A 115,343-nucleotide genomic window follows, 5' to 3' on the forward strand; every position below is an offset into this window, starting at 1 on the left:
ATGTTGGCCAGGTTACGCCCGTAAACCCCGAAGTAAACCTGTTTTACAGCCTTGCTGTTCAGTGCCAGGTTGTACCCGAAGGTGATCTCGCGAAGCTTCACAAACGTCGCGTCGAAGATCGTTTGCGGGGTAGGGCCGCTGTATTCCCCGCGGGCCCATGCCTGCGCGGTAATGCGGGTGTCGTTCTGCGTGGTGTTGGTCACCTGGTAAGTACCGTCGGCATTGTAGGTAACTGTCCCTTTCACACCGTCGAGTACCACGCCGGTTTCGCGCACGTTGTTGGCAGCGGTTTTATCCAATACCCCTGCATACATTGCCACTTTGTAGGTTTGCGAGAAGAACTTGCCGCCTACGCGTCCGTCGATGAGGAAACCGAGGTTGAAGTTTTTGTACGTAAAGCTGTTCTGGAAACCGAAAAGGTATTTCGGCAACACACTTCCCAGCGGGGTAAGCTGCTGCGCGCGCTCGTAGGTGCCGTCGGCTTTGATCACCTTCTGGCCGTCGGCCGCGTACACGAAGTCGTTGCCGAGGATTTGCCCGTACGGCTGGCCCTCGCGTGCCACGAGCGTCACGAGGCTATTCGCGAGTTGGAACGTGTTGATGCCCGGCGCCAGCGCGATCACCTTGTTGCGGTTTCTCGACCAGTTGAGGCTCGAATTCCATTCGAAACCATTCGAACGGACCGGCGTACCGGTCAATGTGATTTCAATACCCTTGTTATTGATCTTACCTGCATTGATCACCTTCGAATCATAGCCAAATGCCGACGATACGGGAATGTTGATGATCTGGTTGCGGCTCACATTGTCATAATAGGTAATGTCGAGGCCGACGCGGTTTTTCAATGCCTGGATGTTCAAACCGGCCTCCCAGGAGCTGGTAATCTCCGGTTTCAGCGATTGGTTGTTCAGCTGTGCCGGCAATTTGTAGGAAGGCAGGCCGTCGAACGACTGGCTCGCTTCATAGGCACGTTGCAGCTGGTAAGGATCTGTGTCGTTACCCACTTGTGCCCAGCCGAGGCGTACTTTGGCAAAATCCAGCCAGCTGATATCCTTCACGCCATTCAGTTCGCTGAGGATCAAACTTGTGGTGAGCGACGGGTATGCGAATGAGTTGCGGTTCAGCGGCAGGGTAGAAGACCAGTCGTTGCGCAGCGTTCCGTCGAGGAAGAGCAGGCTCTTCCAGCCCAATGAGAAGCTACCGAAAATGGAGCTGATCTGCTTCCGGTAAGCATTCGAATTCACCAGTACCGAGCTCGCATTCTTCAAGTTATAATATTCAGGAATGATCAATCCGCCTTGTGTAACGGCGTCGCTGATGCGGCGGCGCTGGCTCATGATGTTACCACCTGCATTGACATTCAATGAAATATCTCCCCAGCTCTTGGTCGCCGACGCGAGCAATTCGTAGTTGAACTCGCTGAAATTGTTGTTGTACTCCTGGTACTGCGACTGTGTCCGCGAATACACGGCAATGCGGTCCTGATATTGGTACTGGTACACATCCGCATTCACTTTTCCACTCAGTTTGAGCCAGCTGTTCACGTCGTATACCACGCCCACGTTCCCGTAGAAACGGTCGCGGTTTTCTTCCAGGTAGCTTTGGTATGCCGACCAGTACGGGTTATCGATGAACTTCGCGGCTTCGCCTGCCGGGGTATCCTGGTAGCCCGAGCGGTTCCAGAGAATCTGGCTGCCGTCGGCGCGTTTGTAGTTTTTCAGCTTCTGGTAATCCACCTGTACCTGTCCCCACTGGAATGCTTCGAGGATGATATTCCGGTTGGTAGCGCCCGTCCACGGCCGTCCGGTCGACTGGTTTTTGATATAATTGAAGTTATTGTAAAACTTGAACTTGCCTGCCGTCGTCGAACCCGAGAAGTTGATCGAATTACGTTTCAGGGATGAATTCGGCACAGTACCCTTTACATTCTTATTAGTAAATGAAATGCGGTAGGTCGAGTTGGCATTACCGCCGCTTACTGCGAGGCTGTTGGTGTTCGATACACCTGTTTCGAAGAAGGTATGTACGTCGTTTTTGGGGTAAGCCCAGGGCTGCGGTTTCAGGTATTCGGCAGTGTTTTCCGGGTCGAGATTATACCAATGCAATACCGGCGTGCCGTCCAGTTTCGGGCCCCAGCTTTCGTCTACGGCATATTCGGCGATGTTATACTCCGTACCGTTGATGGTCGCTTTCTGGAAAGTGCTCGAAAAACCACCGCCGTACAGTTTCTGGCGTTTCGGCAGGCGCACGATGTTTTCAAACTCCACGCCGGTATTGAGCGTGATGTTCACCTTGCTGTTTTCCTTGCCTTTCTTGGTGGTAATCAAAATCACCCCGTTTGCGGCGCGGGTACCGTACAGTGCCGCTGCGGATGGTCCTTTCAGCACGGAGATGTTCTCAATGTCGTCGGGGTTCAGGTCCTGGATCATGTTACCCACGTCTTTGCCGCCGCTTCCTGCGCTGGTAGCCGCGCTGTTGAGATCCGCATTGTCGATCGGCGTGCCGTCGATCACGTACAATGGCTGGTTGTTACCTGAAATGGAGTTGATCCCGCGCAGCAACACGCGTGACGAGCCGCCCATGTTACCACCCGAGGTAACCACCTGTAAGCCGGCCACTTTTCCGGATAATGCGCTCAGGGCGTTGGTAGGGCGCGTTTGCAATGCCTCACCTTTCACTTCCTGCACGGCGTACCCGAGCGCACGCTTCTCGCGTGAAATGCCTAATGCAGTTACCACCACCTCGTTCAGAATTTTAGCATCCTGTTTCAGGGCGATGGCGATTTTGTCGCTGGTACCCACCGGCACTTCCTGGGTAACGTAGCCGATGAATGAAATGACCAGCACGGGCGATTCGCCGTTGACATCAAGGCTGAAACCGCCGTTGGCGTCGGTCAGTGTACCTGTCGATGTTCCTTTTATGGTAACCGACGCCCCGGGCAAGCCGCTGGCGTCATTGGCGTCGGTGACAGTACCGCTAATGGTCCGTTGCTGCGCATGCGCGAGCCCGGTCGCAAGTAAAGTCACCAGGATGAAGTAGATAAATCTCGTTTTCATGAATTGTATTTTGGTGAGGATTTGTTGATTTGTTGTTTTGAAATTTTCTCCTGTTTTTGGCTAATTAATATTAAAATTGATTTTCTGTAAACCGGATTTTTAAAAATTAAATTCCGTCAAATCCGTTAAAATGAAGTTATTGTAAAGTTTGTATTATTAAATATTTTGTAAATGTATTAAAAATGAATTAAAACGCTTAATATCTATCGGAATAATAGATTAAAATATTAGAAAGATAAAAATTGGATTGTTCTTAGATGAGTGGTTTTGGGTGAATTATGATGTGTCCGTAAGCAGGTATTCGTTCCGGAACGTCTTCATTTCCTTGGAAATACGGGTTTTCGCCAGTCGGGTAACATTTATTTAACACGAAAGATAATCTGCATAGTAGTCCGTTACGGCAGTGGTAAAGTATCCTCTACATACCGCGACAGTCATACAGGATGTCAGTTTCAAGGGCTCAAATATTGATTGAAAAGCTGATCAGCAACCGTCTTTCGGCGGAAGAACTGTCTGAATTGCTCGCCGGCACACACGATGAGGCTGTGCAGCAGGCCTATTCGGATGCGCTGGAAACCTACTTCAATCGATTGCTTGCTGAGGAGTCGGGCAAACGACGCAACCTGCCTGACTAGAAGCGGTATAGAAGAATTGTATTTATTACCTACTCGCCTAATACTAATACTATGAGACCAAAGGCTACCCTGAAAACGGCGGCACGATGTATGTTGGCCGCACTCTGTCTATCTGTTCCGGCCGGTGCCGCGGCGGCCAGCGCAGATATGGCTTCCCGGGCAGAAGTTCCGGGCAAAAATGCACTCCTTCCTGTGGCTGACAGGATTAAAGGAAAAGTTACGTCGGCTGTCGACGGTTCGCCGATCCCCGGCGTGAACGTGCTGGTGAAGGGCACCCAGATCGGTACCACTACCGATGCATCGGGTGATTTTTCCCTCGATGTGGATTCCAAAAATGCAGTGCTGGTATTCTCCTATATCGGTTTCAATACCGCCGAAGTGACAGTGGGCGGCAAGAGCGTGGTGAATGTGACGTTGTCCGAAAACGTGGCCACTTTGCAGGAAGCCGTCGTAACGGCGTTGGGTATCAAACGCGACACCCGCTCGCTGGGTTATAATGTGGGTAAAATCGAAGGCCGCGAGGTGGCCAACGTTGCCAACGAAAACGTTCTGACGTCGCTCTCCGGCCGTGTTTCGGGTGTTTCCATTAACCAGACCAGTGGTGTCGGTTCGTCGATCAGCATTGTGATCCGCGGTGCGGCTTCCTTGAAAAACAACCAGCCCTTGTTCGTGGTCGATGGCGTGCCGCTGGCCAACAGCCTCGCGAACGTGAGCGATACCAAAGGAAGCGGCAACAAGGTCGATTACGGTAATGCAATCTCCGACATCAACCCCGACGATATCGAAAGTATGTCGGTACTCAAAGGCCCGAGCGCTGCTGCATTGTACGGCTCGCGCGCCGGTAACGGGGTGATTCTGATCACTACCAAGTCGGGTAAGAAGGGCAAAGGCCTGGGCGTTTCGTTTTCGACTTCAAACGTCTTTGAAAAGCCTTACCGATTCCTCGATCTGCATTACAAATATGCCAATGGCGAGCGGCCGTTCCAGCTGGACGAATCGTCGGCTTACTGGGGCGGTTTGCCTCTGGATGCAGGCATCAAGGAGGTGCAATGGAACTCGCCGGTGGGAGCAGACGGCAAGCAGATCCCTACCGAGCTGAAATCGTATAAGAATAACATGAAGAACTTTCTCCAAACGGGAATCACTTCAACCAATAACCTGGCCGTTTCGGGTTCTACCGACAAGGCTACCTACCGGATTTCATACAATAATATGAGCAACCGCGGCCTGATTCCGAATTCGGACCTGTACCGTAATGCATTGAGCTCGTCATTGACGTTCGATATGTCGAAGAATTTGAAACTGAGTTCCAACCTCAATTTCGTTCGTTCGAACTCCAACAGCCGTCCGCAAACATCGGAGCGTGATGGTAACCCGTTACAGGCCGTGTATTACTCGCCAAGCTACGATGTGCGTGACCTGAAAGGGGTTTGGAAGCCGGGCCGCGAGGAGATCGAGCAGCTGACGGTGGCGCCGGGTGAAACGGATAACCCATATTTTCTCGCAAAGCACCTCACGAACGCCTACACGCGTGACCGCCTGTACGGAAACCTGAAACTCGACTGGACCATCGCTCCCGGCCTCACCGCTTTCGTACGTTACTCGCATGATATGTACGATGAGGACCGCGAAACTAAAATTCCATGGAGTTATAAAAGCATGGCCAAAGGAGGCTACTACCTCGAAAACGTAGGCCGCAACGAAGGTAATGCCGACTTCCTTGTTACGAAGACGATCAAAAAAGGTGATTTTGATATCAGCCTTTCGGGAGGTGGTAACATCATGCGGCAAAAAGGTAACAGTTCCAACCTGGGAGGTCGCGATCTTTCTGTGCCTGGTTTGTACAACATTTCCAATATTCCTGTTGCTAACCGCATCGTGGGTAACAACAGCTACAAAAAGGCAATTTACAGTTTGTATGCAACGGGCTCATTTGGTTTCAAAAACCAGCTTTACCTCGATTTGACCGCGCGCAACGACTGGTCGAGTACTTTGCCCGAATCGAACCGTTCCTATTTCTATCCGTCGGCGTCTCTCAGCTGGCTGGCGAGCACGACTTTCAACATGCCATCTTATATTACGATGCTGAAATTCCGCGGAGGCTGGGCGCAGGTGGGTAATGATACCGATCCTTATCAGCTGTATAACAATCTCGGGACCGGCGCGTGGGGTAACGTCGTCACCGCTAACCTGGGCGGAACGCTGCTCAACCCGACATTGCTGCCGGAGATCGCTACTTCGTCCGAAGGGGGCGTTGACCTGAATATGTTCAACAACCGCCTGCGTTTTGACCTTACCTATTATGATCGCGCCAATACGAACCAGATTTTCACGGTTCCCATGGCGCCTTCGACAGGCTACGAGTTTAAGAACATTAATGCCGGTAAACTTGTGAGCCGCGGCTGGGAGATTGGTATCGGTGGTACGCCCATCAGCAACCTCAATGGCTGGACCCTGGATGTGAATGCGAATTTCAGCCGCAACCGCGTGACTGTGAAAGAACTCGCGCCAAACTTCCCGTATTTCGAGCAATGGGGTGAAAACGGTGCAGGCGCATACACTTACGTAGGAGAGCAGATCGGTAATATTTACAGCCGCGGTTTCGCAACCGTTACCGACCCGAACTCGCCTTACTACCGCTGGCCGATCATCGCGTATGATGGCGAAGGCGGCGATATGGACTGGCAATCGCTCGGCGGTCGGGAGAACAATGTGAAGGTAGGTAACTATAACCCTGATTTTATGGTGGGTGGCCAGGTTAACCTTTCTTACAAACGCTTCTCGCTCGGTTTGAGCCTCGACTGGCGCCAGGGGGGTGAATTCATGTCGTTCACCTACCGCTACGGCGAATCCGACTGGAAATCGCAGCGCCAGATCGACAACCTGATCCCGGGCAGCCTTTATTCGCCCGATCAGCTGGTTGCATTGCTGAAATCAGACCCTGAAAAATACATTATCCCACAAAACGGAAACTTCCCGCGCGTAGGAGGGCACACGGCCGCTACCGGTGGTTTCGGAGCTGACGGCGACGGCGCATTCATCCCGGGTGTTTGGGAAGATAAGGATGGCAACTACCACGAGTGGCTGGGCGGTGCCGGCACCAAATACATGCCGATCACGGCCATGTACCCTTGGAGCTTCAACCAGCAGGTTACTTTCGATGCCTCGTTTGTGAAACTGCGTGAGATCACATTGACCTACAAACTCCCGACGCTTTTCAATTCGATCCGCAATGCGAGCTTCTCGCTGTACACCCGGAACATTATGCTCTGGAATGCAGCCAAGATTGGCATTGATCCGGAGCGCGCGTTCTGGGCGGATCCGAGCAAAGGCGGTTTCCGCCAGGGTATCGAGCGCCAGAACGTAATGCCGTGGACGATTCCATTCGGTTTCAAGCTCAATTTCGATTTCTGATTCATTCCTGAAAATTCAAAGCGATGAAAATTTTTAAATATATCCCCAAAATCGTTTTCGTGTTGGCCGTGCTGGTTGCTTCGTCCTGTAAGGAAAGCCTCACGGAAATCAACGAAAACCCGAATGGTGTTGACCCCAACACCGCCAATCCGAATTTGCTCATGCCGACCGTCATGTCGGGAGTGGGTATGCAGTACCTGAAACTGGGTTACGGCCGTATCGCCGGCGTAGTACAGCACACGCAGGAAGATGCGTGGAAAGATGGTTTTAATGATTATAACTGGACTGAGGAGGACGATGAATGGAAAGCATGGTACGGTTTCCTTCGGAACAATAACCTGCTCTACAAACGCTCGGTCGAAATGGGTTTCACGTTCCACCAGGGCGTGGCGCTCACGATGAAGGCATTCATTTTCGGGACCATCGCCGACTTGTGGGGTGATGCACCCTATACCAACGCGCTGAAAGGTGATGCAGGTGAAATGTTGCCCGCATTCGATAGCCAGGAAGTGATTTACAAAGGTATTATCGAGGATCTGAAACAGGCTTCTGCATTGTTCGCTACTGCCGATGTTTCCACCTATGCGCCGGGTTATGATGTGTATTACAATGGCGATAAGTTGAAATGGCAGAAGTTTACCAACTCGCTGTTGCTGCGTTACTATATGAGGGTGTCGGCCAAGTTGCCGGATGTTGCCAAAGCCGGTATCGAGCAGATTTACAGCTCAGGTATTTACCTCAAAGATGCGTCCGACGACGCAGTAATGGACTATATCGGGACGGCCTCCGGGGATTCATGGCCTACCGCCACGGCATTCGACGTAAGCCAGTCGAACTGGCGCAGAAGACGCCCTGCCGCTACTTTACTGAATACCATGGTAGCCAGCAATGACCCTCGCCTGAAAGTGTGGTTCCAGCCCGTGCACGTACGATGGGTGTCGGACCCAACCTTGAAAACCGGTGTGGATGAGTTTATCCGGAAAGACGGTGTGATCCAGACCGGCGTGAAGTCGCTTACGGAGCAGGAATTGCGTGCCGAGATCACGGCGGGGCACAAGTTTACACGCCATTTCAATCCTACTACTTATAAGCCTGCGCGTCCCGACTTGTTTAACGGGCCGCTCAACACCGGTGAATATGTGGGTATCCCGGCCGGTATGATCGATCCGACTTATTATAACGAAAACCCGACGACCGGTCAGCAGGTACAGAACCAGCATGCGTCGCAGCTGAGCTATGCGTATCAGGGTTCGAAAGGCGGTTTGCTGAAAGCCCGCCTGGCGTCGGCTGCGGAAAGTGCATTCATCCTGGCCGAAGCGGCGCAAAAAGGATGGGCCGCAGGAGGTGCAGAAGCAAACTATAACAATGGGATCAAACAATCCCTGCAAACCTGGGGCGTGGCCGACCAATACGATACCTATGTAAAAGCCGTCGCATACAAGGGTACTTTGGCGCAGATTATGGAGCAGAAATGGATCGCCAGCTGGACAGCCGCGACCGAAGCGTGGTTCGACTACCGCCGCACCGCATTGCCTGCGCTGGTACCGGGCGTAGCACCGGTTTCCCGCGCATTGCCGCTCCGTTTCATTTACAGCAATAATGAGTTGAACAACAACGGGGATAACGTCCGCAGCGCGATTGAAAAGCTGGAAGAGACTAATTTCTCCGGCCCGCGTAAGAAAAACAGCCAATGGTCGAAGCCGTGGCTGGTGCAGGGGACGGGCAAACCTTGGTAGAATGAATTTTCGGAACAGGATGAATTTTTTTTCATCCCACGTTTCCCGATGTTCGCCCCAAGGCTAGGGTTATTTGCCCCATACTATCGAATTAATTGTGCTGAATTCCCGGAGTTTGGCGTAATTGCCGGTGACAATGAATAATCCAGCACCCGTTTTTGAAAGCGGCCCTTTTCGGAGGGTCGCTTTCTTTTTTGCAAATTTGGGTCTTCGTATCGTCCATTTGCATGTTTCCGATTGCCTTTCATCCTGTCTTTAAATATCCTGTTCCGGAAGGTCACCGCTTTCCAATGGATAAATATGAATTGCTGCCTTTGCAGCTCCTGCGCGAGGGCATCGCGGAAGAGTCCGATTTTTTTACCCCCGAACCTATCGATATGCCTCCCGTGTACGCCGTGCACGACCGCGCCTATGCCGACCGCTTCGTGATGGGCATGCTCAGTCGCCCCGAGATGCGCCGCATCGGGTTTGAGCAGACGCCGTTGCTCGTGGAGCGGGAACTACGCATTGCCCGCGGGACCGTGGAAGGTGCACTCAGGGCATTGGAAACGGGTATTGCATTCAATATCGCAGGTGGGACGCATCACGCTTTACGCGATGCAGGCGAAGGTTTTTGTATGATCAACGATCAGGCCGTGGCGGCGCAATACCTGGTGGATCATGGAAAGGCAGCAAAAGTGCTGATCGCGGACCTCGATGTGCACCAGGGCAACGGCACCGCCGACATTTTTACAAACGAGCCCCGTGTTTTTACATTCTCCATGCACGCGAAAAATAACTACCCATTCCGCAAGAAGAAGAGCGATCTCGATGTGGAGCTCCCCGACCACATGGAAGATGATGCCTATCTTTCGCTGCTCCGCGGAACATTCGCCCGTCTCGTTGAGCGCGTCAAGCCCGATTTTATCTTCTATCAGGCCGGCGTCGATATCCTGGCTACGGATAAGCTCGGAAGGCTCTCATGTACCATCGATGGGTGCCGCCAGCGCGACGAAATTATCTTTCAAACCGCTCACCGGCTTGGCATACCGGTTCAATGCAGCATGGGCGGAGGCTACTCGCCTCAGATCAAAACGATCATTGAGGCTCATGCGAATACTTACAGGGTAGCCAGGTTATTGTAATTTTTGAGAAGGGAAGAAGTATATACTCAGTTATAAATCCTTTATATAAAAGTTAATTATATAAATGAATTTAACTCGTTTGCTATGAAGCTATCCTGTCTTCCTTTTTTATTGATTTTTTCCTTCTTGTACGTTTGTTGTACTCCGGTCCAGGTTAATGGCCAGGACAATGGCCTCGTGGATCAATTAAAAGGCCATATTGTGAGGCTGGATTCGCTCGATCTTGCAGGCGAAAACAATGTGCGCATGATGAGCAAGGCATTGCCCGGGGAATTTAGGGTTTTGGGCATAGGAGAGCAGTCGCATGGCACTTCGGAGTTTTTCACTGCCCGGTTGCTGCTGATCAGGGCGCTGGCTGCGGATTCTGCCTTTACGAAAATCGGGGTGGAAGCGCCTATGGCCGAAGTCGATAAGTTAAATGACTACCTATGGGAAGGTCGCGGGGACTTGAAAGCGATTTTGCGCTCGTTCAGGTTGTATGGATATGAATGTCCCGAGTTTGTGAATTTGGTAGAGAGCGTCGGCCGGATAGGCAAAGCTCGTGGGAAGGCCATTCGTTTCTTTGGTTTCGACATGCAAAGCCCGTTTCAGTCGCTGCAAAACCTGCGGGATTCCGGCGTGGCCAGCGACATCTCGGATTCACTGAAAAACCTTATGCATTATTATGAATTGCTTAATAATGAGGTGTATAATCACAGTATCAGTGCGCCGGATTTTGCGGAATTGAAAACATTAAGCGATTGGGTGCTGGATAAGCTGACAGGCAAGGCTCAGACAAATGAACTGGTCAGAAAAAGCATTCGCAGCTACCGGCAATTCCTGTTGCTGAGCGATTCCGGGCTTACCCACGCAATGGACGTGCAATCGGAAATAAGGGACTCATTAATGGCCGAAAACGTACTCGCGGAAATGGAGCCCGGTCGGAAGATGGTGCTGCTGGCGCATAATGGCCATTTACAGCGAACACCGAACATCTTTTCAAAAAGTACCGGTTCATTTCTGGCGCGGAAATTAGGAGGTGCCTATCAATGCGTGGGGCTGACAACCTCTTATGGCTTTTATACGACAGTTAACCCCACGGTCGGCCACATTACGGATAAAAACGAAGTCTTCGCCGGCGACAGTACCACCTGGGAATACCATTTTTCAAAACTCGCTCAACCGGTATTCTTTTTCAATATGGCCGTTTTGAAGCAGTCACGGCAAGGGTTGCATTTGCCAGGTCGGTACAGATTGCTGGTTTATGGTCTGGCCGACAATCAGTTTTTCGATGGTTCGCTCGCCGACGATTTTGATTACATCCTTCACATCAGGGAAACATCCGGCAATCACAGTTTTTATCTCAAATAGTGTTTTGTAAAATTGTATTAAACTAATATTTTAAGCCAGCTGTATAGCGACGTTTGAATTGTGGCTTAACGAGCCGCTCAGCACGACGGCCCCAACGGCTGCCGGAAAAACTGCCCGGGTTTTAACAAAAAAATCGCTTCGAAGACAAGCCCGGAAACTGAACGTGCCAGGCCCCTGATAAGGACCCGGCCGACCCTGAATTTGCCTTCGCTGGCTGCGGTCGAAGAAGCGGGCTACATGAGCAGGATAGCTATCTGGCTGATTTGTTCGTAATAATAAATACTTCACGTTATAGGTAGAATTTTTGAAGTTTTTCTACTGAAAAACAAATAGTTACATATTGTATGAAATATTGAAAAAAGGGTTACATTCGGTGTTGCAGAAGTAAAAATTGACCCATTCAATACTCCTCTATATGTGTTCGTTGAAGTATCGCTGCGCCCTCGTAGTAGTACTACTGGTACAGCACCTAACTAACGTTATGGCTCAGGAAAATAGGGCCTACAACCTTTACCTCAAAAGTGGTACAATCACACCGGTACCCGTCATGGAACTTGTACGAAAGCGACCGGACAACGCATTTAGGGTTTCGACTGTCGGTGATGATCAATTTGTAATAATCCAATTTTTTGGTATTCCCGAAGGTGCGGCTATCGACCAGTTACGGAATGCCGGAATCACTGTACTTGACTACATCCCCGAGAATGCCTACACGGCCCTCGTGCATGGTGAGCCGGGGCGCGATGTGTTGCAGGCGGCGGGCGTGAGAGCGATTCTCGAATTGCAGCCTGAACAGAAGATCCAGCCGGCATTGCTGGCGCCTAATCCCCCGGCGCACGCCGTCATCGAAGGAGGGAAAGTGGATGTCAGGATCAGCTACGTGAGAACTTGGAGTGGCGATAGTGTGCGGCAAGCGCTCGATAAGCACGGGGTACAGGTGCTCTCCGATGCTTTGCGAGACTACCAGATCGTTGAGGCAAGGGTACCTGTGGAGGGACTACTTGCATTGGCAGGCGAGCCGTGGGTACAATATATAGAAGCGGTGCCGCCGCCAGACGAGCCGCTCAACGACAAGAGTGAAGCAGCTACACGGGCGAACGTCCTTGCCTCGCTGTTACCCGGCCAGCGGCAGCTTACCGGCGACGGAGTGGTGATTGGCATAGGTGACAGCGGTTACCTGTTGGAGCATATTGACCTGGCCACGAAGGTGGTCAGCTATAATCCCGAGGGCAGCTATTGGCACGGAGTACACGTAGCGGGTACTGCTGCGGGCGGGGGAATTGTGAATGAAAAGTATAAAGGATATGCACCGAAAGCATCACTGGTCAAACGCAGCAATTCGGAAATCTGGAAACAGGCATCGACCCTCGTTCGGGATTTTGGAATGGTGGTGACCAATAATTCCTACGGCGGCAGCGTATGCCCCGACTATGGTTCCTATACTTTCGACTCCTATATTCTCGACCGCCAGGCATCCGAACTGCCTAATTTGCAACACGTATTTGCAGCAGGCAATAGCGGATTAACAGCCCCTTGCGAGGGCTTTGTCGCAGGTTATGGCAACGTAATAGGAGGAAGTATTTCTTCTAAAAACGTGATCAGTACCGGGCGGACTGGTGTGGAGAGCCTTATCGTTGCGAGTTCGAGCAAAGGGCCTACCCGGGACGGACGCATCAAGCCGGAGATCGTTGCTCCCGGAACGTCCATTATATCAACGCTTCCCGGGAATATTTACCAGGAAGCCTCGGGGACCAGCATGGCAGCGCCGGCTGTCACCGGGGGGCTGGCATTACTGGTTCAGCGATACAGACAGTTGAATGGCGGGAACAATCCCAGGAATGCGCTCATGAAGGCGCTGCTGTGCAATGGGGCTACGGAAAAAGGTTTGCCCGGGCCCGATTTTGCCTATGGCTTTGGTATGATGAACTTGCTTCGATCGGCTTCCATGCTGGAAAAAGGGCAGTACTTCAGTGGCTCGGTGGCCAACCAGGGAAAGAATGGCTATGAAATATCGGTACCGTCGAACACGGCATTGGTTAAAGTCATGCTGTATTGGAACGACCCGGCCCCCGCCGTACTCACTGGCAAAACGCTGGTCAACGACCTCGACCTGACAGTGGCCCGCCAGGGCGGTGCCGATATATTGCCGTCGTTCCCCAGAGCCTCCAACCCGACGGCTGCGGCAGAACCGGGCGTAGATAGCGTTAACAATGTCGAGCAAATTGTTCTCGAAGCGCCCGCGGCGGGGATTTACGTCGTGAATGTGACCGGCAAAAAGGTGCCTAGCGGCCCGCAAGAGTACTTTGTGGTTTACGATATCATCGAATCCTCCGCCGTCCTGACGTACCCTGCCGGGGGCGAGCGCCTCACCAAAGGCGATGTGATCGATATCCACTGGGATAGCTACGGCAACGCGAGCAGTACATTTTCGGTGGCCTATTCGCTTAACGACGGCGCGTCGTGGACGAACCTGAACACCGCTGTATCGGCAGGTGTTAATCAGCTCAGCTGGACGGTGCCGGATGCATTCACCACCACCGCCAAGGTCCGTATTACCCAAAACAGTACCGGGGTAGTGAAGGAAAGCGCGGCATTTGCCATTATGGGCATTCCGGTGATTACCTTATCGACGAACCAGTGCGAAAGTTACGCAGCCGTGCAATGGACTGCGGTAAGCGGTGCCACCGATTACGAGGTTATGCGCTTACAGGGACGTGAAATGCAGTCGGTGGGCATTACCAGCGAACTGAAATATGTGCTCGGCGGGCTTTCCCGCGATTCTACCTATTATATTTCTGTAAGGGCCCGTAAGAACGGAGTCCCCGGCCGGAGAGCCTTGGCGATCAGCCGAAAACCCGATTCGGGTACGTGTGAGGGTATTATCTCGGATGGCGACCTGGCCGTGGACGCAATCGTTTCACCTTCCGGGTCGGGCAGGTTGCTCACCGCCACCAGCCTTGGCGAATCCCAGTCGGTGAAAATACGGCTCAGGAATTTCGACGACCAGCCCGTGATTCAATCGTTTCAGGTGGGTTATTCCGTGGGCAGCGGGGCTGTTCACTGGGAGACAGTCTATTCGGATGTCCCGGCCAATGGCTACCTGGATTATACTTTCATCGGCGCCCTTGATATGCATAACGCAGGTTCGTATCCGCTCACGGCGGTGGTGAAGCTGGATGGTGACCAGGTCGCGACCAACAATCAGAAATCGGTATCGATCCGCCAGCTTGCCAATGCGCCTGTGGTTCTGCCATTTATGGATGACCTCGAATCGCTGCAAAATACGGAGGTGAATGTGAACACCATGGGCGTCGGAGGAACCGACCGCTACGATTTCTCGCAGGAACGCGATCTGGGGCGGTTACGGACTTCGGTCGACCCCGGTTTGGCCTATTCAGGTTCCAAAGCATTTACCGTAGATGCCAACAGCGGCAATAGCTCGCAATACCCCACCTACCTGGATGCGACTTATAACCTGGCTGCCTACCATGCCGGAAGCGACGAGATCAGGCTGTCGTTCCGGTACCGGCTCTACGCTTCGACCTGGCCGGCCTGGCCATTGCGTGTGTATATCCGCGCGAAGGACACCGATCCCTGGATCGAGGCATTGGAAAGCACTGTCGTTCCATATTTTACCAAAAACAACAACTACTGGCTGATGTCGATCGAAGTGAGCGATTTGTTAAAGCGGAATGGAAAGGATTTCAGCACCAGTTTTCAGGTGCGGTGGGAGCAGAGTTTCAGGTATCCCGCACAAACGGATGGTTCGACGATCGACGATATCCGTTTGTACACCACCAGCAGCGACATCGAAGTCGCGAGGTTGAATGCGGGGGCCATTCCTTCCTGCGATCCCAACGGGTATCAGGAATATAGTATGCTGATCAAAAACAACGGTGCCGAAGATAGCTACCGGGTGCCTTTCGAGGCGCTGATCAACGACCAGTTAGCCTACCAGGGATATGTGCCCGTGGTGAGGGCAGGTGCCGACACGCTTTTTACCTTCAACTTTTCTTCCACGTTATTTATGGATAGCGACCGGAATATCAAGGTCAGGGCCAAAAAGGCATTCGACAAGAATGCGGGGAACGATGTTGCGGGCACCACTGCCAGAGCTGCTCAGGTGATTACCCATTTTCCGTATATCGAAGATTTTGAAAATGGCCAGGGCGGCTGGTATCTGACCGACCCGAGCCCGTTGTGGGTATTTGGTGTACCCACCACTGGCAAGGTGACGACAGCTGCGAGCGGCAACAACGCATGGACCACCAATCTGGGCGGTGCCCGTTCGGGAGAGACGATATCTTACCTGTATTCGCCCTGTTTTTCTATGAGTGGAATGGGCCAGCCCGCGATGAGTTTCAGTACGTCCATCGACCTCGCAGCTTGTGCGGGCGGCGCGTGCGACATCGCGTATGTGGAGTATAATGTAAGCGGAAATACCTGGACGCGCCTGGGCGTAGTCAATGGCGGTACGAACTGGTACAATACGCGGCTCGATGATTCGGATGTTTGGAACGTGCAAGACTATACCAGGTGGCATGTGGCCACAGTGCCGATCCCCAATTCTTTTCCGGGCGGCTATGTCCGTTTCCGCTTTGTGATCAAGAGCAAATCGGCCGGGCGGGCGGGCATCGCGATAGACGACGTCCATATTTATGATTCGCAGGCAACTGTGTATTTCAATGCATTGCAGAACAGCTTTGAAGCATCCGCAAATGTACAGGGAGATGAATGGGTGCCGTTCAAACTGAACAATTCGCTGGTGGCGGCTATTAATCCGCACGGACAGTCGCTTGGACAGGTTTCGGTGAAGCCTTACCAGGACAACGGGCCGATGCGGGTCGAGAACAAGCTGTACTATCTGGGCAGAAGTTTTACGATTTCGGCATCCCAGGCCGACTTTGCCCAGCCCGTAGGCGTGCGGCTTTACATCACGGACGAAGAAAGCGAAAGGCTCATTTCGGCCCCCGGGAAGGAAGGAATTGTCAAGCCGGCATCGGCTTATGAGCTCACGGTGACTAAGTATTCCGGTAGTAACGAGGACGGTGACCTGACCAATGACGGCAGTGTCGCCTGGACTTTTTATCCTAAAAATGCCGTGAGAAAAGTACCGTATGCGCAAGGATACTACCTGGAATTTACCGTGAAAAGTTTTTCCGAATTCTGGTTCGCCAAAGACTTTATCGGGTTCGGAACGCCGTTGCCGGTGCGGCTTGCGGGCTTTTCGGCTACGCCTGTTGAAAACCGCACACATCTGGAATGGCGGACAGCCGAAGAGGAGAATGTAAGTCATTTTGAAATACAACGAAGCCCGGATGCCCGCACCTGGACTTCGCTAGCCATAAACACCCCGGCGATGGGCGAGGGAGGGCACCGTTACGAGGCTGTCGATGCCTCGCCATTGGCAGGGGTGGCTTATTACCGGCTGAAAATGATTGACCTGGATGAGACATTCGCTTACAGTCAGATCGTTTCCGTCGATTTTGCGGGTACGGGAAATACTCCGGTGGTGCTGTTTCCCAATCCGGTGACCGACAAGCTCTACATCCGGAGCGGTAACAGGCAGTTTACGAAAGTTCAGCTGCATTCACTTTCGGGTGTGAACTTGTATACATCAGCAGAAAACCAGTCGGTAGTCGATGTGGGCAGGCTGACTTCCGGCGTGCATTGGGTTACCATTCATTATGCCGACGGCTCCCAAAGCAGCCACAAGATTGTGATTGTGCATTGAGGTAATTAACAAAAATGTGACGATCGGTTACCTGAGATTCCGGGCATATGGTTTATTTGCAAAAAAGACCATATCCTCTCATGAAAATCAAACTGATACCGATCGTCGCATTGCTTTTCGCGTTTTCTGCATCGGCCCAGCAAATCAATACCACGGATCTCGACCGGCTTTTCGACTCCCTCGCCGTGCACAATAAATCGATGGCGAGCGTGCTGCTGACGCACAAAGGACAGAAAGTGTACGAGCGGGCCATCGGCTATGCGGTGGTCGACAGCGCACGGACAGTAAAAGCGACGCCGGAAACCCGCTACCGCATCGGGTCCATTACCAAAACCTTCACCGCAACGATGATCATGCAGCTGGTAGAAGAGAAAAAGCTTGCGCTGGATACGCATTTGGATAAATACTTCCCTGACATCCCGAATGCAGGCCAGATCACGATCGAAATGATGCTGCGTCACCGGAGCGGCATCCACAATTTTACCGATGACGAGGCTTACTGGAAACAGCAGACACAACCCAGGACACACGCCGAAATGCTGGCTGTTTTTGGCAAATATAAACCCGACTTCGTTCCCGACGCGGAGGCAAAGTACAGCAATACCGGTTATATTCTTCTGGGATACATCATCGAGGACGTGACTAAAAAGTCCTATGAAAAGAACCTTCAAGAGCGGATTCTTGCCCGCATTGGCTTGAAAAACACCAGTTTTGGCGGGAAGATCGACCCGGCCCGCGGGGATGCTTATTCCTACTCGTTTTCAAAACGCTGGGAAAAGCAGGTGGAAACCGATCTAAGCCAGCCGGCAGGTGCAGGGGCAATCGTGTCGACTCCGGGCGATGTATTAGCGTTCGTGAATGCGCTTTTTACCGGTAAGCTGGTATTGCAGCAGAGTCTGACCCAAATGACCAAGATCGTCGACATATTTGGAATAGGACTGGCGCCTATGCCTTTTTACCAGAAAAAAGGGTACGGCCATACCGGTGGCCTGGACGGTTTCCAGACCATGATGGTTTATTTCCCCGGTGATAGCCTGGCCGGGGCTGTTTTCTCGAATGGGGTGGATTATCCGTTGAACGACATCCTCATAGCTATGCTGAGCGCTTACTATAAGGTACCGGTCATTATCCCCGACTTCAATGCCATGCAGGTTAGCCCACAGGAGGCCGAGCCGTACCTGGGCGTTTACGAGAGCAAGCAAATCCCGTTGAAAGTGACGATCAGCCATAAGGACAACAAGCTGTTCTTTCAACCCACCGGCCAGCCGACATTTCTGCTGACGCCCGTCAAAAAGGATGTGTTTAAGATTGACGCGGTAGGCCTTACCATGGAGTTCCGGCCGGAGCAAAAAGAAGCGACCATTACGCAGGCTGGGCAAGCCTTTCTGTTTACTAAGTGATGGTATGATAGGTATGTGAAATTTAGTATGTTAGCGGATGCCAATGGGTGTGCTCATTGGTGCAAGCCCTTTGCTATCAATTACTTGTCTATCCTATGTCTTCAACCAGCGAAACCACGAAAAAGGCGCTTCATGCCATGAGCGCCCTGCAAGACCTTGAACAGCTTCTGGACGAGATCAAAAATAAGCCGTTAAGTAAATCGCTACCGGAAAGTTTACCCTCCGAAATCCCGGTTTCGGTCGAGGGGATCAGGAAGCGGCTCGCATTTCTTTTGGAAAAAACGGACCAGGATTTTCCCTACCTGAGCGGGAAGCAGCCGTTTTCGGATGTTTCCAGGCTGGAAGGGAACATTGAGAACTACATTGGGATGTCGATGGTGCCCACCGGGGTGATCGGCCCGGTGTCGGTGCTCGGCTCCATGGCGAAAGGCGACTTTTACATACCGCTGGCGACGAGTGAGGGTAGCCTGCTCGCATCCTACCATCGCGGTGCACGGGCATGTTACCTGGCAGGAGGCGCTACGTCGGTATGCCTGATCGACGGGGTACAGCGGTCGCCGGTTTTCAAGTTCGATAACCTGGGTAATCTGGGCACTTTTTTGGTGTGGATTATCAGCCAGCTCGAAGAGTTCCGCCGCATTACCGAGTCGGCCAGCCGCTATGCGAAGCTGATCGACATGAAATCCAATATTGAAGGCAACCACCTCATTCTTACATTCGAATATCACACGGGCGACGCTTCCGGGCAAAACATGGTGACGATCTGCACGGACGCCATTTGCCGGTACATTATTCAGAATGCCCCGGTACAGCCTCAGTTCTGGTTTATCGAAAGCAATTTTTCAGGTGATAAAAAGGCGACTTCCCAGTCATTCGCGAATGTGCGGGGCAAGAAAGTCACTGCGGAAATCACGCTCCCGCAAAAAATCGTACACGACGTGTTGAAAACAAGCCCTGAGGCGATGGCGGAATACTGGCGGTCATCGACGATCGGCACGATCCAAAGCGGTTCTATCGGCGCGCAGGGGCATTATGCCAACGGCCTTACGGCCCTGTTTATCGCTACCGGGCAGGATGTGGCCTGCGTTTCGGAGGCTTCGGTGGGCATTACGCGCATGGAACTTACGGCCGACGACGGCCTGTACGTGTCGGTGACGTTGCCCAACCTGATCGTCGGGACGGTCGGCGGTGGTACGGCATTACCTACTCAAAAGGAATGCCTCGAACTGATCGGATGCGCCGGTTCCGGCAAGACCCGGAAGTTTGCCGAAATATGCGGCGCGTTGGTGCTGGCGGGCGAAATATCCATTGCGGCAGCGCTTTCGGCGGGCCGGTTCACGGCGGCACACCAGAAATTCGGCCGGAAGAGATGAAGCTACCGGCTCAGGGAAATGCATTCAGCCACGCCGGGGAGAACAGCGCGCCGTTTTTCCGCCGGTTTTATATTTACCAAAAGGAGCGGTTTCCATTGCTGGGGCACGGCTTGCTCGTGGCGGCATTTAGCTTCTCAGCCATTTCCTATTCACGCATATGCCGTGGCGCGGAAGGGTTTGTGGATACAAAAACATTTGCAGTCGGGATTTTTACGACGATATCCCTTTTCCTGCTGGTCAGGATCTTCGACGAATTCAAAGACGCGGAAGATGACGCCCGGTTCCGGAAAGAGCTGCCCGTTCCCCGCGGGCTTGTCACATTCCGCGAGCTGGCGTTGACGGGCATCGTGGTCGCTATTGCGCAAATCTTCGTAAATCTGATTTTCTTTCCCAAAATGCTTTGGATATACGCGGTGGTAGTCGGGTACCTGTCGCTGATGGGGAAAGAGTTTTTTGTGGCCGAATGGCTCAAAAAGCATCAGTTCTGGTACGTTACTTCGCATATGTTCATCATCCCGCTGGTCGACATTTATGCCAGCGGGCTCGATTGGCTCCTCGCAGGTGTAAAGGCACCCGAAGGCCTGTTTTTCTTTTTTGCAGTATCCTATATGAACGGCATTGTGCTGGAAGTGGGCCGCAAGATCCGCGCCCCGCAACAGGAGTCGGAAGGGGTACTCACCTATACTTCTTTGCTGGGTGTTCCAAAGGCTATCGGATTATGGCTTGCTGTGCTTACGGTGACGCTTTTGCTCAGCATGGCCGCTTCGGCATTTGCCGGTTATGGGTATGTGGTGCTGACGGTTTTAGGGATTGTGTTTCTCGTTTGCGCACTGCCGGCAGCATTGTTTTGGAAGACCAGGACCCCAAAACTTGCAAAAATGGTCGAATATGCATCGGCGCTCTGGACGATCGCGATGTATCTTACACTGGGTGCGGGGCCGATGATCTCAAAATTGCTGTTCCAATGATGCATTTCATTTCCGATACCGAACCTCACAATGCATCCGGCGCCACCATTGGCGGCAAGGCGGGAAACCTGTTTCGTTTGAAGGAGCTCGGCTTGCCTGTGCCGCATTTTGTCGTGATCCCGTGGGAAACTTTGCGTGCCGATATTTCCGAATCTGAGCTTATTACCGGTTTGCTGGATTCTTTTCAGGGAACCCGCCATTTTGCGGTGCGCTCATCGGCGGCCGCGGAAGATGGCGCGGCGTTTTCCTTTGCGGGGCAGTTTGATAGTTACCTGTGTGTAGCGCCCCATGAATTGGCAGCGCGTATAGCGGATGTCCGGCAGTCCGCGTTTTCGGAACGGGTAATGGCCTACCGGAAACATCACGGGCTTTCGGATGCTGGTGGCGTGGCGGTGATTGTGCAGGAAATGGTCGATGCGGATGCGGCTGGTGTAGCTTTTGGCGCTAACCCGCTCACAGGTAACCGGCAGCAGAAGGTCATTAATGCGGTTTCCGGCCTGGGCGATCGCCTGGTTTCAGGCGAGGTCAATGCCGACGAATTTGTGCTGGAAGGGAATGCAGTACAATCCGTCCCGGCGGATGGAAGACAAACCCCGGCGCTTACTGACGGGCAGGTTCGTCAGCTTGGCCGGATACTCGACTCGCTCGAAAAAGCGTTGGGCCAGCCGCAGGACATCGAGTTCGCCGTCCGGAACGATCAGATTTATTTGCTGCAAACCAGGCCCATTACTACACTGAAGGCCGGACCTGCGGGCAATTACATTCTTTGGGATAACAGTAACATTATTGAATCCTACCCCGGCGTCACCACTCCGCTGACATTCTCTTTTATCAGCAAATCTTATGAGGTGGCTTACAAGCTTTTTAGCGCTTATCTGGGTGTAAGTGAATTGGTTATCAGGAAAAATGAAAGGGTATTTGCCAATACGCTCGGTTTTTTGAACGGCCGGGTTTACTATAACCTTAAAACCTGGTACCACATGCTGGCTATGCTGCCGGGTTACAGCATTAATGCCCGGTACATGGAGAAAATGATGGGGGTGAAGGAGCAGTTCGATATCCCCGAATCCTACCGTTTGCCGAAAGGAAGGGCATGGTGGAGCATTGCGAAAATGGCTGTGCAAATGCTGTTCCGTTTCAGGGCGCTGCCGCGGAAACGACGGGAATTTATGCAGCTCGTGGAGAGTACTATCACCGAATACAAGGCAATCCCTTTCGCGGAGAAGAGCGCCGACGAGCTCATGCATTTGTATCTCAATTTCGAACGTAAGCTGCTGCTCGAATGGAAAGCCCCATTGCTGAACGACTTTTTTGCGATGATATGGTTCGGGATGCTCCAAAAACAATGCGAGCAGTTTACAGGCGGCGGTAACCCCAACCTCCATAACGACCTGCTTTGCGGGAGCAACGACATTATTTCCGTGCAGCCAGTGCATCGCAGCATTGCCATCGCCGCGCGCATTGCCGCGGTGCCGGCGTTGAAGGATTTGTTTGTGGCAAAAAACGAACATGTCATTCACGAAACGCTGAGCACCAGCAACGATCCGGAATTCATTGCCGTCAAGGCCGAAATCGACCGTTACATTGCCGATTTTGGCGAGCGGTGCGTAGGCGAGTTGAAGCTCGAAACGATCTCCTACGGCCAGGAGCCGGCGCGGTTCGTTAAGGTGCTGAAATCCTACGTAGAAACGGGCATTACCGGTTCGCAGTTTTCGGGCGAGCGGGAAGATGTGATCCGTACAAATGCCGAACGGGAAATAGCGAAGCATTTGAAAGGCAAAACCATCGGCCGATGGAAAATGCAGCTTACGCTGCGCTACACGCGCGAGCTCGTCAGCGCCCGCGAGAACCTGCGCTACGAGCGTACGCGTGCATTCGGGATCGTGCGGGAGATTTTTACCTACATCGGGAAGCGGTTTTATTCCGATGGCCTGCTGGGCAATGCCAGGGATATTTTTTACCTCACCAAAGAGGAAATTTTCAGCTATATAGAAGGCACGGCGGTGACGCAGGATATTAAGGCCCTCGTGGCACTGCGGCAGAAGGCATTTCAGCATTATCAGCAGTTGGGCCCGCTTTCGGAGCGGTTCGCGACCTATGGCGTGCCCTACGACGGTAACGATTTTTTCAGCATCGATCGGGTCGAAATGCCGGAGGGCGACTTGAAGGGCATAGGCTGCTCACCAGGGCGGGTAACGGGGCGGGTGAGGGTAGTGGCCGATCCTGCGGAGGTATCTTCGCTGAACGGCGACATCCTCGTGACCACCAGTACCGACCCCGGCTGGGTTACCCTTTTTCCGGGAGCATCGGGCATTATCGTGGAGCGGGGCAGCCTGCTGAGCCACTCGGCGATTGTTTCCCGCGAAATGGGCAAGCCGTGCATTGTGGGGGTAACCGGCCTGCTGAAAAACCTCAAAACAGGTGATGAAATTGAAATGGATGGCAGTACGGGCATAATCAGGACTATTTCCCGATGACGAAAGAGGATTTAACGAAAAGGGTCAATTTTGATATTATCCGCTACGCCAACTGCTGGGAGGATGCGGATATTCTGCTGGCGGGGCTTTCGCCGGCGCCGGGTAGCAAGGTGCTTTCGATCGGTTCCGCGGGGGATAACAGTTTTTCCTTCCTCGTTACCGATCCCGAACTGGTGGTGGCAGTCGATATTAATCCTACCCAGCTTTTTCTGATCGAATTGAAGAAGGTTTGCATTCAAAACCTGGAATGGGAAGGGGCGTTGGGCTTTCTCGGTTTCAGGCATTCGGAGAGCCGTTTGCAATGCTTCCAGGCGCTGAAAAGCCAGTTGAGCAGCGCCACCCGGGCCTACTGGGAGTCGAACCTGGCGCTGATTACCAACGGCGTCATTCACCAGGGGAAATTCGAACGGTATTTTCAACTTTTCAGCGGCAAAATACTGCCCTGGATTCATTCGAGGCGTGTGGTGGAAGCGCTTTTTAAAACGAAAACGGCAGAGGAGCAAGCAAATTTTTACCAAAACCACTGGAATACCTGGCGCTGGCGGCTGTTGTTCCGTATCTTTTTCAGCAGGTATGTGATGGGCAAATACGGGCGCGATCCCGAGTTTCAGAAACAGGTCCAGGGTTCTGTTTCAGAGTTTATTTTCGAAAAGGCTGCGGTTCAGCTCGCTTCGGTGGCCGCGCAGGACAATTATATTTTGCGGTACACCCTCACCGGCCGCTTCGACGAGCTTCTGCCACATTACCTGCAAAAGGAGCACTATCCGCGGGTGCGTGCCAACCTCGACCGGCTGCATTTGAAAGAATGCTACGCGCAGGGTGCCATTGCGCACTACGGTAAATTCCATTGTATGAACCTCTCCGATATTTTTGAATATATGGATGCCGGCTTGTTCCGCGAAACGGCCCGCACGCTCGTTGCCGGTACGGAACAGGACGGCCGGCTGGCTTACTGGAACCTGATGGTACCACGCCGGATTTCGCAGATTTTACCCGAAGATGTCGAACACATACAGGCCGAGTCAGAACGCCTGACAGCCATCGATAAAGGCTTTTTTTACAAGGGTTTCATTGTCGACCGGGTTGCTCCGTAATGTGCCACATTGCATAGCTATGAAAGAAATCGTTCCCCCGCTTATTCTCGCCTGCTGCTTCCTTGCACTCTTTGGCCTGGCCGAATTATTGTACCATTTCGGGAAGATCAGGGCTGAATGGACGCGCAAGATCGTACACTTTGGCACCGGTCTGCTCACATTACTTTTCCCTGTTGTACTGGTCAGTCATTGGCAGGTTTTGTTCCTCTGCGCGAGCTTTCTGGTGATTCTGCTGGCCAGTTTGAAATTCGGCTGGCTGCCTTCCATCAATGCGATCGATCGTTTTTCGTATGGCAGCATCCTGTTTCCTATCATCGTTTACGCGCTTTTTTGGGTATTTCAAATGGCGGACAGGGGCCTTATTGTTTTCTACCTGCCGATCCTGGTCCTCGCGATTTGCGACCCGGTAGCGGCGCTGGTCGGGAAACGTTTCCCATTCGGGAAGTATCAGGTAATGGGTGGCGGCAAATCGGCGGCAGGTTCGCTGGCTTTTTTTGTGAGCGCATTGCTGGTGACGGCCGTTACCGTTTCGACATTCAACGATGTGCATTCCGGCACGCTGCTGCTTGTGTTGGTTCCAGCCGTAGCCACGATAGCGGAGGCCTTGGGTGTCAAGGGGATGGATAACTTTACCATTCCTGCAAGTGTGGTATCAACCCTCTGTCTGATATGATGATCACGATCACCGAAACCGGCCCAGGCCAGCCCGATTTTCATTTGTTTACAGAACTGCCCGGACGCATCTATCCGCCGGACAGTATTCGGCTCAGAACCCCGGAAACCATTCCGGCCGACTTTCTGAAAGTGTGTTTTTTGGTAAAAGATGGCGAAAATGTCGTTGCGAGGGCGAGTATTTATGATAATCCGCTGATGCAGTATGCTGGTCGGCATGCGTTTTCAGTTGGAAATTACGAATGCACCGACCGCGATGAATATGCTTCCGCATTGCTGCTGCACATTGTTTCCAAGGTTAAAAGCTGGGGAGGTACCTGTCTGATCGGCCCTATGAACGGCAGCACCTGGGAGGGTTACCGTTTCCTGGCCGATCACGTCAATCCGCTGTTTTTTACCGAACCGCATCACCATTTGTATTATAACAGGCAATTCAAAGCAGCTGGTTTAGAGCCGATTGCGCATTATTACAGCAACATTGACCGTGGTATGGAGCTGGATAATCCCGACATACTCGCCCGGGAGCAGGAGTTGAAAGCCCAGGGCGTTACGATCAGGCCGATTGATCTTTCGGATTTTGAAGCGGAGGTTAATCGTTTGTATGATTTTAACCTGCTGGCTTTCAGGACTAATTTCCTTTACACGCCCATCAGCCGGGAGGCCTTTTTGAAAAAATATCTGCAAACAAAGGCTTATATCAATCCCGAACTCACACTGCTGGCCGAGGACGAAGCGGGTAACCTGGTGGGATATTTCTTCTGTATTCATGATTTTTACAATACGGAAAGCAAAACGCTGATCGTCAAAACCCTGGCCCGGCATCCGGCTCCGGAATGGAGAGGGCTCGGGCACGTGATCGGCAATTTAATTTACCACAAAGCCGTGGAGCTGGGCTATACCAGTGCCATTCATTCGTTCATCTACGAGCAGGGCACTTCCACGAAGTTATCCACGCATTTCTCCGGTACCCATTACAGAAACTACGTTTTGTATGGAAAACTCCTTACCTGACCGGTTCAATATCGTTGATCTTTTTCACGAGGCAGCGCGCACTAACCCGGGCAAACCCGCGATCATTTACCGTGAAAACAGCATTTCATTCGGAGCGCTGGAAACGGCCGTAGCACAGACCGCCGCGCATTTCCTGCGCAAGGGTATCCGTAAGGGTGATCGCGTGCTCGTGTTCGTGCCCATGGGCGACGACCTGTACCGGACCGTGCTGGCGCTGTTCCGCATCGGGGCGATAGCGGTGTTTCTGGACGAATGGGTGAGCGTGAAACGGCTCGTCGAATGCTGCCGGCTGGCGCAATGCGCCGCATTTATCGGGACATTCAAAGGGCGCGTGCTGGCTCGGCTTTTACCCGGTTTGCGGTCGATTCCGCTGCATTTGGGTTTGAAGTACGATGCGGACCAGGCTGTTCCGTCGTTTCCCGAAACCCAGCGGGGCGATATTGCCCTCATTACATTCACGACCGGCAGCACGGGCACGCCGAAAGCGGCTATCAGGACGCACGGCCTGCTTTTTGAACAGTTCCAGGCACTGATACCCCTCATCGATCCGGGCCCTGGGGATATTTGTATGCCGGTTTTACCTATTGTTCTGCTCATTAACCTGGGCGCTGGCGTCACATCGGTGATCGCTGATTTCAATCCGCGCAAGCCCGATACCATGAAACCAGAGCGCATAGCGGGCCAGATCAGCGGGCTAGGCATTACTTCCATTATCGCTTCGCCGTTTTTTGTCAAGCAATTATCGCGGTATTTGAAGGCTAATGATTTGTTTTTGAATACCATACAAAAAATACTGACCGGTGGTGCACCCGTATTTCCGGCCGAGGCCCGCACGTACCGCGAGGCATTCCCGCAGGCGCACATCGGCATTGTGTATGGCTCAACCGAGGCGGAGCCTATGAGTATGATCGCCATCGATGAGCTGATCGCCTCCGAAACGGTCAGGGGATTGAATGTAGGGAAAGTGGAACCGGCAGCGACCGTAAAAATCATCGCGATTACCGAAGATAACATTACCGTACCGCACGAAGAGGCACTCTCGGCCCTGGAAGTTGCCCCGGGCGGGATCGGGGAGATCATCGTTTCGGGAAAGCATGTGCTGCGGGATTATCTGAACAACCCTGAGGCATTGCAGCGCAATAAAATTTTTATTGGTGACAAATGCTGGCACCGCACCGGCGATAGCGGCTTCATTAATGGCAACCTGTTCCTCACTGGCAGGTGCGCGTCGCTGATCCGCACACCGAATGGACTGCTATCGACATTCCTGTTTGAAAACCGCTTCCAGGCGATCAACGGCGTGGAAATGGGCACGGTGATGCAATTGAACGGACAGCTTACAGCGGTGATCGAGCTGGGTGATAGCACTCGGCGGGATGCTGTTGCGGCGGCGATCGGGTCGTTACCGGAGGCATTCGGGGACGTTATTTTTATCCCTAAAATTCCGAGAGACCCGCGGCACAACTCTAAAATCGACTACGAAAAGCTGAGGGGCGTACTGGCGCGCCGAAATTAAAAAGCCGACCGGGAATCGCTCCCGGCCGGCTGTGTTCAAGGTGAATTTTGAATGAATCAGGCCAGATCGAACCGGTCGAGATTCATTACTTTGTTCCATGCTGCCACGAAGTCTTTGACGAACTTCGCCCCGGAATCGGAGCTGCCGTATATTTCGGCGATCGCCCGGAGTTCCGCATGCGAGCCGAATACGAGGTCGGCGCGGGTAGCGGTCCATTTGGGTTGACCGCTGGCGCGGTCGGTTCCCAGGTAGGTTTCTCTATCCGGCCCCATCGCTTTCCAGGAAGTATTCATATCCAGCAGGTTCACGAAGAAATCATTGGTAAGTACACCGGGGCGCTGTGTGAACACACCATTTTTAGAACCGTCAAAGTTGGTATTCAATACCCGCAAACCTCCCAGCAGGACGGTCATTTCAGGAGCGGTAAGTGTGAGCAGCTGGGCTTTGTCTACCAGCAATTCTTCGGTCATCACGCTGGATTTCACACCGCGGTAGTTGCGGAAGCCATCGGCGATCGGTTCCAGGTAGCCTACCGATTCAATATCGGTCTGCTCCTGTGTCGCATCTGTCCGGCCAGGTGTGAATGGAACGATAACAGCATGACCAGCGTCCTGGGCAGCTTTTTCAACCCCGGCTGCACCAGCCAACACGATCAGGTCGGCGAGTGAAATCTTCTTGCCGCTTGCCTGTGTGCTGTTGAACTCCTGCTGAATGCTTTCCAGCGTACCGAGTACTTTTTGCAGCTGCGCCGGATTGTTCACTTTCCAGTCTTTCTGCGGAGCGAGGCGAATACGGGCGCCATTTGCGCCACCGCGTTTGTCGGAGCCACGGAATGTCGAGGCCGAAGCCCATGCTGTCGAAACCAGTTCGGAAACGCTCAGGCCGGATGCGAGGATGTTGGCTTTCAAGCCTGCTATATCGTTTTCGTTTACCAGTTCGTGGTCAACTGCCGGGATTGGGTCTTGCCAGATCAGCACTTCCGCTGGTACGTCCGGGCCCAGGTAGCGGGCACGCGGGCCCATGTCGCGGTGCGTGAGTTTGAACCACGCACGGGCAAATGCATCTGCGAATGCGTCCGGATTTTCAAGGAAATGTCTTGAAATCTTCTCGTAAACCGGGTCAAAACGCAGCGAGAGATCGGTAGTGAGCATCGTAGGGCGGTGCTTTTTGGCGCTGTCGTAAGCATCTGGAATAATATCACCGGCGTCTTTGGCCACCCACTGGTGCGCACCGCCGGGGCTTTTGGTGAGCTCCCATTCGAATGCAAACAGGTTTTCGAAGAAGTTGTTGCTCCATTTAGTAGGAGTGGTGGTCCAGATCACTTCCAGGCCGCTGGTGATGGTATCAGCACCTTTTCCGGAACCGAAGCTGTTGTTCCATCCCAATCCCTGGTGTTCGAGGTCCGCACCTTCGGGCTCCGCTCCGACATGATCGGAAGGGGCTGCACCGTGCGTTTTACCAAAACTGTGGCCACCGGCGATCAATGCAACGGTCTCTTCGTCGTTCATCGCCATCCGTCCGAACGTGTCGCGGATGTCGTGCGCAGCGGCAATCGGATCGGGGTTGCCGTCCGGGCCTTCCGGGTTTACATAAATCAACCCCATATGCGCCGCTCCCAGCGGTTCTTCGAGGTGGCGGGAGTGCGTCTGGCCATTTGGGTTCTCATCGCTTGACACTACGCCTTGCTCGTCGAGACCCGGCTTGCCATGCGCATAGCGGCGATCGTTACCAAGCCAGGTCGATTCCGATCCCCAATATACGTCTTCATCGGCTTCCCATACATCGGCACGGCCACCGGCAAAACCGAATGTTTTAAAGCCCATCGATTCGAGTGCGATGTTTCCTGCGAGGATCATCAAATCGGCCCAGGAAATTTTGTTGCCATATTTTTGTTTGATAGGCCAAAGCAAACGGCGAGCCTTGTCGAGGCTGACGTTATCCGGCCAGCTGTTGAGCGGAGCGAAACGCTGCTGGCCCGAGCCACCGCCGCCGCGGCCGTCAAACACGCGGTAGGTACCCGCGCTATGCCAGGCCATGCGGATGAACAGGGGGCCGTAATGGCCGAAGTCGGCCGGCCACCAGTCCTGCGAATCGGTCATCAGTGCATGAAGGTCTGTTTTAACTGCTTCCAGATCGAGGCTTTTGAACGCTTCCGCGTAGTCAAATTGTTCTCCCATCGGATTGGAGAGGGACGAATGCTGGCGCAGAATGTTCAGTTTCAACTGGTTTGGCCACCAGTCGCGGTTTCTGGTACCGCCGCCGCCTACATTGTGATTCAGTGTCCCGTTGTGAAATGGACATTTGCTAATGTCGTTTGATCCGTTTTCCATTACGATAAGTTCATGTGTTAAACCATATTGCCTGCCTCTGGTATTTGTGCAGCGGGATAAAGGTATAATACTGAAATTGATTGTCAAAATCGATTAATTCTATGATTCAATAGTGAAAATCTATTTCGTCGCATTGTCAGCCGGTTGCGGTTGCCAGGCGGTGGCGGTTGAAACATGAACTTGTCGAAAGCCGTTTCCGAAAGACCGGGATGGTGCTACGATGCTGAGAGGTAGCCGGCCGTCGCGATGTCCTCCAACAGCCCTGGGGCAGTAGGGTGCCAGCCCAGCACCTCGCGGGTTTTCGCGTTCGAAGCCACACAGCCGATGGCTGCAAAATGCTGGAACCAGGTGAAATGGGCCGCTGCTGCATCTCCGGTTTTGCTTACCACAGGCAGCCCCAGGCCGGTACCGATCGCCCGGGCGATTTCCCTGAACGGAATGCCTTGCTCAGCCACAGCGTGCAGCACTTTCAAGGCCGGGCGCTGCTCAACAATCAGCCGGTATAGTACCGCTGCATCGTGCCGGTGTACAGCCGGCCATTGGTTGCTGCCGTCCCCCATGTAGGCCGATTCGCCTTTTTCCCGGGTAATGCCGATGATCATGGGCACAAAACCATGGTCGCCCGCGCCATGTACGCTGGGAGGCAGGCGCACCAGGTACACGTCCACACCCTGGGCCGCTACGGCGTGCGCCGCCTCGTCGGTAGCCGCGCGCGGGATTTCGTCAGACTTCGCATTCAATACATCGTCCTCGGTCACGGGCCGGTCGTAGCGCAAAAGGCCCATTCCGGTGGTGACTACGAGCGGCTTTCCCGATCCCGCCAGTGCCTGCCCCAATGTCGCGATGACTTTCCGGTCGGCCTCGCAGCTTGCCTTGAACTGGGTAAAATCGTGGTTGAAAGCGGTGTGGATCACTGCATCGGATTCGGCCACACCACGGCGTAGTATTGCCGGATCGTTCACATCGCCTTGGAGCGGCGTTGCGCCCGTGGCCGCCAGCTGACCGGCAGATTTTTCGGACCTCACAAGGGCCAGTACTTCATGGCCGTTCTTTAAAAGTTCGTCTACAATGGCGGAGCCTACAAATCCTGAGGCCCCTGTTACAAATACACGCATGTTGGTTTCAATTTTGTTTGATGCAAAATTGATATCCTGCTAATGGGCAAACAAGGTCATTTGACCATACTTTGAGCCCCGCGTTGCAGCTGTGCGTGGCGTATGCGTGTGAGGGTTTTCAGGGAAATGCCGAGGTAAGCAGCCACCATGCGCAGGGGCAGGCGCGCGAGGTAATCGGGGTAGGTATTTACAAAATCGGCGTAACGTTCCTCGGGAGTGCCGCTCAGAATGGTTAGGATACGGTTGCGGTTACTGTAAATGGTACGGGCAATGAGCCGCTCCGAAAACGTTTTGAGCTCCGGAATATCTTTCAGCAATTTATCAAAATCAGGCTTGGCCCAAAGCAACACTTCACTGCGTTCCACGGCTTCGATATTTACCAGCGACGGGGCTCGCTTGTCGTAGCTTTCGACGTCCAGCGTCCAGGTGTGCTGGGGTGAAAAATGGATAATGTGCTCATTGCCGTCCGGCTTGATATGGTAAGTCCGAAGCAGGCCGCTGCCAATAAATGTTTTGTGCCGGCATATTTCCCCGGCGGTGAGCAACGCCTCGTTTTTGTGCAGGTGCCGCAAGGTAGCCAGGCTGCTGATCTGCCTGATCGTCCCGGCGGGCAGGCCGGATTGGGAGGCCATGTAGTGTTCGAATTCGGTATGCATTTATCAAAGATAGAAAAAAGCGGCCCCGATTGGAGCATATCTCCGGTTCCCTTCTTACCTTAGGCGCCAGAGCCACCGTTATTTCCGATAGCATTACCTGCGACATTTTTATTGAATTCAATGCGTAAAACAGCACTGATTACCGGGCCCACTTCGGGCATCGGCCGCTTTACCGCCCTCGAACTCGCACGACGGGGCTATGATCTGATATTGGTAGCCCGCAATGCGGCAAAGGCCCATGAGCTGCAACGGGAAATCGGGCATTCCGTGAACACCGGCTTTATCCAATGCGACCTTTCCAGCATTGCGTCCGTCAAACGGGCCGTGGATGAGATCCGGGACAACTATGCACAGATCGATTTACTGATCAACAATGCCGGGCTGATCGTCCAGCATCGCGAAACGACCGACGACGGCATCGAAATGACCTTCGCTACCAATCACGTGGGGCCTTTTATACTCACCATCGGCCTGGTCGATTTACTTAAAGCGGCAGAATCGGCGAAAGTCGTGAATGTAGCATCCGAGGCGCATTTCTTCGCATTCAGGTACCAGACGGCCAAGCTGGCCAATCCGCCGCATTACCATGACCTGGTGATTTACGGTCGCTCCAAGCTAGCCAATATCCTTTTTTCCAACGAGCTTTCGGAGCGTTTGGCGCCATTTGGCATCACTTCCAATGCCGTGCATCCCGGAACGGTTTCGAGTAGTTTCGGCGGTAATGGAAACGGGGCTACCGCGTGGTTTATGAAAGTTTTCAAGCCGTTTTTCCGTACCCCTGAACAAGCCGCCGCGGGCATTGTACACGTGGCCACGGCAACGGAACTGAACGACGTTACGGGGCAGTATTTTGCCAATGGAAAGCCGGCGAGATCTTCCGCCAAAGCAAAAAGCCGGGCCCTCGCACGTGAGCTATGGGCATTTTCCGAAGCGTTGACTGAGTCAGTTTTGATTTAAATCTATTAAATCCATAGAGTTTAAATACTTTTTTGCGCAAATGCTTGGAAGTTAAGTGGCTGTTACATTAACTTTGCATGCAATCTGATCATTCAATCGAGCTGAGAACCACCCGAAGCTGTGTCCATTTTTTAACGACATCGCATATGCGTTCGATTAAAACTACACATAATGCCCCTTTTTCCGGCCGTCGCTACGCAGCGGCGCCCGCGGCTGTACCATTTGCTTCTCATGGAGCAGGCTGTTGTTGTTGCTAACTGAGTCCCTGCATGCCGGCGCCCGCCGGTAAGCCTTCCTGTTTTCCCATTACCAATACGTCGCCCGCCACCCGCGCGACACAGACTTTCTATGCAACATGAAATTCACAGACAGCCATATTTATTACGAAATCCTCATTCTTTTTGCAGTGATCAGTTTTGCCGAAGCATTTACAGGCCTTTACAAAAGTGAGAAATGGTCTAGAAATGAGTGGTATATCAATTTTGCAGGACTTTTCCTGTCGAGTATCATCACACGGCCGCTTAGTTTCCTGCTGTCGGCCTACGTGCTCAACTACTTCTTCGCCGACTATTATAATGTATTCGAAAACGTGCCGCTATGGGCGGGCGTCCTCATTACGGCATTACTCGAAGATTTCACGCAATACTGGTGGCATCGTGCCGCGCATACCTACACGTGGCTGTGGAAGGGCCACCGCGTGCATCACAGCGCGCCCGAAATGAGCGTATTCCTCACCGGGCGCAATTCGTGGGTGTACCTGCTGCTGTTCCCGCCGCGTATCGTGTCGACGGTCCTCATATTCCTCGGTTTCGGCCAGGCGTTCCTGATAGGCTATTTTTTCAAAGCGCTGATCGGTATTTCCGCGCATTCGAGCGTGCGCTGGGATAAACCGCTTTACGCGATTAAATGGCTGCACCCCGTGATGTGGGTACTCGAACGCACCATTTCCACCCCTGCGACGCACCATGCACACCACGCTGCCACCGACGCCGATGGTATCGGGGTGATCAACGGAAACTATGGTAACATGTTCTTTATCTGGGACATGCTGTTTGGGACGGCCAAAATCACCAGGGAGTTTTCGGAGCACATCGGGCTCGAAGATTACCAGGAAGAGCCGTGGTACGTGCAATTGGGTTACCCGTTGTTCAAGTCGAGCGACCAGCGCAGCGAGCTGTCGAAGTGAATGGGTAACTGGTTAGGTATTGTCAGGAATAGTCAGGAATAGTCAGGTGTTGTCAGGTGTTGTCAGATGGCTTAGATAACGTACACATTCGTTTTAAACATGTATGCCGTACAATTTCTGACTATCAATGACAATACCTGACCACATTTTGGCTATTCGGTCATTTAAAATCAAATAAATATAAGATTGAGGAACATTCTGTTAATGCCTTTTGGGCATGTAACAACAGGGATTTGGTACTATGCTGTTGCATCCCTGACGGGATTTTCGGTCGACTGATTTATTCACATCTACCAATATTACATCGCTACGCGATTTGTTAACGACACATCTTCAAAATTGACCTCTTATGCAGAAAACGCTATTGATACTGCTGCTGTTGGCGTCGTTGGCCGGATACGCCCAGGTCGCGACGTTCGACGTGGTGATGGCCGGGCATACCATCGGATCGGTGAAAGTATTGCCGCAGGACGACGGCGCGCGGCTGCGCAAGCGGATCGAGGCGGAGTTCAGCGTACCGTTTTTTTCCGGCAGTTTTGTGGCGGAAAACCAGTTTTCGGAGGGTACCCTCCACAGTTCGCTGACCGAGCAGACCGTGAATGGCAAACGGCGCGAGCAGACGGTTACCACGCGGCTAGCCTCGCAGCATTATCGCTTCGATTTATCGGAAAAAACCGACCGTAACCGCAAATGGGAAGTGGTGGCGCCGATTGCACACACGATCACGGGCCTGTATTACCAGGAGCCGGCGCAGGTGCAGGCGGTATATTCCGAGAAGTTCGGGGCGATGTGCAAGATCAGGAAGCTGGGCAACGGCAGTTACAGCGTGGAGCTGCCCAACGGGAAGGAGAGTGTTTACAGCTACGAGCACGGGCATTGTGTGCGGGTGGTTACGGAACTGGCGGGCGTGAAGCTCAGCATCGTGAGGAAGCAGCGGCCTTTGTAGGTATTTTGGATAGTCAGCTGCTCGTATACTCTGTATCGTTCGCAAATTAGCCCTGCACTGACAACTCCCAATCGATCGCATTAACCAGGCCGGTCGAAAATGCCTGGTGGTATAATGTCGGATTTTCGGATACGTCTCCGCGTGGAAATCGTTGACGGGCAGTTTAATTTCCTAGTTTTGTATATTAAATCTATGAAAATAATAGATTATCGTATCTCATGAAAAAGCTATCTTTTCTGATCATCCTCTTTTTGGCATCGGTCGTGGCCGTGCAGGCGCAGCATCCCGCGCCTAAAAACGTTGTTAAACCCGATCCGCAGGCATTGGCCCAGATCAAGGCCGGAAAGGCCTACCTTGTGGATGTGCGTACGCCCGAGGAGTTCGACGGCGGGCATTTGCAATATTCCCAAAATATCAATTTCAACGGTCCGGACTTTAAGACGCAGATCGCCAAACTCGATAAAAACAAGCCGGTATACCTCTATTGCCGTTCCGGCAACCGTAGCGGGAAGGCGGCCGATACCCTTAAAACACTCGGTTTTCACTCTTATTACAACATCGGCGGTTTTGAGCAGCTGAAAGCCGACGGTTTCCCGGCCGAACAACTGCAAACCAGCGCATCCAGAAAGTAGTCCGACGTTGTTTGCACCAGAAAATCCATGAACCAGACACCGACTGAAAACTTCGTGATATTTGTGGCGCTGTTGCTGTTGTACGTGCAGACTTCCGCGCAGCACTATATCGCTGCAGGCCACCCGCGAACCGACCGTTTCAAGGGCAAATCGCTGTATGCCGACGTGGCGCATCAACTAACCCCGGCATTCACCGCCCCGACGCGGATGACTTTATTTGCATTGTTTGACAGACCGCAGGACGATGCTTTCACCAATTTGCCGAAGTGGCTGGAAGAGAGGACTAATGTGGTAGTAGGTGGTTAAGATATCTTGGTCTTGGCAGGAGGAAAAACTACGGTACTCTATTAAATTACTAACCTATATTCAACTTTTCAAATAAGACCCGATTACGTTCCTTGGAATCCTTCAAGATTTTATCAAAGCTCATTATTTCGACATACATATTGTAGTTATCGTTAAAAGCAAAGTATCCATCTCCGCCGGGTAATAAACGGTAGCCTCCGTCTTTCGCGTAGGCTTGTAGTTTTTTTGTTAGGTCGCAGATAATGTAAGCGTAGATTGGTGTGTTGCTTCTTAAACCAAATTCTCTATTGTTTTTGTCTTTTGCTTCGCCGTCAATGATTTCTCTGGCATATTTGTTAATTTGTTGTATTGGATTTTCATCATCAAGATAATCGTCTCGCATTGGGCGCTTAAATTCTATTAAGACAATTGACTCGTATGGTTTACTGTCGTTCGAAAAAACAAAGGGGTGATTAAATATTATGATATCCGGTCGATCATTAGAATCAGATTTAATGGAGTCGATCTTTTTAAAACTTTTATCTGACGCGAGATATTTGTGGTATGAAAGTTTATCGTCGATCATCCAAAGGTTGTGATCTTCGAAGCCGATTTCATCGGAAAGACTTTGTAGTGGAAATATCAAGTTGTGTACTGCTCGTTCAGTGGCCCTTTCGTTCAATAATTTTTGAAACAAATCCAGTACAAGCTTTCGGTGTATTACATATTCAGATAATTTAGAGTTTCCTACTTCGATGATTTTGCTGTAAAGGGCCTGCTTTTCTTCGTTGAAAGTATTACTGTCTTCTTCGTTGTTGATAAACTTTAATTCCAAAGTAACTTCTTGTTTAACTTCGAGTTCTAATGCTTGCTGAACTTTGAAGAGTTCGATTTCAAGCTTCTCGTCGTTGAGAGTGGAAGGTATCCGCTTTAATTCGTTAGGTTTATATTTCAGTAATTGTCTATATCTCGGATGACGGTTTACAAACTCTCTCACTTTTTCAACTCGCTTCAACGAAAGTTGATCGATCTGTTCAGAGAAATCCGAGTGAATTTTTTCTGTTATTGTCTTTCGAAGCTCTTCTTGACTAGTTTGGTCCGGAAAATCAATTTCGCCTTTTGAAAATGAAATAGAGGTTCTTTCATCGTTAACATTGGCATCTAAATATGCTCCTTCTACATAGATTGCTATTGAAAATTTATTGCCCTCCGCATCGTACAAGAAATCATCGAGCTCTGGAATGTCAATGGATATTTTGTCATCTAGTACTTCTCTGGTATTCGCGCAGTAATGAATTTTGTTGTCGAGTTTGTTACTATATAGTTTAACTACGTTTAATTTGAAGACATTATCTCGGATTTTTACCTCCTTCGTCTTCACCTGTCCATTTGTAAATTTTGTAAACAAGTCATTGACAACTATTTCGTTGCCGAGGTCTTTAATAATAATCCTGGGACATTGTTTGTTGATAAAATAGATAAAGCAATGCTCAATAATTTTCAAGGCAATGTCTTCTGGGTTATTATTGCACCATTTTCTATATTCCTGTTTCAAGTTTCTAAGTTTTACAATCGTCTGACGTTGTGGGGCTTCGTCAATAACATGTATGGTGTGCTTTTCAATTCCTGATCGAGTCGGTTCAAAGTTAAATTTGCGGAGGTGCCAATTTTGGTTTTCAAAAAAATGACTTTCGACTTCTGCACGGCCGAAAGCTCTTAGCCATGTAAACCTGCCGATTCCTTTTCCGCCTTTACCAAACTTGTAGGTTGAGTGTGCATAGTTAAATGACTCGAAGTTTTTTTCGTTGAAACCAACTCCGTTGTCTTCTATATGAAAATCTGAAATTTCAGGAAGTATCTCTGGCCTTCCAAAGTTTATTGTTTCTTGTTCCGATCGAACTATGTTGATCCTAACAATGCCAGGTTTGGTAGATGTTTCCTCTTCGATTGCTTGAATGGAGTTTACCACTGCCTCGAACAACGGTAAGAGTGTGTTACTAAAAGCGAGTTTTTTTTCGTTTATTTTCCCTTTGACGTCTGTCTGCATATTTGAATACTTTGTAATTTTTTATTTGGGCTTTAATTGGTTGATTATTAAATTATTATACTAAACAGGGCTGCTGTACTGCCATGCTGCAATATAGTGATTTTTAGAGATGAGTAACAAAATCGATCACCAATCGGAATCTGTAATTATCAGGCGGTTGACAGTGTGCTTTTTTATCCACGATTCAGTAGTACGGTATATGCAAATTTTGCCCTTAGATCCCCGCGCAGCCGACATTTTCACGTCATTCAAGGAGCTGGTATTTTTCTTCCAGCGGGTTGAGGGGATGAAGGGGTAACTTGTTTACACCTCCCCAATACGAACAAAGCCAGGCGATCGAACCCGATTGCCTGGCTTTTGCTTATCATATATCACTTCAATATGTTATACCACAGGCGGCTCCAACGCCACATCCCGCTCCATGGCGAGCAGAAATACCGTTGAGATAATTAGCCCGGCGCCGATGTAGTCCATCAGAAGGAATGGCACGCCGAGCCAGCTTACGGACAGCAGCGCGGTGGAGAGCGGTTCGGCGGAGGTGAGGAGGCTGGCTTTTTGGCCGCCGATCAGTTTTACGCCGGTGAGGTAGGCGTAGAAGGGGATTAGCGTGCCGAAAAGGACGACAAATGCGGTGTAGGCGTAGGTGTGCACGTCCCAGATGCCGTCGGTGTGCCAGGGGGCGCGCACGAGCGAGATGCCGATACCGCCGATGAGGAGGCCCCAGCCGATGATGGTGGTTTCGTGGTACCTTTTGAGCAGCGATTCCGGTTGGATGGTGTACATCGCCAGGCTCACGGCCGAGGCAAGGCCCCAGGCCAGCGCTGTGCCCGAAATGGCCAGCTCGCCCGGTTTTCCATGCGTCACGAGCAGGAATGTACCCAGCATAGCAACGGCAATAGCCACCAGGTTGAGCGGCCGCAACGGCTTTTTGAACTTAACAGCCAGATAAACGGCGATGATAATGGGGCTCGTAAACTGCAATATGGTGGCAGTGGCCGCATTGGAATGTTTAATGGCCGCGAAATAGGTGTACTGGACGGTAAGCATACCCGAAATGCCGAAGGACAGGAGGCGGATCGCGTCGCGTTTGTCTTTCCAGGGCGCGAATGTGTCCGCATTTTTCCGGGCCTTGCTGATAGCCACGAGGACTATCCCGGAAATGAGCATACGGACCGACATCAGCCACTCGACGCTGATGTGCTGTTGTTGAAATAAAAACTGACTGAATGTGCCTGATACGCCCCACAAACTGGCGCCCATCAGCACCATAGCGATTCCCTTCCCCGCCTGATTCTGCATTTGACTTTGATCGAATTAAATTGTTGCGCAAAATTAATTTTGGTCAGGCGTAATTTTTCCTCGATTTTGAGGGCAAATTTGCAATTTTGTTTCGTTGCACCAACCCTATGATTACACTCGACTCATTCGACATTTCCATTCTGGCGATCCTCCAAGCCGATAATACTACGCCCCAGCGCGATATCGGCGAGCGGATCGGACTGTCGGCGCCTGCGGTGCAGCGGCGCATCAAGCGGCTGCGGGAAACGGGCGTGATCAGAGCGGACATTTCGGTGCTCGATCCCGAAAAACTGGGCCGGCCGATCACCATTTTTACGGAAGTGAAGATGGAAGTGGAGAAGGTGGAGATCATCAAACAAGCCAAGGCGATTTTCAGCAACGCCCCGCAGGTGCAGCAATGCTATTACGTGACGGGCGAAGTGGATTTTATCCTGATACTGGTCGTTTACAGCATGAAAGAGTATGAAGAGCTGACCCAGCAACTGTTTTTCGGGAACAATAATGTTAAAAGCTTTAAAACCAGTATTGTATTGGATATTGTAAAAGCGGGATTGAGTATTCCGATCAATAAGCCATAACTTTGGCGCATGTCATCGACAAAATCTCATTAGCCATCATGTTTTCCATTCAAAATCTGCTTTCCCGGTTTCGCGGCTCCCGCACCGGTGAATCTGTTGAACCTCAATATTATTTATCCGTTTGCTGCATTGTAAAAGACGAAAATGATTACCTCTCCGAATGGCTGGATTATCACCGGAAAGTCGGGGTAGAACACTTTTATATTTATGATAATGGCAGCAAGAGCCCTGTTAAAGAAGCCATTGCCGCACTTGGTTACAGCGAATGGGTGACGGTTACGGGCATTCCCGGGCAGAATATGCACGTGAAAGCGTACCAGTATTGCCTCGATAACTTTGGTTATAATTCGAGATGGATCGGATTCATTGATATGGACGAGTTTATCGTACCCAAAAATGAAAGTGCAAACCTGCCCCGATTGCTTGAAAAATATGAAGAATACGGCGGTCTTGGGCTGTCGTGGTTGATATTTGGTTCGAATAATCATATCCAAAAGCCGGCGGGCAGTCAATTGGAAAACTTTACCAGACGATCGGAGATCTCTTTCCCGCCTAACCGCCATATTAAAAGTATTGTCCAGCCACGTTTTGTGCAGTCGGCTTACAAATCGCATTGTTTCAAATTCAAACCCGGGTATTCCTGTGTGAATGAGCATTTTGTACCCATTGATGAGGCATTGGCGGACGTGAGTGTGGATACGATCCAGCTTAACCATTACTATTGCCGGTCGTTGGAGGAGTATAGGCAAAAGGTGGAGAGGGGCATCAGCGATACGAAGCGCAAGCGGAAACTGGACGAATTCCACAACCACGACAACGAATCCAACGTGGTGGAAGACACGACGATTTTGAGGATTTTAGATAAATTGAAAACGCCGCAGAACAATTGAGTTCATCAATAAGCCCCGGAAAATATTGCCGGGGCTTTTCATTCTGCCAATAACCACGGTTCTATTCCCGCGACGGCACACCGCTGGTTTGCGTCGCCAGATTCCGGTAATTGCCGGTGGTGCCTGTGTGATTTTTGGTGTTTTTGGGTGCGGAGCCGCTGCCTTCTTTCACCGTCGCATCCGGCTCGGTGAGGTTTTTACGGCGAATCGCAATAGCTTCTTTGGAAAACAGCATCGAATTGTTGTCTTCGCGGTCGGAGTACCGGCCTACGTCATTGGCATTTTCATGCGTAGCGCCCCCGGGACGGTTGCTGCCGTCGTTTTCACTGCTTTTCTGAGCCACCTGGTCCGTAGGGTTAGGCTTACCCGATTGGTCGGTACTTTTTTTCTCGGTTTCGGGCGTAGGTGTTTGCACGCCCTGCCCGGTAGCCTTGGTCGTTTTGGATTTGTCGGTGGAACTGCTGGTACTTTGGGCAAACGCTGCCGTTGTTGCGCAGAAGCATACCATGGCGGCGGTGATCACTATCTTTTTCATGCTACGTATCAGTTAGTTGTTGATTTCTTACCGTGAATATAGTTAAAAATTATGCCAACGATTCGTCGGAATGCGTGCAGATTTTTAACGGCCGATTCGGGAGCAAAGCGGCGCTTATTTTTGAAAGTAGAACCAGGTTACAAACTGCTTTTGCAAGGTACGTGCACGTGCACAGTCGTGCATGAAGGTGTCAATCAGTAATCCGGTTGAATGATGAAATACAACGTAACTTTAAAGGTACTCTTTGCCTGCGGGCTGATCGCGGGCACCGGCTTGCGTACGGATGTACGCGCGCAAATTCCGGGCGACAAGGCCGACAGCATCGCTGCGTCCAAAATCTTTGTCCATACCGGCTTTGAGAATGCCTCACCTATGAACTGGCGGATCGATTCGGCCGGCAGGGTGGTGGGCAGCCTGGTATACGACCATGAACGCTTTTCGCGGAACAGGGCTGTGAACCACTTCCATTTCAGGGTCGAGGCAGCAACGGGAACGGAAGTGACCGTGATCCTGGAAAATTTTGATAACATCTGGAACAATCGGTTTGCCAGCGACCTCTCGGAGCGCTCCCGGTTTGTGATTTCCTTTGATCATAAAAAGTGGGAGAGCCGTTCGATAGAAGTCGTGCCGGGCCGCAGGATGCTGTTCCGGTTCAGGATGGAGGCGCCATTCGCCTACATTGCGAGCGTGGAGCCCTACCGGGTCAGCGATCTGGAGAAAATGCTGGCGACCATCGGGAAGAATAAACTTGCCGCCGTTACGACCATCGGTAAAACCGCGGAAGGCCGGTCGCTGGAAATCATCCGGATCGGAAATGAGAATGCACCCAAGCGGCTCTTCCTGCGCGCGAGGGCGCACGCATTCGAGGCGGGCGGGAACTGGACCGTGGAAGGGCTGGTACAGAAGCTGCTCAGTAACGACGACGACGCCAAACGCTATTTGAAGCGGTACTGTGTTTACATCCTGCCTATGGCCAACAAAGACGGCGTTGCACGCGGCAAAACACGGTTTAATGCCAACGGTTATGACCTGAACCGCAAGTGGGACAAACCGGCCGACGAGCTCATTGCACCGGAAAACTATTACCTCGAACAATGGCTGCAAAAGATGATACGGGCGAACAAGAAGCCCGATCTGGCGCTTGATGTTCATAACGATGCCGGCGGAAACCTGCATATAAGCCGGCCCGACGGGGATATTACCGACTACCTTGCGCGTATGGATAAGCTGGAATCGCTCCTGCGCAAGCATACCTGGTTTACGGAAGGTGCTACTAAGGCAAGTTTCCGGAACCCGGGCACTTTGGGAGAGGGCTTCCTGACGCGCCTCGGCATTTACGCCGCCGTCTATGAGCTGAACTACGAATGGATCAAAGGTCTGAATAAAGCGCCGCTCGCCGCCGACTGGATTTCATTGGGAAACAAGCTGCCCGAAGTTTTCTACCACTATTTCGAATGATCGGTTGGCAGGATTGTACGATCAGGGCGCTTTGTTGATAAACTTCACTTTGGATTTAATATCTGTCCGGAGCACGCTTTGCTGGCGGAACCGGCGAAGGTAACGCTGGGCAATGCTGTCGAGGGCGGCGCTTCTTTCCTTGCTTTTTTTTCCAAAGAACGTCACCACTTTGGTCGGTTCGGTGATGGTCTGCTTAGTGTCGGTATCCTTCCAGCGGCCATTGGCGTCCCATTCGGTGTAGCCTTCGGGAAAGTAATTGCTGATGACGCTGTCGCTGAAATTCTTCCATTGCTGTTCGCTCACGGTCCCGCCGCCCGGAATGTCTCGGCCGAAATAGAGGTCGCTGCGCTGGTAGCTTGCGCAGGAAGAAAGCCCCAGGCAGCCGATCACCACCCATTTTTGCAGTAGTCTTAAGTTGATCATCGTTCAGGATTGAATGTATCTATAAACATAGCACAAGTTACTACAAGCGAAAAGTGGTGTCGAAATAAAATGACAAGCTGTTCAAATCGACCAATTTTTTAACTTTACGGTCCTCCCGTCAGTGCACCCGTTCGAGTCATCAACTAAAATCAAATGGTCATGCAGAAAATCGTCCCGCATTTATGGTTTGACAAGGAAGCTGCGGAAGCAGCGGAGTTTTACGCATCGGTATTTCCGGAGTCCCGGGTGATGAGCGTCACAACGCTGGAAGATACGCCTTCGGGCGATGCCGATATGGTCATATTCGAGCTCTGGGGGCAGAAATTCATGGCCATCAGCGCCGGTCCGATTTTCAAACCGAATCCTTCCATATCCTTCATGGTCAATTTTGACCCGCTGCTGTTCGACGGGTCGAAGGAGTCGGCGCGCGCGAAAATCGATGAGGTCTGGAACAAGCTGGCCGATGGCGGAAGCGCGTTAATGCCGATCGGCGAATACCCGTTCAGTGAGCGGTATGGCTGGGTACAGGACAAGTATGGCGTTTCGTGGCAGCTGATCCTCACGAAGCCCGAAGGCGAGCCGAGGCCGCCGATCATCACTTCGCTGCTGTTTGTGGGGGATCAATGCGGCAAGGCGGAGGAAGCCATCAATTTCTATTGTTCTGTTTTCGAGAAATCCAAACTGGGCTCGCTGCACCGCTATCCCGAAGGCCATTCGCCGGACAAGCCCGGTACAGTCATGTTCGCCGATTTCAAGCTCGAAGATTCGTGGTTTACCGCCATGGACAGCGCCCATCAGCATCAATTCAGCTTTAATGAGGGTATTTCGCTGGTGGTGAATTGCGATGACCAGGAAGAGCTGGATTATTTTACCCAAAAAATGTCGGCTGTTCGCGAGGCTGAGCAATGCGGGTGGATTAAAGATAAATACGGCGTGTCGTGGCAAATTTCACCCATCGAATTGGAAGAAATGATGGTAAATGGCACCCGCGAGCAGCTCAATCGGGTAACTCAGGCACTATTACCCATGAAAAGGCTCCAAATAGCACCTCTGAAAAACGCTTTCGAGGGTGTATAAACGCTAAAAGGTCGACGGCTGTAATTGGCCGTCGACCTGCATTTTAAAACACGCTAACTTCCGGCGGGAACGATAAACTCGAACGATGGCCCGATTGTGTAGCCGGGTTTGCCCGGGAAGGGCGTGGCACACAGTTTCTGGGCGGTCAGTTTGAGATCGTACATCACACCCACCGTATTATCGAGCATTCCGGGCTGGCCGTTGAACGTCGTGTGAAGCCCCGAAAGCAAGGAATAGTAGCTCGTATTGAACTCGTTCATCCGGTTCCATTCCTCGCTGCCGACCGGTAGCATGCTGATTTTCGTATTGGGAAACAACGGAAAAACGCCCTCGGCTGAGAACGGGATCGCCGGCCCTGAGAACGAATAGCCATTGGGGGCGGTATCGTCTTTTACCAGCCTTTTGCCTTTGTAAAGTTCCTCAAAACGGTAGTAATGCGCGAGTTCATCTTCCTGGTCGAGCGGGGAGGTGGAAGTTCCCTCGCCTTGCTCGATGATGATGTTGATCGCGTCGATCGCGTTTTGTTTGGTATAAATCGGAAAGAGCTCGTCGGCAGGAAAGAACGACGAAGTGACTTGTTTGCTCTTCTCTCCCGGCAATTCATCCGGTGCCAGTTCGTCAATCTTTTGCTGAATGGCCTGATAAAACTGGCCGATTGTGCTGTAAGTCGGCAATGCGGCCAGGCTCACGGATTTGAAAACGAGCGGATTCTCCGGTTCTTCAATCTCCATAAAAACATTTTTGACGACGTCTGTCGAATATTTTTCCAGCCCCACGATGAGCCCGTTACCAATGCCCATCGGTAACGGACCGGGGTATTCGGGTACAAAATCGGCATGGTTGATCACCGGGTGCCCGCCAAGGGCATTCAGGATGTTCGCCGCGATGGTCATGTGCAGCATTTCTTCGATCACGATCGAATGGATTACTTGCCGCTGCACCGGATTGGCACCAGGGTTCAGGGAAAACATCGCCGTGAGGTAAGGCGGAATCGTGGAATGTTCCAGTTCGACGGCGTTTTGAACGAGCGGATAGAGCTCTTCCAGGGCATTGGCGCTCAATGCCTTCTCAATATATCTTGAATCTATTTGTAGCATGGTGAATGAGTTTTAGGCCGTAAATCACAGATTTTCAAACAAATCGTTGGTGGCGGAGAAGCCCGGGAACGACCCGTTTTTCGCTTTCACAGCTTCCCGGTAACGGGTTTGTTTGTCGGTCAGCGCGGTGCCGGGTGCCACCGGGTTGGCAGTCCGCGCCTCCCTGGCCTCGGACCTTACCACGGTTTTCGGAGCGATTTGCGGATTGTTGAGCCAGTTGAGAATGGTATTACGCTTGGTAGAGGACAAGTCGCGCGTCACGGGCATGTGCATCGTGTCGTTGATATCGCGCGAGAATGCGAAAATCAGGATCTTCTTTTTCTCTGCGAGTGCCGCAGGATCGGCCAGGTTCACGACATACTTGCTCATGATCGGGTACAGGTTGCTGTACTGGATCATCATCTCCGAAATGTCACTCCAAACCGGGTTCGCGATTTCCTGGAAATAATCGCGCAGGTGCACCACAACTTGTTCTGTTCCAAATGCCTGGTCGACGGTCGCGGTCTGGTAGGTAATGAAGTAGATCTGTCCGTCGATGTAAACCCTCGGGCTGTAAATGGCATTACCGGTGAGCAGCATTTGCGCTTTGCCCTGCTGATTGGTCGAAATCTGACCGTCGAAAGTCAGGCCCTCTGCCGGGAAATTGTTCCCGTAAAGCTCCGAGATCGGGTTTTGCGGGCCGACAGGCGTATCGGGGGTAGCCGGGTCGAGGGTAATACTGATGCTCGTATTTGGAAGCAGGTTTCCCCATTGATAGGCATAAAAATCGATATTCACTGACTGGCCGTCATCCAGGCGCTGAATGAAATTATCGGCCCTGGCTACGAGCCCGTCGATGGCCTCGCGCGCGATGATCGCAAATTGTCCCGGCTGGCTTGTCGATGGGGTAATTAGCAGCAACTGGCTGTTGCTCAGCGCGGCCATCGTCGCGTCCGGCAAATTGCTGAAAGAAGCGATCCCGCCTGTCTGGTTGAGCCAGTTTGGGTCGGATTGATAGTCCAATGTCCCGATTTCGATGAAATCATTCGGATTAATGTAAAAAGTCGGCGTCTGACGGCTCGCTACGCCGGTTTGCGGTACTTTGCTGACGGCCAGGCGCAGGTCTTGTTTGTAGGTAACAGTGCCGACGGAATCGGCTACCGGGAAGCTCGCCCCAAAATCAATGCTCACGCGTTTGGAATCGGGCTCCACCAGGAAATTGGAAGTGCTGAAAAAAGTACTGCGGGCGCTCGGCGTGTAATTGATGCCGTACAACCTGCGCGCCGGCGCAAAAGTGAGCGGCTCGCCTTCGAAATAGGGGCCGATGGAACCGATGATCCGGCCCAGCGAAAACCGGCCGTCGTTATGGTTATAGTAATAGCCGAACGGGTTCATGTTAATGGCCAGGGTGTTATTCTGCGTGGTCGCGCGCAGTGTTTTCAGGAAAGCCGACTGTTCCGCCAGCACGCCCCATTCGATATTGGTAATCACCGACGTCCAGCTGGCGCCTAATGGCTGTCCGTTGCTTTTGCCGCCGTCGAGCTGCCTCATTTGAAGGTCGCGGAACGAGGTGGTGGTAATGTCACCTTTGAAAAGCAGGTCGCCATTGGCTGTACAAATGCGGAGCTGCACGCACCATAATGCGGAAAACATCTGGGCGTCGGGGTCGAGGTCCACCATTTTTCCCGTCGGACGCCCCTCGGCGCCTACTACGGCCTGGCCAATAATAATGTCGTCGGACTGGGAAGTCTGCGTGGTGCCATCGGGCAGGAAAATCTGCCTGACCGCGCAGTTCTGGAAATCGAAAACTGCGCCGCCTTCGGGATTCCACCAGCCATTGGTGGCACCCTTGCCGGGGTCCTGGAAATTGGGCTGGAAGGTGGCGTTGTTGTAGTGGGCCGTGTCGTTGTTAACCGTGCTGACATCGGACAGGAAATCGCCCGTGAACACGAGCCTTGGCGCATGAAGATAAGACATGGTGTTTTAATTTATTGTGAGGATAAGATTCTTTAAGCGGCTGTATTCCAGATGATAAAATGTTGCAGCCATGCTCCATCGTATTTTTTGTAAATCCAAAGCATCCTGCCGGTTTCCGACGCTTTTTCGCCCGTTTGCTTGTCGGTGGTTGTCTGTTGGTAAATCGCCCATTCATAGGCAAGATCTTCCCTGATCTCGATATCCTGCGATTCGTAGGATATCTGAATGTAAAACGCATCGAACCACGAGCGCAGGAACTCCACGCCGCCAGCCTTGGTATTGATGACCGGCGAACCGGGAGCGATGACGGTGATATCATCGGCGAGAATGGCGGTCATCATTTCCAGGTTGCCGGTGTTTTCCGCTTCCTGGACGATCAGCCGCAGTTTTTCAATTTGTTGTCTGTCGTTGTCTCTGTTCATGGAGATAAAAGTTGTTTGGAGGAGGAAGCTGCCGTGGCGTTATTTTTTACTTACTAATTCGATTTGTTTGTAGAATTAGTTATTAAGCGGTCATGAAGATGGCGAAGAACCATTTCTTCGGACGTAGGCTGTGCTTTGCGTGTCCGTTTTGGCACGCCCGGCGTTCGAAAGCGGACATTTATATCGGGTAGGGTTTACGAAAATGAGGCTAGGCGCCTCCATTGACAGAATGTCAAAAATTGGCATGGCATTGGTGGTGCGGGAAATGAACTTCAATTTCGGGCCGGTCATGATCAGAAACCACTTCACCATCGCTGTAAGGAGTTTTTTCAACAGCAAAGGCTATTCCTTTATTAATGTTGCCGGCCTCGCGGTAGGGCTGGCTTGTACGATACTGATTTTTCTGGTGGTTCGGCATGAGACTAGTTACGACTTGTCGCAATCGCGCCTCGAACGGATTTACAGGGTAGAAACCGAGAATATCAAAGAAGGACATACGTATCCGGGTACCTACACCGGCATGGCCCAGGCGCTGCGCACCGACCTACCCGAAGCCGAAGTCATCGCGCCGCTTATGCAAAGGGGAGGCAAGACCATGGCGGCCGGAGCGCTGCCCGCGGGTAGCTATTCTCAGGAGAAAAAAAATCAGCGGCCGGCATTCAGGGAATCGGTCGTGTTTGCGGATAATGCCCTCTTCCGCGCGCTCGACTATACCTGGGTAGCAGGCAATCCCGCGCATGCATTGTCGCAACCGAATGCGATCGTGCTCACGCGCGCTTACGCGAAAAAGTACTTCGGGACCGCGGATGTGCTCGGAAATACGATCCGGATGGATAATAAACAGGACTTGACCGTCACCGGGGTTGTGGAGGATTACCCGGCTACCACGAGCTTCCCGTTCAACATGCTTGTCTCGTTCGCAACCGTCAAGCAGATTGACCCAGGTTTTGAGGACAATAAATGGAACGGCTGGAATGACAATTTTCAGGTATTTGTGGTATTGAAAAAAGGTGTAGCCCCGGAGCAACTCACCGGACGTTTTGAATCGGTAGTAGTGAAATATATGGGTAAGGAAGCACTTCCCGACAAGCGTTTCAAACTGAATCATTTGGCTGAAATCCATTACACGGGTAATCTCGGCGGCCGGAGCGCGAATGTGGGCTTGCTAAAAACACTTTCGGTAATCGGCGCACTCGTTCTGTTAATCGCCTGCTTCAATTTCATCAACCTCAGCACAGCGCGTGCATTCAAGCGCGCGAAGGAAGTAGGCATACGCAAGGCAATAGGCAGCAGCCGCAAATCGCTGATATACCAGTTCCTGACCGAAGCAGGCCTTGTTACACTTTTCGCGGGCATAGTGGCGCTGGTACTCAGCGTATTGTTGTTGCCCGTCCTGGCGGCAGCGCTGGCCATTCCACTGACATTGGACGACGACCTGTTTACGGGCTCAACGGCGCTCTTTACGGGTTTTCTGTTGCTATTGACGACCTTACTGGCGGGTATTTATCCTGCACTAAGGCTGTCGGGCATGGCGCCGATCTGGGCACTGAAGAGCAATTCGACAGTACGCGCCGGTCAGTGGTTCTCCATGCGAGAGGGGTTGGTAGTCGTGCAATTTACGGTATCGCTCGTGCTGATATGCTGCGCGATGCTGATCGACCGGCAGCTGGATTTCTTCCGCAATGCGGACCTCGGGTTCAACAAATCGGCCGTCATTACCGTGGGATTACCCGACAACAAGCCCGAAAAACTGCATACGCTTCGCGAACAGCTGATCCGTTCGGCCCAAATCAAGGATGTGAGCTTTTCATTCAATAGTGCCTCCGCCGAAAGTAACTGGATGCAGGCAATGGAATACCGGCAGGGGCCGAAGGTGGTTCAGGTCAAAACCCAGATGAAAATGGGCGACTCACATTATTTCGATACCTATGGCATCCGGATGCTAGCCGGCGAGCCGCTGAAAGACAGCGACACGACGAGGAATTTCAGGATTATCGTCAATGAAGTATTCCTTGGCCGGATCGGCATCGACAGTCCCCGGGCGGCAATCGGCCAAAGGGTCTATTACGGTGATGGTAACGAGTTTGCGACGATTGTGGGTGTCGTCCGCAACTTCCACGTTAACTCCCTGCATCAGAAAATAGATCCGACCATTATTCAAGTCGTTCCCAACAACTTTTACCAGGCGGGCATCAAGCTGCAAAGCGAAAATGCCAGTGCCGCTTCGATTCAGGCTGCATTGGCCGACATCGAAAAAGCCTGGATGGAAGCATTCCCCGATCAGGTGTTTGAATACAGCTTCCTGGACGAAACCCTGGCGCAGGCCTACCAGTCCGAAACGCGCACAGCCCGGCTTATAGAGGCCGCGACCATTTTGGCGGTATTGATAGCGAGTATGGGACTGTTCGGTCTCGCAACCTTCACCGCCGAGCAGCGGACCAAGGAGATAGGGGTGAGAAAAGTGCTTGGCGCTTCGGTTGGCAGCGTGGTAGCTTTGCTTTCCCGCGATTTCCTGAAACCCGTGGTGCTGGCGATCGTCGTAGCGTCGCCCATTGCCTGGTACCTGATGGACCAATGGTTGCAGAATTTCGAGTTTAAAATCTCGGTTTCCTGGTGGCTTTTCGTGGCGGCTGGCTCGCTGATGTCACTCATCGCGTTGGCTACCGTGAGTTTCCAGAGCCTGCGCGCGGCAATGTTGGACCCGGTTCGGAGTTTACGGAGTGAATAGGGCGGAATACTGCCCGAAAGAGAGCTGTCAGTAGCCGGTAGTCGTTGCGGTAAAGCAGTGGCTTACCCCGCATCAAGTACCATTTGTACTGCCAGCACGTGCTTGCAAAGCCCCCTTTTTCCCTGGTAGCTCGTAAACCATTGACAGGTGCATTTCGCTTCGTTGCCGTGCAGCAGCACCGTGTGGAACACCCCGGTTCCTTTCACACGCGCCTCCACATGGCCGGCGCGGTTTTCAAGAATGACAATGTCGTCATTGCTGACCAGCTTTTGCGCGTTTTTCAATCGCGGATTCAGGCCGAGTATCCTCTCGGCTTTGAAGGGAAGGCGCCGATAGAAGTGTTGGCGTTCAAAAACATCGTAGCCGAGCAGGCCCATGGCCGACAAATGCGCGACGAGGCTGTCCATTGTCCCGAAATCGACATCGTTTTCGATTGATACCAGCGTGGGGTCAAATGTTTCATTGGATTTGAGGAGGTAGTTCAGGCCATAAACCCATTCGTTGGAAACTTGCTGGGTGAGGCTCTCGAGCGCGGACCCTTCGCCTGAAAAGCCGCGCGTGGCATCCGGTGAAAAGGCCATCATCAACCGCATTTTACCAAAGTCGGCCACCGCGGCGCAGGTTTCGCGGTCTTCTGATTCGTACAAATGCATTTGCTGCACCCATGGCAGGATTCCTTCCAGCAACCTTAGCCTTTGAATGCCGCCTATCCTTACTGATCCCGGCGTGGCCAGCGTAGACAAGCTGTATTTGCCGGAGCGGAAGGTGATATAGTAGGTTCCTTTCGCATTGCCCTTGGGCACGGCCTGGAAGAGCTGGATGCACTGCACCCGGTTCAGCGCGAATAGCTGGTTCATGCGGGCCAGACTGACCTGCACATTCGTAAGGCCTTTGATCCACCGATTTGGCAACGCCACTTTCTTTTCGATCACCTTCGCCTTTTCGGTGGCCACACTGACCTCGCGCTGACCAACGCCCAGAACGACACGTTCATTTTTTTGAACCAGGTTCAGCGCGTGGATCATCGGTTCGTTGAAATCGACGTTGGTGGTGCCGCTTGCCACATATTCGCCGTCCACGGCTTCCGGTAGCATGTCCAGGCGCACATACACGCCATTACACGAAGAAAATCCTTCGAACCTCAGTTTTTCGGCGCCGACGGAAACGATAGGATCGCGAAGCGACACCGGCATTAGCCCAAAACTGCTTCTGACCACCTTGGCGAGCGTAATCCAGCATCTGGCAGTCAGGTAGGGTTCGGTCAGTGATCCCCAGAAAAAGCAGGGCACATTATTAACCTCGTTAATTTCCGAGTGATGAGCGAGTTTGAGCAGGCTCCCTGCGCCTTCCCGGGCGAGCGTCGAACTGGCAGCATATTGGTATTGAAAATCGGTTGAGTTCACTGGTGGGGAATGCTTTGAAGTTGTTTGATGATTGGTTTTAACGAAGTACTTTCCGGAATTTTGGTCAGATTTTGCAGCGTGCTAACACCTGGCGCCTGACCGGTTTTGGTGAGCAGGTCGTAATACATTTCCAGCAGTTTTTTAAACCCGGCTGGTAACTTTTCTTTCAGCTCAAATCGTTCGAGGATCGTTTCGAGCAAGGTCAGAAGCGCGCCATTATGCAAGGCCGAATGGTCCCTGATCACCGCCGCCACGTCCAGAAAACGTTGCAGCGGGGCATAGCCCTCGAAAATCAATCTGGCGAGTTTCTCACCCAACTGCCGGACGTCGATTCTCCTTTCGCAGATGAGTAATAATGATACCTCCGCAGCGAAGTTGCGCAGCCCCGAGTCCTTGTACAAATAGCAGCACGCTATCACGTAATAAATTGTGTCGGTAAAAACGAAACTTGAATCTGATACTATAAGCAGAAATGCCCTCAGGTCGTCCTCGCCGAGGCCTTCGGAATATTCACAGCAATAACGCAGCAAGAAAGATGCCAACGCCTGATCATTCTGAGGCATGACGCTGTGCCAGAACAACACGGTCCCGAAGGATAAATTGATACCCCAGACACTGTCTTTGTGCTCGTAAATATCCATACTATACAGCAGAGGCTGTTTACCAGTCCATTTTGACTTCGGTAGCGTGGCGATCAGCCGACGGGTTGTAGATTTGTCAACCTTTTTGCTGAATGCATGACGTGTTTCATGCCTCCTCACATCGATTCGTACCTCCGGCGCGAAAGGCGACACCACATTTACCACACCCTTTAAGTCGGTGTTTTCGAATTCCTGAAATTCCTGGTTGGGATAAAAGGTGCGAGCCGCTACGGCCCAGGGAACATAATCGATGTTCTTGGCTGAACCGAACAGCTTTTTCCAAATCGATGGTTTTTCAGGCGCCGGGATTTCCCCGGTAGTTCCGAGAACAAAAGCCATCAGCTGCTGGTATTGCCGAGGCAGCCGATGGGCTTTTTCAACAGCTTCCGGGATATTTTCGCGCCGGGTCCTGCTGATAGCTATCGCAAAATCAACCGGGTCGACAGCTTCGCCTGCATGATCATATGCGATCAGGCGGTCAATAAGTATCGACGGATCGATCCAATGCGGCGTATGCGTAGGGAAGCACAAGAGCGACCTTTTAGAACCGGATACTATTTTTTCCTGTATTTGATGCACCAGGTACTTAGCAAGGTTACCTATCTCGGACCGTTCCAAATGGTCGCGCTCAGGTTGGTAAAATCCCTCTTCCTGACGGATAAGGTGGATCAATAACCCGCCGACCATGCGTCTGTAAGGAGCGTTGAAGTAAAGGCCACTGAGCTGGTCGGCATAAGTTTTTAATTGTTCCAATGCGTCGGCGGGGAACAAATGCCGCTTCGTAACGAAAGCGTCCATGAGCATTTCAGCATGCATTACATCCTCGGATTGGATGAATTTTCCAAAATGAAACAGCAGGTCATTCCAATCCGCGAATTCAGGCAAGCGGGAGCCGTCGTGGATCATCGAATGCGACCTGGTCTCGGCAGCATATTCCTCGTACAGGTTGGGCATCTCCCGAATACTGCCTGTGAGCAATGGTCCCAGCATTTCCGTGATATTCCCCTGCAACTGCGGGATATACATGTTCAGTTTGTCGGTTAGCACCACGTCGTTTGGATCGCCCGTCTTTTTCAAAGTTTTAACCGCCCGTTCCTGCAAGGATAAGTCGGGGACGACCAGCACATCGGCGGCAAGGTAGCTGACCGCCGGGCGGTATTCGGACGATTGCTGCGCTGCTTTGTCAAGAATGGTTAAAGTATGACGAATTGCCCCTTTGCAGTCGGCCCGCATCATAACGGGCTCTATAAACTCGATAAACGATTGGAAATCGAAATTTTTATCATTCCATATTTTACGGATCAGGTCCACAGCAAAACTCACCACCGTATTAAGCGGTGCGTGAAGGCATGCAAAAAGAGGATATTGTGCGGCCAGCAATTCGGCGGCCGTGGGTGATGCATCGCCCAGCCGTTTTCGAAAAAACGCCCGGAGGCGGCCATTCCATTCTTTCGTTTGTACGAGAATGCAGTTTTCAATAAACCAGGCACGGTCGAATCTTCCGTGGTCCAGCCAGGAGCCTAGTATCTTTTCCCAACCATTCTTGAACGGTTCGTTCGGTGCCATCGGCATGTTCTGGTTTTGAATCCCGGTTTCATATTGAAACAATAGCGGAAGTTCACGTTGATAGGCCAGCGGATCATTCACTATTTTCTCCATATAAGCAGTCAGGAGGCTATTCTCCCGATAAAACCGGAACGGAAACTTGGTCATCGACAGAACAAACAACTCGGGTTCGTATTCCACCAGCCCACGCTCTTCGAGCAGCCTCAAATGAAAATAGTCAAGAGTAGACCAATCGTTTTTTTTCAATTGGCTTAATAAGAATGCATTCGTCCAGGTTGGCTTAGCCCACATTACGACTTCGCGTACGATTGGTTCGTCGAGTCTGCTGAAATAGGGGAAAGCTTCATCCCAGCGCATGATTTCAGTTTTGTCAAGCACTGCGATGGCGCTCAGTATCACCATTTCCTGCTGTTGCTCGTTGCCCCGCTGGCCCCATCTGGACGTACCAAAGAACGCATCCACGACGGAGCCGGTTGGAAGCTCAATGTAGCTGAGCCAGTATTTCTTTGCCTTTTTGATTTCCTGCCTTAATACGGCCTTGTTGGCATGGGCATGCAGCCTCAGAAAAGGCAGCAAATCCCCAGGTTTACCTTTTTCGATCAGTGATGTGTATAGTTCCGCAATGGCATTGCCGGAAGCGCTTTTCGATTTACTCATTAAGGCGGGGAATAGGTTTTTGGCAATTTAACGAATCACGCCAAAATCCTATCACCCGCATTTCGATAGATTGCCGTGTTAAATCCACCGGCACGCTACTACTCCATATAAGCCGCTACCCATCTGGCCTTGGTATTCGCCCGGGCTTCGATGAACTCCACATCGGTACCCTGTGCGATGGCGTCGAGCGGGAAACGCAGCGGCCGTTGGCCTGCCGGCATTTGGATCAGTTTGAGCACACCGTCGGCGATGGTTTGGGGGTTCATTTCAAAGGCGGTCATTTTGCCAAAAAGGCCTTGACCAAGTGCATTGAACTGTTCGGATGCCAACGGATCGTATTGCTGAGCGATTGCGGGTTTGTCGCCGTGAATGCCGGCTTTGGCGCCGGTATTCATTTCGGTCGGGTATACGCCCGGCTGTATCGACACGTTATCGATGCCGAACTGTTTCAATTCGTCCTGTAAACCCTCGGTAATGCTCTCCACACCAAACTTGGAAGCCAGGTAGGGCACCATAAACGGGAGTGTATGGCCGCTGGCGCCGGAGGTAATGTTGATGATCAATCCGCTTTTCGCGGCACGCATGGCAGGCAGCACGGCCTGGTAGGTCCTGACCACGCCGTAAAAATTGATTTCGAACATTTCGCGGATCCGGTCCACGCTGTATGATTCAAACACCCCAAAGCCGCTCGCCGCGGCGTTGTTTACGAGGACGTCGATCTTGCCGTGGCGCGCCAGGACTTGCGCAAAGGCGTTGTTGACCGAAGTATCGTCGGTCAGGTCTATTTCCACCACTTCAATGTTGGGAATGGCGCCCAATTCTTCGGCAACTGCCCGGTTTTTTCCGGCGGTGTTACGCATGCCAGCTATGACGGTAAGGCCTGCATTGGCCAATGTGATTGCTGTGAGTTTACCAAAACCGGTACTGGTTCCGGTAATAAAAACTGTCTTGTTCATCGTCGTAAATGTTAAAGTTGACGATGCAAAGTTGCGACCCGGGAGGGTCGGTTTCCATTGACATTTACTTGAAAAAATAACAAACAAATGTCAATGGAAATAATGAAAACGGCTATTTGCCGGCGCTGCTCCGCCTGATCCGCGTCAGCGTTTCGGGGGTAATGCCGATGTAGGACGCGATCATATGCTGCGGCACACGGTTGGCGATTTGCGGATACTGGTTGAGAAATTTCTGGTACTTTTCTTCGGCCGAAAGGCTGATACCCGCATGAATGCGGTCCTGTGATACGACGAAGCTCTTATGCAGAATCGCATTGACCAGATCATTCAGTTGGGGGATATTGCGGCAAAGCTGCTCGAAATTCTCTTTGGTGATCAAAACCACATCCGTGTCTTCAATCGCTTCGATATTGAACCTGGACGGATTGCCGGTGGTGAGGCTTTCGCGGTCGCCCGACCAGTAGTTTTCGGGAGAAAAGTTCAGGATATGCTCGTTGCCTTTGTTGTCGATGGAATAGGTCCTCAGAAAGCCGTGACCAACAAATGCATTGTATCTCCATACGTCACCTTCCTGTAACAGCAGCTGCCGTTTGCGGATTTTCTTTTGGATGGCTACCTGTCGGATTTGTGCCAGCTCATCGGCCGAAAGCGTGATCTTGGCGGTCAGGTATTGAATGAATTGGTCTATTGCGGTGCCTGGGTTCATACTTGGTTTTATCAAACGGGTTGATAGGTATGTATATAAAAAAAATGGCGGATTGAAGGTTCAATCCGCCACCATTTACTGCCATAACATTATTCCGCAATCCTGATATGCTTCATCTTCACCGGCAGCCACACTTGCATCGGGCCGCGGCCGCGGTTGGCCCAGGTGTAGTAGGGAATCGCGGTGACGGTCTGCGGCTCCGGTTTTACGTTCAGGCCGTCGGGCGTGGGTTTTATCATTTGCAGGTTGGCCTGGATGGAAACCACGGGCTCGTTCAGGATCAGGCCCTTTTGGATATTGAATGAAGGGTTTTCGGGAACGAGCAGGTTCCATACTTCGCCAGCATTATCGGCGCCTTCCACGCAGTACACAATCGGGCCGCGTTGGAGGGCGATCCGGTCGGCATCGGCCTTCACTTCATGGCGGGCCTTGATTTGACGCACTTCCATGGGCAGCTTCACTTCGATTTCGTCGCCGTTCTGCCAGGAGCGGTCGATCACCGCGTAACCCTTTTCCGTTTGGTAATCTACGGGCTTGCCGTTCAGCAGTATTTCGATTTTGCTCTTACCGCTCGCCGCGAAATTGTACAACCCACCCGGAACGGCCGTTTCGGCGGCCCAGCCGGGGATGCGGATATTCAATGCGTACTTAACCTTCTGTGCCGGCGAAACCCGGATCTTCACATTGCCGTCCCAGGGATAGTTGGTCTCCATTTTCAATGGTACAGCCGTTTTACCCATTTGAAAATGAGTATTACTGCCTACAAAGAGGTTTACCCAAATTTTTCCATCCGATTTTCCATAAATGTAATCCCCGACGGACGCCACGAGCCTCGCGATGTTCGAAGGGCAGCAGGCCGTTCCAAACCAGGCGCTGCGCGCATTGTTACCCACAGAAGAAAGCGGGTTGCCATAAAAGAAAGTATCGCCGCTCAGGCTCAGGCCGTCCAGCGCGCCATTGTAGAGACTGCGTTCGAGGACGTCGATGTACTTGGCATCGCCGGTGAGTGCATTCATGCGCTGATTCCAGAACACCATGCCCACGGAAGCACAGGTTTCGCTGTATGCGGCGCCGTTCGGAAGGTCGTAGTCGTCGGTGAAACCTTCGTTATGACCGGAAGAGCCTATGCCGCCGGTGAGGTACATGTTACGGTAAACGACATCTTCCCACACCGCCGTCATGGCGTTCATATACCCCGGGTCCTGCGTGACGGACGCCACGTCGGCCGCGCCCGTGTACTGGTACATGGCACGCACGGCGTGGCCGGTGATCTCCTTCTGCTGCTTCACCGGCACATCGTCCTGGCAATATTTGGGATCTTTCCATTGATCCCAGATCACACCTTTTCCATGCCCATGGCCGCGCTGGTCGAGGAACCAGTCGGCGAGTTTCAGGTAGCGGTCTTCTTTGGTGAGGTGATACAACTTCATCAGCGCGAGCTCGATTTCCTGGTGGCCCGATACCCACGGCCGGTTGGCCACGCGGAACGTCGAATCGATGTGGTCTGCGAAGCGGATGGCGACATCGAGCAGTTTGCGTTTGCCGGTAGTGTTGTAATAGGCCACCGCTGCTTCCATCAAATGGCCCGCACAATAATCCTCGTGCTTTTCCATGTCGGTCCAGCGCTGTTTGAGGTCGGTTAAGGTGTAGTAGGTATTCAAATAGCCATCCGGCAGCTGGGCTGCGGCGATTTTGTCGATCCACTCGTCCGCTTTGCGTTCCAATGCAGCGTCGGGGCGGTTTTTGAGCGAATAGGCGATCGCCTCAATGGCTTTGTACACGTCGCTGTCGTCATAATAAATGCCTTCGTGCTTTTCGCCCTGCCTGCGTGCCGCTTTCTCGAAATTCCGGATACGGCCCGATTTTTCTTCGGTTTGAATGATGCAGGCATTGAGTGTGGCCGTGGCCACTTTTTCCTGCTTGGGTTTCCAGAACTGGTCGGTAATGTTGACTTCCGAGAACTTCACAGACTGAATGCGCTGCTGGGCTTGTGCAGGTTGCGGCAAGGCCTGAACGCACCAGACAAGCGCTGCGCCTACATATATTTTAATGGCTGAATGCATTTCAAAAATCGTTTTTAATGATAACCTACTTTTTCTTATGGATCACCGGAAACTGCGCAATCCGGAGATTGGTACAGCCGTAGGGGATCAGCACAATGTCTTCTTCCTTGTCTTCGGTTTCGAGCTGGTACGTCATGCTGTACGGAATGGGCCCGGCCATTTCATTGTACAATCCCCATGACGGAATGCGGCGCGCCTTCGTTTTGATCTGCAAGGGGGCATTCTCCGGGTTCCACGGATAGTTGGAGACCGGTTTCGCTGCTTCCCATTTGTATTGCTCTTCCAGTTTGCTGTCTGGAGTCAATATCAGCCCGTAGTTCCAGGGTGTGGTCGGCCGCACTTCCGTGTAGCTGGCGCCGTAGTCGATCGGGTCTTTATCGTTTTTCACCAGTTTGGAAGTTTCGCCTATTTTCAATGCATAAGTAAGCGGCCCCCGCTCGACGGAAATGGAGTTTTCAACCCAGGTATTTTTGAAGATATGCATCGGTAATGTCAGTTCCACCACATCGCCTTTTTCCCACTCGCGGGTGAGTTTCACGATCTGGTTACCATCCGGTTCGAGCCAGAGCTTGCCATTTACCTTGACAGCCCCCTTTTTGCACCAAGCCGGAATCCGCATATGGAACGGGAATACCGCTTTGGTGGAAGGATTGACAGTGAATTTAATAGTTTCCTCAAAAGGGTAGGAGGTTTCCTCTTTTACCGCCACATGCACGCCGCCCGGAAGCTTGATATTTGCCTCGCTGGCAGAATACGTCAATGCAGCAATGCCTTTGTCGGCCGTGGCATACCAGAGGTTCTGGACAAATTTAGGCCATCCCTGGTGCATGTTGGACGTACAGCAGGGGTAGCCCGTGAGCAGGCCCATGCACACGTCGGTGCCGCCGTGGTTTACGTCGAAATTGCGGTGGTGGCGGGTCATCATCACCTGGTTGGCCTGCTGGAAATACTGGCGCGTCATAAAATCGTCGGAATGCTGCGTCGGCAAAGCGTTGAACGCCACTTTTTCGAGCATATCGGCATAGCCCACATCGCCGGTGATTTCGAGGATGCTTTCGAGCGAGAACATCATTTCCACGGCCGAACAAAGCTCCGAGCCCTGGGTAGGATCATTGCCGTGCAATGCTTCGTCACCGCCGTAGAGGCCGTGCGCCAGGCCGTTGAACCTGCGGAGATCAGCAAAACCTTTTCGGGTTGCGTCGAGGTATTTCTGATCGGGATGGTGCTGGAAATAAATCAGCGGCGCTTTGATACCCTGCGCGAGATTGACGCAGTGAATGCTGCCGCGCGTCGACAACAGATCGGTATTCAGGAATGCGTTGGTATAATCGAAAGTCTGTAAATGGATAAGGTTGCCGAGGTCGAGCAGGAACTTATCGCCGGTAATATTATAGAGCCAGTACACGACGGCCAGGTTGTCCGCCCCGCGGTACCGCGCCCAGAATGTCCAGTTATCCAGCGGTTTCGAAGGCAATTCTTTGAGTTGATATTTGAAATAATTGGTCATCAACGTAATGACCCGCTGGTCGCCGGTGGCGGAATAGTATTGTTTTAAAATTTTCAGTACCACCATCTTAGGCCACCAGTCGCGGCTGTTGTCGCGCTGCACGCCGGGTTCGTGGCCGTAATCCTTGGACGGGCCGAAATAGCCATCGGGCTGCTGGCTGGCAATGGCCCATTCCACCCAGGGTTTGGTTTTGGCGATCAGCTCTTTGTCGTCGAGGATGTAGGCGAGCGGGAGCAGGCCGTCGATCCAGTAGGGGCCGCGTTCCCATTGGTCGCCGTCGCCGCCCAGCCAGCCGTTGCGCCTTCCCATCACGAGCGGGTACAGTTCGTCGAGCTTGCCGGTGGAGCCGTTTTTCTGGCGAACAAGCATTTCTTTCAGCCAGCCTTGCGGTTTAATGGCGCCTAGCGGCAGCTCGCTGTACGGGTTGCTTCTGAGCGGGGCTTTGGCGGGGGTGTAGGTGGCTTCCTTTTGTGCGTTGGCTTGCAAACAAGATGCGACTAAAAGGGGGAATAGGAGTTTTTTCATTGGTCGGTTTTAGTTGGGTATTGTCATGTGTGGTCAGTTATTGTCATGATTTGTCAGGCTCGCTGAATCAAGAAATCGGCGGTCGGCGGTCGATGGTCGGCGGTCGATGGTCAATGGTCAGGTGTTGTCAGGTATTGTCAAGTATGGTCAAGGTTTGTTCTTAGTTCCCAAGTCTTTGGATGTGGCTAACGCGATAACCCGGCCGTTTTCTCCTACGGCATTGTAAAAATGGTACACCACGCCGTTCCATTTGATCACCCAGGGCTTGTGGGCGTAGGTTTTGTCGAAAGGTTCGGTTGGGGAAATGAGGTCTTCGCCGGTCCAGTCTGTCCAATTTTGAAGGTCGTAGGAGCAGGCGAAGCGCTCGAATGCGCCTGGTTTCCAGAATGCCCCGAAGTAGAACATCACATACACATCACCGATTTTTGCGATTTGAGCGTCGCCGCAAATGCCGGTGTTGCGGGTAATGAGCGGCTTGTCGCCGGCACGTTTCCAATGGGTCATATCGTCGGATACGGCCATGGCGATGCTTTCGAAGCCGTTACCCTTGTCGTCGCCTTTTTCGCCCTTGGCATTGTAATACATCACAAACGGATAACCGGTTTTGCGGGCCGTGTCGCGGATGATGAGGCTTTTGTAGATCGTTTGGTCGTCGTACCAGCGGGCGTCCTTGTCTGTGGCCGAGAGTACGGGTTTCGGCAGGCGGCTTACCTCGTTCGATTTCGTCAAATTGGGGGTGGTGGCAATACCGATGCCTAGCCGGCCAGCTTCGTAACCTTTTTCGGAACCGCCCAGGTAGGAGAGCCAATAGTTATTTCCGAACTTTTCGGGCTCATAGCTACCGCCCCATTCGGTGTCGATCAGGGCCACGTAACCTGCTTTTTGGGTGGCATCCCAGGTGTTGTCGGTGAACGACATGATCCTGCCCAGCGAAGTCCATTGCAGCAGGTTATCGCTTTTCGAAAGCCAGGTTTCATACCCTTTCCCGTCGAAAATAATGTAGGTCATGTACCAAATGCCGCCTTTTCGGAACACGGTCGGGCTGTCGACCATCCGGCCGTTATCAGGCTGGGGAACCACGACGCCGTATTTGTAAGGGGTCTTTATTTCCTCAAAAATGTGCTGCATTACCTGTTGCGGCACTTTGGTTCCGCCGCCGGAGTGGCTGCCGCCCGATTGGGCAACTGCTCCGCCGACCCAACCAAAGCCCGCCGTCAAAAACAATACAAATCCGATCAGCACTTTCTTCATATCCGCTAGTTGTAATCCGGGTTTTGTTTCAATTTCGGGTTGGAATTAATGGCGATCTGAGGGATTGGGAACACCGCCCTGAAAGCGCCATTAGGCTTGTGCGACAGCCAGCTTTTGGTCGTGTAAACCCCGAAGCGGATCATATCGCGCCGGCGAAAGCCTTCCCAGGCAAACTCCCAGCCGAGCTCGTCGAGCATCCTGCCGTACTGTACCGCCGTGGTATTGCCAGGGTCTACTACCTTGTAATTTTCAACAAAACCATACTGGTAGCCGCTGCCTTTTTGAAGATCGGCGCCGGTAACCGTCGCTTTGGCGGGTTTAGCCGCGAATGCCCGTGCGCGTACCTGCGACACTACGGTGGCAGCGTCGTTGGCCTTGCCTGTGCGCAAGAGGCATTCCGCTTTCATCATCAGCACCTGCGCGTACCGGAACACCGGGAAATCGTTGCCCAGGCTCCCTTGCGCCTGCGTTTTCACTTCAAATTTATTCATCCGGTAACCTTCCGCCTCGCCGGTGTACAGGCCGTCGGGCAGTTCGTTGGTTAGCACCACATTCTTGCCGGCCTGGTCGTATGAGCCTTTCAAGGGTGTGACGCCATCCGCGGCAAACTGCGCGCCGATCATCCAGGTCGATTTCAGGCGCTGGTCGTCAGCGTCGTAGGTATTGATAAACTGCGGCACGCCCTTCGCCGAGCCTGCACCCCAGGGCGTAGCCAGCATGTTGACCTTGTTTTTCAACGAAGCATGCCACGAAAACATATGGGCGCTGAATCCGCCGGCCAGGTTTTCTTCAAACGGGATTGCAAACACGATCTCGGGCGAATTTTGGTTTTCGGTAACAAAAGGCGCTGTGAGACCCGTTTCTAACTGGTATTTGCCCGAAGCGATCACATCGTTGCATTGGGCGAGGCATTCTTCCCATTTGGTTTCGCCGGCATATACACCCGCATTGAGGTACACGTTTGCGAGCAGCGTTTTGGCCGCCCATTTGTTGAACCGCGCATACAAGAGTGTGTTTCTGTCCTCGCTCAGGTTAGGGATCGACTCGGTCAATTCTTTAACAATGAATTGGTAAATGTCCTTTCTGCTGGTCTTTTCGAGCAACGCGTCGGAGCGGTCGGTAATGAGCGGTGCGTCACCGAAGTTGTCGCAAATGAGCCAGTAGAAGAATGCCCGCACCGCCCGCATTTCGGAGATCAACGCCTCTTTCGTAACCCCGGTCGGAATGGTGATCTTGTCGTTGGAAAGCTGATCGATGAGCCGGTTCGCATTAATCACCCCTGAGTAGAAGGTATTCCACATGTTGCTCACCTGCGGGTTTTCCGAGTTCCAGGTGTGCAGGTGCATGCGTTTGTAAATACCGCCATCGTCCCAGCCCGACGCGTTGGCAGGCATTACAATGCCGTCGGCAGTCGATTCCTGCGCCATGTACCAGTGCGTGTGCGAAATGAGGTTCCGCATATTGGCATAGCCGATGCTCATGGCCTGGTAGGCATTGGAATAGTTGTAGGTGTCCTCCGTCACTTCGGAATAGATCTTTTCGGTCAGGTCATTGTTGCAGCCGCTTGCGGCGATCGCGAGCAACAGTCCTGTTCCTATATATTGTTTCAATGGTTTCATTGTAGATAGTCTTTTAGGAATTGGAATAAACACTAGAATGTCAGCATGACGCCCGCGGTGAAACTTGTCGTGGCAGGATAGCGGTTCTTGTCGTCGATGCCCGGCGACATGCCGCTGATACCCACTTCCGGATCGATACCCTTGTAGCCGGTGATCGTGTAGAGGTTAGCAACTGCGAGGTAAGCGCGGGCGTGGCGGAGGTATTTGTTCTTCAACCGGAGATTGTAGCCCGCCGTAATATTATCGATCTTCCAGTAATTACCGTTTTCAATGTAATAGCTCACGTAGTTCAGCGACTGGTCGTCGGCGAGCGGACGTTTGCCGTAAATAGGGTCGTAGGCATTGGAGCGGAGGTTACCACGCGTAAGCATCACCGGCGCACTCCAGAACATCTCGGTCATGTTCAGGATCTGGAAGCCGAATGCTCCGCGCATGGTAATGTTCAGGTCAAAGTTTTTGTAGGTCAATGTGTTATTCCAATTCAAATAGCGCTTGGGTAAGCCATTTCCGATAATCTGCTTGTCGTCGGCTTGCTGCTGGGCAATGGGTTTGGGCTCGCCGTTTTTGCCTTCGATGATCCAGTGGCCGGCTTCGTCGATGTCGATGGTTTTGAAACCCCAGAAATTACCCAGCGGCTGGCCTACCTGCACGCGGTGCGTGGTTTGCTGAATGGGCTCGCCGGTATTGCCCGTATCGAAATAGCCGCTGGCTAATGCAAACTTGTCGTCTGATAAAGAGAGGATTTTGTTGGCGTTGGTCGAGAAGTTGACGGACGTGGTCCAGCGGAATGCCGCGGTTTGGAGCGGGATCGCATTCACCTGGATTTCTATCCCCTTGTTTTCCATGGAAGCCGCATTGGCGGTGATGGTGCTGTACAAGTAGGGTGGGGTAGGCACGGGGAAGTTGGCGATCAGGTCGCGGGTTGTGCGGCGGTAGACGTCGATCGAACCGGATAGGCGCTCGTTCAGAAACCCGTAGTCGATACCCACATTCACCTCTTCCTTGCGTTCCCAGCGGAGGTCGGGGTTGGCGTTGTTGGACGGGTTGATCGCCTGCACCCACTGGCCGTTGATCAGCACATTGGTATTGAAATTGATTTTATTCAAAGAGATATAGGAACTGCCCGGCTCAGTACCCGTTACGCCGTATCCTGCCCGAAGTTTAAGGTTCGAAACGGTATTGGCGTTTTCAAGAAAAGCCTCTCTTTTTAAATTCCAGCCTACCGAAAACGCCGGGAAACTACCCCATTTGTGGTTGGCGCCAAAGCGCGAGGAGCCTTCATGACGGATACTGGCCGAGAGCAGGTATTTGTTCATAAAACTGTAATTGACCCTGAAAAAATAGCTGATGAGCTTGTTCTCCGACTGCTCCGACAGTTCCGGGGCCTGCCCGCGGCGTAATGCGAGCCCGGCGTTGATGTTGTTGTAGGAGAAATTGTCGGTCGGGAAATCCCAGTTCTGCATCCAGTAGTTCTCGGTATTGTACCGCCGCCAGGTGTGCCCTGCAAGGATCACGAAGTTGTGGTCCTGAATGGATTTGTTATAGTTCGCCGTGAATTCAAACAAATCGTCCTGGGTGCGGGTCGTCCCGCGCGACGCAAAGCCGTTGCGACCATTGCGGCTGGTGGAATAGTGGTTTTTGGTTTCATAATAGCCCCGCGTGCTGTTGAACATATCCCGCGCAATCAATGCCTTGATTTCCAGTCCCTCTACCGGTGCGAGCGAAATGGTACCATAGGTGCGGAGGTTGTTGTTGCGGTTCAGTCCGTTCGTTTCCTCGATCAGCGCAACGGGGTTCATATAGTCTGTTTTGTCGGTACGCTCTGTCCATTTGCCGTTGGCATCCTTCAAAGGCTCGGTCGGGTTGAACGTGAGCGCATTGCGGTAGACGAGGCCGGAATAGGAGCCGCCATCGACGGAGAAATATTTCTGCTGATAACCGCTCAGGTTCGCATTGATTTTCAGCAACCCGTTAAACATCGAGTGGTTGACCTCAATGCGCGGGAATACCGTGGTATTGTCCGATTTCCTCATGATGCCGTTCAGCCTACGGTATTCCATGCTCACGATGTAGTTGGTGGTGCGCGAGCCGCCGCGGAGGCTGAGATTATGTACCTGCGATAATGGTTTCTGGGTTACCTGGGCTAACCAATCGGTGCTCTGGCCGTAGTCGATGGCGCCGGGTTTGCCCTGGGCGGCCAGGGCACGGTACTGGTTCACGTCCATGAAATCGAGCTTGCGGGTGAGCCTTTGCGTGGTGAAATAGGAATTCACTTCCAAAGTGGGCGGGGTTTCCCCTTTTACCTTCCGGGTGGTGATGAGGATTACCCCGTTCGTTCCGCGCGTGCCGTAAATCGCGGCAGCCGAGCCGTCTTTCAGCACGTCGATGGATTCAATGTCCTCCGGCGCCACGGTGTTCAGCCCGCCCGGGACGCCGTCGATCAGCACGAGGGGGTCAGAGCTCGCATTGATGGTCGCATTACCCCGTAGCGTGATTTGTGCAATGGCGGTGGGGTCGCCGCTCGGTGTGATGACGCTCAACCCGGCTACCTTTCCGCGGATGAGCTGGGCGGCATCCTGCACCGGGCCTTTGACGAAATCCTCGGATTTAACACTCGCAACGGCGCTGGTAATCTGTTCGCGTTTCTGCGTTCCGTAACCTACCACTACCACTTCTTCGAGACTTTTCAGGTCGGGAGCGAGGGAAATGTCGATGGTAGAGCGGTTGCCTACGATTACCTCCTGATTTTGGTAACCGACATAAGAAAACACCAGCGTGATTTCCGCTTTGGGATCGTCGCTGACGGCAATGCTGTATTTGCCGTCCACACCGGTGGTGCTGCCGCGCGTGGTGCCTTTGATGAGCACGCTCACACCCGGGAGCAGCTCGCCGCCATCTCCCTTCACGACGCCGGATACGGTTCTGTCGGCCGTTTTTCGGGCCATTTCCAATAGGGATTGATTGCCTTGGAGCGACATCGTGAATGTTTGCTGCGTGGCGGCCGGCGCTTCCTCCGGCGTTATCGGTTCGATTTGATGTGCCCCGGGCTTGCCTTCCTCGGCGGTTGTCAGGATGAGGTAAGTTTGTTTGCTGACCTTCTTATAGCGCAGTCCCGGCGGCAGGATATTGTTGAGTTTGTTCTCGATCGTCTGCCCGGCCTGCACCTGTGCTGGTGATACGAACAGTCCTTCGAGCAGCTTTTCTTCAAACAGGATATCGACTTTATATTGCTTTTTAACCTGCATCAGCGCATCCCGCAGGGCTATCCGGCTGCCGGGGATGATCGTGGGTGCCGTACTGCTTTTGGGTGGGCGATTCTGGGCCATGAGCTGGGCTTTAATCGGGGCGCCATCCAACAGGCATCCCACCATTAAGGTTACCAGAACTTTAACGTGTAATAGTTTCGTCATGATTATGGATGATTAAGGAATTACAAATGGTTCGTGTCTAGTACGAAGGTCTCGGCCCGGTCTTCGCCCGGGGGGGAGTGGGTTACGCGTGCATTGAGGACATCGGAAAGGACTCTCAGCACATTGGCGGGGTCGTTTGCATTAAACGTGCCGCCGATCGTCCGCCGCGCCAGTGTGGAATCGGCCACGACCACGTTCACACCGAAATGTTCGCTGATCTGATAGGCGATTTCGGAAACCGGCGTGTTTTCGAACATAAACAAGCGCTGTTTCCAGGCCTGGTGTGCCGACAAGCTCTCGCTGTGTTTGAGGGTGAGCGTGCCTTGCATCGACATCGTGGCTACATCCCCGGGTTTCATCAGCATCGGCTTGGGGTTCAGTTCTTTCAGGGAGCGTAGCTGTACGCTTCCCTGGCTCAGTACTACTTTGGAACCGCGTTCGCGGCTGTAAACGATGAATTCGGTTCCTAACACCTTGACTTCCAGCTTATCGGGCGTGCGGACGATGAACTTGCTGTGATCGACCGTGTGCTTCACGGCAAATTCTGCTTCCCCTTTCAGCCTCACCTCACGTGTGCCGCCACCGAACCCGAAACGGGGGACGCTAAGCACGGAATTGGCATTGAGTGTAACACGGCTGCTATCGGGCAGGACCACCGTCCTGATCTCCCCGTAGCCGGTTTCATATTGCCTGTAAAGCCAGAAATCGGACAGCAGGTAGGCGCCCATGATAAACGCAACAGAGGCCGCTGCTACCCATTTGAATGCGAAGAGCCGCCCTTTCCGCATGTCCCGGCTGGTCCTCACCGGCGTGTCGGCCGCGGCATGATCCGGCCTCGGCAGGCCGGTATTGCCCTGAACGGTAAGTAATGAACGTTGATAAGCCTGCTCCACATCCGGAGTAAACTGCGGGTTTTCGGTTTCCCATTCATCCAGCCACTGAAAATACAGCTCGCGGTTGGCGGGGTTTTCCAGCCATTCCTCGATCAGAATGTTCTGCATACGGGTGGTTTTCCCTTCGAAGAAGTTCTGGATGACCTGTTTGGAGAGAAGTGATTTCTTCATGCTTCGTTAAATTCAGTATGACATATATCCGATGGCGTTAGGCCGTCAGACGAATAGGAGTAAAATCTGGATCAGTGATAGCAGCCCGTGGTCCTGCAATGCCTTCCGCAGGATCGACAGCCCCTTGGTAATGTGCCCTTCGACGGTTTTGACCGAAATGCCCAGCTCTTCGGCGATGGTCGTGTTGCGCTTTCCCTCGAAGCGGCTCATCAGGAACACCTTCTGATTCTGCGGCGACAACGACCGGATCACCTGCTCGATTTTCAGCACCAGTTCCTGAAATTGCAGTTCCTGCTGGGGCGAACTGGCCGCCGTGGCGAGCGGGAGGTCGGCCAGTTCTTCGGTGACCGTTTCCTTTCCGAAATTTTTACGCATATGATGAAACGCCGCATGCCGCACCGTGGTGAACAGATAGGACCGGTAGGAGGTAGTTACTGCCGTATGCAATTGTTTTGACCAAAACTGGCTGAATACCTCCACCACAATATCCTCGGCCACGTCGCGGGCATAGACAAACCGCACCGCATGGCTGCAAAGCTGCTTGTAATAGCGTTTGAAAAGTAGCTCGTATCCCCTGCTGGGGTCGGTGATGAATGCCTGTCTGATAAACAATTCCGAATCGACTAACTCGGCCGGCTGCTTTCTCATACCCGGAAAATCGGATACAGGCCCCGCCGGCTCGCTCGCACCAGTCTTATTTTCTACGGAATACTTCTGGTTCATACAAATCATGTAAGTAGGTTATTCATAAGAGTATTTTGTCCTCGCGCTACCCTCGTTCGTTTTGTGAAATTTTTATTTTTTTTGGGATTTTTCGTGATTTAGGCGCGGTTTGAGTGCCGGCGGTAGATGATAGCCGCAGACAACAGACAACAGACCATAGACCATGGACCATGGACCGCCGACTGCCGACTGCCGACTGCCGACTGCCGACATTGGCCCCCTGTTTATAGCAAAAAAGTGATATCACGCCTCGACGATAAGTCCGCCGGCGCACGCGGAGTGTCCGTATTTGGACAGCGCTTTGGCTCGAAAGCCTCTCAGCGTGCCAGAACGGGCTTTCAATGCATCAGGCTTACTTTTTTTAATAAACCAAACAACAATTGCCCTGTTCCTGACCATACCTGACAATACGTGACCATCGACCGCCGACCATAGACCGCCGATTTCTTGATTTAATGTGCTTGACTATTGATGACAACACCTGACTACTCCTGACCATTTCTGACCACACCTGACTCCCCTGACCACACCTGACTACTCCTGACCATTTCTGACCACCCCTGACAACACCTAACTATTCCTGACATTTTCTTCCCTAAACTGCTTCGGACTATGTTACGTAACTATTTGAAAATCGCGCTTCGCCAGTTGGTGAGAAACCGGGTTTATTCGTTCATTAATATCGGCGGGCTGGCTGCGGGTATGGCGGTGGCCATGCTCATCGGGCTTTGGGTTTACGATGAACTTTCGTTTAATACCTACCACGACAATTACGCGCGCATTGCACAGGTGCGCTCGCGGGAGTTCGGCGAGCATGGCGTGGGGATCAATTCTTCTCTGCAATATCCGCTTATGACCGAGCTGAAAACCAATTACAAGGAGTATTTCAAGCATATTGTAGCAGCCTCCTGGGATGTCGATTACGTACTCTCCGCAGGCGAGAGCAAGATTTCCCGCTCGGGGGTGTTTATGGATCCCGCTGCGCCGGAAATGCTCACGTTACGAATGGTATACGGTACACGCGCGGGCTTGCGCGATCCGCATTCGGTGATGCTCTCAAAATCGACGGCGCTCGCATTGTTCGGGGACGTCGACCCGGTGAACCGCCCGTTGAAAATCAGCAATAAGCTGGATGTGAAGGTCACCGGTGTGTATGAAGACCTTCCGCAAAACACGCAGTTCAGCCAAATGAGGTTCCTGGCGCCCTTTGCGCTGTGGGAAAGCGATAATCCGTGGATCAGGGAGCGGGCTATGACCGACTGGCAGAACCATTTTATGAAAATTTACGTCGAGCTACGTCCCGATGCCGATCCGGAAGAGGTGGCTGCGGCTATCAAACCGGCGGAAATGAAAAACCTCGCCGGGTTTCCCGGTGAGGCCAAAAACAAGCCGGAGGTATTTCTGCTGCCGATGCGCGACTGGCACTTGCATAATTTCAAACGCGGCTTGCCCGACGAAGGACCGCTGCAAATGGTATGGCTGATCAGCATTATCGGTGCATTCGTGCTTTTGCTTGCCTGCATCAATTTCATGAACCTTTCCACCGCACGCTCCGAAAAACGGGCCAAGGAAGTGGGTATCCGCAAATCGATCGGTTCGCTGAAAGGACAGCTCGTCAACCAGTTTTTCAGCGAATCCTTTGTTGTGGTGATCCTCGCATTTCTTTTGGCGCTTTGGGTGGTAACGCTGGCATTGCCGTGGTTCAACGAGCTGTCAGCCAAGCAAATATCGGTTCCCTGGGCCGATGCCGGTTTCTGGGCTGTAAGCCTGGGCTTCATCGCTTTCACGGGTACGCTTGCGGGAGGTTATCCCGCGTTGTACTTGTCGTCGTTTCAGCCTGTGAAGGTGCTCAAGGGAACATTTCGCGTCGGACGGTTTGCGTCGGTTCCGCGTAAAGTGCTTGTGGTCGTGCAGTTTACCGTTTCCGTCACGCTGGTGATTGGTACGATCATCGTATTCCGTCAGATCCAGTTTGCGAAGAACCGCCCTGCCGGATACACGCGGGAGGGCCTGCTGATGGTAGAGATGAAATCGGGGGATTTTTACGGTAAGCACGAATTACTCCAAAGCGAGCTGCGCAGTACCGGTGCCGTAACCGACATCGCCGAGTCGATGGGAAAAGTCACCGAAGTGTGGTCGGGCAACGGCGGGTTCGAATGGCGAGGCAAAAGCCCGGCGGCCGATGAAAGTTTCGGTACGCTGATGGTCAGCTCCGAATATGGCCGCACCGTCGGCTGGCAGTTCGTGCAAGGCAGGGACTTTTCCGAGACACTGGCGTCCGATTCGTCGGGTATCGTTATCAATGAAGCAGCGGCGAAATATATGGGGCTCAAAAATCCGGTAGGAGAGCCGGTAAGCTGGAAATTCCAGGACATGCCTGTGATGCATTACCGCATCCTCGGGGTGATTAAAGATGTGGTCATGGAATCACCGTACGAACCCATCACCCCGACGATATTCATGATCAAGGCGCATGGCGGCCCCAACTGGATGCACATCCGGATCAATCCCGGCATGAGCGTCAGCGAGGCGCTGCCCCGCATTGAGTCCGTATTCAAAAAAGTGATCCCGCTCGCCCCATTCGAATATCAGTTTGCCGATGAAGACTATGCGTTGAAATTCGCGGCCGAGGAACGTGTTGGCAAGCTGGCCTATTTCTTCGCCGTCCTGGCTATTTTGATTTCCTGTCTCGGGCTTTTCGGTTTGTCGTCCTTCATCGCCGAGCAGCGCACCCGTGAAATCGGCGTGCGGAAAGTGCTGGGTGCTTCGGTCTTCAATGTCTGGAAACTGCTCTCGAACGAGTTCATTATGCTTGTCACGATCGCATTTGGCCTGGCCTCGCCTGTGGCCTATTACCTGCTGGGTCACTGGCTGGAAAAATACACTTATCGTATTGAGCCTTCCTGGTGGATTTTCGCCGCCACCGGCCTCGGCGCAATGGTTATTACGTTGTGTACGATCAGTTTTCAAAGTATCCGGGCGGCATTGACGAATCCGGTAGTGTCGTTGCGGGCGGAATAAATTTTTGTAACAGAGAGTAGACAAAAAGATTGTTTAGATTTGAAGGAACATAACTCTTTGCGTCTCCTCTTTCTGTATGTGTTTGCTCAAATTCCGCCACTTGACCTGGCTGATCGTCGCCTTGTTGTACGGTCACGCCCTTTTTGCTCAGAAAAATGCTGATTACAAGCTGTATTTGAGAAACGGGACATTTTTGCCCCCGGCTAATTTGTCGGGTGCGGCAGCCGGTGCGACGCTCCGCGAAAATGCATTACCCGCAATAGGAAAGCTGGTTATTATCCAATTCAACGACATACCCGATGAAAAGGCTGTCGCACAGCTGAAAAATGCGGGCATCGAGTTGCTGGAATATGTTCCCGACAATGCATACACCACTGTAATCCGCCAGGCGCCGGATGCCGCATTGCTCGTTTCAGCCAATGCCCGGGCCATTATCGAACTCACGGCCGCCCAGAAAATTCATGCGGCATTAACTGCCCCGACACTTCCTGCACACACCCTGAAAGTGCCCGGTAAAGTGGATGTTTCCATCAGCTACCCGCGTTCTATTGCCTTATCGGATGCCAGGCAGGACCTTCAAAAGCATAATTTCGAAATCATTTCTGAAACCCTGAGCCGGTACCAGGTGCTCGAAGTTCGGCTGGATACGAATCGGCTGGAACAGCTCGCGGCCTTGCCGTGGGTGGAGTATATCGAAGCCATTATGCCACCATTAGAGCTGTTGAACGACAAAAGCGTCGCAGACAGCAGGGCAAATGTGCTGAACTCCACCCTTCCCGGCGGGCGTAAACTGGATGGGGAAGGCGTGACGATCGGAATCGGGGACACCGGTAACCTCGACGACCATGCGGATCTGACGGGTCGCGTAATCAGTACTACACCGACGGTAACCGACTGGCACGGACTGCATATTGCGGGGACAGCTGCCGGAGCAGGTATTGTCAATGAAAAATACCGCGGTTATGCACCCAAGGCAAAAATTGTGAAGCGGCTTCCTGGCGGGATTTGGTTCGAGGCTGCGGCCCATGTGCGCGATTTCGGGATGGTCGTCACCAATAGTGCTTATGGTGTAGGAAACTATTGCTCGTGGTTCGGCGATTACTTCGAAAGCAGCAGTATTCTGGACAGGCAGGCAGGTGAACTCCCAAACTTGCTGCATGTTTTTGCCGGAGGGAACAGCGGTTTAGAAGCTTCATGTATCAGCGGATTACCGGTCGGATATGGAACTGTGCAAGGACTCGATGCGACTGCAAAAAATGTGATCACCGTCGGCAGGACGGGAGCAAACGGCATCATTTCTCCTGCTTCCAGCCGCGGGCCGACTTCGGATGGCCGGATCAAACCGGAGTTAGTCGCACCGGGGGGATCTATTTTCTCTTTGATACCGAATGACGCGTATCAGTCGGGTTCGGGTACGAGTATGGCTTCGCCGGCGGTGACTGGAGGGACAGCTCTGCTTTATCAGCGATATCGGCAACTCAATGGCCAAAACAATCCCAAGGGTGGGTTGGTCAAAGCCCTGTTATTGAATGGAGCGAGCGATTGGGGATTACCAGGACCGGATTATGTTCACGGTTTCGGGATGATGAACTTGCTCCGTTCGGTTATCATGATGGAAAAAGGAAACTATTTTACCGGTATCCTGGCCAATCAGGGAACTGCCGAGTTCCAGGTAAACGTGCCTGCCGGTACTTCTGTATTGAAAGTGATGTTGTATTGGCACGACCCCGCTTCGGCGGTGGTGGCTGGGGGCAGAAAGCTGGTCAATAACCTGGACCTTCACCTGGTACGGCCGGGCGGAGGCGTACAGCTTCCGCTAGTTCCGAATCCTGCAGCCCCCGCAAGTCCAGCGATTGCATCATTGGACAGCATTAACAACGCGGAGCAGGTTGCAATCGCCAACCCGGAAGCAGGTTCCTATACGGTTAAAGTCGCCGGCCATAATATCCCGACGGGTTCGCAGGAGTATTTCGTTGTGTACGATATCGTTGAAAGGTCTACGGTACTTACCTATCCCGTCGGCGGAGAGCGATTCACAAAGGGAGATGCGGTCAACCTTTCTTGGGATAGCTACGAAAATCCCGCAAGTACCTATGCGCTTTCCTATTCACTCAACAACGGCACTTCCTGGTCTTCGATCAATGCGGCTATTCCAGCCGGGACAACACGTTTCAGCTGGACAGTGCCCGACGCGTTTACGACGACGGCAAAAATCAGGCTGGTTCAAAACGAAACGGGCGCCATCCGCGAGAGCGGTGCGTTTTCCATTATGGCGCTCCCCGTCGTTACAATGCAACTGGTGCAATGCCCCGGTTACGCGGCACTTCAATGGACAAAGGTCAACGGTGCCACGGACTATGAAGTAATGCGCTTACAGGGTGCTGAAATGAAACCGGTCGGCGTAACGACAGAACTGAAATACACGTTCAATTCACTATCCCGTGATTCAACATATTACTTTTCTGTTCGGCCACGGTTGAATGGGATTCCCGGCCGGAGAGCGGTCGCCATGAAGTACAAGCCTAACAGCGGCACCTGTGCGGGCAGTATTTCGGATAACGATATAGGTATCGACTCACTTGTATCGCCCAAAGCAGCCGGCAGAATGCTGACGTCAACCGCTTTTTCACCGACCCAGGCGATTACCGTTGGCATCCGAAATTTCGATGACCAACCCATAACAAAGCCTTTTCAGGTAGGGTATTCAATTGGTGGGGCCGGGGCGGCTGTTCATTGGGAAACGGTTACTTCCGGAATTCCTGCGCTGGGGTATCTTGCCTATACATTTACCAAAACGGCAGACATGCAAGCGATCGGGGCGTATTTAGTCAGTGTTTTTGTAAAAATGGATGATGATCTTGCCCTGGGCAATAATCAGTTGGTCGTTGAGACAAGGCATCTTCCCAATCCCGCTATTACGCTCCCTCACACGCAGGATTTTGAATCATTGCCGGTTTCGACCGTGCGTTCCGACAGATCGGGTTTGGACAATGCTCCCGGGTACGATTTTTCATCGCAAAAAAGCATTGCCCGGTTGAGAACTTATATTGGTCCCAATGTGACCTACTCGGGAGACAAGGCATTGATCCTGGATACCGACTCCAGGAATAACGGTTTGTATTCAACGACGGTTATTGGCACGTATAATCTGGCAGATTACGCGGCCCAGGGGAAAGAGGTACGCCTCGATTTCCGGTTTGCGGGAAGTATTTACTACTCCCCTAACGCCGACGAGGGCGTGTACATAAGAGGAAAGGACACCGATCCCTGGATTTTTGCTTTTGACTACCATTATATGTGGAATTTGCCGGTCGACAAAAATTTTTATCTGGGGACAGTCATGGTAACTGAACTGCTGAAAAAGAATTCCCAGGAGCTTTCAACCAGTTTTCAGGTTAAGTGGCACCAATATGTGGCCACCGGTTCTGAGTCGTCGCATTTGATAGATGACGTGAGGCTGTACACAACCCGCACAGATGTTGCCGTGACGCGGGTCGAGAGGCCGGAACTCCCCGTCTGCAGCAGCAATTACGATGTCGGTGTCGAAGTGACCAATAAAGGTGCGCATGATCTGTATAATGTGCCGTTACAGGTAACTGTCGACGGAGTTGAATTGTATAACTTTCCCATATTCTTGCTGAAAGCAGGCGAGAGTTCGCTGGTCATGTGCGGTGTTCAATCCAGTATGAGTGCGGAAGGCAACCACGTCGTAGAGGCTCGGGCTACACAAATGTCTGACGTCAATCCAGCAGACAACGCGCTGCGAACTGTGCTGATCAGTGCCCCGGTTATAGCGGAATTTCCATATTTGGAAGACTTCGAGCATGGCCCTGGCGGCTGGCAAACGATCGACACAAAGCCTGTCTGGCAATTGGGAACACCTAATGCAGTTAAAATCAAAAATGCGGCAAGCGGTGTGACCGCGTGGGCGACCGACTTTGGCGGAGTGGATCCGCGCGACAGTGTAGCGTATCTTTATTCTCCTTGCTTCTTCGCGCGGTCTATTGAATGGGCTCGTTTGAGTTTCAGTTATGCTATCGACCCCGACGTCTGCGAAAATGGGTTCTGTGATTTACTCGAAATTGAAATGTCCAACGGGAATGGCTGGCAGAAGGTATATACGATAAGTTCGGTATATCCCGAAGATGGAAGTCGCTGGCGTGTAGGCTCCGCTTATCTGTCAAACTCCGGCGAGTACTTCCGACTGAGGTTTGTGATAAAGACCAGGAAGGGATTCGGTACCGAGGGGATTGCCATCGACGATATTCATATACATAGCGGATATAGTCCGGTTTATTTCAACCCTTACGGCCAGGAGACGAGCGTATTGGACGAGGCCAGCGGAAACAAATGGATAGATATGGTGAACTTTGGCATTACCGCATCGATCAACCCGAATGGACAGAATTTGGGGAAGGTCATGGTCAACACGTATGTCAATTACGGTGAAGCCCATCACATTAACGGGCAATACTACCTGGGAAGAAATTTCAAGTTTACCATGTCGCAACCGAGCTTCCCCGAGCCAGTGGGAGTGCGTCTGTATTTTGCGGATTCGGACGTTGAACGATTGGTCAGCGCGCCGGACACAACGGGTGTGTTCAAACCCAGCTCCGCATTTGAATTGGGGATAACCAAGTACTCGGGCAGCAACGAAGACGGCGACCTGACGAATAATACCGGGAAAGGATGGGCGTATTATCGGCCATCGGACGTAAAAATAGTGCCGTATTACGATGGCTACTACGCAGAATTTCAAACCAAATCCTTCTCCGAATTCTGGCTGGCGAAGGGATTTCTGGGGCTTGGCGACCTAATGCCGGTCACCCTGGCCACCTTCACCGCCAAGCCCCGCACGGATGCGGAGAACAAACAAACGGTCCTGATAGAATGGCAAACGGCCCGCGAGGAAGCGTTCAGTCATTTCGAGGTCGAGGTGGCGAAGGACCGGGAAGGGCTTCTGGAGAACAGGTTTACAAAAGTCGGCGAGGTGCCTGGGCAGGGCGGAAATTCACGGTATGCATTTACGGACAATGCGCCCTTGGCGGAACGTACGAGTTACTACCGCCTGAAAATGGTCGATACGGATGGGAGCTTTGCGTATTCCAGCGTCCGCGCTGTCAATTTCGAAGGCGAAAAGTTGTGGAAGGTATTTCCTAACCCGGCGGAGAAGCGGATTTTTGTGGAATTCGAGGAAAAAGCCGGAAAGGTGCTGCATTTCAGTGTTTCCGATGTCGGAGGGCGGATTGTTTTTAAAGACAAAGCAGTGGCCGACGGACGTGCACAGCAAAAGGAAATAGGCCTTCCCACGCAAGCGACGGTGCCTGGCATTTATTTGCTGAAAGTCGTTTCAGAAGATCGCGAGCGGGTTTTTAAAATCATCAGGAAGTAAAAATCAGTAGTTACGAGAAATCAAATCCTCGCTGGCGCGCGCTGGCGGGGATTTTTGGTTTTGGGAAGAAAAATAATTTCCCTCGGCATTTGAAGTACTATTTGAAATAAATTATCTTTGTAACTAAGATATTTAGAAACAAAGATAAATATGAACCAGGAAACGCTCGACCGGTTGAGGAAACTCAGCCAGCAATACGCATTCGACTCCATCCAGATGCATGAGGCCATTGGACGGCAGGCAGGTCTTTCAGGTACCGATCATAAGTACCTGGGATTTATCATTCAGAAAGGACAAATGACCGCCGGAGAGCTCTCGACACTGACGGGCCTTACGACCGGTGCCGTGACGGGTTTGATAGACCGGTTTGAACAAAAAGACCTGGTTAAGCGCCGGTTCGGGGGCGACAGACGGAAGGTGATCGTGGAGCCTAATACCGAGAAAATTATGGCTGTATTCGAGCCGCTTTACAGGGAGTTTCGGAGTAAGTCGGAGCAGGTAATGGCTTCGTTTTCAGAGCAGGAGCTTGCCGTAATTGAAGCCTACTTTTTGAAGGCGATTGAAGTGATGAATGAAACGACGAGCCAACTCAATGCTAAACAATCGTAAAATGGGAACTTACACACTGGATTTTCAGGAAATCGGTAGCGCGCACATTGCGGTCGCCGGAGGGAAGGGCGCTAACCTGGGCGAACTTGCGCGCATTGACGGCATCGTGGTGCCCGGAGGCTTTTGCATTACTACGGAGGCATTCAGGGAGGTGACGGGTGGTGCGGAAATCGGGGGCTTGCTGGAAAAACTGGCAAGTGTAACGGCGGCGGACAGCAATGAAATCGCAGCGTTAGCGCGGGCAATCCGCGGTGCGATCGAAGCAGCGATGATTCCGGAGATTGTTAGGGAAGAAATCGTTCGTCATGTCGCAAAGTTTGGCGAAGGGGATGCCTATGCGGTCCGGTCGAGCGCGACTGCGGAGGACTTGCCGAATGCGTCGTTTGCCGGGCAGCAGGATACCTATCTCAATATCGTCGGAAGCGATGCCATTTTGCAGCACGTGAGCAAATGCTGGGCATCGCTTTTTACCGACCGGGCGATCGCTTACCGGATCCAGAATGGTTTCGATCACCGAAAAGTGAGCCTGGCGGTGGTGGTTCAACGGATGGTTTTCCCACAGGCTTCGGGCGTTATGTTTACGGCCGATCCCGTGAATTCAAACCGGAAGGTCGTTTCTATCGACGCCAGTTTCGGGCTCGGCGAAGCGCTGGTGTCCGGCCTTGTGAATGCAGATATTTATAAAGTAAGGGGAGGTGAGATCATCGAAAAGAAGGTTGCCGCCAAAAAGATGGCGATTTATGCCTCGGAGGCAGGCGGTACGCGTGAGCAGGAGCTCGGCCGGACGCAGCAAGAGCTTCAAACACTCACCGACGAGCAGATTTTGCAGCTCGAACGCCTGGGCAGGCGGATCGAAGCGCATTTCGGTAGCCCGCAGGATATCGAATGGTGCCTGGCCGACGGCGCATTTTATATCGTGCAAAGCCGGCCGATTACGACTTTGTACCCCGTCCCGGAAACGAACGACGGGCAAAACCATCTCTACGTATCGGTAGGCCACCAGCAAATGATGACCGATGCGATGAAGCCATTGGGCCTGTCGGTGTGGCAGCTGACGTCGCCCCGGAAAATGGCTGTTGCAGGTGGGAGAATTTTTGTGGATGTTGCCCAGGACCTGGTTTCTCCCATGGGAAGGAAAGTGGTGCTGGATGTGCTGGGAAAATCCGACCCGCTGGTGCGAAAAGCGGTAATGGAAATTCTGGAACGCGGGGACTTCCTCGACATCAATATGGATGAACCTTCGGCAGGCCAACCCGCTCAGGGGCCGCCTCCGCACGATTTTTTTGCACTTCATACCTACGACCCGTCCATTGTGCAGGAACTGATCGGTCGCAGCGAAGCATCGATCGCGACATTAGCCGAAGACATCCGCACCCGGTCGGGGGTCGATCTGATCGATTTTATCCGGGACGATTTCCAGCAAAGAAAGAGCCAGGCAGACCCGCAGAGCTTTGGGGTGATCGTGACGGCGATGAATGCCGCGCTTTGGCTCAACGAAAAAATGAATGAATGGCTCGGCGAGAAAAACGTGGCGGATGCGCTTTCGCAATCGGTACCGCACAATGTCACTTCGGAAATGGGCCTGGCATTGCTGGATGTAGCCGACGCTATCAGGCCGTATCCGGAGGTCGTCGGTTATTTGCGGGACGCTGGCGATGACTTTATGGATAGGATGCAAGCGCTGCCCGGCGGCGCGGAAGCAGTGGGCGCGATCAATGCATTTCTGTCCAGGTATGGCATGCGCTGCGCGGGCGAGATCGATATCACAAGGACGCGTTGGAGCGAAAATCCGGCAATACTTATTCCGTTGATCCTGAGTAATATCAGAAATCAGGAGCCCGGTGCCGGCAAAGTGAAATTTGAACAAGGGAAAGCGGATGCCGCCCGGAAAGAGGCCGAACTGCTGAACCGCCTGCGGCAATTGCCCGACGGCGAACAAAAGGCAGAGGAGACACAGCGGATGATCGGGCTGATGCGCAGCCTGGCGGGTTACCGTGAGTACCCCAAATATGCCATCGTGAGCAGGTATTTTGTGTACAAAAAGGCATTGATGGAAGAAGCCGACCGGCTTGTGAATGCTCAGGTGCTGCGGGAGCGGGAGGATATTTATTACCTGGAATTTGAAGAAATACGCGGGGTTATTCTTTCTCAGAAAGCGGACTACCAGGTTATCGATCAGCGTAAAGAGGCATACGGCCGCTTTGAAAAGCTCAGGCCACCACGCGTGATGACCTCCGATGGTGAAGTGGTGACCGGTAAGCATAGCCACGAAAACCTGCCCGAGGGTGCCATCGCTGGCCTGGGTGTGTCCGCAGGCGTGATCGAGGGGCGTGCACGCGTAGTGTTGAAAATGGAAGACGCCAATCTGGAACCGGGTGACATTCTGGTAACCGCATTTACGGACCCCAGCTGGACGCCGCTGTTTGTGGCTATCAAAGGGTTGGTGACGGAAGTGGGCGGGCTAATGACCCACGGAGCGGTGATCGCCCGGGAGTATGGCCTGCCGGCTGTGGTGGGGGTGGATCATGCAACCCGGCTCATCACCGACGGGCGAAAAATACGTGTGCACGGGACGGACGGATACATCGAGCTCCTGTAACGTCACGTGCACACCGGACGGGCGAATGCTATCTAGTTTTTCAGCCAGGCCTCATTCAGCGCTTTTTTCGAATCGTCGCCGAACCGGAAGCCGTCGCCGTCTTTATAATTGAGTTTTACGGTCCCTTTCAGTTCCATGTCCTGGCCATTGCGGTTCACTTTAACGGTGATCGGGCTGCCCTCGTCGAGGTCGTAGCCGAGGTAAACGAGCGCCATCAGGTTTTTAGGGTCAACCGGTATTCCGTTGAACTCCACGAAAATGTCGTTATCCTGGATTCCCAGGCTTTTGTAAAACTCGTTCTGGTTGTCGGCCGCATGCGCGAGTACGTGGGTGCGCGAGGCGTCGGGCTTAATGTAAATGACGTCGTTACGCAGAAAAACGATGGGCTCGGGGAAGGGTATGGTCTGCTTTTTGAGACCCACTTTGCCTACAAAATCTTCATAGCGGATAGGTTCGCCCATAACCACGTGCTTGTCCAGGAAAGCACCTGCTTCCGGGCCGGCAATCTGCGTGATGACCGGGATCAGTTCGGCGTCGTCGAACGGCTTTTGAGGGCCGTATTTTTGGGACAATTCGCCCATGAGCCACAGCAGGCCGCGCTGGCCCTGGGTTTTCTCGCGGATCACGATGTCGAGGCACATGGCAATGAGTGCGCCCTTTTCGTAGACATTCGGGTACTGGGGTTTCAGTTTGGGATCCAGGATGTTCCGGCTCATTTCGGTGAACGAAAGGCTGTCCGAGTACGACTGGGACTGCTCCACCTTTTTGGCCATCAGATCATAAAACGCATCCGCGCCGATGAGCCCCTGATTGACCTGGAAAAGATTGGAGAAATACTCGGTAACACCCTCATAAAACCACAAATGCTGGCTCATTTTCGGCGCATTGAAATCGAAATAGTGGATTTCCTTCGAATGTATCTTCAATGGGGCGATGGTGTGGAAGAACTCGTGGCTGATCACGTGGATCAGGTCCTTGCTTTTCATCGGCTCCCTGAAAACCGCCGTTGTGGACGCATTATGTTCCAGCGCGCCAATGCCTTTGGCGTCGTCGGCGGCACCCGACGATATGTAGGTAAGCACGGCATACTTGGGTGTATCATTGATTTTTCCCAGGAATTTCTTCTGCGCGCGCATCATCTTTTCGAGGTCGGGCTTCAATGCCGAGGCGTGCGTTTTGCCGCGTTGCGAGTAAATACCCAACAGCACCTCCATACCGTCCACCTTGAAAGAGAAGGTATCCGGCGCGGCGTACATCACCGGATTATCGATCACGTCCGGATAGCGCGGGGTCTGGAATACATCTTTGCGGGTATCATTGTCGGTATCTATAAGCGCCGTGGTGCCGTAAAGCGTCTCCGGGTGCGAAACGGTGATGCGGTACGGGGTTTCGGTTTGTCCCGAAAAGTAACCTACAAATCCTGCCATATTAAGCAGGAAATGCTTCCCGGCCTCGATATTGGTCCCGGCTGGGGAGAAAATAGTTTTATTATTTTCGCCAAAAGGATCGCTTTCCACTTCCGTATCGAAGGTGTCGCCAACGAGGTAGGAAATGCGGGCGAGCTTTTTCGCAGGTGAAATGGTAATGGTGTTCGAATCGGTGCGGGTTACACGCAGGGCCTTACCCTTTTTATCGAAAGCCTGGATATCCTGCACGTACCGGCCGTAATCGGCAATGGCGTAGGTGCCGGGGATGATCTTGGGGAAATTGTAGGTAGCCACATCGCCGGTTTGTGCAGGCGGCGCAACGGTTACGCGCACACGGTCAGCATCGACATTGACGAGGTCAATTCCTACTTCCACCGCTTTGGAGCCGGAAGCGGGGCCGGGTTTGCTGCCTGCGCAGGAATATAAAATGGCGGTGAGCAACAGCCCGGGCAAAAATTGTGATTTCATAGGGATTTTAATAGCGTTCAGTGAAACCGGTATCCGATTCCGAGGTTAAGGTAAATATTATGCATGCCAAAATCGATGCTCCGGAAACCGGGTTCCATCAGGGGTGTTAATGCATAGTTCAGGTTTGCCGATGCAAAAAGGCTGGAATTGATGCGGTAGTCGGTGCCGATTTCGATACCGGCATTGACCTTTCTCACATTCTCTGAAAAGTCGTACGACGCGGCATCGATGTCCTCCCGCTCGCCTACGGGCGTCTCGTTACGTATGTACCCGTCGCGCGCGTCGCCCTCGAAGCGGTTATCCAGCAGCAGCGACACAAATCCGCCTGCTTTGAATGTAAACGAGCTGTTGTTATGGTAGGTCAGATGCAATGGCAGCGTAAGGTAGCTGTTCCTGACCCTCGTTCTGACGCGTCCGGTGAAATAGCCGGTAACCGACTCGTGCCCGTCGTTGCCCGCTTCGTTGAAAGTGGTGTAGTAAGCCTTGACGCGCGCGTCGGTCGTCATCCCTTTTTGCTCCCAGCGCAGGCCGGTTGCAAATCCGAAATGCGTCGAAAACCGGTAACCTACTCCCGCTTCCAGACTGGGCTGGAAACCCGGCTTGTAGGATTCAATTTTCCGGATCGACGCCGGGATGCCCGCAGGTGCCGCCGCGCCGATGGAAAACCCCGCCCGCGCATTGAACGAGATCTTTTTTCCGTTCTGGGCGGTGGTATCGAGCGCAATGGCCAGCAAAAGAAGCAGCAGGTGGAGACGTTTCATCGGGTGATTTTGAAATATTATTGCGTAACGATCTTCACGTCGTCGATATACAGTTTGCTGCCGACAGCCCCTTCAAAAACCGCGCCGTTTTTGCTGGAAGAAAACACAATGGCGATTTTGTAGGCGAATGCAGCCAGGTCGTCCTGGTTAACTTCCGATTTATAGTTGAATGTGAGATTGAATGCCTGATACCCGGCCCCGGATGTGGGCGTACCCGAAGCCAGCTGCGCAATGGCGACCACACTGGGGTCGGTGAGGACATTGGCACCGTTAAGGAACGGCTTGTCGGCAGTAGCCTTGAACAGCACGGCGTAGATATCGCAGACGTCTTGCCGCTCCGGTGTAACGGGCTTGCCTGTTTTATCGGTGACCGGCCCGCCCGAGACGTACTTATAAAAACCCGTCAGCCGCAGCGGTTTTTTGTTGAAAGGAACGCCGAAAATAGTGGCTTCCAATGGGGCTGTCAGCGCTTTTGCACCATCGAAACTCCCCAGAAAGAGATTTCCCGGCGCAATAGGCATGCCCACCAGCGCACCCAGCGCACCGGTTGACTTCGTTTCGAGGTAAGCCGCGTATTGTCCCTGCTGGGCATCGGTACTGCGTTGGGTAGGGTAGGCTTCCGGTTGTTTTTCCGGTGCGATCAGCGAAAAGCCGCTATTGCCCGACGCCCAGATATTCTGATGCTCGGCTTCGACCACTTCATAGGGAACGTAGTAGTTGCCGTCGGGATTGACCGTCCAGTTTTCGAACATGAAATTGTCCGGCGCCAGGTTTTGCAGCAGGCTGACGCGGTATTGTTTCGTCCAGTGGCCATCCTGGGAGGTAACGGTGTATGTGACAGGTTTGGAAAAATCCTGCGGGGTACCCGAGGCCGGCTGAATGCTGGCACCTTCCGTGATGCTGAACTGCGGCGCTACGGCCTTGATATTGAGCTTCGAGAAATTGACAAACGCGGTAACACTGGTATTGGTAATGGATGGAGGGGATATCAGCACGGAATCGGGCAAAGTCATCACCAGGATATCAGCTTCCATGTTTTCCGCCTCCGGTTTAATGCACCCGGATACGGTCAGGAATGTGCCCAGCATGGCCAGTAGTACTGTACTTTTCATACGCAATACTAAACAATTTTTTCGCTCAGGGGAATTTTATCACCGCTTGTATCGATCATTCGGTAAACTTGGCGATCAATTTCAGCCGCGTTGCCTGGTCGATTCCCAGCTGGTTTTTGATGAACGGCTCGATCCCGCCATATGTACTGTCGATGGCATTGAATGTAGCACGGATGAAGCTTTCGTCGACAGTCGAAAGGACCTCGATGGCGTCCATATTTAGTTTCGGCTTGATAATCCGGCCTAGCTTTGCCTTACCCAGCGTTTTTTCGGCCCGGTTGCGGCGGTAGTAGTTGGATAGCATGTAGTCATCGACGATCAGCTGCCGGTCGACATTTAAAATGGACAAAATCAGGGCTGAAACAATGCCTGTCCGGTCTTTTCCCGCCGAACAATGGTAAAGTACCGGCTGGTCGGAGGTGGTAATATCATTCAGGATCGCCTTCACCGCACCGACGTGAACGGTTACTGCGTCGGCGTAGAACTTGGCGGTCATGTCCTTTGCCTGCTGCTCGGTGATTTTTCCGTTGAGTACGCGTTTTTTCAACCCTTTGATTTCCCCGGCATTATCTTCCACGACGGGCGTATGACGGTAGCGCACGTTGGATGGCAAATGATCTTCTTTACCTTCAATTTCATGGTCGGTGCGCAGGTCGTACACGCTGGCAATGCGCAGCGCATTGAATTGGTTGAATTGCTTCGATTCGAGTTTCGATAGATTGTCGGAGCGGTAAATCATCCCTTTTCGAACGGTTTTGCCGTCCCGGGTCCGCAGCCCGCCAAGGTCCCTGAAATTGACGGTATTTTCCAAGCCCAGGAAACGCTGCGCTACCGCAGCCGAGTCGCCGCCATGGATGAGGAGGTTGTGGTAGGCCGCCTTCCCATCGTGTTCCGCGGGCACGCTCACTTTGCAGGAAAACATAAAACTGCCGAGTACCGCATAGAGCCACCAGGTTCGGAATCGTGGCATTTTGACGAGGGTATTGCTGTATGGACGGGTATGCATGGTAGGTTGTTGATGTAAGAATGCGCTGTATTTCGGTTTTTACAATGCGCCGGTATAAAATCAGCAACAGAATACCCGGGAATTAGGTTTAGAAAGACTGCCTGATTCAGCGCGTTTTTCTATTTTGCATCATCAAGAAACCCTGATTTTCATGCATAGTATTTTACCATTTTTGCTGGCGATGGTCGCGGCGGTTGTCCTGCTCGGGATGCTGGCCAACAAGCTCCGGGTTGCCTATCCTATATTACTGGTCGTGGCCGGATTGCTGACGAGCCTTGTGCCGGGCCTGCCCGTGGTTAAAATCGATCCGGATCTGATCTTTTTCATTATGCTCCCGCCGCTGCTTTTTGAAGCGACCTGGACAATCTCTTTCAAGGAGATGAAAAAGTGGTGGCGGATCATCAGCAGCTTTGCGTTTCTGGTGGTTTTCTTTACAGCGCTGTCCGTTGCCGTCGTTACGAGCCATTTCATCCCGGGGTTTACGCTTGCGCTGGGCTTTTTGCTGGGCGGTATCGTCTCTCCGCCGGATGCGGTCAGCATTGGTGCCATCACCCGGTTTGTAAAGATCCCGACTTCGAGTTCGGCCATTCTGGAAGGGGAAAGCCTGCTGAACGATGCTTCATCGCTCATAATATTCCGTTTCGCATTGCTGGCGGTGGCTTCGGGGCAATTTGTGTGGCAGGATGCGACGCTGAGCTTCTTCTGGATGGTGATCGGGGGCGTGGGTATCGGGCTGGGGCTGGGCTGGTTTTTTGTGCAGGCGCACAGGCGTTTGCCCACCGATGCACCGTCGGATATTGCTTTTACATTAATAGAACCCTATTTCCTTTACTGGATAGCCGAGCAACTACACAGCTCGGGCGTGCTGGCGGTGGTGAGCGGAGGGTTGTTTATGGCGAACCGGCGCCTGCAATTTCTGAGCAGTTCCAGCCGCATCCGCGGTTACAGTGTTTGGGAAAGCTTCGTATTTATCCTGAATGGCATTGTATTTCTGTTGATTGGCCTGGAACTCCCCGAAATCGTAGAGGGACTGAGGTTGAAAGGCATTCCATTGCAGACGGCAATCGGCTACGGCGCATTGGTAACGGGTGTGCTGGTGGCAGCGAGGTTGATCAGCTCTTATGCGGCCATGATCGCTACGATGATATTCCGGCCGAGCGTGGTACCCCGCGCAAGCTCCCGGCGAAGGCAATGGCTCATTCCGATGTTCCTGGGTTGGACGGGGATGCGCGGCGTGGTATCATTGGCCGCGGCGCTGTCGATACCGGTAATGCTCGCCGACGGAACCGAATTTCCTTACCGCAACCTGATACTGTTCATCACTTTCGTGGTAATCCTGCTCACATTGCTGGTACAGGGCCTTACGTTACCGTATATCATCGAGCGTGCCAACATTTTCGAACGTTTGACTAGCGAATCGCCCGAGGATATGCGGAAGCGCCTGAAACAGGGCCTGCGCGAGCATACGTATGCATTCCTGCGGGGCAAGTATGAGCGCGACTTCGATGGCCACGACGGCATGCGGAAGCTTTTGACGCATTGGGAGGAAAAGCTCAAAGCATCGGACGACGACTGGATGAACCGGAAAACCAAAGTGATATTCCTCGAAATGCTCGAAAGCCAGCGCCAATACATTGTCGAGGCCAATAAGGATCCTGCCATGGATGAAGAAATTATCCGGGAACAGCTTTTCCTGATTGACCTCGAAGAAGAACGGTTAAAAATGCAGTGATATGCCCTTTGAATGCATCATTCCGAACGCAGGGACTTGACCGGATTGGCCAGCGCAGCTTTCAGGGATTGGTAAATGACGGTCAGCCAGCAGATCAGCAGCGTGGCAATGCAGGAAGCGATAAAAATCCAGGCGCTCATACTTGCTTTGTAAGGGAAGCTCTGTAACCAGCGGTTCATCGCAAAATAGGCCACCGGTATCGCAATCGGGAAGGAGAGCAGCACGAGCCGCGTAAAGTCCCTTGACAACAGCAGTACCACGCTGGCAACCGAGCCGCCCAATACTTTCCGGACGCCTATTTCCTTCACGCGCTGCTCGGTTGTGAAGGTCGCGAGGCCGAATAGCCCAAGGCAGGCGATGAGGATCGTGAGGCCGGAAAATGCCGTGCAAATCTTTCCGCGCAGCTCGTCGGCATGATACGCATTCTCGAAATCCTGGTCGAGGAAACGGTATTCAAACAGCTTGTCGGGGTAGGTTTGCTGCCATTTTTTTCCAATGTATTCCAGGGTTTCGGCGGTATTCTGGGTTTTAATTTTTATGTGAATTACACCATTGGCCCGACGATACACCATAATCATCGGCTCGATCGGGTTATAGAGCGACTGCTGGTGAAAATCACGCACCACACCGGCTACCTGGGTTGTTGGTGGCGGGTTTTTGCCGTCGGCCGGCACGGTACCGAGGATAATCTTCTTGCCGATCGGGTCTTTCCAATTCATCCGCTTCACGGCAGCCTCATTGACCAGCACACTGTTGGCAGTATCGGCAGGCAATTCGTCCGAAAAATTCCGGCCGGCTACTAGTTTCATACCCATTGTTTTGAGGTAATCGTGATCGATCGCCGTCGGTTTGAAACCCATTTCCTTCATTCCGGTATTGGATTCGACGGTGAAAATGATCCTGCCGCCGATGTTGCTCACCGGCGCCGACGCCGATGCAACGCTCTGGATATTCGGATTATCGAGCAGTTCTTTTCGGAATGCATTGTACTTGTCTTTCGGTTGAGCGTCCTGGTAGTCGATCGTCAATACCTGCTCGCGGTCGTAACCCATGTCTTTGTTGCGCATGTAATTGAGCTGCTGGTAGACGATCCAGGTACAAATCAGCATGATCAGCGAGATCGAAAACTGGGTAACTACCAGGGCTTTCCTGAAAAATCCGCCTCCCCGCGCCTTAAACGTACCTTTCAATACGCTGGCAGGTTCGAACGACGAGAGGTAGAAAGCCGGGTAGCTGCCGCTGACCAGCCCGGTGAACACCACCACGGCCAGACCGATGAGCATAAACTGGGGGCTTAGCAATTGCATGTAGCTGATTGCTTTGCCGGATACATTATTGAAAAATGGCAGCAGCAACGCCACCAGAATGAGGCTGGCTACCAGGGAGATGAGCGTGATTAGGATAGATTCGGTGAGGAACTGACGGATAAGCGCGCCTTTGAGCGAGCCCATTACTTTCCGTAAGCCCACTTCCTTCGCCCGCCGGGCCGACTGCGCCGTGGCGAGGTTCATATAGTTGATGCTGGCGATCAGAAGCATAAAGAATGCCACTACGCTGAACGTGTACACGTAGCCAATGTCGCCGTTGGACTCGCCATCGAATTTGGAATACAAATGAATGCTCGTGAGCGGCTGCATCTGGTAGGTAATATGAATGCCCATCCGTTTGAAAATCCCGGACATATACTTCTCATAAAGGCCGGGGAAGCCCGCTTCGAGCTTTTTCAGGTCGGCGTTTTTAGATAGCAGCAAATAGCTGTTGATATAAAACCCGCCCCATCCGTCGGCGTTGCGCTGGTTCTGGTCGAGCGATACCAATGCATTGAATGTGAAATGCGAGTTCTTCGGCACGTCTTCGATCACGCCGGTGACCTTGTAGGAGGTACTATCGTTGGTTTGAAGTATCTGGCCCAGGGCTGGCGATTTGCCGAAAAAGCGTTCGGCGACGCGCCGGGTTAGTACCACGCTTCCCGGCTGTTGCAACGCTTTGGCATTACCTTCTATGAAATGGTAGGTGAAAACATCGAATACCGTGGAATCGACCGCGTAAACATCTTCCTCGTAAAACCGGCGTTCGCCTTGCCGGAATGCCATCCGGCCATTGGAGAAAAACCGCACGTAGTTCTCCACAAACGGGTAATCCTGTTTCAGGGTTTTGACAAGCGGTGGTTGTGTGCTGACCCATTTGTTGATTTTGTCGGGTTCGCGGATGTACGAAACAATCCGGTAGATCCGCGAGGCTTTTTCGTGGTACCGGTCATAACTCAGCTCGTCTACCACGTACAAAAACAGCAGCATGCCGCAGGTAACGCCAATGGTAAGCCCGAGAATGTTGATCAGGCTGTAAAATTTGTCCTTAACCAGGTTACGAAAAGCCAGTTTGAGATAGTTTTTAAGCATAGGAGTCCGGATTGGGTTCAGAACGGCCCGTGCAAAATTTATTCCTGATTTTTAATTCATTGATTTACAGAATGATGTACCGATGTTTCTGTTCGGAAATGAACGTTTTGCAAGCCGGGATGTTCGCCGACCGCCCGCCCCCTCGTTACTCCCCCTGCCGCTCGTACCATTCCAGGTATTTCTCCTTATCAAATGGCTCGGGGTTGAGCAGGAGCTTCTGCCTCACCTGTTCTTCGAGCAGCAATGCCATTTTCTTTCGAATGTCGGCAAACTCGGGTTTGTGGGCGAGATTTTCGTATTCCGTGGCGTCGGGTTGGCGGAGGTCGTACAGCTCGTATTCATCCGGATAACCGCCGAGGGCATCGAAGTAATGCGTGTATTTCCAGTCTTTCGTGCGCACGGCGCGGATGCGGTTTGCTGCCTTCACGACGCTGGGTTTGTTGGAAGCGCTGGCTTTGGTATCGTCGAATGTAAACAGGATCGCTTCCTGCACCGGTTTGTCTTCTTCGAGCAAGGGCAGCAAGCTGGTCCCTCTGATTCCCTGCGGAGCCGCAGCCCCGGCGAACGCGGCGATCGTAGGCAGGATATCGATCAGCGACGACAGGTGCTCAGTGGATTTGTGGCTGGCATCTTCCGGGAAAAGGACCGGATTGGAAATCACCATCGGGATCCGCGTGGCTTCTTCATAAGCTACAAATGCTTTTTGCCGCATACCTCCGTGCGCCATCCCCATTTCGCCATGGTCGGCGAGCCGGATCACCAGCGCCTGGTCGGCCAGTTTGCTTCCTTCCACTTCCTGGTAAAGCTCTTTGATGAGGAAGCCGATCTCCGTATCAACGACGCGCAGCAGATTTCCGTAGAAGTTAATGTAGTTGGTTTGCTTCTCCTGCGTGTTGAGCGGGCCCAGACTCAATGCGCCCGTGGCTTTCACCTGCGCCTGCGCGGAAGGTTTGCCGTTGGTGGCAAGGTCTTCATCAACGGTCGCCGGAAGTTGAATCGGGCCGTTCAGAAAATCGTTGCCGTAGCCATAATTGAAGCCTTTGGGATAACAAAGCACATCGTGCGGATTCACGAGCGACACCACGAGGCAGTAGGCTTGCTTGTCGCCCTTTTGCCTTCTTTCACGGACGCTTTGCAGGTAGGCGATGGCCTGCTGCACATATGCCTTATCGTGATTGGCAAATCCGCCGCCGAAATTCTCGGGGGCAGTGTCCTCACCGGCGTCGGGCGCGATCCAGCCCCTGAAACCGTACATCGCAATGTCGGAAGCCGCCGGACTACCGCCATCCGAACCTTTGCTCACATGCCATTTTCCGCGGTATTGTACGTCATAGCCTTCGTCAAAAAGCATACGGGCGATGTTGGGCAGCGTATTGTCCAGCTCGATTTCAGCCGGCGAATACCTGCCGCCTTCCGTGAGGGTTTGCGTGACATGATGCTGGGCAGGGTAGAGGCCCGTGAGCAGCGTCGAGCGGCTGGGCGAGCACATACAGGTGTTGCAAAAGGCCCTGTCGAAGCTGAAACCATTCTTTTTCAGGAATGTGAGTGTTTTGAGATTGTCCTGCTCCCAATTTTCGGGAAAATGTTGTGTGGCTCTTTCCTGATCGGTGAGGATGATGAGAATGTCCGGTTTGCCGGACAGGTTACTGAGGCGTTCTTTAAAAGTCATTTTGCGGTTGTTGAATTGAAGGTGACACTAAAATCAGTTGTGAAATCGAACTAGTTTTAGTGTTTAAGAGAAGTTGTAGAATAAGTTAACCGCTTTGAAGAGAATTTATTAGTTAACGGTATTGGGGGGCCTGCGGCCGACCATGGACCCATGGACCGCCGACCATGTGCTGCGCTGGTGCAAATCTCCTGATTTGCACATACTATCCGTAGGCCTCCGGCCGGTCAGAACCGCGGTAACGCCTTTGCGGTTCTGACCGGCCGGAGGCCTACGGATAGTAGTCACGAAGGTAGACCTTCGTGCCATTTCGTAAAGCATTATCCATGGTCATTTGTAAGCAACAGCCGCACTCGACGGCCCTGCGAGCGGAATCACTTCGACCCTACGGAAACCGGCCTCTTTCGTCCATTTTTCGAAATCCGCGCCGGTGAAATCGAATGCTACCCCGAATTCGATCAGCATGTTGAGCGACATCAGCAGGCCGAATGCATTTTTGCGGCGATCGTCGTCGATCAGCGCTTCGATTGCGATGAACGCGCCGCCTTCCGGCAAGGCATTGTAGGCTTTCCGGATCAGCATTTTTTTGTTGGCAAGGTCCCAGTCGTGCAGGATCATGCCCATGGTGATCACATCCGCTTTGGGAAACTCATCTTTGAAAAAATCGATATTGACCGTGCTGATCCGCCCGTTCATACCCTTGGCCGCTATGTACTCTTTTGCGATAGGCTCCACAGCCGGCAGATCGGCCGAGGTGCAGGACATGTTCGGATTTTGGCGCGCCACCTCCACCGATAGCACCGCCGCAGCACCGCCAATATCGCACAACGTGGAGTAGGGCGAAAAATCAAACTTCCGTGAGAGCGCCATGAAATTGCCGATCGAAATACCGGACATCGCATCCATGAACTGTTTCAGGCGCTCCGGTTTGGCGTAAAGCTCTTCAAATACCGACCTGCCCGTGTGCTTGATTTCATTCTGCGGTTGGCCGGTGAGCAGAGCTTCTTCCAGCGAGCCCCAGAACGGGTAGAGGCGGTCGTTAGCCATTTCGACGAACCCGCCGATGTACGAAGGCTTGTTCCGGTCGAGAAACAGTTCGGTTTCGGGGGCATTGGTATAGCGGGCTGTTTCCAGCAAACCTTCACGGTTTAAGAAGCCCAGCGCAACAAGGGCATCCAGGAAATCGTAGACGCCACGATCGTGCAGGTTTAATGCGGCCTGAACCGCTTTGCCGGAGAGGGATTTGCCTGAAAGCGCGGTGAAAACGCCCAGTTTGACGGCGCTCAGCAGCGCTTTGGATGCAAAGAAAGCCGTAGCGGTCTCCATGATGCGCGACGGGGTAATCTGATGAGTTTCAGGTACTGTGTTCATGATAGAGCGGGATTTGATTTATCTAATAAAAATATGAAATAAATCAAGAATGACCCTGCTGGAATGGATTAGATTTTTTCCAGAACGGCGTTGGAAGACGAAATGTCGTCGCCGTTGATGATGGTCATGGTATTGCCGCTGTATTCCATCCTGAACTTATTGATTGTCTTGTCTTTGTCCGTGATGTACAGCGTCGTATGATCGGCGCTGAGTGTAAACGGTGCATTGGTGTAAAAGCCGGCGGTGCCCCAGTCGCAATTGTCCGAAAACTTGAAAATACCGTCTGCCTGAAAGACGAATGTCGTCCCTTTCAGGCACGGAGTGGTGATGAAGAGTCCTGCGGTATCATCCAGGTCGGATACCTTGTCGTTGATCTTTTTATGGGTAATGTGTGCCTTTAATTTCCAGTTGCCTGCAATGAAGGCATTGTCATTGGGCGTGGGTTGGTCGTCCTTCTTATCGTCGCTCTTGCAACCGACGCACATCAGCGCGATGAGTCCGAGCAGGATGCATGGTTTGATCAGGTGTTTTTGGGTGAATGTTTCCATGGCTAAAACTGGTTTGGGGTGGATGAGATAACCCATTAAAGTTAGCTGCTGGATGCGCAAATTGTTCTCATAATCAGTAGTTTCTATTATGCGGTACGCGGGCTACGTGCGCACAAGGGCAGGCTTGAACCGCGCCGGTAAATAGATACTTCGCCTTGCCGTGACACCGTGCACGCGAAATGGCTAAATTAGTCTCTACCTAACCTGCCGAAATAGTTTGCGAAAGTAAAATTTCTTCGAAATGGCAGCCAGGCTCAGTCTTAATGTATGCACATTCAAAGAAGAGAAAAGCGACGAGATCGCCTTTTTTTCTTCCGAAGAGTGGAATAGCGATACGGAAAGAAGGCTTCTCGCCAAAATTCAGGAAATTCTCACCGTAGGCAAGAGCCTGGTTTCTTCTCTTGAACTGGGCATTAAAATACAAACCAACAACCCAGAGCTGTTTCTCTTCTCGATCGGGAAGCTGGCGGCGAAGAAAGCCGAAGCGAAACCGACCAACCTCAGTATCCGCGAAATAGAGGTGCTTAGCCTGATCATGCAGGGCCTTACCAACAATGAAATCGCGGAAAAGCTCTTCATCAGCTACGAAACGGTGAAATCGCACCGCAAGAATATTCTGGAAAAGACCGGCGCGAAAAACACCGCAGCCCTGATTCACCATTACCACGAGACCTTCTCTGACAAGGATTGAAAATCCCCCTTTAGTGGGATTGAAATCAGGCAGCGATCCGGGCAATTTTACAGGGTGACTTTCATCATCCCTAAAATTGTTGATTATGGATCGAAACATGAATGGCGTACTTAGCCAATACGAAACTCCTTTCGCGGATGTCTTTGTCAGGGAGCAGGAAGAAGCCCCGACCGAAACCGGTACCCAGGGCAACAACTATATTTTTGAGATCGACAGCCCGTTTTCCAGGACCTACGAAACGACCGACCGCGACGCGGCCAGCCCTTTGAGTGCCGGGTATGTCAGTCTCCTCTCTGAGCTGAACGACGCGGAATTTACCGAAACATTATACGAACTCGCCAATGAGGTGGAGGATACATGGCGCAGCAAAGTGTCCAACGAGCTTGCCATGGGAAGCAACTACATTCCTTTTGTGACGCGCCAGGCCAACGAGTATTTTGAGCCGCTGCTGCGGGAAACGACCGGCATGATCGACAAGGTATCGGAGCATTTTACGGGCAATAACCTGGCCGACCATTCCATGGCGGAGCTGGAAGCTTATTTTGATCGGCTGGAATTCAACCATGGGGCATTCAGTCCTGTGCAGGAGCAGTTTTTCGGCAAGATTTTCAACAAAGTCAAATCGGCCGTGAAAACGGGCATTGACCTTGCCAAAAAAGGTGTTGCGGCGGTAGGTAAGCTATTGCCTGTGAATGTGATATTAAATAAGATCAAGGGGCTGGTTAAACCCTTGCTTGAAAAGGTATTGAAGTTTGCGATCGGCAAGCTTCCCCAGAACCTGCGTCCTTATGCGGAAACGTTGTCCAAAAAATACCTGAACCTGGAAGCAGAAGCAGCCGGCGATGCCGACCAGCACGAGGCGGATCTGGAAGCACTGCAAATGGAGTTCGATAACCACATTGCACAGTTGGTTTTTTCCGGGAATGAAAGCGAAACCGACCATATCGTATCGGAGTACGAACTTTCTTTTGAAAACATCGAAAGGCTCACGAGTTACGAAACCGGCGGCTATGTAGAAAAACAAAGTTACCCGGCGGCCCGGGAGCAATTTATAGGGGAATTGAAAGCGCTGCAACCGGGAGAAAGTCCGGCGCCGGCGATCGAAAAATTTCTGCCGGCGGCATTGATTGCCTTGCAGCCAGTGATCAAAATGGCGCTGACGATTATCGGTCGGCAAAAAGTGATCAACTTCCTGGCGGGGCTACTGGCCAAGCTGGTTGAGAAATATGTACCTGCCAATGTGGCTAAGCCGCTCGCCGCAAGCATTATCGATGTGGGAATGAGCGCGATTGGTTTCGAAACGGCAGAAGCCGGTAAAACGGACCTCGCCTATGAAGCCATTGCCAATACCGTGGAAGGTACTATCCAGCACATGACAGGCCTCGACGAAGCCACATTGAACGACCAGGAGGCGCTGACCATGCATTTGCTGGAAGCATTCGAGCAGGCCGCAGCCGACCATTTCCCGCCGCAATACATTCGGGAGGAATTGCGGCCTACCAAACAAAAGGCACTATGGGTAAGCATGCCCAGGGCCGGAGCTGTGAAATTGTACAAAAAATTTACGCACGTATACGAGATCACGATCGATCCCAAAACCGCAGCGACGGTGAAAACCTACCGGAATCTGCCGCTGAGCAATTTCCTGAAAGACAAATACGGCATCGATACCTCCAAGCCGGTGAAAGCGAAAGTGCACATTTACGAGATCGCTTCGGGCGGTAAACTGTCGGCTATCAGCCGGTTCGAGAACCTGCCGGGACTGAATGCACGGCAGCCGAAGGCCTGGGTGCAGTTGCTGCCGCTTAATAGTGAGGCGTCGGCAATGCTGCTGAAAGAGCCGGCGCTGGGCCGGAATGTACCGGCGCGAAAAACGGCGACCCGCTTTCGGGCGACCGCAGGCCAGCGCTTTTACTACCTCGAAATCGACGGGGCGCGGCTGCGCATTCCGCAGGTGAAAAGGACAAACCACCGGACCGTGGAAAACGGTCAGCCGGTGGCGGGTACCGAAAGCCGGTCGGCGGATGTGCAGGTGGTACTCAACTTTGTCAAATCGGAGATCCGGCTGAATTACTATTTCAGCGAGGAGGATGCGAGCGGGATTGTCGAAAACTTGAATAAAGGCGACTTCCTCACGGCTGGAATGCACGTTCGCAACGCGGTGAAGGGGGTATTAGGGGATATTTTGAAGAAAAACATCGGTAGTAAAGTCAAAATCGTGCACGAGGCGGTGCCAGAGCTCTATTTTGAGCATATCGGCGACCAGCAGGAGCAATTTGCGCCGCTGGATGTGCTGGGCAAGATAGCCGGCAAGGATATGATCGGAAAGATCATGCAGGCTTTGACCGAAAAACTGAGCGGAAAAGCTTACGATGCGGTGGTGGCCTTCTTCAAAGCGCGTGCTGCCGAATTCAAAACTGCCCAGGCGGCACCGCAGGATGGCGTTACGATCAAGCTCGTATGGACAAATGTGCAGGGAATGTCGGCGATCAAGGCGGTCATCAACGCAATCCGTGGCAATTTGTCGCTGGGGAGCCTTTCCGACCTGTCGTTTCCGAACCTGACAGCGCCAGAAATAAGCATTGTAGCAGATAAAAAGTTTGACTGATCGGGCCTTATGTACGCAACCGAATCCATCAACAGGTCGCTGACGCGGCAGATTAACCACTGGCTTATGGCAACCAACCGGCTGGCGGTGCTGGAAAACCTGGCGTCCGCAGCCGCCTGGCAGGGCATTGATCATACCATGGAACAGCTGCTCAAAGCATCCTTCAAGCAAAGCATTGACGAAGTGACGGCCTTCGCGCAGGGTTTGAAACAGCAGCTGGAAACCAGCAACGGGCCGGATAACCAGCGCAGCGTGCGGCGCGGCGTCCTGCAACTGCGGGATAAGTACCTGAAAGCGGAAGAGACGATCCAGTTTTACACCGTGGCGATCAACTCGCGTACGACACCCAGGCTGGCAGCGCTTCTGCGGGCATGCGATATTTTGTGCATTAAAAGCATGCAGGAGCTTCTGCACCCGCTCGGCCGGAAAACCCCGCTCGTACTGACTTACGTGGACAAAGGCGTGGGTGCCTCGATCCTGAAAGCGGGCCTGCGGCTCTGGGACGGCCGGATCAGCCCAGTGGCGGCCATTAAGGTTACCCAGCATAACCTGTACAGGCCTACTGCGATCATCCATGAAACGGGTCATCAGGTAGCGCACATTCTGGGCTGGAATGAAGAGCTGGCGCTGGCATTGCAGAACAAGCTCTCGGGTTATCCGCCCGAAGTGGCCCATGCATTCAGCAGCTGGGCTTCGGAAATGGCCGCCGATGCATTTGCTTTTGTACATACCGGCTTTGCGGCGGTGGCGGCTTTGAGTGATGTCGTGAGCGGATCGCCGGCCAGCGTGTTCGCATTCCACGCCAACGATCCGCACCCGATTTCCTACCTGCGTGTAATGCTGAACGTTACCATGTGCCGGGAGTTTTATGGCAGTGGCCCGTGGGATGCGCTGCTCGACGCCTTCAAAAACGATTACGACATTGAACTCGTCAGTTTTGCGTCGGTACCGCTGATCCGGAAATGCATGGAGGCATTGCCCGCCGTGGTGCATATCCTGTTGAGAACAGGCCACCGGGCATTCGAAGGAAAATCGTTATCGCAGCTCATTAACCCCAACCGGGCGGGCCCGCTGGAACTTTCCAAACTCGAATACCTGGCCGGGCCGGCGCTGTTTACTTCCCACGCGTGGATCTGGAAGGAATGCCTGCGATTGCTCGCCCTGAATGGCTACAAAATAGGCGTGGGAGCGGGCGACCTGCCCGGGCTGTACAAGCAGCAGGAAGACTGGATGACCAAATTGGGCTTCTCGGTTGAAATGAATTAGAAAAACCTTTAAACGGATATTTTATGGATCAGTTAGATAGCTTCGATCGGGACATTCACAGTATGACCGGTTTCATTGAAAACATTGAAAACGCGTTAGCGCTGCTCTCCCTGGATTGTAACGCCGATCCGGCTGTGTACGCCGAGTTGGTCCGCAACAAAATGGACTACGCTGGTTTGCTCGAAGATGTAAAAAAGAAACGAGAAGCCTACATCGTCAGCCGGCAGCAGAATGCTACCGGAAAGGCAACAGCGGCAACCAAAAAGGAATATGACCGGCGGAACAAGGCGTATTTGAGTACGCGGAGCAATTACCTCAAACCGGGCGACAATTAGCATTTCAGGCATTCATTCACCTTAAAAAGATCAGACATGGATTTCATAGATCATCTCATTTTTACGACCAACACGGACAACGTGCGGGATCAGTATCCGCCATTGCTGAGCGATTATGCAGGGAGGCCTGTTTCAGCAAATCCGCCCGATGTGCTTGGTCTACCCGGTCGTGATTCGGATCCGGTTGTATTGCCTGTGGCGCTGCCGGTGATTCCGGATACAGGGTCGTTCGATGCCGCCACGCGTGCGAACTACATCTTTTACGAAGATCCGTTGGTGATCGACAAAGCGATCCAGCGGCACTGGTTCGATATGACCCGGGGCCCGATCAACCTGCTTACTGCGGACGGCACGCGCGCTTTCGAGGGGAGCGATGCGCCCCCATACCACCTTATATACGCGTATATGATCGAGAACACGCGCATCGCGCAGATCATCGGTCGCCTCATCCATTTGTTCCAGCACGACGAAGCGCTGGGAGTCGCCAGCGCCACGGACCCGATGCAGCAGCAGGCTGCCCAGTGGATCAACAATACGGAAAGCCTTTTCTACAAAACCCTGTCCAACACCAGCTACCGGAATATTGCCGGTGACCTGCGGTTCGGGCCGGAAGGGGGACGCCGGAATGCCTACCAACGGATGTTCGGAATGGAGCTGGCATTTGGCGATGCTTCCAATGCGGAGTTTCCCTATTACAAGGCCAAAACCGCCAACCGGGAGTTTGTGCTGCTGTTTGAACAGCTCCTGGCGGAGCTCTGGCAGGCATATATCAATGCCAATAATACCAGCGGCGCCAATACCACCGACTACCAGCGGATTATCGATATGGCGACCAAAATCCGGCAGATCCTGCTGGCCCGCCGCGGCGGTAACGGCACACTTACCTTGCAGAATTACCGGTATATGAACCTGTCGCGGCAGGAGTATGCGAGCGTCGGGTTTATGACGTGGCTGATGTACATCGTCTCGACCGATAGCCCGCTGGTGAACTTCCTGGGCTGCCAGGCGAATACGGCATCAGAGCGGCTCGACAATATTGGTAAGAAAGTGGGGCTGGAAGCGCACAAGAAATCGCAGGCATTGTTTGATATGGCCGCGCCGATGGCTACCATCCTGAGGAACATCGAGTTTGGTACATTCGAACTCACAGCGCCGTCGGTGTGGATCAGGAATGTGATCGAAAGCCAGCGGGGACTGCCGGGTGTGACGCCCGACCCTGCCGAACGCGACGCGCTACTGGATATCCTGACGGTGATCAACAACTGGGAAAAAGCCACCGGACACAAAATCAAAAACCCGGAGGCCAACATTACCGGTACTGTGCGCGTGCAGTCGAACGGCGCCCGGGTGAACCCGGCCCTTAATTAACAGCCACCTGTAAATTCTGATCTTATGCAATCTCCATTCATTGATTTTGTTCCCGAAACCGGGAGCGAAACGGGTAACGAGTATGAAAACATCGACCAGATGCTTGCCGGCACGCCGATCGCGGATTTCTGGCTCACCGACGACGAGGATTTTCAAACCGAATCGTCGTCGGCCGTGGTAGCGAGCGGGGAACAGGATTGGGATTTACAGGACCTGTATTCCGGCGAGGCCCTCCTGGACGAAGAGGTAAATCTGCCGAAGGCGATCGAATGGAATGACCGGTATGCGGCCGAGCTGCGCTGGTCGTATTTTGAAATTGAAATCAATGCATTGCTGGGGTATCCGAACAGCTCCCCGACGCAGGAAAACTTTGCGTACGCAGTGGCCGAATGGCAAAGGGCCAATGATCTGTATCCTGCGGACGGTATGCTGGGGCCATCGACGTGGATGGCGATGCTGAAAACGATCATCCGGCAGACATCTTTCTCCCATGTGAATCTCAAAACAGCCGCGGTAGCCAATGAGAAGCTCGCCAAAATACTAGGATGGGAGAAATTTGAGTTGGACATACTGAAAGTACTGGGTTTCCATAATGAATCCCCGAACCAGGAGTTATTTGCGAAAGCGGTAGCATTGTGGCAGCCCAAACTGGGTTTCAAGGGCACGATGATCGACGGCCGGCTGGGGGAGAAAACCTGGGCGGCGATCAGGACTTTTGTGCTGGCCGAAGTGGAAAAATCCAAAAAGGCCAATGCGCCCACCGAGACTGCCGTGAGCTACACCGCCTACGTGAAGGGCAATCCCGGCATTTACCTTCACGACCGCCCGGGCGATGCCTACAAGCGGAATGACGTCATGTACCCGCATGGCGAGCGTGTGACGGTAACCGGCCTTTCGACCATCGCAACAGAACAGGACTGGGTGAAAATCAGTACGCAAAAAGGGCAGTCGGGCTGGATACAGAAATACCACCTGGCCACGCCGGATAGTTCCAAAGCGCCTGACCCGGTAACGGTCAAAACGCCGCCAGGGGCTTATCTGGTGAAAAAGAACGACGCGCTCGACACACTGGTAAAACGGTTTTATCCTAATTACGAAATCGAGATCGGTAACGACCGGCGCACGATCATCCACGCATTCAGTATCCTCAATGCGGACGGCGATGCATTGGATTACCAGGGACAAAGCACCACCTGGTGGCGCAACCACGTGCTCGACCGCGATATGGCCGAAACACGTACGATTTACGAAACCATTCGTTTGAGAGAGAACAGGTTTATTTACTTTCCCAACGAGACTTACATTCAAATGCTCCGCGACAGCCGCATCGTAGGCGTGCGCCCCGACTGGAAGAATGCGGCGATTATTGTAGGAAAGAGCATTGTCGGGTTTCTGGAAGGGGTTAAGGATGGCTTCATCGACTCGGCGATCGATACGGTCAAAGGGTTGTGGGATTTCATCAAAAGCATTTTCACCGGTGAGCTGTTCGAGCAGCTGTACGATCTGTACAAGGAGTTTTCGGAGCTCTCGCTCGCGGATGCGGCTTCTGCGGTCTGGCAGGTGATCATGGACATTGTCGGAGAGAAAGTCGATGAAATCAGGGCGGACCTCAACGCCATCGACCCGCGGAGAAAGTTGTATTCCATCGGCAAGCTCGTGGGATGGATTTTGTTCGAGGTAGTGATCTTCATTCTTACCTCCGGCGCGAGTGTACCGGCGAGGTTCGCGGCTAAATTCAGAAAAATAGAAGAGTTGCTTTCCAAATCGGCCGCATTGATGAAGATCCGGAAAGTGGTTTCCGCACCGGCCTTGAAAAAGGCGATCAACGGTTTCAGTAAAGCCCAGGATTATTACGAATACATAGAGCTGAGCCACGCGGTATTCGGAACGATCGATTCGATCAAGGAGGTGAGCGCTTCCGGAATGGAGCTGTTCGTGCCGGCTGCTGACCAGGAAATGGATTATGAATTCGAAGATTGGGTGGAGACGGAAGATGTGGAGCTGGGCCTGAAAACCGGCGGAGAAGCCGAGGAACTGGTGAGGGAATTGTTGATCAACGATGGTATGGACCTCGGCGACGGGGTGAAAGTTCAGATGGACCATGTGCTTCCGGGCCAATACAACGGTTCGGGGCACGGGATCGACCTCATTGGGTTCTCCGTCAGTGGGGGACGGGTGCGTATTTATGTGATTGAAGTGAAAGGAGGAAGAAGTCCTAAACTGGGTATGACGCTATCCGGCCCGCAAATGAGCGCACAATGGATAGAGCATGCGATTGATAAGGCATTTGAAAACGATACATTGAAAAAGGCATTAATTGAAAATTTCAGATTCTATAAGGACGTCCGGACCATGGCGGACATCAAACGGCTGCTGCTGACGAAAGCCGAGCGCCGCCTGATCGTATCGAAGTCGATCGACCCAAAAGTCCTGGAATCGTTCCGAAAGGCATTGAAAAACCATCGGCTGCGGAAGGTGAAGCTGATCGTGAAAGAAACCGCCGAACTGCTCGATAACCTGACAGGTAATGAGCCGCAGTGGGCCGAGGAGGATGAAGCCGGACGCCGCAAACCGAAATTGAGCCTCACACATGCGGGCAAGACCTATTCCGTACTCGACCCCGCTACAAACAAGAAATGCACTACTACGAATGCTTCACAGATCACCAAGTCCGGCATTCCATTGGCGGATATCAAAACGAAATTGGGCCAGTCCGTCGATTTGAATGTGATAGGCCAGCTGCTTGGCGCATATAACTCCGCCAATGCAGCCAGTCCGTTCGACGTAAGTACCTCCACGACGGTCGCTGACACAGTTTTTACCGAGGCCGTGCATCAGTTCCAGATTGCGAACTACCTGGCTGAGGCCGATCAGGATGGTATTCTGGGCCCATCGACATTTGAAACGCTGGAATTTTTCGAACATAAATTGAAATCCGCGCTCAACAGCGCGGGCTTTTACGGGCAGGGCCAGCTGAACAGGGCGGTGATCAAATCCCGGATAGGCGCATTGACCAACAACGAATTCAGCGCCGCCAACTGGTTTAAATACATTGTTAAACCGGCCTGGCTGGGCGTAAAACTAACCGACGGCGTGCATTTGCTGCTGTACCGGAAAATGAAAGAAGCCGAACAGTGGCTTCTGAATCAAACGGCATACAAAGGACTTACACCTGCTGCATTGGGTAAAGCGCTCGGTTTCAATGCGGATACCCGTTACAGCGCGGCGCGGCTTTCGAAGGAGAAAGAGGCGCTGCACGGCTTCGGCCTCGCCATCGACATTCATGCGTATGCCAATCCGTGGATAGGGGCGGGCTGGGTGCAATACGACAAAGAGCTGTTGAAAGAACGCGTGAGGATGATCCAGGCGCTTCGCAATGCTGCGGGTAATCAGTCGTTACCCGGCGCCAATATTTTCGAATACCTGCATTCAATTGCCCAGGCGCATGGCGATGATACGCGGGCCGTTCACCGGCAGTTGAAGACCCACAGCGACGAGTTCATCGATTACCTTCGCCGCAATGCGTCCGAACTGGCCTATTGGCGGGCATCGGCGACATTCAGCGGCAAAAATCCGCTCAACGGCTTTCTGAACCTGCATACCGACCTCGTGTATGCGCTCCGGCAAATAGCCGGGCTCGCGTGGGGCGCTACCGACTTCGGCCCGGGAGCCAGCGGGGATATCATGCACTTCGACTTGCGGACGATCGGGATAGGGCAGGTGATCTGTGAAAATATCGGCGGGTACGTACCTGTAAGCGGCCACCCGACCATTACCCATGAATACGTCGAAAGCGAGCAATACGACAGCCCCGACAATGAAATGCAGCACCGGGAGGCCGTGGACGAGGCGACATTCTACGGGATGGAAAGTGGATACGCCCAAACAGCAGAGTACGAAACAGACGGCCCGGAATGGGAAGATCTTTACGACGACATTGAAAATCAGGTAAAGGACTTTTCCAAAGCCATCGCCCAAAACCGCCGGTATGCCAACTCGCTGGGATGGGGAGCGCATTACGATGCTATGAATGCATTGCTGCTACCGCTCACCGGCAGCTCGAATGTCAGTCTTGGCGAAGAAGCCTTTGCCGAAGCGGTGTCGCAATGGCAGTTGCAGCAGGGTTTCTCCCAAGCGGGGGCCGATGGCATCGTTGGGCCGGTTACCTGGGCGCGCATGAAAGCCGTGCTCGGCATTACCGACGCTCCGGCTCCGCCAACTCAGCCGGCAACACCGGGAAACATATTCGATACCAACCGGCAATATGCACAGACGATCCTGGATATTGTTGCGGAGGGATTTGTGCAAACCAACCGCCAATTCGGCTCCAAAGATCAGCTCGGACGGATCGTCGGCGGACTGCCGGTACACCAGGTGAACCCTCAAACATCCGTCATCAAAGCGCTGCCCATTATCGCGCACATTTGCGAATGCGCCAAAGCCGCCAACTTCAAAGACATTGTGATCGGGAGTTTCATTCGCAAACCCTCCGACGGCAAATGCACCGGGCATTGCGTCGGCAGGTGCATCGACATCAACTTCCGCGGCGGCAGCTTTGAATCCGCCCGGGCGGTGGAGATGGTGGTTAATATTCTCAATTACCTGACCAGCCTCCCGGCGATGTATAAAAAAGGCCTGGGCTTCGGTCTGCCGCTGCAAGGCGATTTCTTCGGTCGGAAAAGCTTGAAGAAATTCAGCAGCGTGAGCAGCACCTTACTGATCGATTCCCGGCTAAGCTCGCTCGTTTCGCAGCTGGGATATGTGTTTCCCGATAATGACAATCATTTGCATATTCAGGTGAGTTGAGGCTAAGCCGCCGAATGCCCCTTTTCGTAGCTTGTTTTAGCCTTCGCATAGGCATAATCCAGGAAGCCTTTAAGCTGCGGGTACGAATCTTCGGTCGGATTGACGATGCTTACCCAATACATCGTTCCGTAGAAAGGGTGGGGAAAGAGCGTGTTTTCTTTGGTGAAATCAATGCCGGAATCCATGTAGCCACCGATGCCCGGTTTGGAAGGTATAAAGGCAAACAAATGCTGAAATGTGGCTTTGTCGATTCCGATGTTGAGCCGGTAAAAACCATCCCGGTTGAGATTTGATACACTGTCAAAGTCATTATCGCTGGTCACGATCGTAGCGAAAGGGAATTTTTCTTCATCCTTATACATCAAGAAGAAGTCGCCGTCGGCCTCCACCTCACGTACATTTTCAAATTCGGTTTGGATCCGGGTTCTGATAGCTGTCAATAGCATAACTTAGTCGTTTGTTTCATGCGAAATTGCCCGTGTACGGTTACTTTTGCAAGTAGTTATCCTTTTGTTCCTTAGGGGTAAAAAGTAAAGCTTTGTTGATTTACAGATTGTTATGGCCGAAGAAAAAACTGAATTACCGGGCAGTGAATGTCCGTTCCAGGCAGCAATGGACTTGATTTCGGGCAAATGGACGATGTCGATCATCAATACCCTGATGGGAGGCACAATGCGGTTCAAGCAACTGGAAAGAGCGGTGACGGGGATCAACACGCGCATGCTGGTAAAGGAGTTGAAGCTCCTCGAATCCAAAGAACTGGTTCACAGGCAGGCATATGCGACAGTCCCGCCGACGGTGGAGTATAGTCTCACCGAGAAAGGCAGGGCTTTGCAGCCGGTGATTGTGGCGGTGCAGCAATGGTCGGGAAACCAGATGTGATCTAACTAATTGTGCAACGCTCAGCTAGGAGCGCTGCACAAATGCATTTGCTGAAAATAGTATTTAACTCAAATCAATACCTGCGATGAAATCAGTCGCTTTCAGCCCAAGTTTTGCCTGAACCGCATCGCGGACCGTTGCGTAGGTGGTTTCATCCAGCGTACCCACGCGTGAGCAGAATTCGAGGGTCGTTCGGTTGGTGGATGATTTGAAGAACAGAATCTGCTTGATCGTGTCGGAAGAAGTGATCAGGAAAGTCCCCAGTTGAAGCGCAACCGTATTATTTACTTCCTTGGCAATTCCGATCTGAAATGCGCCTTTGGTGGCGGTATGCGTATTTTTTTCGAACGCGATGAATTTGCCGCTGGTATCGCTGAGGCCTTTGATGGCATCCAGGGTTTTGGTCACGAGCGGCACGAGCGCCGAGCCGCCCACGGCACTGGCCACGAGGTCGATAATGGCCTTGTCGACTTCGATTGTAGAGCCTTCCGAAGTGAATGGTGTAAAACTCGCGGATTGAAAGGCCCATCCGATGTTGCTCAGTACGTTCACGAATTCATCATACCAGTCCTTGATCTGGTCCTCTTCCGGAAACTTCTTGTTGGCCGCCAGTTGCGCCAGCAGCACGGAATGCAACACATCCTGCCGCCGCTGATCCGACACTTCGGATACGAACGACACCAGACTTTTGTCGTTCATAAACGACTGTTCGACATTCGTTTGCGTGTCTATTTCAGTGCTGGTGAGATCTCGCGAGAGCATTTCGCGCTCGGTTTCGGTAATGAACGATTCCCTGGAATTTTGAAGTGCAAGTTCTTTAACGTACTGCTTTGGATCGATGGATTCCATTTTAGTGATAGTGTTAAAAGTTTACGGTATTCGAGCGCTACGCACGGAGTGGAAAGATAGGATTATTTCTACGAAACCATTGAATAAATCATGAGGAAATTGTTTCATAATGCCTGCCGTTTTTGGTAAATCGTCCCCGTCTCCGGTGCGCCGCAGATGTTCCCTGCTTTTCCCAACCTTATTCCTCTTTTTCTCATGCGCTACGATACGCTCGCTGCCGACGAGGCGGCATTCAAAAACCGGACTGATTATACGTTTACGCCATTTACGGTGCCCGTAGCGGGAGAAAACCTGTCGTTGAAAGGTGTGTTCTGCAAACCCAAAAACCGCTCGGGATATTTCAACACGCCGGAGCCGCCGCATCCGAAACAACGGATCGTCCTCCATTTCACTGCCGGTAACCTGAGCGGCGGTATTAATACGCTTACGACCCAGAACTTCCGGGTTTCGGTGCCGTTTGTGATCGCTCGCGACGGCACCATTTATCAGCTGTTTCCGTCGAAGGACTGGTCGGGGCACATAGGCGCGGGTATTGGCAACGCGGGCACGGGCAATGCGCAGGACAAGGTGACGATCGCGATCGAAATCATTAATTACGGTTACCTCGTGGAACGGGGTGCCAATCTGGAAACGATTTATTCACGGCCCAAGGACAATCCCGGCCGCATTGACCTGTATTGCCCGCTCACGCAGACCGAGGCATACCAGAAGTTGAACCAGCCCTTCCGCGACCAGCAGTACTATGCATCCTATACGCAGCAGCAATACGAGAGCCTGGTCATTCTGCTGCGGTTTTTGACCAAAAAATACAATATTCCCCGCCAGTTTCTCAATGAGTCGCTGCGGTACCAGGGCACCCAGGATGTACTTGCATTTAAAGGCATTGTGTCGCACGTCAACTACCGCACCAGCGGAAAGTGGGACCTCGGGCCGGCGTTCGACTGGCAACAGGTGATCGCGGGCGTACAATCACCGGCATACCAGCCCGCGAGTGCCACGCGTGAGGCATTTGTTGCGGAGGAAAAGGGACTTATCACCGACGAAGCCGCGCTCGAAATGCAATGGACAGAGCCCCGTGGTGTGGAAGTAGCCCCGCCGGAGGATTTCGAGTCCCATTTCAACAATGATGAAGACACTCTGGTGAAACCGGATCTGTTCGCGTTGGTGGTCGGGATCGATGCCTATGAAGACCAGGTGGTGCTGAACCAGAAAGTGGCTTTTCCAAAATTGAGAGGCTGCGTGGCCGACGCGACAAAAGTCCGGCGGTACCTGGATAATGACACATCGTTCGAACAAAAGCATATTCAATTTCTGACCAACCAGCAGGCAACGAAAACGGAGATCGTGAAGGCCTTCCGGGAATTGGGTAAGGCAGGTAAAGACGATGTGATCGTGTTTTACTACTCGGGGCACGGCACGCAGGAGGCGGCCGACGCGGCAGTCTGGACGAGTGAACAGGATGGCAAACTGGAATGCCTGGTGAGCTATTATGACGAAAGCCACGATAACGATTACCTGATATCCGACAAGGAATTACGCTACCTGATCAACGACGTTTCAAAAAGCGGCGCGCACATTACCGTGATCTCGGATTGCTGCCATTCCGGCGATAACACCCGCAATGCAGGGCTGATCAAATCGACCTACGAACAGGTCGTCGAACGCCGCATCCCTTATGTTTTTCCGCAGCGTACCTGGGAGAAATTCATTTTCAGCACCGAACTTTCCCCGGCTGATTTTGCCGGAAAGCATATCGATGCCGTACTTCCGCCGGCCAGGCACGTGAGCCTTTCGGCGTGCGAGTCGGACGAATCGGCGGTGGAGGTAAGCGGTGAGGGTGTTTTTACCAAATACCTGCTCAAATCGCTGGAAGCCTCGGGCGGGCAGCTTTCGTATTCCGCTTTGCACGGGCGCGTCAAACAGATGCTCAACAATGCCTTCGAGCAGACGCCTGTCATGTACATTCCGCCTGCATTTCACCGCGAACTTGCATTGAACAACGTATTCAACAAGCCCGGTGGAGCGGGCAGCGCCACCTACGCCGACGTCATACGCGATGGTGCCGGCAACTGGGTGCTGCAACGTGGCGCCATTCACGGCATCGGGCGGGCTACCCGCGGCATTACCGTGCGTGACGACGAGCAGATATACGAAGCCAAAGTACGGTCGGTAGGGGCGGATACCACCATTCTGGCGTTCGATAATGCGGTGGAAGCGGCACTCGATACTTCCAGGATTTACCAGGGATATGTGGAAGGGCTGATGAGCCAGCAGCTTAAAATCCACCTCAATAATGTGGATAATATTCTGACGGATAGTCTTTTGCTTGCGGAAAAGCTGATGTCGGAAATACCCGCGCAAGCCAGGCTGGAAGCGAAAGAAGCCGATGCCGACTACACATTGTTGTTTCGGAATGGTCGGGCCGTTTTGACCAAACCTTTTGATACTTTTCGCCCGGTTGTGGAGCAGATAGAGCTGGATTCGGAGGCATTTGCGTCCGAATTGGTGAAAGACCTCAAACATATCTCCAACTGGCATTTTCTGAAAAACCTTCAAAACGATGCGGCGGCAGGTTCGCCGTTGCGGATTGAGGTCAATGATGGCGACGGGCAGCCGATCGGTGCGGATAATGGGGTTGTGAGGCTGCATTACCAGCAAATCGACGGCGAATGGAAAGGCAGCATCGGGATCAGAATCACGAATACCAGCAGCCGTAAGTTGTATTGCTGCTGTGTATTTCTGGATGCCGGATTCGGTGCGTCATTGGGCCTGCTGGATCCGATTGTTACCCCGTTGGACCCGGGCGCTTCCAAAGCGCTGACTTACAACGGGCAAACAACCATCCCTATTTCGCTGGACAGCTATGTACAACTGTATAACTGGCCTAAGAATGCGGAATACCTGCAATTTGTCGTCAGCGCCGAAGACCTGTCGAATATTGAGGAACTGACGCTCGAAAGCCTGCCGTCGCCATTTACTGTGGGTAAAAAGGGATCTACCCGCGGGATCGGCGGTGGTACCAGGGAAACCGACAAAAGTGTAGCCGCAAGCTGGTCGACCCAGCTGCTGACATTGGAATATGTCAATCCCGAATACAATATCATTGCCGAAACCGATCTTACCCGGATGCTGGAAGACGAAAACCTTGCCGAGTATGCATTGGGAAATTATTTCGAGGTTAAAACCCGCCCGGATTTACAGCCCGAGTATCAGCTCAAACCCGATGTGCAATTGCGCCAACGCGATGCCCACCTGGATGAAAAAGGCTTTATCCGCGACGGCCTGCTGGATGTGGCCAACAAAACAGCGCGTCTGATACGCAACTCCAAATACCGGATCATGCGTTTGCGGTTTCCGCGGGCACCCAAAATTGTGTCCGAAGGAGATTCCTGGTTTCAGCATCCATTGGTGGTTGATACGATCGATCACCTATCGAAAATTTACCCGATCTTTTGCGTTGCGGCAGCAGGCGATACACTGGCGAACTATGACCGGGAAGGAGAGTGGCTGGAAGCGGTGCAGGACAAATCTCCGCGGTTCTTCCTGATCAGCGGCGGCGGAAACGACGTGCTGGGAGAGCAATTCCGGAACCATATCAAACCCGGGCCTCGTGCCACAGGATTGCCGCCGCAGGACTATCTCGAAGCATCGCTGCTTGCCGAGCTGGACAATTTGCAGGTGATTTACCGGAAGATGTTCAACGAGCTTTTTGCATTACGCCCGGATATTCACGCGCTTTGCCATGGTTATGACTACATTACGCCTTTGGATAAAACCGACAAGGGCTGGCTGGGACGCTACATGATCGAAAAGGGGATGACGAGCCAGACAGACCGCAAAGGAGTGATCAGTTATATCCTCAACGAGTTCAACGATCGCCTGCGTGCGGTGGCGGCCGAGTTCCCGAACGTGCATTACATCAATGCGCGCGGGCTTGTGGCCGACGACCAGTGGTACGACGAAATCCATCCCAATAAACAGGGCTTTCAGGCGGTTGCCGGAGGCTTTTTGAATGTGATCGATGGATTGGTAGCCAACTAACCGGCCGATTTTGCGCGCTCCCACGCGGCCTCGTCCTCGTCGCTGAAAATGGCGCCGTAACTTCGCAGGTTTTTCCTGACGGCCTCGGAGAAATTCGAGGCCGGGTCTGCGTTCCGGAAATCGCAGCCTTGCACGGACAGCCCCGAAACGTTCACAAACGAGAGCACCGGCTTCGAGGCGGCGTCTTTCACGGTGATCTCCGAGTACCTGCTTTTAATATTGAATGGCTTGGCGGCCTCCGTTACAAGCGCCTGCATGTCCGATTGCAGCTGCTTTTTTTTCGCTTCGTCGTCGATGATTTCCAGGCATTCACCCGTAGCTACCGACCAAATGCGGAAGTTGTGCCCGAAATCCCGGGAGAAAATTTGCGTGCCGTTGGCATTGTAAACGGCATCCTCGACGCCCAGCAAATGGCCCTTGTAAATACGGATGCATTCTCCGGTGGCGACGAGCCATTCGCGGATCGTTAGGTCGTCGGAGGTCGAGATGATTTTCGTGCCGTCGGCACTGTACCTTGCTCGGTGCAGCCATTTCTCATGCCCGCGGAATGTCTGCAAGGCAATGCCCGACGCGATGTGTATTTCGGTGAAAGTGCGATCGTAGTTAACGGTGAGCAACTTTTGGGAATCGGGGCTGACGACGCATTTGTTAACCACCCAGTCGGACTGCCCGCTGATCGCATATAGCTGCGTGCCGGTTTCAAGGCTCCACTCGCGGATCGATTTGTCGTCCGAAGCCGAAACGGCACGGGGTTTGTCGGGCGAATAGCTCGCAAAATTCACCTTGTCCGTGTGTCCAGCGTAGGTGCGGCTTTCCAGGCCGGTTTTGACCGACCACTCCCGCATGGTTTTGTCTTTCGATGCGGAAAGTATCCTTTCGCCGTCGGCACTGTAAACGGCATGATACACCTGGTCGGTATGTCCTTTGAAAAAGCGGGACGGCGCCTCGCTTTCCGCGGACCATTCGATGATCGAGCGGTCGTCGGATGCCGACAGTACTTGCATTCCATCGGGATGGTAACAAACACTGTTCACCTTTTCGGTATGGCCGCTCATTACCCGGAGGCATTCTCCCGTTTTGACCGACCATTCGCGGACGGTGGCATCCGCCGAAGCCGACAGGATTTTATCTCCTTTCGGACTGTAACACACTGCCGAAACATTTTTGCTGTGGCCGGCGTAGGTTGCGATGCATTCCCGGGTGGCAACGCTCCATTCCCGGAGCAGCTTGTCGTCGGCGCAGGTGAGAATTTTGGTCCCGTCCGGCGAGTACACCGCGTCGTTGACCTTCGAATGCAAATGTTCGTAGCTGGCCAGTTCGGCGCCATCGGCTACCGACCATTCTTTAACGAACGTATCAAAAGAAGCTGAAACCACTTTCTGGTCGTCGGCACTATATCTGGCCGATATTACTTTGTCGGTATGGCCGGAAAAAGTCTGCACAAGCTTGCCCGTGGCTGTAAACCACTCTTTAATGGTTCCATCGTCCGACGATGTCAGTAGTCTCTTGCCATCATTACTATAATGTACCTGGTTGATCTGCCCGTAATGTCCTTTAAACAGGAAGCTGTCGCCATCAAGCACGCTGCCTTCAAACCGCGCCGGAAGGTAGGCGCTGCCCCGGTGGCGGGACAACGGGAGGCCGTTAAACTGGATTTGGCGTAAGTCGAGGCAGGTCAGGTTGGCGCCGGCCAGGCTCTGGCGCAAATCGAGCCAGATCGTCATCACATTCCGGATCACGAATGCCCGTTCCGCATCGCCCGCAGTAATGCCCGAATCCGTCCGGCATAAATCCATCAGGCGCGATAGCAGGTTTTCTTTTTCCAACAGTTCCATATGACCTTTGGCTGCATTCCAGGCCGGCACCGATTGATGTTCGCCCTCTATTTCGCCTAACAGCCGCCGCAGGTACACCGGAATATAGTTTCTGAAAAACACATCCGGCAGCACCCGTCGTACCATTGCAGCCTCCGTCATGTTACGTATATGGCATACCGCGAAGAAATCCCTGAAATTCTGGTGTAAAAACCGCAGGTCGTCCCCTTCCATGACCAGCACGCGGAGGCGTTCGACGAGGAATTGCTTTACTTTTCCCGAGCGCTGTTCTTTTTCATCCAGGCCGGTGAGTACTCCCAGGCCCAGTTCCCTTCGCTTGCCTTCGAACTCGGGATACAGTTCGGTCAATTCTTCCGTGTCGAGCTCCGCGAAAGCCTCGTCGAGTAGTGTTTTGAAATTGAAAGTGGGATCGGCGAGTTTGCGGATCGTAATGGCGTATTTGCCCTTGTCTTCCATTTTGTATGCAATGTAAGGGACGAGTACGCGCAGGAGAAAGTTCTGGTAGCGGATGTCGGCTTCGTCGTTGACGTCCGTCACCTGCGCCAATTGGGCTTCATTGAAATTCCAAAGCAGCTCCCCATAGGTGGTCACTTTTTTGAAATGGAAGCGGTCGTCGTCTTTGAACCTCAATGCAATGTTGTTGGCTCCGGAATACAGCGTGAGCATCATCGGGTTCGCAAACAGTCCCAGCAGATCCTTGTTGGCAGGTATTTCCTGGCCTTTCTCTTTTAGGTAAGCAACAACGGTTTCCTGCGTGAGGGGCAGGATCTGCATTAATGCGGCATTCTCCCTGGCCAGGTCCAGTTTCTCAATCTGCTTGTTTCTGGACGATATCACCATTTGCGTACCGCCCGCCCGGGCTGCAAGGTCGTTCACGGTGGCCATCAGCCGCCCCTTGGGAACGGTCACTTCGTTGAGGCCGTCCAGCAGCAAAATCATCGATGGTTTCCCTTCGCGTGGTGTCTCAAACAGCTTCCAAAGGGCATTTGCCGTCTCCGCGGGTGGCTCGGGGATACTGAGCAGGTTTTTACAAATATACCTGACTACGAAGTCGTTGCGCTCGGCTTCGGACGCAGAGTTGTACTCGTTTAGCGGAATGAATACGGGAACGGGGCCGTTTTCTTCAAAAAGCAGGTCCCGCCATAGCAATAGCAGCGACACCGTTTTACCCATCCCGCCATCGCCCACGAGCAGCGCCTGCGTTTTTTTGTTTTGCCATAAGGCTGCTACCGCCAGTTCAAGTGAGGCTACCTGTGTGTCGGTTTTGACCTGCACATCCAGGTATTTGCCGAGATTGATCTCCGAAACCAGGATACTCTCGATGTTCAGGTATTTGTAACGTCCTTTTTGAAGCCGCTCGAACTGCGCTTTGGAGCCTGCCCGCAGTGTATTTTGCAGGTTCTCATGGTCGAATGGTGCGGCTGGTTCCGCTGCCTTGACGGAGCGGTGGAAGAAAAACTCGCCCAGTTTGTATTTTTGGTTGACGAGGCTTTTGCAAAGCGGTTCTATTTCAAAGCCGTTGTCGCGGACTTGTTTCGTGATTTGCGCGCCGAGCCAGTTGATGGACATGCTGTCGTCCGCATTATCATGGAGAATGTCGATCAGCGCGTCCGCAAACGGGCTTTTGTCGGGTACCACGCCATTGCGCCCGGCAGTGAGCACCCACCGCGACGGAACTTCCTCCGCTTCGGCCGACTGGCTTTGCTGTGCCACGTCTATTTCCATTGTTGCAAAAGCTTCCGAAAAACAGGCGTCGACGATCAGTACAATGTGGTGGGCTTTGATATTGGAGAGGATCCGGATCACCTCGCTGACCGAAATCAGTTTTTTCAGATCGCTCGGTCTTTCCGAAAGGATCGGCGCGTCGGAGGGTACCCAGTAACCTTCTTTGTTTTTATCAAAATGGCCGTGTCCCGAAAAATAGATGATCAGGTTCTCGTCCGGCCGGATACGCAGCTCGCCGTTTTCGTCCTTATCGGCCAGGTAACAGATCTCATCAAAAACAATATCGGTTTTGGCATTGTCGTCAAACAGCGGCTGGATCACGAAGTTTTCATCCGAGAACCCGTAAAAATCTTTGAGTACGGTAAAAAAGCGCTGGCAGTCGGATACCGGGTAATGGAGCGGCGTCCAATGATCGTACTTGTCGATCGCGACGAAAAACAGCCGGTTCCGTCTTGTTTTATGCTGTCGAGGGGTGATTGTCCCGATGCCCATGTTGGTAATTTCGCTTACTAAACTTTCAATTTCGGTATTTTTCCGGGGTCTTGGGGATAGCTGTCAAAGAAATTATTTACCGGGTCCGGTCATTTTTCACGCATCATTTCCCCGTTCAATAATAAAGCATACCGGGTGTTGATTTTAATTCATCAGGAAGGTAATTTCAGGCAATTCGAGCCACCGTTCGCTGATTACAGGCTCATTCTTGCAAGACTGCCATTCTTCCCAACCCAACCTTTTATCTTATGAAAATCTTCGCATTGCTGATTGGCATTAATGAGTACAGTACCACCTCTAACCCGCCGATCAGATCGCTGAACGGCTGTGTGAACGATGTCTCCGATTTTGGGAAGTTTTTAAAAGAAAATTATAGCGATCTGATCCCCGACGAGCGTCAGATCCTCGCGCTTACGGATGCTAACGCGTCGCGCGCGAAGGTGATTGCCGGCTTTCGGGAGCACCTCGCTCAGGCAGGGCCGCAGGATTTGGCGGTGATCTATTATTCGGGGCATGGGTCCACGGGCATTACCGCCCCAGAATTTCAGGCCGCAACATCCGACAGCCAGGAGCAGACCTGGGTTTTGCATGACAGCCGCGAACCGGGGAAATATGATCTGGCCGATAAGGAAATCGCGCTTTTACTGGAAGAAGTGGGCGCGCGTAGCCCACGGATCGTCGTAATCGCGGATTCGTGCCATTCAGGGTCGGTCACGCGGGAGCTCGAACAGTTTTTGCAAATGCAGCCGCGATTTGAAAAAGGCACCTCCGATGTGCGGCCTCTTGAAACTTACCTCGATGGTGCCTATGTGCAGCGGGGTAATGTCAATATCCCGTCTTCCGATCACCTGCTGCTTGCCGCGTGCGACCGCGTGGAGCGCGCGTGGGAGAACAACGGGCATGGGCAGTTTACGCAATCGCTGATTTCCGTGTTGGGCAAAAGCGGAGGGCAGATCACTTACGCAGACCTGTTTGTGCAGGTAAGGGCATTCATCCGGAACGCTCTGAAAAACCAGACACCACAGATGGAACCGATCGGTGTTTTCAATGTGAGCCAGGGTTTCCTCGGAAGAAATGTTGCTGGCGGACGCCTCACGCGCTACCGCGTATACATGAAGGCGGGCAAGTGGACGATTGACCTGGGCGCGGGGATGGGTATCGAGCAGCGGATAGGAGAGCCGGTCAGCATTCAAATATACGACTCGGTAGCGGAAGGCCGGCCTGTGGGCAAAGCCGTGCTGGATGTGATGAATGTGACGGAAAGTACCTTGCAGACCGGCGCTTTGTCCCTCGATGCGAACAGTGTGTATTGGGGAGAGCCCGAATCGCTCCGTTTGCAGCCATTCTTCGTTTACGGTAATGGCGCGGTGGCTCAGGTGATGCAGGAAACCCTGGCCGGCGCCGCAGAATCCGGGGTAGTTCTGACGGACGTTCCCGCAGCCGCTTTGTTCGAGCTGAGAATCGAAAACGGGAATACCGCCGTTTACCATACCGGAAGCGACGCGGCGATCCAAATCGTGCTCGGAACGGACAAATACGCAGCCACCCATGTTCTGAATATCCTGCAATCGCTCGCCCGCTGGCAGCGACTGCTCGATTTGCGGAATGCGCAATCGGCCATTCTGCCAGGACAAATCACATTCAATGTGGAGGTAGAGCAGGGCGGAGCTACCGGCGTTTTTTCGGATACGCTGATCACGCTCGATCACGATGGGGAGGATATCCCATTCAAAGTCAATTTTCGGAACGGTACTGCCCGGACGGTTTATGTCTCTCTGCTTTACCTCTCGCCCGATTATGGCGTGACGATCATTTTCAATGATTCGCAGCCCGTGCCGCCCAACACATCCATCGTGCTCACGAGCGATGTTTTTACCCTCAACAGCGAGGAGGAGATCGACACCCTGAAACTCATTGTTTCCACGGAAGCCATTGATAGCAGCCTGTTCGTACAGGAGCCGCTGCAAATAGGGGCCACCGTAGCGCCATCGGGCAGCAGAGGCCTGGGGCAATCGAAAGGAATTGGTGGCGGAAAGTCCGACTGGATCACAAAAGCGGTCAGTATC

The 115,343-nt window shown here is 52.7% G+C and carries 71 protein-coding genes and 1 pseudogene (2 of these 72 cut by a window edge); 39 read left to right on the forward strand and 33 right to left on the reverse strand.

What is annotated here, in order from left to right:
- Positions 1-3,056, reverse strand: the 5' portion of a protein-coding gene (locus tag J2Y43_RS19190; protein WP_309985769.1) for a SusC/RagA family TonB-linked outer membrane protein. It extends 124 nt beyond the left edge of the window; only the first 3,056 of its 3,180 coding nucleotides appear in the window; it begins with the start codon at positions 3,054-3,056; its stop codon lies beyond the left edge, outside the window.
- A gap of 443 nt (positions 3,057-3,499) precedes the next feature.
- Here J2Y43_RS19190 and J2Y43_RS19195 point away from each other — a divergent pair, with 443 nt between their 5' ends.
- The 15 genes and pseudogenes from J2Y43_RS19195 (at position 3,500) to J2Y43_RS19260 (ending at position 27,560) form a co-directional block, all read left to right on the forward strand.
- Entirely contained in the window at positions 3,500-3,691 is a 192-nt protein-coding gene (locus J2Y43_RS19195) for a hypothetical protein (RefSeq protein ID WP_309985772.1), read from the forward strand.
- Positions 3,692-3,742: 51 nt separating this feature from the next.
- Positions 3,743-7,105 carry a SusC/RagA family TonB-linked outer membrane protein gene (locus J2Y43_RS19200; RefSeq protein ID WP_309985775.1) on the forward strand — a complete coding sequence of 1,121 codons (3,363 nt, stop codon included), beginning with the start codon at positions 3,743-3,745 and terminating at the stop codon, positions 7,103-7,105.
- Between the two features lie 23 nt (positions 7,106-7,128).
- Positions 7,129-8,841 carry a SusD/RagB family nutrient-binding outer membrane lipoprotein gene (locus tag J2Y43_RS19205; protein WP_309985780.1) on the forward strand — a complete coding sequence of 571 codons (1,713 nt, stop codon included), beginning with the start codon at positions 7,129-7,131 and terminating at the stop codon, positions 8,839-8,841.
- Between the two features lie 227 nt (positions 8,842-9,068).
- Positions 9,069-9,965: a histone deacetylase gene (locus J2Y43_RS19210; RefSeq protein WP_309985783.1), complete on the forward strand. Its 897-nt coding sequence runs from the start codon at positions 9,069-9,071 to the stop codon at positions 9,963-9,965.
- 84 nt (positions 9,966-10,049) lie between these two features.
- Positions 10,050-11,315 (forward strand): erythromycin esterase family protein, encoded by a 1,266-nt coding sequence (locus J2Y43_RS19215; RefSeq protein ID WP_309985785.1) that lies wholly within the window; start codon positions 10,050-10,052, stop codon positions 11,313-11,315.
- Positions 11,316-11,796: 481 nt separating this feature from the next.
- Positions 11,797-17,049 carry a S8 family serine peptidase gene (locus J2Y43_RS19220; RefSeq protein ID WP_309985788.1) on the forward strand — a complete coding sequence of 1,751 codons (5,253 nt, stop codon included), beginning with the start codon at positions 11,797-11,799 and terminating at the stop codon, positions 17,047-17,049.
- Between the two features lie 80 nt (positions 17,050-17,129).
- Positions 17,130-18,449, forward strand: coding sequence for a serine hydrolase domain-containing protein (locus J2Y43_RS19225; protein WP_309985791.1), 1,320 nt, complete (start codon positions 17,130-17,132; stop codon positions 18,447-18,449).
- Between the two features lie 95 nt (positions 18,450-18,544).
- Positions 18,545-19,822: a hydroxymethylglutaryl-CoA reductase gene (locus tag J2Y43_RS19230; RefSeq protein ID WP_309985794.1), complete on the forward strand. Its 1,278-nt coding sequence runs from the start codon at positions 18,545-18,547 to the stop codon at positions 19,820-19,822.
- The gene (locus J2Y43_RS19235) at positions 19,819-20,790 is read left to right on the forward strand and encodes a hypothetical protein (protein WP_309985798.1); all 972 of its coding nucleotides are present in this window, start codon (positions 19,819-19,821) and stop codon (positions 20,788-20,790) included. The genes J2Y43_RS19230 and J2Y43_RS19235 overlap by 4 nt, the downstream gene beginning before the upstream one ends.
- Positions 20,790-21,521: pseudogene (locus J2Y43_RS33635) on the forward strand (PEP/pyruvate-binding domain-containing protein); the annotation flags it as partial. The gene J2Y43_RS19235 and the pseudogene J2Y43_RS33635, both read left to right, overlap by 1 nt.
- Positions 21,522-22,937: 1,416 nt before the next feature.
- Complete coding sequence (locus tag J2Y43_RS33640) at positions 22,938-23,267, forward strand: PEP-utilizing enzyme (RefSeq protein WP_409014461.1); 330 nt, start codon at positions 22,938-22,940, stop codon at positions 23,265-23,267.
- The gene (locus J2Y43_RS19245) at positions 23,264-24,361 is read left to right on the forward strand and encodes a DUF3419 family protein (RefSeq protein WP_309985805.1); all 1,098 of its coding nucleotides are present in this window, start codon (positions 23,264-23,266) and stop codon (positions 24,359-24,361) included. The genes J2Y43_RS33640 and J2Y43_RS19245 overlap by 4 nt, the downstream gene beginning before the upstream one ends.
- A 19-nt stretch (positions 24,362-24,380) precedes the next feature.
- Positions 24,381-25,034 (forward strand): hypothetical protein, encoded by a 654-nt coding sequence (locus J2Y43_RS19250; RefSeq protein ID WP_309985809.1) that lies wholly within the window; start codon positions 24,381-24,383, stop codon positions 25,032-25,034.
- Entirely contained in the window at positions 25,031-26,044 is a 1,014-nt protein-coding gene (locus J2Y43_RS19255; protein ID WP_309985812.1) for a hypothetical protein, read from the forward strand. Before J2Y43_RS19250 ends, J2Y43_RS19255 begins: the two co-directional genes overlap by 4 nt.
- Positions 26,025-27,560, forward strand: coding sequence for an AMP-binding protein (locus tag J2Y43_RS19260; RefSeq protein WP_309985815.1), 1,536 nt, complete (start codon positions 26,025-26,027; stop codon positions 27,558-27,560). The genes J2Y43_RS19255 and J2Y43_RS19260 overlap by 20 nt, the downstream gene beginning before the upstream one ends.
- Before the next feature lie 56 nt (positions 27,561-27,616).
- Here the strand turns inward: J2Y43_RS19260 and katG are convergent, their stop codons facing one another.
- The 3 genes from katG to J2Y43_RS19275 form a co-directional block, all read right to left on the reverse strand.
- On the reverse strand, positions 27,617-29,890 hold the full coding sequence (gene katG, locus J2Y43_RS19265) for a catalase/peroxidase HPI (protein ID WP_309985819.1): 2,274 nt from the start codon (positions 29,888-29,890) through the stop codon (positions 27,617-27,619).
- A 215-nt stretch (positions 29,891-30,105) separates the two neighbouring features.
- Positions 30,106-31,005 (reverse strand): SDR family oxidoreductase, encoded by a 900-nt coding sequence (locus tag J2Y43_RS19270; RefSeq protein WP_309985822.1) that lies wholly within the window; start codon positions 31,003-31,005, stop codon positions 30,106-30,108.
- A gap of 56 nt (positions 31,006-31,061) precedes the next feature.
- Entirely contained in the window at positions 31,062-31,661 is a 600-nt protein-coding gene (locus tag J2Y43_RS19275) for a Crp/Fnr family transcriptional regulator (RefSeq protein ID WP_309985825.1), read from the reverse strand.
- Positions 31,662-31,781: 120 nt separating this feature from the next.
- Between J2Y43_RS19275 and J2Y43_RS19280 the strand changes: the two genes are divergently transcribed.
- The 5 genes from J2Y43_RS19280 (at position 31,782) to J2Y43_RS19300 (ending at position 35,688) form a co-directional block, all read left to right on the forward strand.
- The gene (locus J2Y43_RS19280) at positions 31,782-32,618 is read left to right on the forward strand and encodes an SDR family oxidoreductase (protein WP_309985828.1); all 837 of its coding nucleotides are present in this window, start codon (positions 31,782-31,784) and stop codon (positions 32,616-32,618) included.
- Positions 32,619-32,973: 355 nt separating this feature from the next.
- Positions 32,974-33,804 carry a sterol desaturase family protein gene (locus J2Y43_RS19285; RefSeq protein WP_309985831.1) on the forward strand — a complete coding sequence of 277 codons (831 nt, stop codon included), beginning with the start codon at positions 32,974-32,976 and terminating at the stop codon, positions 33,802-33,804.
- A gap of 349 nt (positions 33,805-34,153) precedes the next feature.
- Positions 34,154-34,750, forward strand: coding sequence for a DUF6134 family protein (locus J2Y43_RS19290; protein WP_309985834.1), 597 nt, complete (start codon positions 34,154-34,156; stop codon positions 34,748-34,750).
- Between the two features lie 218 nt (positions 34,751-34,968).
- Complete coding sequence (locus J2Y43_RS19295) at positions 34,969-35,382, forward strand: rhodanese-like domain-containing protein (RefSeq protein ID WP_309985838.1); 414 nt, start codon at positions 34,969-34,971, stop codon at positions 35,380-35,382.
- A 27-nt stretch (positions 35,383-35,409) separates the two neighbouring features.
- Positions 35,410-35,688 carry a hypothetical protein gene (locus J2Y43_RS19300; protein WP_309985841.1) on the forward strand — a complete coding sequence of 93 codons (279 nt, stop codon included), beginning with the start codon at positions 35,410-35,412 and terminating at the stop codon, positions 35,686-35,688.
- 49 nt (positions 35,689-35,737) lie between these two features.
- Here the strand turns inward: J2Y43_RS19300 and J2Y43_RS19305 are convergent, their stop codons facing one another.
- Both J2Y43_RS19305 and J2Y43_RS19310 read right to left on the reverse strand, forming a co-directional pair.
- Positions 35,738-37,714 carry a hypothetical protein gene (locus J2Y43_RS19305; protein ID WP_309985844.1) on the reverse strand — a complete coding sequence of 659 codons (1,977 nt, stop codon included), beginning with the start codon at positions 37,712-37,714 and terminating at the stop codon, positions 35,738-35,740.
- A 384-nt stretch (positions 37,715-38,098) separates the two neighbouring features.
- Positions 38,099-39,013 (reverse strand): DMT family transporter, encoded by a 915-nt coding sequence (locus tag J2Y43_RS19310; protein WP_309985847.1) that lies wholly within the window; start codon positions 39,011-39,013, stop codon positions 38,099-38,101.
- A gap of 107 nt (positions 39,014-39,120) precedes the next feature.
- On the opposite strand from J2Y43_RS19310, the gene J2Y43_RS19315 reads away from it, so the two are divergent.
- Positions 39,121-39,591, forward strand: coding sequence for an Lrp/AsnC family transcriptional regulator (locus J2Y43_RS19315; protein ID WP_309985850.1), 471 nt, complete (start codon positions 39,121-39,123; stop codon positions 39,589-39,591).
- Between the two features lie 38 nt (positions 39,592-39,629).
- On the forward strand, positions 39,630-40,481 hold the full coding sequence (locus J2Y43_RS19320) for a glycosyltransferase family 2 protein (RefSeq protein ID WP_309985853.1): 852 nt from the start codon (positions 39,630-39,632) through the stop codon (positions 40,479-40,481).
- Positions 40,482-40,542: 61 nt separating this feature from the next.
- Here J2Y43_RS19320 and J2Y43_RS19325 read toward each other — a convergent pair whose 3' ends face one another.
- Entirely contained in the window at positions 40,543-41,016 is a 474-nt protein-coding gene (locus J2Y43_RS19325; protein WP_309985856.1) for a hypothetical protein, read from the reverse strand.
- 210 nt (positions 41,017-41,226) lie between these two features.
- Between J2Y43_RS19325 and J2Y43_RS19330 the strand changes: the two genes are divergently transcribed.
- Positions 41,227-42,474: a M14 family zinc carboxypeptidase gene (locus tag J2Y43_RS19330; RefSeq protein ID WP_309985859.1), complete on the forward strand. Its 1,248-nt coding sequence runs from the start codon at positions 41,227-41,229 to the stop codon at positions 42,472-42,474.
- Positions 42,475-42,495: 21 nt separating this feature from the next.
- Here the strand turns inward: J2Y43_RS19330 and J2Y43_RS19335 are convergent, their stop codons facing one another.
- Positions 42,496-42,897 (reverse strand): DUF3574 domain-containing protein, encoded by a 402-nt coding sequence (locus J2Y43_RS19335; protein ID WP_309985862.1) that lies wholly within the window; start codon positions 42,895-42,897, stop codon positions 42,496-42,498.
- Between the two features lie 159 nt (positions 42,898-43,056).
- On the opposite strand from J2Y43_RS19335, the gene J2Y43_RS19340 reads away from it, so the two are divergent.
- The gene (locus tag J2Y43_RS19340; RefSeq protein WP_309985865.1) at positions 43,057-43,974 is read left to right on the forward strand and encodes a VOC family protein; all 918 of its coding nucleotides are present in this window, start codon (positions 43,057-43,059) and stop codon (positions 43,972-43,974) included.
- 53 nt (positions 43,975-44,027) lie between these two features.
- On the opposite strand, the gene J2Y43_RS19345 is transcribed toward J2Y43_RS19340, so the two are convergent.
- From J2Y43_RS19345 to J2Y43_RS19355, 3 genes are read right to left on the reverse strand one after another with little or no spacing between them, the layout of a single operon-like run.
- Entirely contained in the window at positions 44,028-45,071 is a 1,044-nt protein-coding gene (locus J2Y43_RS19345) for a ferritin-like protein (RefSeq protein WP_309985868.1), read from the reverse strand.
- Between the two features lie 24 nt (positions 45,072-45,095).
- A complete protein-coding gene (locus tag J2Y43_RS19350) occupies positions 45,096-47,027 on the reverse strand; it encodes a hypothetical protein (RefSeq protein ID WP_309985870.1) in 1,932 nt (643 codons plus the stop codon).
- Between the two features lie 32 nt (positions 47,028-47,059).
- Complete coding sequence (locus J2Y43_RS19355) at positions 47,060-47,449, reverse strand: nuclear transport factor 2 family protein (RefSeq protein WP_309985873.1); 390 nt, start codon at positions 47,447-47,449, stop codon at positions 47,060-47,062.
- A 229-nt stretch (positions 47,450-47,678) separates the two neighbouring features.
- On the opposite strand from J2Y43_RS19355, the gene J2Y43_RS19360 reads away from it, so the two are divergent.
- Positions 47,679-50,177, forward strand: a complete 2,499-nt coding sequence (locus J2Y43_RS19360) for an ABC transporter permease (RefSeq protein WP_309985876.1) — start codon at positions 47,679-47,681, stop codon at positions 50,175-50,177.
- Between the two features lie 62 nt (positions 50,178-50,239).
- Here the strand turns inward: J2Y43_RS19360 and J2Y43_RS19365 are convergent, their stop codons facing one another.
- The 11 genes from J2Y43_RS19365 to J2Y43_RS19415 all read right to left on the reverse strand — a co-directional run bounded on the left by J2Y43_RS19365 (position 50,240) and on the right by J2Y43_RS19415 (position 68,268).
- Positions 50,240-51,580, reverse strand: a complete 1,341-nt coding sequence (locus J2Y43_RS19365) for an SWIM zinc finger family protein (RefSeq protein ID WP_309985879.1) — start codon at positions 51,578-51,580, stop codon at positions 50,240-50,242.
- Positions 51,577-54,444: a DUF6493 family protein gene (locus J2Y43_RS19370; RefSeq protein WP_309985881.1), complete on the reverse strand. Its 2,868-nt coding sequence runs from the start codon at positions 54,442-54,444 to the stop codon at positions 51,577-51,579. Before J2Y43_RS19370 ends, J2Y43_RS19365 begins: the two co-directional genes overlap by 4 nt.
- 98 nt (positions 54,445-54,542) lie before the next feature.
- Positions 54,543-55,400: an SDR family oxidoreductase gene (locus tag J2Y43_RS19375; protein ID WP_309985884.1), complete on the reverse strand. Its 858-nt coding sequence runs from the start codon at positions 55,398-55,400 to the stop codon at positions 54,543-54,545.
- Between the two features lie 112 nt (positions 55,401-55,512).
- Positions 55,513-56,106 carry a Crp/Fnr family transcriptional regulator gene (locus tag J2Y43_RS19380; RefSeq protein ID WP_309985887.1) on the reverse strand — a complete coding sequence of 198 codons (594 nt, stop codon included), beginning with the start codon at positions 56,104-56,106 and terminating at the stop codon, positions 55,513-55,515.
- An 89-nt stretch (positions 56,107-56,195) separates the two neighbouring features.
- Positions 56,196-58,169 carry a beta-L-arabinofuranosidase domain-containing protein gene (locus J2Y43_RS19385; RefSeq protein ID WP_309985890.1) on the reverse strand — a complete coding sequence of 658 codons (1,974 nt, stop codon included), beginning with the start codon at positions 58,167-58,169 and terminating at the stop codon, positions 56,196-56,198.
- A 25-nt stretch (positions 58,170-58,194) separates the two neighbouring features.
- Positions 58,195-60,201 (reverse strand): beta-L-arabinofuranosidase domain-containing protein, encoded by a 2,007-nt coding sequence (locus J2Y43_RS19390; protein WP_309985894.1) that lies wholly within the window; start codon positions 60,199-60,201, stop codon positions 58,195-58,197.
- A 147-nt stretch (positions 60,202-60,348) separates the two neighbouring features.
- On the reverse strand, positions 60,349-61,452 hold the full coding sequence (locus J2Y43_RS19395; protein ID WP_309985897.1) for a glycosylase: 1,104 nt from the start codon (positions 61,450-61,452) through the stop codon (positions 60,349-60,351).
- A 5-nt stretch (positions 61,453-61,457) separates the two neighbouring features.
- A complete protein-coding gene (locus J2Y43_RS19400; RefSeq protein WP_309985899.1) occupies positions 61,458-63,071 on the reverse strand; it encodes a RagB/SusD family nutrient uptake outer membrane protein in 1,614 nt (537 codons plus the stop codon).
- 32 nt (positions 63,072-63,103) lie between these two features.
- A complete protein-coding gene (locus J2Y43_RS19405; protein ID WP_309985902.1) occupies positions 63,104-66,481 on the reverse strand; it encodes a TonB-dependent receptor in 3,378 nt (1,125 codons plus the stop codon).
- Positions 66,482-66,501: 20 nt separating this feature from the next.
- On the reverse strand, positions 66,502-67,545 hold the full coding sequence (locus J2Y43_RS19410; protein WP_309985904.1) for a FecR domain-containing protein: 1,044 nt from the start codon (positions 67,543-67,545) through the stop codon (positions 66,502-66,504).
- Positions 67,546-67,590: 45 nt separating this feature from the next.
- A complete protein-coding gene (locus tag J2Y43_RS19415) occupies positions 67,591-68,268 on the reverse strand; it encodes an RNA polymerase sigma-70 factor (RefSeq protein ID WP_309985907.1) in 678 nt (225 codons plus the stop codon).
- A gap of 612 nt (positions 68,269-68,880) precedes the next feature.
- Between J2Y43_RS19415 and J2Y43_RS19420 the strand changes: the two genes are divergently transcribed.
- The 4 genes from J2Y43_RS19420 (at position 68,881) to rph (ending at position 79,889) form a co-directional block, all read left to right on the forward strand.
- Positions 68,881-71,289, forward strand: coding sequence for an ABC transporter permease (locus J2Y43_RS19420; protein ID WP_309985910.1), 2,409 nt, complete (start codon positions 68,881-68,883; stop codon positions 71,287-71,289).
- 100 nt (positions 71,290-71,389) lie between these two features.
- The gene (locus J2Y43_RS19425) at positions 71,390-76,681 is read left to right on the forward strand and encodes a S8 family serine peptidase (RefSeq protein ID WP_309985913.1); all 5,292 of its coding nucleotides are present in this window, start codon (positions 71,390-71,392) and stop codon (positions 76,679-76,681) included.
- A 150-nt stretch (positions 76,682-76,831) separates the two neighbouring features.
- Positions 76,832-77,290 (forward strand): MarR family transcriptional regulator, encoded by a 459-nt coding sequence (locus J2Y43_RS19430; protein WP_309985915.1) that lies wholly within the window; start codon positions 76,832-76,834, stop codon positions 77,288-77,290.
- Position 77,291: 1 nt separating this feature from the next.
- Entirely contained in the window at positions 77,292-79,889 is a 2,598-nt protein-coding gene (gene rph, locus J2Y43_RS19435; RefSeq protein WP_309985917.1) for a rifamycin-inactivating phosphotransferase, read from the forward strand.
- Between the two features lie 32 nt (positions 79,890-79,921).
- On the opposite strand, the gene J2Y43_RS19440 is transcribed toward rph, so the two are convergent.
- The 4 genes from J2Y43_RS19440 to J2Y43_RS19455 are packed head-to-tail and all read right to left on the reverse strand — an operon-like array spanning position 79,922 to position 84,627.
- Positions 79,922-81,784, reverse strand: coding sequence for a hypothetical protein (locus J2Y43_RS19440; RefSeq protein ID WP_309985920.1), 1,863 nt, complete (start codon positions 81,782-81,784; stop codon positions 79,922-79,924).
- A gap of 17 nt (positions 81,785-81,801) precedes the next feature.
- Complete coding sequence (locus J2Y43_RS19445) at positions 81,802-82,545, reverse strand: porin family protein (protein ID WP_309985922.1); 744 nt, start codon at positions 82,543-82,545, stop codon at positions 81,802-81,804.
- Positions 82,546-82,562: 17 nt separating this feature from the next.
- Positions 82,563-83,657, reverse strand: coding sequence for a PCMD domain-containing protein (locus J2Y43_RS19450; protein WP_309985925.1), 1,095 nt, complete (start codon positions 83,655-83,657; stop codon positions 82,563-82,565).
- A gap of 55 nt (positions 83,658-83,712) precedes the next feature.
- Positions 83,713-84,627 (reverse strand): tyrosine-protein phosphatase, encoded by a 915-nt coding sequence (locus J2Y43_RS19455; protein ID WP_309985927.1) that lies wholly within the window; start codon positions 84,625-84,627, stop codon positions 83,713-83,715.
- 187 nt (positions 84,628-84,814) lie between these two features.
- Between J2Y43_RS19455 and J2Y43_RS19460 the strand changes: the two genes are divergently transcribed.
- Positions 84,815-86,395 carry a Na+/H+ antiporter gene (locus tag J2Y43_RS19460; protein WP_309985930.1) on the forward strand — a complete coding sequence of 527 codons (1,581 nt, stop codon included), beginning with the start codon at positions 84,815-84,817 and terminating at the stop codon, positions 86,393-86,395.
- A gap of 17 nt (positions 86,396-86,412) precedes the next feature.
- On the opposite strand, the gene J2Y43_RS19465 is transcribed toward J2Y43_RS19460, so the two are convergent.
- From J2Y43_RS19465 to J2Y43_RS19480, 4 genes are all read right to left on the reverse strand, one after another.
- Entirely contained in the window at positions 86,413-88,794 is a 2,382-nt protein-coding gene (locus tag J2Y43_RS19465) for an ABC transporter permease (protein WP_309985934.1), read from the reverse strand.
- Positions 88,795-88,939: 145 nt separating this feature from the next.
- Entirely contained in the window at positions 88,940-90,463 is a 1,524-nt protein-coding gene (locus tag J2Y43_RS19470) for a sulfatase-like hydrolase/transferase (protein ID WP_309985937.1), read from the reverse strand.
- Between the two features lie 327 nt (positions 90,464-90,790).
- Positions 90,791-91,831, reverse strand: coding sequence for a methyltransferase (locus J2Y43_RS19475; protein ID WP_309985940.1), 1,041 nt, complete (start codon positions 91,829-91,831; stop codon positions 90,791-90,793).
- 68 nt (positions 91,832-91,899) lie between these two features.
- A complete protein-coding gene (locus tag J2Y43_RS19480; protein WP_309985943.1) occupies positions 91,900-92,379 on the reverse strand; it encodes a lipocalin family protein in 480 nt (159 codons plus the stop codon).
- A gap of 241 nt (positions 92,380-92,620) precedes the next feature.
- On the opposite strand from J2Y43_RS19480, the gene J2Y43_RS19485 reads away from it, so the two are divergent.
- From J2Y43_RS19485 to J2Y43_RS19510, 6 genes are all read left to right on the forward strand, one after another.
- A complete protein-coding gene (locus J2Y43_RS19485) occupies positions 92,621-93,070 on the forward strand; it encodes a helix-turn-helix transcriptional regulator (RefSeq protein WP_309985945.1) in 450 nt (149 codons plus the stop codon).
- Positions 93,071-93,155: 85 nt separating this feature from the next.
- Entirely contained in the window at positions 93,156-95,678 is a 2,523-nt protein-coding gene (locus J2Y43_RS19490) for a hypothetical protein (RefSeq protein WP_309985948.1), read from the forward strand.
- A 9-nt stretch (positions 95,679-95,687) separates the two neighbouring features.
- A complete protein-coding gene (locus tag J2Y43_RS19495; protein ID WP_310226582.1) occupies positions 95,688-96,944 on the forward strand; it encodes a hypothetical protein in 1,257 nt (418 codons plus the stop codon).
- Between the two features lie 23 nt (positions 96,945-96,967).
- A complete protein-coding gene (locus tag J2Y43_RS19500; RefSeq protein ID WP_309985954.1) occupies positions 96,968-97,279 on the forward strand; it encodes a hypothetical protein in 312 nt (103 codons plus the stop codon).
- Between the two features lie 36 nt (positions 97,280-97,315).
- Positions 97,316-98,647 (forward strand): hypothetical protein, encoded by a 1,332-nt coding sequence (locus tag J2Y43_RS19505; protein ID WP_309985956.1) that lies wholly within the window; start codon positions 97,316-97,318, stop codon positions 98,645-98,647.
- Between the two features lie 24 nt (positions 98,648-98,671).
- Positions 98,672-103,453 carry a hypothetical protein gene (locus J2Y43_RS19510; protein ID WP_309985959.1) on the forward strand — a complete coding sequence of 1,594 codons (4,782 nt, stop codon included), beginning with the start codon at positions 98,672-98,674 and terminating at the stop codon, positions 103,451-103,453.
- Between the two features lie 2 nt (positions 103,454-103,455).
- Here J2Y43_RS19510 and J2Y43_RS19515 read toward each other — a convergent pair whose 3' ends face one another.
- Positions 103,456-103,899, reverse strand: a complete 444-nt coding sequence (locus J2Y43_RS19515) for a DUF6194 family protein (RefSeq protein ID WP_309985962.1) — start codon at positions 103,897-103,899, stop codon at positions 103,456-103,458.
- 112 nt (positions 103,900-104,011) lie between these two features.
- Between J2Y43_RS19515 and J2Y43_RS19520 the strand changes: the two genes are divergently transcribed.
- Positions 104,012-104,335, forward strand: a complete 324-nt coding sequence (locus J2Y43_RS19520; RefSeq protein WP_309985964.1) for a helix-turn-helix domain-containing protein — start codon at positions 104,012-104,014, stop codon at positions 104,333-104,335.
- Between the two features lie 63 nt (positions 104,336-104,398).
- Here the strand turns inward: J2Y43_RS19520 and J2Y43_RS19525 are convergent, their stop codons facing one another.
- Positions 104,399-105,184, reverse strand: coding sequence for a hypothetical protein (locus tag J2Y43_RS19525; protein WP_309985966.1), 786 nt, complete (start codon positions 105,182-105,184; stop codon positions 104,399-104,401).
- Between the two features lie 195 nt (positions 105,185-105,379).
- On the opposite strand from J2Y43_RS19525, the gene J2Y43_RS19530 reads away from it, so the two are divergent.
- Positions 105,380-109,225 (forward strand): caspase family protein, encoded by a 3,846-nt coding sequence (locus J2Y43_RS19530; RefSeq protein ID WP_309985969.1) that lies wholly within the window; start codon positions 105,380-105,382, stop codon positions 109,223-109,225.
- On the opposite strand, the gene J2Y43_RS19535 is transcribed toward J2Y43_RS19530, so the two are convergent.
- Positions 109,222-113,277: a caspase family protein gene (locus J2Y43_RS19535; RefSeq protein ID WP_309985972.1), complete on the reverse strand. Its 4,056-nt coding sequence runs from the start codon at positions 113,275-113,277 to the stop codon at positions 109,222-109,224. The two genes, J2Y43_RS19530 and J2Y43_RS19535, sit on opposite strands and share 4 nt — an antisense overlap.
- A gap of 248 nt (positions 113,278-113,525) precedes the next feature.
- Between J2Y43_RS19535 and J2Y43_RS19540 the strand changes: the two genes are divergently transcribed.
- On the forward strand, positions 113,526-115,343 hold the 5' portion of the coding sequence (locus J2Y43_RS19540) for a caspase family protein (protein ID WP_309985975.1). Its footprint extends 1,362 nt past the window's final position; the window shows 1,818 of its 3,180 coding nt (coding positions 1-1,818); it begins with the start codon at positions 113,526-113,528; its stop codon lies beyond the right edge, outside the window.

Origin of the sequence: Dyadobacter sp. BE31 (genome assembly GCF_031457695.1) — a bacterium.
Lineage (GTDB): Bacteria > Bacteroidota > Bacteroidia > Cytophagales > Spirosomataceae > Dyadobacter.

What these genes read in the sequence shown, in the direction of transcription:
- J2Y43_RS19195 (WP_309985772.1), top strand. Translation starts at nt 3,500, where the DNA reads ATGTCAGTTTCAAGGGCTCAAATATTGATTGAAAAGCTGATCAGCAAC.
- J2Y43_RS19200 (WP_309985775.1), top strand. Translation starts at nt 3,743, where the DNA reads ATGAGACCAAAGGCTACCCTGAAAACGGCGGCACGATGTATGTTGGCC.
- J2Y43_RS19205 (WP_309985780.1), top strand. Translation starts at nt 7,129, where the DNA reads ATGAAAATTTTTAAATATATCCCCAAAATCGTTTTCGTGTTGGCCGTG.
- J2Y43_RS19210 (WP_309985783.1), top strand. Translation starts at nt 9,069, where the DNA reads ATGTTTCCGATTGCCTTTCATCCTGTCTTTAAATATCCTGTTCCGGAA.
- J2Y43_RS19215 (WP_309985785.1), top strand. Translation starts at nt 10,050, where the DNA reads ATGAAGCTATCCTGTCTTCCTTTTTTATTGATTTTTTCCTTCTTGTAC.
- J2Y43_RS19220 (WP_309985788.1), top strand. Translation starts at nt 11,797, where the DNA reads ATGGCTCAGGAAAATAGGGCCTACAACCTTTACCTCAAAAGTGGTACA.
- J2Y43_RS19225 (WP_309985791.1), top strand. Translation starts at nt 17,130, where the DNA reads ATGAAAATCAAACTGATACCGATCGTCGCATTGCTTTTCGCGTTTTCT.
- J2Y43_RS19230 (WP_309985794.1), top strand. Translation starts at nt 18,545, where the DNA reads ATGTCTTCAACCAGCGAAACCACGAAAAAGGCGCTTCATGCCATGAGC.
- J2Y43_RS19235 (WP_309985798.1), top strand. Translation starts at nt 19,819, where the DNA reads ATGAAGCTACCGGCTCAGGGAAATGCATTCAGCCACGCCGGGGAGAAC.
- J2Y43_RS33640 (WP_409014461.1), top strand. Translation starts at nt 22,938, where the DNA reads ATGCCGGAGGGCGACTTGAAGGGCATAGGCTGCTCACCAGGGCGGGTA.
- J2Y43_RS19245 (WP_309985805.1), top strand. Translation starts at nt 23,264, where the DNA reads ATGACGAAAGAGGATTTAACGAAAAGGGTCAATTTTGATATTATCCGC.
- J2Y43_RS19250 (WP_309985809.1), top strand. Translation starts at nt 24,381, where the DNA reads ATGAAAGAAATCGTTCCCCCGCTTATTCTCGCCTGCTGCTTCCTTGCA.
- J2Y43_RS19255 (WP_309985812.1), top strand. Translation starts at nt 25,031, where the DNA reads ATGATGATCACGATCACCGAAACCGGCCCAGGCCAGCCCGATTTTCAT.
- J2Y43_RS19260 (WP_309985815.1), top strand. Translation starts at nt 26,025, where the DNA reads ATGGAAAACTCCTTACCTGACCGGTTCAATATCGTTGATCTTTTTCAC.
- katG (WP_309985819.1), bottom strand. Translation starts at nt 29,890, where the DNA reads ATGGAAAACGGATCAAACGACATTAGCAAATGTCCATTTCACAACGGG.
- J2Y43_RS19270 (WP_309985822.1), bottom strand. Translation starts at nt 31,005, where the DNA reads ATGCGTGTATTTGTAACAGGGGCCTCAGGATTTGTAGGCTCCGCCATT.
- J2Y43_RS19275 (WP_309985825.1), bottom strand. Translation starts at nt 31,661, where the DNA reads ATGCATACCGAATTCGAACACTACATGGCCTCCCAATCCGGCCTGCCC.
- J2Y43_RS19280 (WP_309985828.1), top strand. Translation starts at nt 31,782, where the DNA reads ATGCGTAAAACAGCACTGATTACCGGGCCCACTTCGGGCATCGGCCGC.
- J2Y43_RS19285 (WP_309985831.1), top strand. Translation starts at nt 32,974, where the DNA reads ATGAAATTCACAGACAGCCATATTTATTACGAAATCCTCATTCTTTTT.
- J2Y43_RS19290 (WP_309985834.1), top strand. Translation starts at nt 34,154, where the DNA reads ATGCAGAAAACGCTATTGATACTGCTGCTGTTGGCGTCGTTGGCCGGA.
- J2Y43_RS19295 (WP_309985838.1), top strand. Translation starts at nt 34,969, where the DNA reads ATGAAAAAGCTATCTTTTCTGATCATCCTCTTTTTGGCATCGGTCGTG.
- J2Y43_RS19300 (WP_309985841.1), top strand. Translation starts at nt 35,410, where the DNA reads ATGAACCAGACACCGACTGAAAACTTCGTGATATTTGTGGCGCTGTTG.
- J2Y43_RS19305 (WP_309985844.1), bottom strand. Translation starts at nt 37,714, where the DNA reads ATGCAGACAGACGTCAAAGGGAAAATAAACGAAAAAAAACTCGCTTTT.
- J2Y43_RS19310 (WP_309985847.1), bottom strand. Translation starts at nt 39,013, where the DNA reads ATGCAGAATCAGGCGGGGAAGGGAATCGCTATGGTGCTGATGGGCGCC.
- J2Y43_RS19315 (WP_309985850.1), top strand. Translation starts at nt 39,121, where the DNA reads ATGATTACACTCGACTCATTCGACATTTCCATTCTGGCGATCCTCCAA.
- J2Y43_RS19320 (WP_309985853.1), top strand. Translation starts at nt 39,630, where the DNA reads ATGTTTTCCATTCAAAATCTGCTTTCCCGGTTTCGCGGCTCCCGCACC.
- J2Y43_RS19325 (WP_309985856.1), bottom strand. Translation starts at nt 41,016, where the DNA reads ATGAAAAAGATAGTGATCACCGCCGCCATGGTATGCTTCTGCGCAACA.
- J2Y43_RS19330 (WP_309985859.1), top strand. Translation starts at nt 41,227, where the DNA reads ATGATGAAATACAACGTAACTTTAAAGGTACTCTTTGCCTGCGGGCTG.
- J2Y43_RS19335 (WP_309985862.1), bottom strand. Translation starts at nt 42,897, where the DNA reads ATGATCAACTTAAGACTACTGCAAAAATGGGTGGTGATCGGCTGCCTG.
- J2Y43_RS19340 (WP_309985865.1), top strand. Translation starts at nt 43,057, where the DNA reads ATGCAGAAAATCGTCCCGCATTTATGGTTTGACAAGGAAGCTGCGGAA.
- J2Y43_RS19345 (WP_309985868.1), bottom strand. Translation starts at nt 45,071, where the DNA reads ATGCTACAAATAGATTCAAGATATATTGAGAAGGCATTGAGCGCCAAT.
- J2Y43_RS19350 (WP_309985870.1), bottom strand. Translation starts at nt 47,027, where the DNA reads ATGTCTTATCTTCATGCGCCAAGGCTCGTGTTCACGGGCGATTTCCTG.
- J2Y43_RS19355 (WP_309985873.1), bottom strand. Translation starts at nt 47,449, where the DNA reads ATGAACAGAGACAACGACAGACAACAAATTGAAAAACTGCGGCTGATC.
- J2Y43_RS19360 (WP_309985876.1), top strand. Translation starts at nt 47,679, where the DNA reads ATGTCAAAAATTGGCATGGCATTGGTGGTGCGGGAAATGAACTTCAAT.
- J2Y43_RS19370 (WP_309985881.1), bottom strand. Translation starts at nt 54,444, where the DNA reads ATGAGTAAATCGAAAAGCGCTTCCGGCAATGCCATTGCGGAACTATAC.
- J2Y43_RS19375 (WP_309985884.1), bottom strand. Translation starts at nt 55,400, where the DNA reads ATGAACAAGACAGTTTTTATTACCGGAACCAGTACCGGTTTTGGTAAA.
- J2Y43_RS19380 (WP_309985887.1), bottom strand. Translation starts at nt 56,106, where the DNA reads ATGAACCCAGGCACCGCAATAGACCAATTCATTCAATACCTGACCGCC.
- J2Y43_RS19385 (WP_309985890.1), bottom strand. Translation starts at nt 58,169, where the DNA reads ATGCATTCAGCCATTAAAATATATGTAGGCGCAGCGCTTGTCTGGTGC.
- J2Y43_RS19390 (WP_309985894.1), bottom strand. Translation starts at nt 60,201, where the DNA reads ATGAAAAAACTCCTATTCCCCCTTTTAGTCGCATCTTGTTTGCAAGCC.
- J2Y43_RS19395 (WP_309985897.1), bottom strand. Translation starts at nt 61,452, where the DNA reads ATGAAGAAAGTGCTGATCGGATTTGTATTGTTTTTGACGGCGGGCTTT.
- J2Y43_RS19400 (WP_309985899.1), bottom strand. Translation starts at nt 63,071, where the DNA reads ATGAAACCATTGAAACAATATATAGGAACAGGACTGTTGCTCGCGATC.
- J2Y43_RS19405 (WP_309985902.1), bottom strand. Translation starts at nt 66,481, where the DNA reads ATGACGAAACTATTACACGTTAAAGTTCTGGTAACCTTAATGGTGGGA.
- J2Y43_RS19410 (WP_309985904.1), bottom strand. Translation starts at nt 67,545, where the DNA reads ATGAAGAAATCACTTCTCTCCAAACAGGTCATCCAGAACTTCTTCGAA.
- J2Y43_RS19415 (WP_309985907.1), bottom strand. Translation starts at nt 68,268, where the DNA reads ATGAACCAGAAGTATTCCGTAGAAAATAAGACTGGTGCGAGCGAGCCG.
- J2Y43_RS19420 (WP_309985910.1), top strand. Translation starts at nt 68,881, where the DNA reads ATGTTACGTAACTATTTGAAAATCGCGCTTCGCCAGTTGGTGAGAAAC.
- J2Y43_RS19430 (WP_309985915.1), top strand. Translation starts at nt 76,832, where the DNA reads ATGAACCAGGAAACGCTCGACCGGTTGAGGAAACTCAGCCAGCAATAC.
- rph (WP_309985917.1), top strand. Translation starts at nt 77,292, where the DNA reads ATGGGAACTTACACACTGGATTTTCAGGAAATCGGTAGCGCGCACATT.
- J2Y43_RS19440 (WP_309985920.1), bottom strand. Translation starts at nt 81,784, where the DNA reads ATGAAATCACAATTTTTGCCCGGGCTGTTGCTCACCGCCATTTTATAT.
- J2Y43_RS19445 (WP_309985922.1), bottom strand. Translation starts at nt 82,545, where the DNA reads ATGAAACGTCTCCACCTGCTGCTTCTTTTGCTGGCCATTGCGCTCGAT.
- J2Y43_RS19450 (WP_309985925.1), bottom strand. Translation starts at nt 83,657, where the DNA reads ATGAAAAGTACAGTACTACTGGCCATGCTGGGCACATTCCTGACCGTA.
- J2Y43_RS19455 (WP_309985927.1), bottom strand. Translation starts at nt 84,627, where the DNA reads ATGCCACGATTCCGAACCTGGTGGCTCTATGCGGTACTCGGCAGTTTT.
- J2Y43_RS19460 (WP_309985930.1), top strand. Translation starts at nt 84,815, where the DNA reads ATGCATAGTATTTTACCATTTTTGCTGGCGATGGTCGCGGCGGTTGTC.
- J2Y43_RS19465 (WP_309985934.1), bottom strand. Translation starts at nt 88,794, where the DNA reads ATGCTTAAAAACTATCTCAAACTGGCTTTTCGTAACCTGGTTAAGGAC.
- J2Y43_RS19470 (WP_309985937.1), bottom strand. Translation starts at nt 90,463, where the DNA reads ATGACTTTTAAAGAACGCCTCAGTAACCTGTCCGGCAAACCGGACATT.
- J2Y43_RS19475 (WP_309985940.1), bottom strand. Translation starts at nt 91,831, where the DNA reads ATGAACACAGTACCTGAAACTCATCAGATTACCCCGTCGCGCATCATG.
- J2Y43_RS19480 (WP_309985943.1), bottom strand. Translation starts at nt 92,379, where the DNA reads ATGGAAACATTCACCCAAAAACACCTGATCAAACCATGCATCCTGCTC.
- J2Y43_RS19485 (WP_309985945.1), top strand. Translation starts at nt 92,621, where the DNA reads ATGGCAGCCAGGCTCAGTCTTAATGTATGCACATTCAAAGAAGAGAAA.
- J2Y43_RS19490 (WP_309985948.1), top strand. Translation starts at nt 93,156, where the DNA reads ATGGATCGAAACATGAATGGCGTACTTAGCCAATACGAAACTCCTTTC.
- J2Y43_RS19495 (WP_310226582.1), top strand. Translation starts at nt 95,688, where the DNA reads ATGTACGCAACCGAATCCATCAACAGGTCGCTGACGCGGCAGATTAAC.
- J2Y43_RS19500 (WP_309985954.1), top strand. Translation starts at nt 96,968, where the DNA reads ATGGATCAGTTAGATAGCTTCGATCGGGACATTCACAGTATGACCGGT.
- J2Y43_RS19505 (WP_309985956.1), top strand. Translation starts at nt 97,316, where the DNA reads ATGGATTTCATAGATCATCTCATTTTTACGACCAACACGGACAACGTG.
- J2Y43_RS19510 (WP_309985959.1), top strand. Translation starts at nt 98,672, where the DNA reads ATGCAATCTCCATTCATTGATTTTGTTCCCGAAACCGGGAGCGAAACG.
- J2Y43_RS19515 (WP_309985962.1), bottom strand. Translation starts at nt 103,899, where the DNA reads ATGCTATTGACAGCTATCAGAACCCGGATCCAAACCGAATTTGAAAAT.
- J2Y43_RS19520 (WP_309985964.1), top strand. Translation starts at nt 104,012, where the DNA reads ATGGCCGAAGAAAAAACTGAATTACCGGGCAGTGAATGTCCGTTCCAG.
- J2Y43_RS19525 (WP_309985966.1), bottom strand. Translation starts at nt 105,184, where the DNA reads ATGGAATCCATCGATCCAAAGCAGTACGTTAAAGAACTTGCACTTCAA.
- J2Y43_RS19530 (WP_309985969.1), top strand. Translation starts at nt 105,380, where the DNA reads ATGCGCTACGATACGCTCGCTGCCGACGAGGCGGCATTCAAAAACCGG.
- J2Y43_RS19535 (WP_309985972.1), bottom strand. Translation starts at nt 113,277, where the DNA reads ATGGGCATCGGGACAATCACCCCTCGACAGCATAAAACAAGACGGAAC.